Origin of the sequence: Mesorhizobium sp. M0833 (genome assembly GCF_040319905.1) — a bacterium.
Taxonomy (GTDB): domain Bacteria; phylum Pseudomonadota; class Alphaproteobacteria; order Rhizobiales; family Rhizobiaceae; genus Mesorhizobium.
Map to the genome: position 1 here is coordinate 1 of NZ_JAMYOQ010000004.1, position 114,133 is coordinate 114,133.

The 114,133-nt window shown below is 62.9% G+C and carries 104 protein-coding genes, 1 tRNA gene and 1 riboswitch (1 of these 106 cut by a window edge); of the genes, 41 read left to right on the plus strand and 64 right to left on the minus strand.

From position 1 onward, the window contains the following. Positions 1 to 169: 169 nt before the first annotated feature. Positions 170 to 1,639: a cobyric acid synthase gene (locus NKH98_RS05970; protein ID WP_352805121.1), complete on the minus strand. Its 1,470-nt coding sequence runs from the start codon at positions 1,637 to 1,639 to the stop codon at positions 170 to 172. 1 nt (position 1,640) lies between these two features. Continuing rightward, entirely contained in the window at positions 1,641 to 2,255 is a 615-nt protein-coding gene (locus NKH98_RS05975; RefSeq protein ID WP_352897140.1) for a dimethylsulfonioproprionate lyase family protein, read from the minus strand. Positions 2,256 to 2,393: 138 nt separating this feature from the next. Here NKH98_RS05975 and NKH98_RS05980 point away from each other — a divergent pair, with 138 nt between their 5' ends. Further along, on the plus strand, positions 2,394 to 3,560 hold the full coding sequence (locus NKH98_RS05980) for an isobutyryl-CoA dehydrogenase (RefSeq protein WP_352897142.1): 1,167 nt from the start codon (positions 2,394 to 2,396) through the stop codon (positions 3,558 to 3,560). A gap of 181 nt (positions 3,561 to 3,741) precedes the next feature. Continuing rightward, positions 3,742 to 4,626, plus strand: coding sequence for a 3-hydroxyisobutyrate dehydrogenase (gene mmsB / locus NKH98_RS05985; RefSeq protein WP_352897143.1), 885 nt, complete (start codon positions 3,742 to 3,744; stop codon positions 4,624 to 4,626). A gap of 322 nt (positions 4,627 to 4,948) precedes the next feature. Here the strand turns inward: mmsB and NKH98_RS05990 are convergent, their stop codons facing one another. The 3 genes from NKH98_RS05990 to NKH98_RS06000 all read right to left on the minus strand — a co-directional run bounded on the left by NKH98_RS05990 (position 4,949) and on the right by NKH98_RS06000 (position 9,911). Then, positions 4,949 to 6,328: an aspartate aminotransferase family protein gene (locus tag NKH98_RS05990; RefSeq protein WP_352897145.1), complete on the minus strand. Its 1,380-nt coding sequence runs from the start codon at positions 6,326 to 6,328 to the stop codon at positions 4,949 to 4,951. Positions 6,329 to 6,582: 254 nt separating this feature from the next. Continuing rightward, complete coding sequence (locus NKH98_RS05995) at positions 6,583 to 8,652, minus strand: prolyl oligopeptidase family serine peptidase (protein ID WP_352897147.1); 2,070 nt, start codon at positions 8,650 to 8,652, stop codon at positions 6,583 to 6,585. Between the two features lie 95 nt (positions 8,653 to 8,747). Then, positions 8,748 to 9,911 (minus strand): MFS transporter, encoded by a 1,164-nt coding sequence (locus NKH98_RS06000; protein ID WP_502894204.1) that lies wholly within the window; start codon positions 9,909 to 9,911, stop codon positions 8,748 to 8,750. A 208-nt stretch (positions 9,912 to 10,119) separates the two neighbouring features. On the opposite strand from NKH98_RS06000, the gene NKH98_RS06005 reads away from it, so the two are divergent. The 5 genes from NKH98_RS06005 (at position 10,120) to NKH98_RS06025 (ending at position 17,415) form a co-directional block, all read left to right on the plus strand. Continuing rightward, positions 10,120 to 11,697 carry a trimethylamine methyltransferase family protein gene (locus tag NKH98_RS06005; RefSeq protein WP_254818184.1) on the plus strand — a complete coding sequence of 526 codons (1,578 nt, stop codon included), beginning with the start codon at positions 10,120 to 10,122 and terminating at the stop codon, positions 11,695 to 11,697. A 132-nt stretch (positions 11,698 to 11,829) separates the two neighbouring features. Then, positions 11,830 to 14,415: a GcvT family protein gene (locus NKH98_RS06010; RefSeq protein WP_352897151.1), complete on the plus strand. Its 2,586-nt coding sequence runs from the start codon at positions 11,830 to 11,832 to the stop codon at positions 14,413 to 14,415. 77 nt (positions 14,416 to 14,492) lie between these two features. Beyond that, positions 14,493 to 15,110, plus strand: coding sequence for a glycosyltransferase family 39 protein (locus NKH98_RS06015; protein WP_352897152.1), 618 nt, complete (start codon positions 14,493 to 14,495; stop codon positions 15,108 to 15,110). 147 nt (positions 15,111 to 15,257) lie between these two features. Further along, positions 15,258 to 16,073, plus strand: coding sequence for a hypothetical protein (locus tag NKH98_RS06020; protein ID WP_352897154.1), 816 nt, complete (start codon positions 15,258 to 15,260; stop codon positions 16,071 to 16,073). Between the two features lie 25 nt (positions 16,074 to 16,098). Further along, entirely contained in the window at positions 16,099 to 17,415 is a 1,317-nt protein-coding gene (locus NKH98_RS06025; protein WP_352897427.1) for a M24 family metallopeptidase, read from the plus strand. A 121-nt stretch (positions 17,416 to 17,536) separates the two neighbouring features. On the opposite strand, the gene NKH98_RS06030 is transcribed toward NKH98_RS06025, so the two are convergent. Together NKH98_RS06030 and NKH98_RS06035 are read right to left on the minus strand one after the other, a co-directional pair. Beyond that, entirely contained in the window at positions 17,537 to 18,337 is an 801-nt protein-coding gene (locus tag NKH98_RS06030; RefSeq protein ID WP_352897156.1) for a phosphate/phosphite/phosphonate ABC transporter substrate-binding protein, read from the minus strand. Positions 18,338 to 18,421: 84 nt separating this feature from the next. Further along, entirely contained in the window at positions 18,422 to 19,432 is a 1,011-nt protein-coding gene (locus NKH98_RS06035; protein ID WP_352897157.1) for a fatty acid desaturase, read from the minus strand. Between the two features lie 229 nt (positions 19,433 to 19,661). Here NKH98_RS06035 and NKH98_RS06040 point away from each other — a divergent pair, with 229 nt between their 5' ends. Next, positions 19,662 to 20,504: a helix-turn-helix domain-containing protein gene (locus NKH98_RS06040; protein WP_254818179.1), complete on the plus strand. Its 843-nt coding sequence runs from the start codon at positions 19,662 to 19,664 to the stop codon at positions 20,502 to 20,504. Between the two features lie 88 nt (positions 20,505 to 20,592). Continuing rightward, positions 20,593 to 21,609: a betaine--homocysteine S-methyltransferase gene (gene bmt, locus NKH98_RS06045; RefSeq protein ID WP_352897159.1), complete on the plus strand. Its 1,017-nt coding sequence runs from the start codon at positions 20,593 to 20,595 to the stop codon at positions 21,607 to 21,609. 150 nt (positions 21,610 to 21,759) lie between these two features. On the opposite strand, the gene NKH98_RS06050 is transcribed toward bmt, so the two are convergent. The 5 genes from NKH98_RS06050 to NKH98_RS06070 form a co-directional block, all read right to left on the minus strand. Beyond that, positions 21,760 to 23,880 (minus strand): vWA domain-containing protein, encoded by a 2,121-nt coding sequence (locus tag NKH98_RS06050; protein WP_352897161.1) that lies wholly within the window; start codon positions 23,878 to 23,880, stop codon positions 21,760 to 21,762. Between the two features lie 2 nt (positions 23,881 to 23,882). Then, positions 23,883 to 24,443, minus strand: coding sequence for an RNA polymerase sigma factor (locus NKH98_RS06055; protein ID WP_352897429.1), 561 nt, complete (start codon positions 24,441 to 24,443; stop codon positions 23,883 to 23,885). A 67-nt stretch (positions 24,444 to 24,510) separates the two neighbouring features. Then, the gene (locus tag NKH98_RS06060) at positions 24,511 to 25,266 is read right to left on the minus strand and encodes a dienelactone hydrolase family protein (protein WP_352897226.1); all 756 of its coding nucleotides are present in this window, start codon (positions 25,264 to 25,266) and stop codon (positions 24,511 to 24,513) included. Between the two features lie 104 nt (positions 25,267 to 25,370). Continuing rightward, complete coding sequence (locus NKH98_RS06065; RefSeq protein ID WP_352897163.1) at positions 25,371 to 26,060, minus strand: hypothetical protein; 690 nt, start codon at positions 26,058 to 26,060, stop codon at positions 25,371 to 25,373. Positions 26,061 to 26,149: 89 nt separating this feature from the next. Beyond that, positions 26,150 to 27,724, minus strand: a complete 1,575-nt coding sequence (locus NKH98_RS06070) for a trimethylamine methyltransferase family protein (RefSeq protein WP_352477608.1) — start codon at positions 27,722 to 27,724, stop codon at positions 26,150 to 26,152. A gap of 309 nt (positions 27,725 to 28,033) precedes the next feature. Between NKH98_RS06070 and NKH98_RS06075 the strand changes: the two genes are divergently transcribed. Beyond that, positions 28,034 to 28,732 (plus strand): cobalamin B12-binding domain-containing protein, encoded by a 699-nt coding sequence (locus tag NKH98_RS06075; RefSeq protein WP_023676506.1) that lies wholly within the window; start codon positions 28,034 to 28,036, stop codon positions 28,730 to 28,732. 81 nt (positions 28,733 to 28,813) lie between these two features. On the opposite strand, the gene NKH98_RS06080 is transcribed toward NKH98_RS06075, so the two are convergent. Beyond that, positions 28,814 to 28,948 (minus strand): EncA/B family entericidin, encoded by a 135-nt coding sequence (locus NKH98_RS06080; RefSeq protein WP_352897165.1) that lies wholly within the window; start codon positions 28,946 to 28,948, stop codon positions 28,814 to 28,816. Positions 28,949 to 29,012: 64 nt separating this feature from the next. On the opposite strand from NKH98_RS06080, the gene NKH98_RS06085 reads away from it, so the two are divergent. After that, the gene (locus tag NKH98_RS06085; protein ID WP_352803960.1) at positions 29,013 to 29,642 is read left to right on the plus strand and encodes a DUF1638 domain-containing protein; all 630 of its coding nucleotides are present in this window, start codon (positions 29,013 to 29,015) and stop codon (positions 29,640 to 29,642) included. A gap of 8 nt (positions 29,643 to 29,650) precedes the next feature. On the opposite strand, the gene NKH98_RS06090 is transcribed toward NKH98_RS06085, so the two are convergent. Continuing rightward, positions 29,651 to 30,574, minus strand: coding sequence for an NAD-dependent epimerase/dehydratase family protein (locus NKH98_RS06090; protein WP_352805160.1), 924 nt, complete (start codon positions 30,572 to 30,574; stop codon positions 29,651 to 29,653). A gap of 121 nt (positions 30,575 to 30,695) precedes the next feature. Here NKH98_RS06090 and NKH98_RS06095 point away from each other — a divergent pair, with 121 nt between their 5' ends. The 10 genes from NKH98_RS06095 (at position 30,696) to NKH98_RS06140 (ending at position 39,983) form a co-directional block, all read left to right on the plus strand. Beyond that, positions 30,696 to 31,271: a DUF4893 domain-containing protein gene (locus NKH98_RS06095; protein WP_352897166.1), complete on the plus strand. Its 576-nt coding sequence runs from the start codon at positions 30,696 to 30,698 to the stop codon at positions 31,269 to 31,271. Between the two features lie 79 nt (positions 31,272 to 31,350). Then, on the plus strand, positions 31,351 to 31,752 hold the full coding sequence (locus NKH98_RS06100; protein ID WP_352897168.1) for a hypothetical protein: 402 nt from the start codon (positions 31,351 to 31,353) through the stop codon (positions 31,750 to 31,752). Positions 31,753 to 31,970: 218 nt separating this feature from the next. Next, positions 31,971 to 32,882, plus strand: a complete 912-nt coding sequence (locus NKH98_RS06105) for a fatty acid desaturase family protein (protein WP_352897170.1) — start codon at positions 31,971 to 31,973, stop codon at positions 32,880 to 32,882. A 234-nt stretch (positions 32,883 to 33,116) separates the two neighbouring features. Further along, positions 33,117 to 33,419 (plus strand): virulence factor, encoded by a 303-nt coding sequence (locus NKH98_RS06110; protein ID WP_352897172.1) that lies wholly within the window; start codon positions 33,117 to 33,119, stop codon positions 33,417 to 33,419. Further along, on the plus strand, positions 33,412 to 34,035 hold the full coding sequence (locus NKH98_RS06115; RefSeq protein WP_352897174.1) for a methylenetetrahydrofolate reductase C-terminal domain-containing protein: 624 nt from the start codon (positions 33,412 to 33,414) through the stop codon (positions 34,033 to 34,035). The genes NKH98_RS06110 and NKH98_RS06115 overlap by 8 nt, the downstream gene beginning before the upstream one ends. Then, positions 34,032 to 35,123, plus strand: a complete 1,092-nt coding sequence (locus NKH98_RS06120; protein ID WP_352477600.1) for a methylenetetrahydrofolate reductase — start codon at positions 34,032 to 34,034, stop codon at positions 35,121 to 35,123. Before NKH98_RS06115 ends, NKH98_RS06120 begins: the two co-directional genes overlap by 4 nt. 80 nt (positions 35,124 to 35,203) lie before the next feature. Next, on the plus strand, positions 35,204 to 36,178 hold the full coding sequence (locus NKH98_RS06125; protein WP_352646919.1) for a methyltetrahydrofolate cobalamin methyltransferase: 975 nt from the start codon (positions 35,204 to 35,206) through the stop codon (positions 36,176 to 36,178). Between the two features lie 112 nt (positions 36,179 to 36,290). Then, entirely contained in the window at positions 36,291 to 38,360 is a 2,070-nt protein-coding gene (locus tag NKH98_RS06130; RefSeq protein ID WP_352897176.1) for an ASKHA domain-containing protein, read from the plus strand. A 187-nt stretch (positions 38,361 to 38,547) separates the two neighbouring features. Next, a complete protein-coding gene (locus tag NKH98_RS06135; RefSeq protein ID WP_352477599.1) occupies positions 38,548 to 38,730 on the plus strand; it encodes a hypothetical protein in 183 nt (60 codons plus the stop codon). A 269-nt stretch (positions 38,731 to 38,999) separates the two neighbouring features. Beyond that, entirely contained in the window at positions 39,000 to 39,983 is a 984-nt protein-coding gene (locus NKH98_RS06140) for an alpha/beta hydrolase (RefSeq protein WP_352897178.1), read from the plus strand. A 6-nt stretch (positions 39,984 to 39,989) separates the two neighbouring features. Here NKH98_RS06140 and NKH98_RS06145 read toward each other — a convergent pair whose 3' ends face one another. Next, positions 39,990 to 40,889: a LysR substrate-binding domain-containing protein gene (locus tag NKH98_RS06145; RefSeq protein WP_023676521.1), complete on the minus strand. Its 900-nt coding sequence runs from the start codon at positions 40,887 to 40,889 to the stop codon at positions 39,990 to 39,992. A gap of 230 nt (positions 40,890 to 41,119) precedes the next feature. Here NKH98_RS06145 and NKH98_RS06150 point away from each other — a divergent pair, with 230 nt between their 5' ends. From NKH98_RS06150 to NKH98_RS06160, 3 genes are all read left to right on the plus strand, one after another. After that, positions 41,120 to 41,305, plus strand: coding sequence for a hypothetical protein (locus tag NKH98_RS06150; RefSeq protein ID WP_023719925.1), 186 nt, complete (start codon positions 41,120 to 41,122; stop codon positions 41,303 to 41,305). Between the two features lie 335 nt (positions 41,306 to 41,640). Next, positions 41,641 to 41,775 carry a hypothetical protein gene (locus NKH98_RS06155; protein WP_013894968.1) on the plus strand — a complete coding sequence of 45 codons (135 nt, stop codon included), beginning with the start codon at positions 41,641 to 41,643 and terminating at the stop codon, positions 41,773 to 41,775. A gap of 347 nt (positions 41,776 to 42,122) precedes the next feature. Further along, positions 42,123 to 43,061: a GlxA family transcriptional regulator gene (locus NKH98_RS06160; RefSeq protein ID WP_302895626.1), complete on the plus strand. Its 939-nt coding sequence runs from the start codon at positions 42,123 to 42,125 to the stop codon at positions 43,059 to 43,061. A gap of 31 nt (positions 43,062 to 43,092) precedes the next feature. Here NKH98_RS06160 and NKH98_RS06165 read toward each other — a convergent pair whose 3' ends face one another. The 7 genes from NKH98_RS06165 to NKH98_RS06195 all read right to left on the minus strand — a co-directional run bounded on the left by NKH98_RS06165 (position 43,093) and on the right by NKH98_RS06195 (position 52,464). Further along, entirely contained in the window at positions 43,093 to 43,878 is a 786-nt protein-coding gene (locus NKH98_RS06165) for an ABC transporter ATP-binding protein (RefSeq protein ID WP_352897180.1), read from the minus strand. Continuing rightward, positions 43,875 to 44,651, minus strand: a complete 777-nt coding sequence (locus NKH98_RS06170) for an ABC transporter permease (protein ID WP_023676527.1) — start codon at positions 44,649 to 44,651, stop codon at positions 43,875 to 43,877. The genes NKH98_RS06165 and NKH98_RS06170 overlap by 4 nt, the downstream gene beginning before the upstream one ends. A gap of 70 nt (positions 44,652 to 44,721) precedes the next feature. Next, positions 44,722 to 45,672: an ABC transporter substrate-binding protein gene (locus NKH98_RS06175; protein ID WP_352897182.1), complete on the minus strand. Its 951-nt coding sequence runs from the start codon at positions 45,670 to 45,672 to the stop codon at positions 44,722 to 44,724. A gap of 112 nt (positions 45,673 to 45,784) precedes the next feature. Beyond that, the gene (locus tag NKH98_RS06180; protein WP_352897184.1) at positions 45,785 to 46,633 is read right to left on the minus strand and encodes a DUF1194 domain-containing protein; all 849 of its coding nucleotides are present in this window, start codon (positions 46,631 to 46,633) and stop codon (positions 45,785 to 45,787) included. Positions 46,634 to 46,726: 93 nt separating this feature from the next. Beyond that, entirely contained in the window at positions 46,727 to 49,288 is a 2,562-nt protein-coding gene (locus NKH98_RS06185) for a GcvT family protein (protein WP_352897186.1), read from the minus strand. 268 nt (positions 49,289 to 49,556) lie between these two features. Continuing rightward, positions 49,557 to 49,820 carry a hypothetical protein gene (locus tag NKH98_RS06190; protein WP_254818157.1) on the minus strand — a complete coding sequence of 88 codons (264 nt, stop codon included), beginning with the start codon at positions 49,818 to 49,820 and terminating at the stop codon, positions 49,557 to 49,559. A 154-nt stretch (positions 49,821 to 49,974) separates the two neighbouring features. Continuing rightward, a complete protein-coding gene (locus NKH98_RS06195) occupies positions 49,975 to 52,464 on the minus strand; it encodes a mechanosensitive ion channel family protein (protein WP_352897188.1) in 2,490 nt (829 codons plus the stop codon). Positions 52,465 to 52,690: 226 nt separating this feature from the next. Here NKH98_RS06195 and NKH98_RS06200 point away from each other — a divergent pair, with 226 nt between their 5' ends. The 4 genes from NKH98_RS06200 (at position 52,691) to NKH98_RS06215 (ending at position 57,911) form a co-directional block, all read left to right on the plus strand. Next, positions 52,691 to 53,950, plus strand: coding sequence for a sarcosine oxidase subunit beta (locus NKH98_RS06200; protein WP_352897189.1), 1,260 nt, complete (start codon positions 52,691 to 52,693; stop codon positions 53,948 to 53,950). Between the two features lie 91 nt (positions 53,951 to 54,041). Beyond that, positions 54,042 to 54,338 (plus strand): sarcosine oxidase subunit delta, encoded by a 297-nt coding sequence (locus NKH98_RS06205; protein ID WP_023676536.1) that lies wholly within the window; start codon positions 54,042 to 54,044, stop codon positions 54,336 to 54,338. Then, entirely contained in the window at positions 54,335 to 57,331 is a 2,997-nt protein-coding gene (locus NKH98_RS06210; RefSeq protein WP_352897191.1) for a sarcosine oxidase subunit alpha, read from the plus strand. The genes NKH98_RS06205 and NKH98_RS06210 overlap by 4 nt, the downstream gene beginning before the upstream one ends. Continuing rightward, entirely contained in the window at positions 57,324 to 57,911 is a 588-nt protein-coding gene (locus tag NKH98_RS06215) for a sarcosine oxidase subunit gamma (protein WP_352897193.1), read from the plus strand. Before NKH98_RS06210 ends, NKH98_RS06215 begins: the two co-directional genes overlap by 8 nt. A gap of 21 nt (positions 57,912 to 57,932) precedes the next feature. Here the strand turns inward: NKH98_RS06215 and NKH98_RS06220 are convergent, their stop codons facing one another. Continuing rightward, complete coding sequence (locus NKH98_RS06220) at positions 57,933 to 58,631, minus strand: nitroreductase (RefSeq protein ID WP_254818152.1); 699 nt, start codon at positions 58,629 to 58,631, stop codon at positions 57,933 to 57,935. Between the two features lie 276 nt (positions 58,632 to 58,907). Here NKH98_RS06220 and NKH98_RS06225 point away from each other — a divergent pair, with 276 nt between their 5' ends. The 5 genes from NKH98_RS06225 (at position 58,908) to NKH98_RS06245 (ending at position 66,573) form a co-directional block, all read left to right on the plus strand. Next, entirely contained in the window at positions 58,908 to 59,495 is a 588-nt protein-coding gene (locus tag NKH98_RS06225) for a helix-turn-helix domain-containing protein (RefSeq protein ID WP_352799670.1), read from the plus strand. Between the two features lie 76 nt (positions 59,496 to 59,571). After that, positions 59,572 to 62,025 (plus strand): GcvT family protein, encoded by a 2,454-nt coding sequence (locus NKH98_RS06230; RefSeq protein ID WP_352897196.1) that lies wholly within the window; start codon positions 59,572 to 59,574, stop codon positions 62,023 to 62,025. Then, on the plus strand, positions 62,022 to 62,921 hold the full coding sequence (locus tag NKH98_RS06235; RefSeq protein WP_352897198.1) for a homocysteine S-methyltransferase family protein: 900 nt from the start codon (positions 62,022 to 62,024) through the stop codon (positions 62,919 to 62,921). The genes NKH98_RS06230 and NKH98_RS06235 overlap by 4 nt, the downstream gene beginning before the upstream one ends. Next, positions 62,921 to 64,102 (plus strand): pyridoxal phosphate-dependent aminotransferase, encoded by a 1,182-nt coding sequence (locus tag NKH98_RS06240; protein ID WP_352477581.1) that lies wholly within the window; start codon positions 62,921 to 62,923, stop codon positions 64,100 to 64,102. Before NKH98_RS06235 ends, NKH98_RS06240 begins: the two co-directional genes overlap by 1 nt. Further along, complete coding sequence (locus NKH98_RS06245; RefSeq protein ID WP_352897201.1) at positions 64,099 to 66,573, plus strand: GcvT family protein; 2,475 nt, start codon at positions 64,099 to 64,101, stop codon at positions 66,571 to 66,573. The genes NKH98_RS06240 and NKH98_RS06245 overlap by 4 nt, the downstream gene beginning before the upstream one ends. A 6-nt stretch (positions 66,574 to 66,579) precedes the next feature. On the opposite strand, the gene NKH98_RS06250 is transcribed toward NKH98_RS06245, so the two are convergent. From NKH98_RS06250 to NKH98_RS06275, 6 genes are all read right to left on the minus strand, one after another. Continuing rightward, complete coding sequence (locus NKH98_RS06250; protein ID WP_352897203.1) at positions 66,580 to 67,161, minus strand: NAD(P)H-dependent oxidoreductase; 582 nt, start codon at positions 67,159 to 67,161, stop codon at positions 66,580 to 66,582. Then, a complete protein-coding gene (locus tag NKH98_RS06255) occupies positions 67,158 to 68,558 on the minus strand; it encodes an FAD-binding oxidoreductase (protein WP_502894201.1) in 1,401 nt (466 codons plus the stop codon). Before NKH98_RS06255 ends, NKH98_RS06250 begins: the two co-directional genes overlap by 4 nt. Beyond that, positions 68,555 to 69,856, minus strand: coding sequence for a cytosine deaminase (locus NKH98_RS06260; protein WP_352805209.1), 1,302 nt, complete (start codon positions 69,854 to 69,856; stop codon positions 68,555 to 68,557). The genes NKH98_RS06255 and NKH98_RS06260 overlap by 4 nt, the downstream gene beginning before the upstream one ends. A gap of 178 nt (positions 69,857 to 70,034) precedes the next feature. Next, the gene (locus tag NKH98_RS06265; protein WP_254818144.1) at positions 70,035 to 70,886 is read right to left on the minus strand and encodes an ABC transporter permease; all 852 of its coding nucleotides are present in this window, start codon (positions 70,884 to 70,886) and stop codon (positions 70,035 to 70,037) included. Continuing rightward, positions 70,873 to 71,715, minus strand: coding sequence for an ABC transporter ATP-binding protein (locus NKH98_RS06270; RefSeq protein WP_352646963.1), 843 nt, complete (start codon positions 71,713 to 71,715; stop codon positions 70,873 to 70,875). Before NKH98_RS06270 ends, NKH98_RS06265 begins: the two co-directional genes overlap by 14 nt. A gap of 3 nt (positions 71,716 to 71,718) precedes the next feature. Further along, positions 71,719 to 72,723, minus strand: a complete 1,005-nt coding sequence (locus tag NKH98_RS06275; protein WP_352805214.1) for an ABC transporter substrate-binding protein — start codon at positions 72,721 to 72,723, stop codon at positions 71,719 to 71,721. Positions 72,724 to 73,104: 381 nt separating this feature from the next. Here NKH98_RS06275 and NKH98_RS06280 point away from each other — a divergent pair, with 381 nt between their 5' ends. Together NKH98_RS06280 and NKH98_RS06285 are read left to right on the plus strand one after the other, a co-directional pair. Further along, complete coding sequence (locus tag NKH98_RS06280) at positions 73,105 to 73,488, plus strand: RidA family protein (protein ID WP_352646967.1); 384 nt, start codon at positions 73,105 to 73,107, stop codon at positions 73,486 to 73,488. Between the two features lie 222 nt (positions 73,489 to 73,710). Next, on the plus strand, positions 73,711 to 74,514 hold the full coding sequence (locus NKH98_RS06285; protein ID WP_352805217.1) for a creatininase family protein: 804 nt from the start codon (positions 73,711 to 73,713) through the stop codon (positions 74,512 to 74,514). A 62-nt stretch (positions 74,515 to 74,576) separates the two neighbouring features. Here NKH98_RS06285 and NKH98_RS06290 read toward each other — a convergent pair whose 3' ends face one another. The 3 genes from NKH98_RS06290 to cobD form a co-directional block, all read right to left on the minus strand. Continuing rightward, entirely contained in the window at positions 74,577 to 75,773 is a 1,197-nt protein-coding gene (locus NKH98_RS06290) for a serine hydrolase domain-containing protein (protein WP_352897206.1), read from the minus strand. 77 nt (positions 75,774 to 75,850) lie between these two features. Further along, on the minus strand, positions 75,851 to 76,354 hold the full coding sequence (locus NKH98_RS06295) for a tyrosine phosphatase family protein (RefSeq protein ID WP_352646973.1): 504 nt from the start codon (positions 76,352 to 76,354) through the stop codon (positions 75,851 to 75,853). Next, a complete protein-coding gene (cobD, locus tag NKH98_RS06300; RefSeq protein WP_352897208.1) occupies positions 76,351 to 77,409 on the minus strand; it encodes a threonine-phosphate decarboxylase CobD in 1,059 nt (352 codons plus the stop codon). The genes NKH98_RS06295 and cobD overlap by 4 nt, the downstream gene beginning before the upstream one ends. On the opposite strand from cobD, the gene cbiB reads away from it, so the two are divergent. Next, positions 77,408 to 78,379 (plus strand): adenosylcobinamide-phosphate synthase CbiB, encoded by a 972-nt coding sequence (gene cbiB / locus NKH98_RS06305; protein WP_352646977.1) that lies wholly within the window; start codon positions 77,408 to 77,410, stop codon positions 78,377 to 78,379. The two genes, cobD and cbiB, sit on opposite strands and share 2 nt — an antisense overlap. Before the next feature lie 297 nt (positions 78,380 to 78,676). Here the strand turns inward: cbiB and cobO are convergent, their stop codons facing one another. The 4 genes from cobO to NKH98_RS06325 are packed head-to-tail and all read right to left on the minus strand — an operon-like array spanning position 78,677 to position 80,793. Continuing rightward, entirely contained in the window at positions 78,677 to 79,309 is a 633-nt protein-coding gene (gene cobO / locus NKH98_RS06310; RefSeq protein ID WP_352477569.1) for a cob(I)yrinic acid a,c-diamide adenosyltransferase, read from the minus strand. 1 nt (position 79,310) lies between these two features. Beyond that, positions 79,311 to 79,832, minus strand: coding sequence for a bifunctional adenosylcobinamide kinase/adenosylcobinamide-phosphate guanylyltransferase (cobU, locus tag NKH98_RS06315; protein WP_352688130.1), 522 nt, complete (start codon positions 79,830 to 79,832; stop codon positions 79,311 to 79,313). After that, the gene (locus tag NKH98_RS06320; protein WP_352897209.1) at positions 79,825 to 80,598 is read right to left on the minus strand and encodes a CbtA family protein; all 774 of its coding nucleotides are present in this window, start codon (positions 80,596 to 80,598) and stop codon (positions 79,825 to 79,827) included. Before NKH98_RS06320 ends, cobU begins: the two co-directional genes overlap by 8 nt. A 15-nt stretch (positions 80,599 to 80,613) precedes the next feature. Beyond that, positions 80,614 to 80,793, minus strand: coding sequence for a CbtB domain-containing protein (locus NKH98_RS06325; RefSeq protein WP_352821478.1), 180 nt, complete (start codon positions 80,791 to 80,793; stop codon positions 80,614 to 80,616). A 36-nt stretch (positions 80,794 to 80,829) separates the two neighbouring features. After that, positions 80,830 to 81,027: riboswitch (cobalamin riboswitch) on the minus strand. Between the two features lie 51 nt (positions 81,028 to 81,078). On the opposite strand from NKH98_RS06325, the gene NKH98_RS06330 reads away from it, so the two are divergent. Next, on the plus strand, positions 81,079 to 81,237 hold the full coding sequence (locus tag NKH98_RS06330) for a hypothetical protein (protein WP_352897211.1): 159 nt from the start codon (positions 81,079 to 81,081) through the stop codon (positions 81,235 to 81,237). On the opposite strand, the gene NKH98_RS06335 is transcribed toward NKH98_RS06330, so the two are convergent. Further along, on the minus strand, positions 81,216 to 82,415 hold the full coding sequence (locus NKH98_RS06335; protein ID WP_352897212.1) for an MFS transporter: 1,200 nt from the start codon (positions 82,413 to 82,415) through the stop codon (positions 81,216 to 81,218). The genes NKH98_RS06330 and NKH98_RS06335 overlap by 22 nt on opposite strands. Before the next feature lie 247 nt (positions 82,416 to 82,662). Between NKH98_RS06335 and NKH98_RS06340 the strand changes: the two genes are divergently transcribed. Then, entirely contained in the window at positions 82,663 to 83,661 is a 999-nt protein-coding gene (locus tag NKH98_RS06340) for a heparan-alpha-glucosaminide N-acetyltransferase (RefSeq protein WP_352897214.1), read from the plus strand. 16 nt (positions 83,662 to 83,677) lie between these two features. Beyond that, on the plus strand, positions 83,678 to 84,184 hold the full coding sequence (locus NKH98_RS06345) for a methyltransferase family protein (protein ID WP_352897216.1): 507 nt from the start codon (positions 83,678 to 83,680) through the stop codon (positions 84,182 to 84,184). 19 nt (positions 84,185 to 84,203) lie between these two features. Here NKH98_RS06345 and NKH98_RS06350 read toward each other — a convergent pair whose 3' ends face one another. The 4 genes from NKH98_RS06350 to NKH98_RS06365 all read right to left on the minus strand — a co-directional run bounded on the left by NKH98_RS06350 (position 84,204) and on the right by NKH98_RS06365 (position 87,272). Continuing rightward, positions 84,204 to 84,590, minus strand: a complete 387-nt coding sequence (locus NKH98_RS06350) for a MerR family transcriptional regulator (protein ID WP_254818129.1) — start codon at positions 84,588 to 84,590, stop codon at positions 84,204 to 84,206. 139 nt (positions 84,591 to 84,729) lie between these two features. Further along, positions 84,730 to 86,127: a magnesium transporter gene (mgtE, locus tag NKH98_RS06355; RefSeq protein ID WP_502894205.1), complete on the minus strand. Its 1,398-nt coding sequence runs from the start codon at positions 86,125 to 86,127 to the stop codon at positions 84,730 to 84,732. Positions 86,128 to 86,475: 348 nt separating this feature from the next. Beyond that, positions 86,476 to 86,958: an SRPBCC family protein gene (locus tag NKH98_RS06360; RefSeq protein WP_254818127.1), complete on the minus strand. Its 483-nt coding sequence runs from the start codon at positions 86,956 to 86,958 to the stop codon at positions 86,476 to 86,478. Then, positions 86,955 to 87,272, minus strand: a complete 318-nt coding sequence (locus NKH98_RS06365; protein WP_352477563.1) for an ArsR/SmtB family transcription factor — start codon at positions 87,270 to 87,272, stop codon at positions 86,955 to 86,957. The genes NKH98_RS06360 and NKH98_RS06365 overlap by 4 nt, the downstream gene beginning before the upstream one ends. Positions 87,273 to 87,606: 334 nt before the next feature. On the opposite strand from NKH98_RS06365, the gene NKH98_RS06370 reads away from it, so the two are divergent. Further along, positions 87,607 to 88,518, plus strand: a complete 912-nt coding sequence (locus tag NKH98_RS06370) for a phosphatase PAP2 family protein (RefSeq protein WP_352897431.1) — start codon at positions 87,607 to 87,609, stop codon at positions 88,516 to 88,518. A 344-nt stretch (positions 88,519 to 88,862) separates the two neighbouring features. Here NKH98_RS06370 and NKH98_RS06375 read toward each other — a convergent pair whose 3' ends face one another. Both NKH98_RS06375 and NKH98_RS06380 read right to left on the minus strand, forming a co-directional pair. Then, on the minus strand, positions 88,863 to 89,930 hold the full coding sequence (locus NKH98_RS06375; protein WP_352897218.1) for a cyclic nucleotide-gated potassium channel: 1,068 nt from the start codon (positions 89,928 to 89,930) through the stop codon (positions 88,863 to 88,865). A gap of 253 nt (positions 89,931 to 90,183) precedes the next feature. Beyond that, a tRNA-Leu gene (locus NKH98_RS06380) sits at positions 90,184 to 90,268 on the minus strand. A 176-nt stretch (positions 90,269 to 90,444) separates the two neighbouring features. Between NKH98_RS06380 and lipB the strand changes: the two genes are divergently transcribed. Continuing rightward, positions 90,445 to 91,188 (plus strand): lipoyl(octanoyl) transferase LipB, encoded by a 744-nt coding sequence (gene lipB, locus NKH98_RS06385; protein WP_352897220.1) that lies wholly within the window; start codon positions 90,445 to 90,447, stop codon positions 91,186 to 91,188. Positions 91,189 to 91,574: 386 nt separating this feature from the next. On the opposite strand, the gene NKH98_RS06390 is transcribed toward lipB, so the two are convergent. The 21 genes from NKH98_RS06390 to NKH98_RS06490 all read right to left on the minus strand — a co-directional run. Beyond that, positions 91,575 to 92,255 (minus strand): ABC transporter ATP-binding protein, encoded by a 681-nt coding sequence (locus tag NKH98_RS06390; RefSeq protein WP_502894202.1) that lies wholly within the window; start codon positions 92,253 to 92,255, stop codon positions 91,575 to 91,577. Next, positions 92,255 to 93,541, minus strand: a complete 1,287-nt coding sequence (locus NKH98_RS06395; RefSeq protein WP_352897222.1) for a lipoprotein-releasing ABC transporter permease subunit — start codon at positions 93,539 to 93,541, stop codon at positions 92,255 to 92,257. Before NKH98_RS06395 ends, NKH98_RS06390 begins: the two co-directional genes overlap by 1 nt. After that, positions 93,538 to 94,866, minus strand: coding sequence for a proline--tRNA ligase (gene proS / locus NKH98_RS06400; RefSeq protein WP_352897224.1), 1,329 nt, complete (start codon positions 94,864 to 94,866; stop codon positions 93,538 to 93,540). Before proS ends, NKH98_RS06395 begins: the two co-directional genes overlap by 4 nt. Before the next feature lie 560 nt (positions 94,867 to 95,426). After that, positions 95,427 to 95,711, minus strand: coding sequence for a DUF1467 family protein (locus tag NKH98_RS06405; protein ID WP_352688109.1), 285 nt, complete (start codon positions 95,709 to 95,711; stop codon positions 95,427 to 95,429). Then, positions 95,708 to 96,112, minus strand: coding sequence for a methylmalonyl-CoA epimerase (gene mce, locus NKH98_RS06410; RefSeq protein ID WP_352477558.1), 405 nt, complete (start codon positions 96,110 to 96,112; stop codon positions 95,708 to 95,710). The genes NKH98_RS06405 and mce overlap by 4 nt, the downstream gene beginning before the upstream one ends. Before the next feature lie 140 nt (positions 96,113 to 96,252). Next, positions 96,253 to 97,923: a ribonuclease J gene (locus tag NKH98_RS06415; RefSeq protein WP_352897225.1), complete on the minus strand. Its 1,671-nt coding sequence runs from the start codon at positions 97,921 to 97,923 to the stop codon at positions 96,253 to 96,255. Positions 97,924 to 98,057: 134 nt separating this feature from the next. Continuing rightward, positions 98,058 to 98,879, minus strand: a complete 822-nt coding sequence (locus NKH98_RS06420) for a biotin--[acetyl-CoA-carboxylase] ligase (protein ID WP_352897227.1) — start codon at positions 98,877 to 98,879, stop codon at positions 98,058 to 98,060. Positions 98,880 to 98,883: 4 nt separating this feature from the next. Beyond that, entirely contained in the window at positions 98,884 to 100,320 is a 1,437-nt protein-coding gene (gene nuoN / locus NKH98_RS06425) for an NADH-quinone oxidoreductase subunit NuoN (protein ID WP_352897229.1), read from the minus strand. Between the two features lie 17 nt (positions 100,321 to 100,337). Then, positions 100,338 to 101,843: an NADH-quinone oxidoreductase subunit M gene (locus NKH98_RS06430; RefSeq protein ID WP_352897231.1), complete on the minus strand. Its 1,506-nt coding sequence runs from the start codon at positions 101,841 to 101,843 to the stop codon at positions 100,338 to 100,340. Further along, positions 101,843 to 103,816: an NADH-quinone oxidoreductase subunit L gene (nuoL, locus tag NKH98_RS06435; RefSeq protein ID WP_352897233.1), complete on the minus strand. Its 1,974-nt coding sequence runs from the start codon at positions 103,814 to 103,816 to the stop codon at positions 101,843 to 101,845. The genes NKH98_RS06430 and nuoL overlap by 1 nt, the downstream gene beginning before the upstream one ends. 11 nt (positions 103,817 to 103,827) lie before the next feature. Continuing rightward, a complete protein-coding gene (gene nuoK / locus NKH98_RS06440) occupies positions 103,828 to 104,136 on the minus strand; it encodes an NADH-quinone oxidoreductase subunit NuoK (RefSeq protein WP_023676620.1) in 309 nt (102 codons plus the stop codon). Position 104,137: 1 nt separating this feature from the next. Next, a complete protein-coding gene (locus NKH98_RS06445; protein ID WP_352897235.1) occupies positions 104,138 to 104,758 on the minus strand; it encodes an NADH-quinone oxidoreductase subunit J in 621 nt (206 codons plus the stop codon). Positions 104,759 to 104,988: 230 nt separating this feature from the next. After that, on the minus strand, positions 104,989 to 105,480 hold the full coding sequence (gene nuoI, locus NKH98_RS06450; protein WP_254818109.1) for an NADH-quinone oxidoreductase subunit NuoI: 492 nt from the start codon (positions 105,478 to 105,480) through the stop codon (positions 104,989 to 104,991). Then, the gene (nuoH, locus tag NKH98_RS06455) at positions 105,480 to 106,523 is read right to left on the minus strand and encodes an NADH-quinone oxidoreductase subunit NuoH (RefSeq protein WP_292663045.1); all 1,044 of its coding nucleotides are present in this window, start codon (positions 106,521 to 106,523) and stop codon (positions 105,480 to 105,482) included. Before nuoH ends, nuoI begins: the two co-directional genes overlap by 1 nt. 2 nt (positions 106,524 to 106,525) lie before the next feature. Then, the gene (nuoG, locus tag NKH98_RS06460; protein ID WP_352897237.1) at positions 106,526 to 108,607 is read right to left on the minus strand and encodes an NADH-quinone oxidoreductase subunit NuoG; all 2,082 of its coding nucleotides are present in this window, start codon (positions 108,605 to 108,607) and stop codon (positions 106,526 to 106,528) included. A 74-nt stretch (positions 108,608 to 108,681) separates the two neighbouring features. Next, entirely contained in the window at positions 108,682 to 109,377 is a 696-nt protein-coding gene (locus NKH98_RS06465; RefSeq protein WP_352647016.1) for a helix-hairpin-helix domain-containing protein, read from the minus strand. An 80-nt stretch (positions 109,378 to 109,457) separates the two neighbouring features. Next, complete coding sequence (gene nuoF, locus NKH98_RS06470; RefSeq protein WP_352505700.1) at positions 109,458 to 110,762, minus strand: NADH-quinone oxidoreductase subunit NuoF; 1,305 nt, start codon at positions 110,760 to 110,762, stop codon at positions 109,458 to 109,460. A 10-nt stretch (positions 110,763 to 110,772) separates the two neighbouring features. Further along, complete coding sequence (nuoE, locus tag NKH98_RS06475; protein WP_352477550.1) at positions 110,773 to 111,834, minus strand: NADH-quinone oxidoreductase subunit NuoE; 1,062 nt, start codon at positions 111,832 to 111,834, stop codon at positions 110,773 to 110,775. After that, complete coding sequence (locus tag NKH98_RS06480) at positions 111,835 to 113,025, minus strand: NADH-quinone oxidoreductase subunit D (RefSeq protein ID WP_254818103.1); 1,191 nt, start codon at positions 113,023 to 113,025, stop codon at positions 111,835 to 111,837. It lies immediately after the preceding gene. Then, positions 113,026 to 113,628: an NADH-quinone oxidoreductase subunit C gene (locus NKH98_RS06485; RefSeq protein WP_254818102.1), complete on the minus strand. Its 603-nt coding sequence runs from the start codon at positions 113,626 to 113,628 to the stop codon at positions 113,026 to 113,028. 5 nt (positions 113,629 to 113,633) lie between these two features. Then, positions 113,634 to 114,133 carry the 3' portion of a NuoB/complex I 20 kDa subunit family protein gene (locus tag NKH98_RS06490; protein ID WP_023720749.1) on the minus strand. 82 nt of this gene lie beyond the right edge of the window, so the window shows 500 of its 582 coding nt (coding positions 83-582); its start codon lies beyond the right edge, outside the window; the stop codon is at positions 113,634 to 113,636.

Sequence of the window (114,133 nt, forward strand, 5' to 3'; positions counted from 1 at the left end):
GCTTGGGCATGGCAAATCACCTCCTTAAGGAAGTGAATCACAAACCCGACGTTAGCGGAATCCTTCGCGATTCAACCTGAATGTCCGACGCTCTAATCGCCAAGGCATGCGATCCGCCAACGCAGGCACATCCGGCCTGCCCAAGCTTCTGCGCTAAGGAACATGAGCTCTAACGCGCCAGCCCAAAGATGGCGTCGCAGTCGAGGTGGGTTTCCAGTTCGGCGGCGATCTCGTCGAGTGCCCGTTCGACCTCGGCGCGGTAGTCGATGCCGCCGCCCTTGACGCCGAGGCTTTCGAGGAATTTCGCCCGGAAGGCATCGGCGGAAAACAGCCCGTGCATATAGGTGCCCAGCACCTTGCCGTCGGCCGAGATAGCGCCGTCATCGATGCCGTTGATAACGGCGGACGGCCGCAGCGTGTCCGGACCGGTGGTGCGGCCGAGATGGATTTCGTAGCCCTCGAGCGGCAGATCGAACGGCACCGAGCGCGCGCTGACATTGCGCACCGTCTTTTCCGGCTCCATCACCGTTTCGACGTCGAGCAGCCCGAGGCCTTGCGTCTCGGTAACGCTGCCCTCGATACCATCGGGATCGCGCACGACATGGCCGAGCATCTGGAAGCCGCCGCAAATGCCGACGATATGGCCACCGCGTTTCCTATGCGCGGCAAGGTCGCGGTCCCAGCCGTTCTCGCGGAATTTCAGGAGATCGCCAATCGTCGACTTCGAGCCGGGAATGACCACCAGCCCTGCATCCTGCGGCAGGCGCTGGCCAGGCGGCACGAACACCACCTCGACCTGCGGTTCGGCCTTGAGCGGGTCGAGATCGTCGAAATTGGCGATGCGCGAAAGCACCGGCACAGCGATCTTCAGCGCGCGCTTCTCACCGGACGCCAACCGTTCGAGCACGACGGAGTCTTCCGACGGCAGCCGCGCCGCCGCCTTCAGCCACGGCACCACGCCAAAGCAGCGCCAGCCGGTGAATTTTTCGATCGCCTCGATGCCATCGTCGAACAGCGTGACATCGCCGCGGAACTTGTTGATGAGATAGCCGACGATCATGCGCCGGTCCTCGTCCGGCAGGATCAGGTGGGTGCCGGCGACCGAGGCGATGACGCCGCCGCGATCGATATCGCCGACCAGGATCACCGGCACGCCGGCGCGCGTCGCAAAGCCCATATTGGCAATGTCGCGGCTCCTCAGGTTGATCTCGGCCGGCGATCCCGCGCCCTCGACAATGACCAGGTCCGCGCCCTCGCCGACCGTCGCCCAGGAGTCCAGCACCGCATCCATCAGCCGGCCCTTCAGCGTCTGATAGTCGCGCGCCCGCGCCTCGCCGAACACCTTGCCCTGCACTACGACTTGAGCGCCGACATCGGTCTGCGGCTTGAGGAGGACCGGGTTCATGTGGATGGTCGGCGGCACGCCGCAGGCGATCGCCTGCAGCCATTGGGCGCGGCCGATCTCACCGCCGCCTGAAGCGCCTGGAATATCGGCGACGGCGGCGTTGTTCGACATGTTCTGCGGCTTGAACGGCCGCACTTTCAAGCCGCGCTTCTTCGCCGCGCGGCAGAGGCCGGCGACGAGCACCGTCTTGCCGACATCGGAACCCGTGCCCTGCAGCATGATCGCCTTGGCCATCTCAGTCCCTGCCCTGCGCAACGGTTGCGGTGATCGTCGACTTGGCTGCCAGTGGCCCGCCGCGCCAGAGATAGAGCGCCAGCAGCGGCTCCTTGCCGGTGCGCATGGCGTGGCTGACGCCAGGGGCATGGTGGATCACCTCGCCCGGCGCTCGAAGGCGAAAACCGCCATCGCCCATGTGCCATTCGGTGCCGCCGGTCAGCGGGATGTAGATCTCCTCCGCGACATGGTGGTGATCGGGGTAGACGATGTCGGGTCCAAGGATCAGCAGGCCGGCCGCGACCTCTTCATTGACGAAATAGCCGCGCGTACCGAACACCTCCAGCCAGCCGTAACTGTCTATGAAAACCTTGCCGAAATCCGCTTCGCCATAGGTCTGGCCCCAGCGCAGATCGCCGCGACGCTCCGCAACCAGCCGCGCCAGCGGCTTGGCCGCAACGGGAGCGAGTTCGACGATACGGTCGAGCTGGACGAGACAAGGCAGTGCATGCGGTTCGAGCGGCCGGCTTGGCATGTCCCAGCCGATCCGGGCAACGGCGTCGCGCACCAGCGCATCGTCGAACGTCTGGAGATAGGCATGGAAGCATCCAAGCAGTTCGTCGAATTTTGTCGTCACACTTTGCTCCAAAGCGCATTCGCGCACAGCGGCTGCGCGGACGGGTCGGGTTGCGCGGCGGCATCATTGGTCTAGATTGAACGGCGCGCAAAGCCAAAAACGACAGGCCAGCAGGCCGGAAACGTCAGGGAGCACGCCATGGACGCCGCTGTCGATGCTGGCACCAGCCAGTTCGAACTCAACGAGGACCAGCGCGCCATCCAGGAGATGGCCGAGGCCTTCGCCGCCGACCGTGTGGCGCCGAACGCACTCGACTGGGATCGCAACAAGTATTTCCCCGCCGACGTGATCCGCGAGACGGGCCCGCTCGGCCTTGGAGGCATATATGTCCGCGAGGATGTCGGCGGCTCGGGGCTCGGCCGGCTCGACGCCGTGCTGATCTTCGAGGCGCTTTCGCGGGCCGATCCGGCGTTTTCCGCCTTCATCTCTATCCACAATATGGCGGCATCGATGATCGACCGCTTCGGCGGCGACGAACAGCGCCGGCGCTTCCTGCCGAAGCTGACCTCAATGGAATGGCTGGCAAGCTATTGCCTGACCGAGCCCGGCTCGGGCTCGGATGCGGCGGCGCTGAAGACGCGCGCGACAAAGAGCGGCGGCGACTATGTGCTGAACGGCGCCAAGCAGTTTATCTCCGGTGCCGGTGACAGCGACCTCTATGTCGTCATGGCGCGCACCGGCGCCGACGGGCCGAAAGGCATTTCCACCTTCGTCGTGCCGAACGATGCGCCGGGCCTTTCTTTCGGCGCCAACGAGCACAAGATGGGCTGGCACATGCAGTCGACGCGCCAGGTCGTCTTCGAGGACTGCAAGGTGCCGGCGGAAAACCTTCTGTCGGCAGAAGGCGCCGGCTTCGGCATCGCCATGGCCGGGCTCGACGGAGGCCGGTTGAACATCGCCGCCTGCTCGCTCGGGGGCGCGCAATCGGCACTCGACAAGGCGCTCGCTTACACGGCCGAGCGCAAGGCTTTCGGCTCGAAGATCAACCAGTTCCAGGCGCTGCAGTTCAAGCTTGCGGACATGGAGACCGAATTGCAGGCAGCGCGCGTCTTCCTCTACACCGCCGCCTCGAAGCTCGACCGCAACGCGCCGGATGCCTCGAAATGGTCGGCGATGGCGAAGCGCTTCGTCACCGACACCGGCTTCAATGTCGCCAACGACGCCCTGCAGCTGCACGGCGGCTATGGTTATCTGCACGATTACGGCATCGAGAAGCTGGTGCGCGACGTGCGTGTCCACCAGATCCTCGAAGGCACCAACGAGATCATGCGCGTCATCATCGCTCGCGCGCTGATTGGACGGTAGAGAATTTAGTGAGTAGTGAGTAGTGAGTAGTGAGTGGTGAATAAATCATATAGAACATGACTAACCCATGATCCCTGATGACTACTCACTACTCACTACTCACTACTCACTACTCACTACTCACTACTCACTATTCACTATTCACTATTCACTATTCACCACCTACCCACGGAGCGCCAATATGACCACCATCGCCTTCATCGGCCTCGGCAATATGGGCAATCCGATGGCCGCCAACCTGGTCAAGGCCGGGTATGCCGTGCACGGCTTCGACCTGGTGCCGGAGAACCTCGTCATCGCCAGGGAACACGGCGTCGTCATCATGGCCAACGCCGTTGCGGCCGTGAAAGACGCCGATGCGGTCATCACCATGCTGCCAGCCGGTAAGCATGTTCTGTCGGTTTACGCAGACATAGTGTCCAAGGCAAAAAAAGGCGCGCTGTTCATCGATTCCTCGACCATCGATGTCGAGTCGGCTCGAAAGGCCCATGCCATCGCCGCCAAGCACGGGTTGCTGTCGATCGACGCGCCGGTCTCCGGCGGCACGGGCGGTGCGGCGGCCGGCACGCTGACCTTCATGGCCGGCGGTTCGAAGGATGCCTTCGCCAAGGCCGAACCAATCCTCAAGCCGATGGCCGGCCGCATCGTTCATTGCGGCGACGACGGCGCCGGACAGGCGGCGAAGATCTGCAACAACATGATTTTGGGCATTTCGATGATCGGTGTTGCCGAGGCCTTCGTGCTGGCGGAAAAGCTCGGCCTGTCGCACCAGGCGCTGTTCGACGTCGCCTCGACCTCGTCCGGCCAGTGCTGGTCGCTGACCACCTATTGCCCGGTACCCGGCCCGGTGCCGACATCGCCCGCCAACAATGGCTATAAGCCTGGCTTCGCGGCGGCACTGATGCTGAAGGACCTGAAACTGTCGCAGGAGGCCGCACAGAGCATCGGTGCAGCAACGCCGCTCGGCGCCGAGGCAGCTCAGCTCTATGCGCTGTTCAACGCACAGGGGAATGCCGGTGCCGATTTTTCCGGCATCATTAATTTCCTCCGTGGTAACCCGGCGTAAGCTCCAAGTTCACAGGTTTTCGATCTGCCCAAAGCGGAAAGTCGGCAAATTTAGGTTTGCTTAAGCTCTTGCTAACCCTGCAGTAACGATATGCGTTTAAAACGGATTGCGAGGCGGACATCCGCCCGGCGCTCCGGATCAGGTCTCGCGTACCGGAGCCCGTAAGTTTCGCCTTTAGTTTCGCAAGTGTATTGTTGGCGAAGCGCCGTGCGTATCTGGCAAAGCCGCGTTCCGATGGAGCGCGGTTTTTGCGTTTCGCTTCCTCGCCTGGCAAGCGCTCGGTCGATCGCCGGGCGCCCGACATGGAGCGCCCGGCGATCGTTCACCGCTTGCGCAAATCTGCTTGCGCCAGATCGAGCGCCCTGGCGATGCGGTTGCAGGCCATGTCGATCGTCTCGCGCGTCCAGATCAGCGGAGGCGACAGGATCATCGTGTCGCCGGTGGCGCGTAGCATCATGCCCTGGGCAATTGCGTGGTCGCGAACGGTCACCGCCGCGTTGCCGGCCGGCAGGAAGCGTTCCTTGGTTGCCTTGTCCTTGACGATCTCGATCGCTCCCATCAGCCCGAACGAGCGCACCTCGCCGACCAGATCGTGCCCGCCGAGACGTTCCTGCAAAGCCCTGGCGAAGTAAGGCCCGGTGTCGTTCCTGACGCGCTCGACCAGCCCCTCGCGCTCGATGATCTCGAGGTTCTTCAGCGCCACCGCGCAGGCCACCGGGTGCCCGGCATAGGTGTAGCCGTGATAGAATTCGCCGCCCTTTTCGACCAGCGTCGCCGCGATGCGGTCGCCGACCAGCAGCGCCGACAGCGGCTGATAGCCAGAGGTCAGCGCCTTGGCCGTGGTGATGGTGTCGGGCTCGACATCGAAGGCTTGTGCCGCGAACCACTCGCCGGTGCGGCCGTAGCCGGTGATGACCTCGTCCAGCATCAGCAGGACGTCGTATTTGCGGCAGATGCGCTGCACTTCCGGCCAATAGCTCATCGGCGGGATCTTCACCCCGCCTGCCCCCATCACCGGTTCGCCGATGAAGGCGGCCACCTTGTCGGTGCCAGCTTCGAGGATCGCGTCCTCGACCGCTTTTGCCGCGCGCAGGCCGAAATCATGGTCGCTTTCGCCGGGCAGTGCGAGCTCATAGGCATAGGGCATCATTACATGGACGATGTTGGGCACGGCGCCGCCGAGCTGCTTGTGCATCAAATCCATGCCGCCGAGCGAAGCGCCGGCGATGGTCGAGCCGTGATAGCCCATCTTGCGCGAGATGATGCGGTTCTTCTCCGGTTTGCCTTCCAGCACCCAATAGTGACGGACCAGGCGCAGCGCCGTGTCGTTGGCCTCCGAACCGGACGAGCCGTAGAACACCTGGTTGATGTGCCGTGGCGCGATCTCCGCCAGCTTTTTCGACAGCAGAACCGGCGTCGGCGTCGAGCATTTGAAGAAGGAGTTGTAGTAGGGCAATTCCTTCATCTGGGCGTAGGCGGCGTCGGCCAGCTCGTCGCGGCCATAGCCGACATTGACGCACCACAGCCCTGCCATGCCGTCGAGGATTTCCGTCCCTTCGGAATCGTAGATGAACGGCCCGTTGGCGCGAGTGATGATCCGCGAGCCGGTCTCGCGCATCTCTTTGTGGTCGGTGAACGGATGAAGGTGATGCGCGGCATCGATCTGCTGAAGCTGCTTCAGCGAATAATTCTGGTAGGTCATGTCTGATCTTTCCTCTTGAACCAATCCGGCAGCTTTTGCGCCGGGGCGGATTCGTCAGAGGACAGCGGGCGGCGAATAGCCGATGCGGGCGCACAGCCGCAACAGCTCGGCGCGAAGCGTGCGCGGCGACGGCGTCACCGCGACCCCAAATGCGCAACCCGATTTCGCCAGCCGAGCCATGCATGTACCTTAGGCTGCCTCGAGCCCTCAGTTCAAGCCGTGCCGGTCAAGCGACGCCGGTCAATTGGTGCCGGTCAATTGGTGCCAGTCAGGGCCCGCTGCAGGAAGACGTACTTCATTGCCGCCTGTGCGGCCTGCGGCCGCCGATCGCCGCGTCCGCCATGGCCGCCCTCGGTCTCCTCGAAGAACAGCGTCTTGCCGTGGCCGGCCGTCTGCAGCCGTGCCGCCATTTTGCGCGCATGGCCGGGATGGACGCGATCGTCGGCGGTCGAGGTCGTCAGCAACACCGGCGGATAGGCTGCGTCCGTGTCTACATGCTGGTAGGGCGAATAGGCGGCGAGCCAGGCTGCCTCTTCCGGCTTCGCCGGATCGCCATACTCGGCCATCCACGACGCGCCGGGCGGCAGTTCGGTGTAGCGCAGCATATCGAGCAGCGGCACCTCGATGATCACTGCACCGAACAATTCCGGGTGCTGGGTCAGCGAGACGCCGGTCAGCAGGCCACCATTCGATCCGCCCTGGATGCCCAGCGTGGCGGGCGTAGCGATGCCGCGTTTGACCAGATCTTGCGCGACCGCGGCGAAATCGTCGAAGGCATTCTGGCGATTGGCCTTGAGCGCCGCCTGATGCCAGTTCGGGCCGAACTCGCCGCCGCCGCGGATGTTGGCCTGCACATAGGCATTGCCCTTCTCCAGCCACAGCCTGCCGCGCACGCCGGCATAGCCGGGCAGCAGCGGCACTTCGAAGCCGCCATAGCCGTAAAGCAATGTCGGCACGGGTCCATGCAAGTCGCGCCTCCTGACGACGAAGTACGGGATCATCGTGCCATCCTTCGAGCGCGCTTCGAACTGTTCGGAGACCAGCGACGACGTATCGAAACGCGCCGGCTGCGACTTCACCGTTGTCAGGCCCGCGGCGTTGTCGTCCGACCAGATGATCGAGCTCGGCGTCAGGAAATCGGTGAAGGAGAAGGAGACGCTGGAACCGAAATGCTCGGCATGGCTGATGCCGACATTGCCGTTTTCGGGCAAAGCCACGGGCTTGAACTCCCAGCCGCTGTCGCTGCGCTTGCCGGCGACGACCTTGCCGCGCACATTGTCCATCAAATTGATGAACAGCCGGTCCTGCGTGCGGGCAATACCGGCGATCGAGATACGGTGCGCCGGCTCGAGCACGGTATCGAGGGATCCGAATAGCCCGGTTTCGATCCAGCGCTCGAAATCGAGTGAATAGAGCCCGTCGGGCTTGCACAGCGTGCCGTCCGGCGCCGTCCATGGCGTACGCACGCCGAAGACAAACTGGCCCTTGAACAGTGCTGTATCGGTGACGTCGTCCGGCAACGGGATGCGCCTGTTTTCGCCCGATGGCAGCCGCAGGAAACTGTGCGAGGCGAAGAAGTCGATGGTCCGGGCGAGGAAGACATGACGCTTGTTGCCGTCGAATTCGACGGACCCGCCGGCGGCAAGATCCTGCTTCAACGCCTCGAAGATCGGCGTCGCCGCTTCCAGTGGCGTGCCGCGCCGCCAAAGCTTGACCACGCGCGGATAACCGGACTGGGTCTTGTCGTCCTCCTCGAAAGCGGCGGAGACGATAACCGTGTCCTCGTCCAGCCAGCTAAAGCTCGACTTCGAGGCAGGAGCGCGAAAGCCGCCATCGACGAAGGACCTGCTTTCGATATCGAATTCGCGCATCTCGCTGGCATCGCCGCCATCCGGCGACAGGTTGAGTAGGCAGCGGCTGAAGTCGGGGTAGAGCCGACTGGCGCCGCTGAACACCCATTTCACCCCCTCTTTCGCCGCCAGATTATCGAAGACGATGATCGTCTGCCATTCCGGCTTGTCGGTCTTGTAGGACGCGACCGTGGTGCGCCGCCAGAGGCCGAGTACGTTCGTCCGGTCCTGCCAGAAATTATAGACATAGCCGTTGATAGCGGCCCCGACGGCGATGTTATCCTCGGCCGTCATCAGGTCGAGCGCCGTCTCGAACGACGTCTGATAGGACGGATCACCCTGCAGCTCCCCGACCGTGATCGCATTTTGGCGATGCACCCAGTCGAGCGCCTGCTTGCTCCTCCTGTCCTCCAGCCAGAGAAACGGGTCTTCGGCCGGTGAACCCGGCTGGCCCTTGGTGTTCGATTTGGTCATGAGGTCTCCGGTTGAATCGGGCGGCGGCATAGCCAAGATCGACATGGGGCCGCTTATATTCAAGTCGTTCGTCAGAAACGGCGGCTTTCTGGCATTCACGCCATCCGTCCTCGAATGACCGTTACAACTGCCAGCGCCAGGCAAATGGCACCGAGCGTCATTGGCAGGCCGCCGGCGCCAACAACATCCATGGCGCTGCCCGCCAGCGGCGGCACGGCGATGCCGCCGATGCCCCACATCAAAGAGAAGGCGGCATTGCCGGCGACCAGTGCCGAGCCGGTGAACCGCTCGCCGAGCTCGATGATCGACATCGTGTAGATACCGTACGAAACCGCACCCCAGACGAAGACGCACGGCCAGATCAGCGGCGTCTCGATGAGAACCGGCAGCATTGCGCATCCCAGCACCGTCATCGAAACACAGATGAACCGCACCAGCCGCGCCGTCAGTCGTTCCGCCAACAGGCCGAGCGGCACCTGCATAGCGATATTGCCGGCGATCATCACTGACAGCAGCGCCGACATGCGCGCTTCCGCAATGCCATAATATGTTCCGTAGACCGGCAGCAAGGCGAGCACCGCCTGTTCGAAACCGGCGGCCACAATCACCGCCGATAACAGCAGCCACGCCTGCGGCACGAACCCCAGCACCGAAACCCGGTGCCCGCTCTCGTCGACCTTGGGCAGCCGTGCCAGCACCGAGGCGAGGCAGGCGCCGCAAAACAGGAATGCGCCGATGCCGACCAGAAACGGCGGCCATCCCACGGTGCCGACCGCAAGCAGGCACAGCGGCCCCGCCGCAAAGCCCGCCGAAATGACGGTCGAATAGATGCCCATGACGCGGCCGCGGCGTGCCGGCGGCGCCAGTGCGATCACCCAGACTTCGCTCAGCACGTAGAGCGGGTTGGTGGCGGCGCCGATCAAAAAGCGCAGCGGAAACCACAGATAGACATTTTGGGTCCAGCCGATCAGCGCCAGCACCAGCGCGGAAAGTGCCGCGCAAGTAAGCGCGGTGCGCCCTGCCCCGAAACGCCGCGCCAGCGCCGGAACCAGCGGCGACGAGACGATGAAGCCGATCGGCGTCATTGCCGCCGACAGGCCGATTATGGCCGGCGAGACGCCCTGGCGCTGCAGGATGAAGCTCAACAGCGGATAGCTCAGCCCTTGCGCGATGGCGAACACCGAGACGGTGGCGATCACGCCGGTGATCGCCGCCCATTGCCCTATTTCGCCGCTGCTTTGTTCCGCCCGGTCCATGATGCGGGATTTAGCGTTTCGGTTCCGTCCCGGTAAGCACCGGCAACGAAAACCGCTTGCGCCAGCCGGAACGCGATCAAGAGGCTGGCGATCCCGCCGGCTGCCCCCAGGGCATGTCGCTTCCCTCGCCCTAGTGGTCGCCGCCTCCGCAATGGCCGGACGGCCGGCGGTCCATTATGCCGCCGCATTGCCGCAGCGTACGAGGACTATCATGACCGCCGCCCTTCAGCCCGCCGAACCGGCACTGGCAAACGACCGCGCCCGTCGCGGCGGCCGCGCGGGGAAGCGTGCCGGCGGCTCGACGGCGTTTGAGCAGCCGCCGTTTCGGCAGTTGAAGAACCCGCTGACGCCGACCCGGCTGGTTTCCGACGACGAGCTGGAATCAATTCACCTCGCCTCTCTACGCGTGCTGCGGGAAATCGGCGTCGACGTGCTGCATGACGAAGCCCGGCGCATCATGAAGGCGCATGGTGCCGATGTCCGCGAGGGCAGTGAGCGGGTGCGCTTCGACAGCGACATGATCCTGGAACTGGTTGCCCATTGCCCGCCGGAATTCACCATCCACGCCCGCAACCCGGCGCACAATGTGCGCTTTGGCGGCGATAATCTGATCATCTCGATGATGGCGTCGGCACCCAATTGCTCAGACGTCGACCGCGGCCGTCGGCCAGGCAACCAGCAAGATTACCGCAACTTCCTCAAGCTTGCGCAGATGCACAACATATTGAACTGCACGGGCGGCTACCCGGTCGAGCCGATCGACATCCATCCGTCCGTGCGCCACCTCGAATGCATCCGTGACCTCGCCACGCTGACCGACAAGATGTTCCACATCTATTCGCTCGGGAAGGAGCGCAACGTCGACGGCATCGAGATCACCAGGATCGCGCGCGGCATCAGCCATGAGCAGTTGCTCGCCGAGCCGTCGGTATTCACCATCATCAACACCAATTCGCCGCTCAAGCTCGACGTGCCGATGATGGAAGGCATCATCCAGATGTCGAGCAAGGGCCAGGTGGTCATCGTGACGCCCTTCACCCTGTCCGGCGCCATGGCGCCGGTGACGATTGCCGGCGCGCTGGTGCAACAGAATGCCGAGGCGCTGTCCGGCATCGCCTTTGCGCAGATGGTGCGCAAGGGCGCGCCTGTCGGCTACGGCGGCTTCACCTCGAATGTCGATATGAAGTCCGGCGCGCCGGCCTTCGGCACGCCGGAATACATGAAGGCGCAGCTGGTCGGCGGGCAGCTCGCCCGCCGCTACAACATCCCCTACCGCACCTCCAACACCTGCGCCGCTAACACGGTCGACGCGCAAGCCGCCTATGAAAGCGTGTTCTCGCTGTGGGGGGCCATTCAGGGTGGCGGCAATCTGATGATGCATGCGGCCGGCTGGCTCGAAGGCGGCCTGCGCTGTTCCTACGAAAAGACCATCCTCGATATAGACTTGTTGCAGATGGTCGCCGAGTTCCTGACGCCGCTCGATCTTTCCGAGGAAGCGCTCGGTTTCGACGCCATCCAATCGGTCGGCCCCGGCGGCCATTTCTTCGGCACCCAGCACACGCAGGACCGATACAAGACCGCGTTTTACGCGCCAATCATTTCCGACTGGCGCAATTTCGAGAGTTGGGTTGAGGCCGGATCGCCGACCGCACTCGAAAAGGCCAATCGCGTGTGGAAGGAACGGCTGGCGTCCTATGAAGAGCCTTATATGGACCCGGCAATTCGCGAGGAGCTCAACGCTTTCGTCGACAAGCGCCGGGCCGAAGGCGGCGCGCCGACCGATTTCTGATCATCTGATGAGTAGTCGACCCCCACTCCGTCTTGATGGCAGGCTGGCCGAAAACATCGCTGTATTCGACCTCCGCTTTGTTTTCGCGCCCCGCTCACTCGAGTCAATCTCTTCAAAAACGGAACTATCTTCATGAAATCTCATGCAAAAGCGGTTGTCATCGGCGGTGGGGTCGTTGGCTGCTCGGTGCTCTATCATCTGGCCAAGGCTGGCTGGACCGACATCCTGCTGATCGAGCGTTCGGAGCTCACCTCCGGCTCGTCCTGGCATGCGGCGGGCGGCTTCCATACGCTGAACGGCGATCCCAACGTCGCCAAGCTACAGGCCTATACGGTGCAGCTTTACAAGGAGATCGAGGAGATTTCCGGCCAATCCTGCTCGCTGCACCTGACCGGCGGCGTGATGATGGCCGACACGCCCGAGCGCATGGACTTCTTGCGGCTCGCCCACGCCAAGGGCCGCTATCTCGGCATGGACACCGAACTGATCACGCCGTCCGAAGCCAGGGCGATGTTCCCGCTGTTGGACGAGACGAATTTCGTCGGCGCCATGTGGGATCCGGTCGAGGGCCATCTCGATCCTTCAGGCACCACCCACGCCTATGCCAAGGCCGCCAGGAAGCTGGGCGCCGAGATCGTGCTGCGCAACCGCGTCGTCGAACTGACGCAGGAGGTCGACGGCACCTGGAACGTCGTCACCGAGCAAGGCACGGTCAAAGCCGAGCATGTCGTCAACTGCGGCGGCCTGTGGGCGCGTGAGATCGGTCGCATGGTCGGCGTCGAACTGCCGGTGCTGGCCATGGAGCACATGTATCTCCTGACCGAGCCGATGCCGGAGGTCGAGGAATTCAACAAGTCGACCGGCCGCGAGATGATCGGCGTGCTCGATTTCAAGGGCGAGATCTATACCCGCCAGGAGCGCAACGGCATCCTGCTCGGCACCTATGAAAAGGCCTGCAAGCCGTGGTCGCCGGTCAACACGCCGTGGGATTTCGGCCACGAGCTGCTGCAGCCCGACATCGACCGCATCGCGCCGTCGCTCGAGATCGGCTTCAAGCATTTCCCCGGCATCGAGAAGGCCGGCATCAAGCAGATCATCAATGGTCCCTTCACCTTCGCGCTGGACGGCAACCCGCTGGTCGGCCCGGTGCAGGGCCTGACCAATTTCTGGTGCGCCTGCGCCGTCATGGCCGGCTTCAGCCAGGGTGGCGGCGTCGGTCTCGCACTGTCCAACTGGATGGTCCATGGCGATCCGGGCTTCGACGTCTGGGGCATGGACGTGGCCCGCTTCGGCGAATGGGCAACGCCGCGCTACACCAACGCAAAGGTGCGCGAAAACTATTCGCGCCGTTTCTCCATCCGCTTTCCCAACGAGGAATTGCCGGCGGCAAGACCAGCGCAGACAACCCCGCTCTACGACACGATGCTCGCCAATAACGCCGTCATGGGCGATAGCTGGGGGCTCGAAACCCCGCTCTGGTTCGCGCCGAAAGGCTCTGAGCCGAAGGACATCGTGTCCTTCCACCGCTCCAATGATTTCGGCCCGATCGGCGAGGAAGTGCGAGCCACCCGCGAGAGGGTCGGCGTCACCGAGATCGCCAACTTCGCCAAATACGAAGTCTCCGGACCAGGGGCCGAGGATTTCCTCAACCGGCTGATGACCAATCGCATGCCAAAGACCGGCCGCATCGTGCTGACGCCGATGCTGAACGAGTTCGGCCGGCTGATCGGCGACTTCACCATCGCCAAGGCGGGCGAAGAACGCTTCATGATCTGGGGTTCTTCGGCAGCGCAAAAGTATCACATGCGCTGGTTCGAGAAGCATCTGCCCAAGGACGGCCCAAGGGCGTCAGAGGTGCGCATCCACCGCTTCGACCAGACGCTGGTCGGCCTCTCCATCGCCGGGCCGAAATCGCGTGACCTGCTGCAGAAACTGGTCGATGTCGACATCTCGACCAAGGCCTTCCGCTTCATGGATTTCCGCGAGATGGCGGTCGGCGGCGCGCCCTGCATGGTCAACCGCATCACCTACACCGGCGACCTCGGCTATGAGATCTGGATGGCGCCCGCCTACCAGCGCCTGGTCTACAAGGCGATCAAGGAGGCTGGCGAAGAGTTTGGCCTTATCGATTTCGGCATGCGGGCTTTGCTCTCGATGCGCCTTGAGAAGAACTTCCCGACCTGGTTCCGCGAGCTACGTCCGATCTACGGGCCGTTCGAAGGCTCGATGGACCGTTTCATCAAGCTGGAGAAGAACGACTTCATCGGCCGGGAGGCGGCAGCCAGGGAACAGGCGGCAGGGCCGAAGCTGCGCCGCGTTTCCTTCATCGTCGATGCCGCGGATGCCGACGTGATGGGCGACGAGCCGATCTGGGCCAAGGTCGGCGGCAAGGATTACGGCACGGTGGAAAAGCCGCATGGCTACGGTGCGCCGCGTTTCGACGCGGGCGGCAAGGAAGTGCGCGGCTCGAACGCTGCCGAAGGCGCGTCTGCCGTGCGCGGCATTGTCGACGGCGACTGGCGCGTGGTCGGCTGGGTCACCTCCGGCGGCTATGCGCATTATGTCGAGAAGTCGATGGCGCAAGGCTATGTACCGGCAGCGCTTGCCGAGAACGAGAGCGCCGGCCTGTTCGAGATCGAAATCCTTGGCCACCGGCGTCCCGCACGCATCAATGTCGAACCGCCGTTCGATCCGAGCGGCGAAAAGATGAGGACGTAGGCGCAGCCAGCCGGTCGCATTGTGCGGAGCATGCTCTTCATGCTAGCGCAGCCGGCAACACTCTGCTGGCAAGGGCGATGAGAAAGTACAATCTGAGATGGGCCGAGTGGCTGGCCGAGGGACGGATCGGCCCGTTCCCGGCGGCGATCGTCATGGTCGCGGCTTACTTCGCCTTGCAGACCATCATACTGTCCCTGTTGAGCTCTTGGGCGGGAACCGGCGTCGGCATCGATGATGCGGAGCAGCTGATCTATATACCGTATCTCTGGGCTGGATATGGCGGCTCGCAACCACCCCTCTACACCTGGATCAACTGGCTGGCCGCGCATGTTTTCGGCACCAGTATCTTCACGCTGAAGCTCGTCAAATACTCCGTGCTGTTCCTCGCCGCCTGCAGCGTGTTCGCCGCCATGCGGCGGTTCGGCTACACCAAAGCGACAGCGGCGGCGGCCATGTTCGGCCTGTTTACGATCCCGCAGATCGTCTGGGAATCGCAGCGCGCCTTGTCGCATTCCGTCGCCGTCGTCGCCTTCTGCTCGCTGCTCCTGCTTGCCATGGCCTATCTTCTCGAGCGGCGAAGCATGGTCGCCTATGCGGCGTTTGGCTTGGCCACGGCGGCCGCAATTCTTGCCAAATATAATGATGTCTTCCTCGTGGTGGCCCTTGTTGCGGCAGTGCTGTCGCTGCGCGAATAGCGCAGCGTAATCCTCGATCCGAAGTTCGCCATCAGCATAGTGGTCGCGATATTGGTGCTGGCGCCAACCACCTATTGGAGCCTCATGCATCCCGCCGATTTATTGTCGAGAGGCGAGAAGTTCGGAATAGACTCGCAACGAGGGCGCATGGCGGCGGCTTTTGTCGGTGCCGGCAAGTTTGTCATGGGAACCTTCAATTTCGCGGTCTTGCCGGTGCTCGTTTCCGCGCTGGCTTTCGGGCTGGCCGGGTTTCGTTTCTCCGAGTGGCACCCGAAAGGTCCGGCTCGGGAAATTCTGTTGCGGCGTGCCTTGGCGCTCGGCTTGGCCATGCTTGCAATACTTGTACTGGCCACCGGCGTGACGGTGGTCAAGGACCGCTGGCTGCTACCTGTCCTGTTCATGTTGCCGCTGGCCATCGTCGCCACTATGGAACGGCTGGCACCGCACGGCAGGAATGCGCAGCTCCTGGTAATCGCGGCTGGAGCGATCGTCGCCGTGCTCCTCGCGCCCGCCACCTGGTACGTCCAGATAAACGGGACCAGTGGTCTGTCGCGGATGATCCGCGTGGATTACCCCGCCCTCTATCGCCAACTGACTGCGGACGGACCGGTCAAAACCGCAATATCTGATGGTGCATGGGTCGGAAACCTGCGGCTGGTCGACGAAAAACTGGTCGCACTTGACCAGGAAGTGCCTAATTTCGAAATGCTGATGCAGGAGCCGGCCGTACTTGTCTGGCTTGACCGCGACGATCCGCGTCCGGTCATTTTGGAGCAGCTCAAAGCGGCCGGCTATGAGCCGGACGGCCAGCCGCGGCAAATGATGGTTTCGCTGTTGCGTGGCACCGACAAGTCCACCCGGTCCGGCGCCTATGTAAGATTGAAGAGAATGGCGGTGGGAGGAGCCACGGCGCCAAAAGAAGGCGTTAGCGGAGGAGCCGACGGTGGACAGGAACCCGACTGACCGGCCCCGTCATCACCGCAAGATCATGCCGTTCGAGCCGGACGGCTCGAACGATGTGCTGCGCAAAAAATCGCGGCTGAAGGCCGCTGAACTCAACCAGCATGCGCTGGGCTATGGAGCGCTGGCGGAAGCCGAATGGCAGGCGGCGGGAATTGCTGCCCCTGACCTGCCCGCCATGCGCCAATACCGGCTCGAGCGCATCCGCGCCGAGCTGAAGCGCCGCGACTATGCGGGAGCCTTGCTCTACGATCCGGTCAACATCCGCTATGCGACGGATGCGACCAACATGCAGCTCTGGGTCGCACACAATCGGACCAGGCATTGTTTCGTCGCCACCGATGGCCCGGTGGTGCTGTTCGACTATTTCTCCTGCGAGCACCTTTCCGATCATTCCGGGGTCGTCGACGAGGTGCGGCCGGCGGTGTCGTGGGCTTATCTGTACAGCGGCGAGCTGACCGGTCAAAAAGTCCGCCGCTGGGCAGCCGGCATCGCCGAGCTGGTATTGGAACACGGCGGCGGCAATCGCCGTATCGCAATCGACCACATCAATCCCGAGGGCATCGAAGAGCTCGCCCGTCTCGGCATTTCGACCGGCAATGGCGAGGCGGTGATGGAAAATGCGCGGCTGATCAAATCGCCCGACGAGATCCTGGCCATGCGCCGGGCGATCGTCGCTTGCGAGGCAGCGATGGGTGAGATGGAGCAGGCGCTGAGGCCGGGGATTTCCGAGAACGAATTGTGGGCCGAACTCCACCGCGGAAACATCGCGCGCGGCGGCGAATGGATCGAAACCCGGCTCTTGTCGTCGGGTCCGCGCACCAATCCGTGGTTCCAGGAGTGCTCGTCGCGGACGATCGAGGCCGGCGAGCTCGTCGCCTTCGACACCGACCTGATCGGTCCTTACGGCTTCTGCGCCGACCTTTCGCGCACTTGGCTTTGCGGTGACGCGCCGCCGTCGCAGGAACAGCGCGACCTTTTCCGCATCGCCGCCGGCCAGATCGCCAACAACACGGAGCTGATGCGGCCGGGCGTATCGTTCCGCGACCTCGTCGAGCGCTCGTCAGTGCCGCCGGGGGACTGCTTCCCGGCCCGTTACGGCGTGCTCTATCACGGCGTCGGTCTTGCCGACGAATACCCGACCTTGCCGCATGCTAGCGACTGGACCGACGACACACCCGACGGGGTGCTCGAACCTGGCATGGTGCTGTGCGTCGAGAGCTATATCGGTCGACTTGGCGGCTACGAAGGCGTCAAGATCGAGGAACAGATACTGATCACCGAGTCCGGCAATGAGAAGCTTTCGACCTACCCGCTCGACAATCGGCTGCTTGGCGGCTGCTAATGCATGTCGCGCAAAAGCATGCCCTCGGGCTTGACCCGAGGGTGGGCAGCAGTTTTGCGATAACGACATGCATAAACAGGAATCTAAAGTGCTCGCATGAGGCTGACCGAACGCGACGCGGTTATGTGAGCGCTGCGATCGCCTCGCGCATCGTGGTGACGATCGTTTCCGGCGTTGTCTTGGCCGTGATGAACGGCAAGCCTTTGCGACGCCTTGTCCAGCCGACGACCGTCACCTTCTGCGCCGCAGGCTCGAAACGCTGCGCCAGCGCCCAGCTCTCGCAGTCGATCGCCGCGACGTCGGCCCTGCCCTCGGCAACGGCAACGATCGAAGCACGGTGCCCACAGCTTTCGCTCAGCGCGGAAAAGATGTCCAGACTCTCGCCCAATGCTTGCAGGTCGCGAGTTGGCGCGATGATGCCCGACATGGAATCCAGGCTGTTAAAGGTGAAACGCTGGCCGCGCAGCAGATCGAGCGGAATGACGGCACCGCCGTCGGCCGGCGACCTTGCCTGCGGTGCCTCGCCCGCTCTCATGATGAGGGCGCTCGAATAGAGTTCGCCCTGTCCACCCTCGAAGGCATCGTAACGCGGCTGACCGACGAGCTGGACACGTTGCGACAGGCCGAGTTCCATCGGTCCCCAACAGGTTTGCGCAAGGAGCAGCGCCGGGTGCAGCCAGAGCCGGTGAAAATCCAGCTCGTCCGGCGGCAATGTCGCCGGATCTGGCGCGACGGGTTTTCCCTGATCGTCTCGGATACCGCCAGGCACTGGAGGCAAATCGCCATTGCGGCGGATGATCGTCTCCGGCGCATCGATGCCTCTTTGTCTGAAAGTGTCGCGCAACCGCGCCCATTGCGCGTCGACCTCGTCCCGCGCTTCCGGCCAGTCATACATCGGCAAAGCCGCAATGAATTCGCTCATGTCGGGGATTTGACCGTTATGCGGGGAAATTGACAAGTTCAGGAAAGCGTCGTCCGCGCGGAACCGCCTGCAACAACGCAAGAATCACTCTTTCGGCGGCTCGGCGGGTACCGGTGCGCTGCCAAGCCCATTGAGGCTGCGTGCCCTGACACGCGGCTTGAATGCGCGTCCCGGTTCCGGCATGCGCCGCAGCACGGGGTGGACAACCGGCTCCTTCGCCTTGAAGGCATAGGCCTTGAGCAACGCGAAGTAGTTCGGATAGGCGTAGCCATTGTTCATCCGCAGCCACTCGTCGCGGCGGTCGCGAAACAGTTTCGGCAGCCTGTACCAGGCCACCGTCGGGCTCTTATGATGGACGAAATGTAGATTATTGTTGAGGAACAGGAAGGACAGCGGCGAGCGCTCGACGATGATCGTGCGGCCTTCCGGATGTTCCGACCATTGGTGCTCGGCGTAGGTGCGGATCGAAATCAGCGATTGTCCCAGCCATACCGGCACCAGAACGTAAAGCCACAATGGCATGCCGAAGCCGAACTGCACGATGGGCAGCACGATGGCGAGGCCGATAGCGTGCAGCAGCCAGGCCTTGCGGACGACCTTGTCGCCCGCGACGACCTGCCTGGCGTCGCCGATGAAAAAGCCTATGCAGGACAGCCACGGGCCCAGCACGAAACGGCCGAGCATTGTATTGTTGATCTTCAGCAGGAATTTCATCGCCGACGGCAGTCCCTCGTGCTGCCAGAGCGCCTTGTAACAGCTTTCGGGATCGTCGAGCGGATCGGTCAGGCGCTCGTCTGCATGGTGGCGCAGGTGAATGGTCTTGAACCGGCGAAACGGCCAGACAAGGCCAATCGGCAGGAACACAAACGCTTCGTTGAGCCGCGCGTTCCGGGTTGGGTGGCCGTGCAGGACCTCGTGCATCAGCGAGGATTGCAGCGTCGCAATCAGGGTCAGAAAGGCGAGCGCCAGCAGCGGGTAGGATGGCCAGAGCAGAAAGCCGGCAGCGAGCCAGCCGCCGTAGCAGAGAAGTGCGAGAAATACGGTCGGCCATTCGATGGCTGCTGCGCCGTGTCGCCTATTGCCCATGCTCGTCATGCTATCGACCACTGCCTTCCAGTCGCCGGAACCCGTTTGATTCCTGACAGCATTGTGTCAGGAGTGTTGCATCGGGGCAACGCGATAAAGCGCACAAACTGTTGCGATTGCGCATTTTCAGCTGCATATATTATGCATTGTAAACAACGAACGGGATTCATTTACGCCTGAAGCTCCGCGCTCGCAGGTTTCAGCGCAAATTTTTCCTCCTATCGAGTGGGACGGCGATTTGGACAAACGCGACCTGTCGACGATCTTTCGTGAGCGCCTGAAAATGCTCTTGACAAGGTCCGATTTGAACCAGTCAGCGTTCGCCGGTGCGGTTGGCATCGACCGTTCGGCACTGTCGCAGCTGCTCTCCGGCGGCTCGACCCGCCTTCCCCGTGCTGAAACGCTGCTTAACATCGCCGCCGAATTCAAAGTCTCGCTCGACTGGCTGCTCGGCCTCAGCCACGACGAGGGCGTCACCGGTGAAATCCGCGAGAGCCTTGAGATCGAGGAGGCGCCGGACGGCTTCGACCGCACGCTGCTGGCTCGCTGGCATGCCGAGGCGGCGGGAACGAAAATCCGCTACGTGCCGGCCGGCATTCCCGATCTTCTGCGCACCGAGGCGCTTGTCGACTATGAAGCCGTCATCGCCAACAAGAGCCGCGAGGCACAGGCCGGCGAAACGCAGTATCGCATCGACTACAACCGACGGCCCGAAACCGACATGGAAGTCTGTATGCCGCGCCACACGCTGGAGATCTTCGCGCGCGGGCTGGGCGTGTGGGACCGCTTTCCGGAGGCCGACCGCCACCAGCAACTCCTGCACATGGCGACACTGCTCGACGACCTCTATCCCACCTTCCGCCTGTTTCTCTATGACGGGCGGATGCGCTATTCGATCCCCTACACGATCTTCGGACCTTATCGCGCTGCCATTTACGTCGGCGACATGTATCTGGTGCTGAACGCCACGCAGCCGATCCGCATCCTGACCAGCCATTTCGACAATCTGATCCGTGCCGCGGACGTCAACGCGCATGAGGCGGCCAGCTTCACACGAAAGCTGGCGGAGATGCGATTTTGACCGGTTGTTTCCCACGCCGACATTGACGTCACATAAAGAATTCTTTATATCGTTATCTCAATAATTCTCCGGGAAGGCGTATTCCACAATGACCAATCCGATCGACGCGCTGCTTGCCGAAAAGGGCGTCCTGCTCGCCGATGGCGCCACCGGCACCAATCTGTTCGCCATGGGCCTTGAGGCCGGCGAGGCTCCCGAGCTCTTGAACGAGACCGCACCCGATACCATCACCAGCCTGCACCAGAACTTTGTCGATGCCGGCGCCGACATCATCCTGACCAACTCTTTTGGCGGCACCCGCCATCGGCTCAAGCTGCATCATGCGCAGGACCGGGTCTATGCACTGAACAAGCGCGCCGCCGAGATCGCAAGCGCCGTTGCAAAAAAGGCCGGCCGCAAGGTGATCGTGGCCGGCTCCGTCGGCCCGACCGGCGAGCTGCTGGTACCGCTTGGCGCCATGACCTATGACGAGGCGGTCGGGGCCTTTGCCGAGCAGATCGAGGGGCTGAAGGCGGGCGGCGCCGAAGTCGCCTGGATCGAAACCATGTCGGCGCCGGACGAGATCCGTGCCGCCGCCGAAGCCGCCATCCGCGTCGGCCTGCCGTATACCTATACCGGCTCCTTCGATACCGCCGGCCGCACCATGATGGGACTGCTGCCGAAGGACATCCACGGCGTCGTCGATGGCCTGTCGCAGACACCGCTCGGTGTCGGCGCCAATTGCGGTGTCGGCGCCTCCGACATTCTCGCCTCCCTGCTCGACATGACCGAGGCGAGGCCGGAAGCAACGGTGATCGTCAAGGGCAATTGCGGCATTCCCGAATTTCGCGGTGCCGAGATCTACTATTCCGGCACACCCGAGCTGATGGCCGATTATGTGCGCCTAGCCGTCGATGCCGGCGCCAAGATCGTCGGCGGCTGCTGCGGTACCTCGTTCCAGCACCTTGCCGCCATGCGCAAGGCGCTCGATGCGCACACCAAGTCGGATCGCCCGACCGTCGAGCAGATCGTCGAACGCATCGGCCCAATGCGCAACAAGCAGGCTACGGTCAACGTCGCCGAGACCAGCGAAGCCCGCCGCGAGCGGCGCCGCGGACGCGCCTGACGCTTTCGTCTGCGACATGGTCCGCGCGAAGCAGTGCGGCGCCGAAAAAAAGGCCGGCAAGGTTTCCCTCGCCGGCCTGCCTCACCCGCCCGTAGGCCGGTTCCCCCTATCAGAACGATTCCATCTGAAAGAAACCGGCCGTCATTGCCACTACCGGTTACCGCCGAGCGCCGAGGCAAGGCGCACAAGCGAGAGGAACTCGGACCGGTATCCAAACGGGTCGGCTCCTCTGGCGGCGGTGGCAATCTGCATGATCTTGTCGTAGCCGAACTTCGCGGTCGCATCCTCGTCGCGCAGCTTCTGGCCGAAGGCAGCAACGGCAACGGAGAAACGCTGGTCGGTGCTGGCCTGGTCGAACGACGCCACTTCGTTGGCTGACGTCACTGTCGTGGTGATCAGCTTCGAAGTGTCCTCGTTCGGCAGCTTGTAGCGGATCTTGACGAAGGCATATTCGTCGGCATTGGCAACACCGCCATTGTTCACCGAGGCCTGGCCATAGCGCAGTTGATCAATCTGTTCGCCGCCGCTGCCCTTAGGCGTGATTTCGTAGATCGCTGTGACCGAATGGCCTGAGCCGATCTCGCCGGCGTCGACCCGGTCATTGTTGAAATCCTCGCGATTCATGGCGCGGGTCTCGTAGCCGATCAGCCGGTACTCCGAAACCTTGTTCGGGTTGAACTCGACCTGGATCTTCACGTCCTTGGCGATGGTGAACAGTGTCGAGGAGGCATCCTCGACCAGTACCTTCTCGGCCTCCGCCAACGTATCGATATAAGCAGCGGTGCCATTGCCGTTCTGGGCGATGGTCTGCATCATCTGATCGTTCAGATTGTCGCGGCCGAAGCCGAACACCGACAGGAATACGCCTGTCTTGCGCTCCTTTTCGATCAGCCGCTTCAGATCGTCATCGTCGGTCTGGCCGACATTGAAATCACCGTCGGTGGCGAGCATCACCCGATTGATGCCGTCCTTGACGAAGGATTTCTGCGCCAGCCTGTAGGCTTCCTTGATGCCGGCCTCGCCTGCCGTCGAGCCGCCGGATGTCAGATTATCGATGGCAGCGAGGATCTTGTCCTTTTCCGAAGCCTTGGTGGGCTCCAGCACGGTACCGGCATCGCCCGCATAGGTGACGATCGAGACGGTGTCGTCAGGTCTCAGCTTGTTGACCAGCAGTCGGAAGGCCGACTGCAGGAGCGGCAGCTTGTCCTGCTCGTTCATCGAGCCCGACACATCGATCAGGAAGACCAGATTGGCCTTGGGCTGCTCGGCCGGCTTCACGTCGAAGCCCTTGATGGCGACATGCATCAGCTTGGTGTGCTCGTTCCACGGCGTCGGCATCACGCTGACGGTCGAGTTGAACGGCGCCGAGGCGGAGTCCGGTCCCTTCCAGTCATAGGGGAAGTAGTTGACCATCTCCTCGACGCGCACCGTATCGGCTTGCGGAATAAAACCTTCCTTCAGCGAGCGCCGCACGAAGGAATAGGAAGCGGTGTCGACATCGATAGAGAACGTCGAGACCGGATCTTCCAGTGCGGCATGCACCGGATTGGTCTTGAAATTCTCGATGCGATCGCGGTTTTTCTTTTGCGGCAGCATCTGGTCTGCCGGCGCAGCGGCAGGCTGCTGTGCCATCAGCTTGGGCTCGGCGACCGTGCCAGGCATGAGTCCGACCCGCGCGCCGCCATCGACGGCCGGAGCCGCAGTGCTGGTGCCGCCATTCAGCACAAACTCGCCACTCTGCGCCGGTTCGGGAGCATTGCGGGTGAACACGTCCTGCTGGGTCAACCCGCCGACTGCGGTCGATTCCGCTTTCGGCGGCGATGTCGGCGCCACAAGCGCCTCGCCGGCGTTACGGCTTTCGCTGTCGGCGTCCGCCTTCTTCTGCTTGTCTGCTTCGGCCACGACCGGCGGTTTGACGGTCGCCGGCTTGTCGGCCAGTGTCTCAGTGATCTTATCGTCCCCGCCGAATTCGGGCCCGCTGAATGTGGATTCCCCAAGCATGTACATGGCAGCGTATCCGGCGATCGGCAGGGCAACGAGCCCGGCGATGGCCGGCGTGGCGAAGAGTTTCTTTTGCATGATTTCGCTCCAGAGCCTTTGTGCTCGCTCTGTGAGACGAAGCCCGCTTGCCGATCCTTGGGCGGCCGGTAAAGTTTTTTCTTCCATGTCATAGGCGCGCAGCGCGGCCTGGAGGGCACGCGCCTTTGCGTCCGCGTCCGGCGCCGGTGCCGCGATGTCGCGCAGTCTGTTGAGTTCGTTGTCGTCGACCATGGTCACACTTCCCCGGCTGAACGTATCAGCGTCTTCAGCCGTTTCTTCGCTTCATGGATGTGCCAGGAAACCGTCGTCTCCGAGATCGCCATCGCCTCGGCGGCGGCTGCATGGCTCAGCCCTTCGCCATAGACCAGCAGCACCGCGTCGCGCTGCTTGTCCGGCAGCTTGCGCACCGCCGCCCAGAGCGCCTCGGCCGGGTCTTCCGGCTCAGCCGAGATTTCCCCCGAAATCAGGACATAGGCGCCATAGGCATCGGTCTTGACCGTCTCGCGGGCGGTCTTGCGCATCATGTCGCGCGCCGCATTCAGCGTCATGGCGTAGAGCCATGTCGTGAAGGCGCCGCTGCCATGATAGTCGCGGATCGCCCGGCCAAGCCGGACGCAGACTTCCTGGGCGATATCCTCGGCGTCGGCCTTTTTCCCGCACCAGCGATAGGCGGCGCGATAGACGAAACCGTAGTGCCTTTCGAGCAACTTGCCGAAAGCACCCCGATCTCCGCCCTTCGCCCGCCCGATCAGTTCAGCGTCGGAGGCTTCGCTTTCGTCCAGCATCATCGCCATCATTGCCTGTTGGACGAAGGCTAATGGCTGTTCCTTGGGGCGATGGAAAGAATTTTCTGGCGCGCCGTCACGTCGTAACGGTTGGCGTGCCCTGACCGAGCGTCTCCGCGAACAGCGTCGTCAGCCGCTTCCAGTGGCGCTCGGCGCCGGCTGCATCGAAGGCGCTGTGGTCCGGCACGCACCAGCCGTGCGCCATGCCGGCATAGTTCTCGATGACATGGTCGACCTCGGCCGCGCGCAGCGCTTCGGCCAGCCGCGCCGCTTGCGCGGGCGGAAAGCTGCGATCAGTGCCGGCCGTACCGATATAAACCCTTGCCTTGAGCGAAGCGGCCTTCCGGTGCGGACTGTCGGCGGCGTCACCAGCCAGATTGCCGCCGTGGAAACTGGCCGCGGCAACGATGCGGCCGGGATAGCTGGCCGCTGCGTTCAGTGCCCGCGCTCCACCCATGCAGTAGCCGACAATGCCGACCGGCCCGGCCAGTCCTTGCGCAGCGAGCGCATCGAGGAAAGCGCCGCTGTCGCGGATCGTCTTTTCCTGGGTCGTGCCTTCGAGGAGACCTGTGATTGCGGTCTTGCTCCTCTCGTCGCCGAACGCAGTCTTGGGATCGAACGGACCGTAGGGCGCATTGCGGTAAAAGAGGTCCGGCACAAGCACCGCATAGCCCTCGCCCGTAAGCCGCTCCGCCATCTGATCAAGCGCCGGTCGCGGACCGAAAACGTCCATGTAGAGGATGATCGCTGCCTTGGCTGGGGCCGCCGAACGGAACAGCCGGGCCTTGGCAATGCCGTCGCTTGTCTTGATCCGCATCGCTTGCGTGGCCATCATCCGCTCCGTTGATCTGACCTGCGATAGATACCCGCGGTGACCGTCGCCGCAAGCTGTAGTGAGGCGATCTGCTTCAAGATTTCGTGCGGCATTCGGCGACGCTACAGACGCGCGAATGCTGCCATGTGAAAGGCCTGAACTTCGGCCGGATAGCGATAGTCGGTGCCGTATGGACAGGCGTTGCGATCAAGGCAGCCGCCGGTCCGGCAGGGCGCGCCGTTTTGCCCGCGCACATGCGCCAGACAGGTTTCATGTGCAAAACCATCCGCCGAATAAGCCTCTACCGGACAGGATTTCAGGCAAGGTTTTTCCAGACATGTGTCGCAAAGGTGAATCATGCCGCGGGGTTCTTGGAGCGCAATTTTGTCTTCGAACAGCAGCGCGCCGCGATAGGCATGCCAGAGCCCATATTTCGGATGCATGAGAATGCCGAGCGGTGACGGCTTCAGCCCCTCCGCACGTATCGCCCATTGCTGGAACGGCAGATAAGGCCTGTCGGACGGTGACACCGCGCGCGCCCCGAATTTTCCGGCCACCGCGCCGATCACTTCGCGCGACCATTTGTCGAGCGGATCGTCGATCGGCTGTGACTGTTTCTCCAGCCAGCGCAGGAAGTGCGGCCAAGGTGCGGCACCCGCCTGCCCCACCACCAGGACGGATCTGGCGGCAGCGCCGGAGAGATCGGAAGGCGCCTTCTCAGCGCCTGCAAAATTGAAGCCGCCGCGAAGCATGAGACCGTGTGCGGAAAGTGCCGCCGCGATGGTTTCGACCATGCTGCGCTCGAGGATCATCCCTTCTTGTCCGGGTCGGAGAAGGCGCTCCGCCAGACTTCCTTGTGGATGATGTTGGCGACTTTAGCCCCGCCTGATTCGGGCTCCTTTCAGGTGAAGGCGTCGGCCATCGACGCCTTCTTCCTGGCAATGAAGTCCTTCAGCCCGTCGTCGATACCCGGATCGAGATGCGGCGCCTCGTAGCTTTCCAGCCAGCGGCGGGCGAGCTCGTTGGCGCGCTGCGGCGCGGTTTTTTCGCCTTCGGCCAGCCATTGCTCGTAAGAATTATTGTCGGCAATGTTGGAACGGTAGAACGCGGTCTGGAAATTCGCCTGGGTGTGATCGCAGCCGAGATAGTGGCTGCCCGGGCCAACCTGGCGGATGGCGTCCATCGCCTGGCCGTTTTCCGACAGGTCGACGCCTTGGGAGAACTTCTGCGTCATGCCGAGCTGGTCGATATCCATCATGAACTTTTCGTAGCAGGAGGCGAGACCGCCCTCGAGCCAGCCGGCCGAATGCAGCACGAAATTGGTGCCGGCGAGGATCGTCGAGTTCAGCGTGTTGGCGCTCTCGTAGGCGGCCTGCGCATCGGGGATTTTTGAAGCACAGAGCGAACCGCCGGTGCGGAACGGCAGGCCGAGCCTGCGGGCAAGCTGTGCGGCGCCATACGAGACCAGCGACGGCTCCGGCGTGCCGAAAGTCGGCGCGCCCGACTGCATCGAGATCGACGAGGCGAAGGTGCCGAACAGAACCGGCGCACCGGGCCGGATCAGTTGTGTGAACGATGCCCCGGCCAGAACCTCGGCCAAAACCTGTGTCAGCGTGCCGGCGACCGTCACCGGGCTCATCGCACCGGCAAGGATGAACGGCGTGACGATACAGGCCTGATTGTGGCGCGAATAGACCTTCAGCGCTCCCAGCATGGTCTCGTCGAAGACCATCGGCGAGTTGGCATTGATCAGGCTGGTCAGCACCGTGTTGTTCTCGACGAAATCGTCACCAAACACGATCTTGGCCATCGCCACCGTGTCTTCAGCGCGCTCGGGCGCGGTCACCGAGCCCATGAACGGCTTGTCCGAATATTTAATATGGCTGTAGACCATATCGAGATGCCGTTTGTTGACCGGCACATCGACCGGCTCGCAAACCGTGCCGCCCGAATGGTGGATCGACGGCGCCATATAGGCGAGTTTTACGAAATTCCGGAAATCCTCGATCGTCGCATAGCGCCTGACGCCGTCGAGATCGCGCACGAAGGGCGGTCCATAGACTGGCGCGAACACTGTCGCGTTGCCGCCGATCTGCACCGAGCGCTCGCCGTTGCGGGCGTGCTGGGTATACACGGACGGAGCGGTCTTCAACAGCGAGCGGCAGAGGCCCTTGGGGAAATGCACCCGCTCGCCCTTGACGTCGGCGCCCGCCTCTTTCCAAAGCTTTAGCGCCTCGGCGTCGTCGCGGAAGATGATGCCGATCTCCTCCAGCACCGTGTCGGTGTTCTTTTCGATCAGCGCCAGCCCTTCCTCGTCCAGCACTTCATAGACGTTGATCTTGCGCTTGATATAGGTGAGCTGTGTGCCGGGGCCGCCGCCCGAACGTGCAGCCCGTCGGGCTGCGGCGCCACCGCTGGCAGCGCGCCCGCGCCGCGCGTTTGACGCTTCCTGATCGACCGGCGCGTTCTCACTCATAATCGTTCTTCCCTGGCTTTCGTTCTGGCCTTGATTTACTCCGGCCGGGCTCTTGTACCGGCCTGAAATCCGTTTGCGGCCGCATATTGCGGTCTCTGGCCGGATCGTAGCCATGCACCCTATTCGAAACGGCCCGCCAGCGCCAACGCCTGTCGCAAAATCGACAAGAATTCCAAGAGATTTACGGTCGCTTTCGTTTTGCGGGAAGTCGCAAATCAGCTATGGACAACCGGCCCATGCGGGTTAGGTATTGGCGCGATATTTTTAAGCTGCCGCGATAGTTGTAGCCGGCAAGGAGCCTGAGAAAAAATGGCCGACGACGAGATCATCCTTTCGGAACTCTCCGACGACGAGTTGGTGCAGCAGATGCACGACGATCTTTATGACGGGTTGAAGGAAGAAATCGAGGAAGGCACCAATATCCTTCTCGAGCGCGGCTGGGCGCCTTACAAGGTGTTGACCGAGGCTCTGGTCGAAGGCATGCGCATCGTCGGTGAGGACTTCCGCGATGGCATCCTGTTCGTTCCCGAAGTGCTGCTGTCGGCCAACGCGATGAAGGCCGGCATGTTCATCCTGCGTCCGCTGCTTGTCGCCACTGGCGCGCCAAAGCAGGGCAAGATGGTGATCGGCACCGTCAAGGGCGACATCCACGATATCGGCAAGAACCTGGTCGGCATGATGATGGAAGGCGCCGGCTTCGATGTCATTGACCTCGGTATCAACAATGCGGTCGAAAAATATCTCGATGCCATCGAAAAGCACCAGCCCGACATCATCGGCATGTCGGCGCTGCTGACGACGACCATGCCTTACATGAAGGTCGTCATCGATACGATGAAGGAAAAGGGCATTCGCGACGACTATGTTGTGCTGGTCGGCGGTGCGCCGCTCAACGAGGAATTCGGCAAAGCCGTCGGTGCCGACGCCTATTGCCGCGACGCCGCGGTGGCAGTCGAGACCGCCAAGGACTTCATGAAGCGCAAGCACAACGTCCGCGCTTCGGCCTGAGCCAATAAGTCCGGCACCAACGAGAAAAGCCGCGCCTTGCAGTGCGGCTTTTTTATTCCCAAATGTTTAGAGCCGTGCGGATCAGGGTTTCTTGACGGTATCGTCAACAGCCTTAGCAGTGGATTTGATGTCCTTACCGACGCCGCGCACCGTGTTGGCGCAGGCCGAAACAGCCAAGGCGCAGGCGAGAAGCGGCGCAACGCGGAACAATTTCATGATTGGTGTCTCCCTCAGCATATAAATTCGCTGGACAGCAACGAAGATGGATTAGACTGGTTCCATGACTACCGCGCGAAAACAACAATCCGATCAGGGCGACAGGCTGCTCGTCATCGCCTGTGGGATGATTGCGCGCGAGGTTTTGGCGGTCAAGGAGCAGCTTGGGCTCGACCATCTCGACCTGACCTGCCTGCCAGCGGAGTTCCATTTCTATCCGGACCGCATCGCGCCGGCCATGGACAAGGCTATCGAGAAGGCCAAGACCGACGGCTACAGACACATTTTCGTCGGCTATGCCGATTGCGGCACGGGTGGCTTGCTCGATCGGGTCTGCGAGAAGCATGGCGTCGAGCGCATGGCCGGGCCGCATTGCTTTGCCTTCTACCAGGGCATGGATGCCTATGCGAAAGTCGCCGATGACGACATGATGTCGTTCTACATGACCGACTTCCTCTGCCGGCAATTCGATGCCTTCTTCATGAAGCCGCTCGGCCTCGACAAGCACCCGGAGCTGATCAAGGACTATTTCGGCAATTACGAGAAGCTGATCTATATCGCTCAGACCGACGACCCGGAACTCGACAAGGTCGCCGAAAAGGCGGCGAAAATGCTCGGCCTCGCCTATGAGCGCCGCTCGACCGGCTATGGCGACCTGACGAAGGAGCTGGCCAGCGCTGCAATCCTGGCTTGACGGTACTTCTAGGCAAGGCCTTCTTCAGCTTCGAGCCCGGCGAGCACATCGGCAAAGCTCGTCTTGCAGACGAAACCCAGCCGGTCCCTCGCTCGCGACGCATCGTAGACCCGGTCGATCGACGAAAAAATCGTCCAGCCTTTCTTCGCGTAGAGTGCCGGATAATCCGGAAAATAGCGTGCGACGACCGACGGTGCATCGGCGATCAATGCCGCGCAATCCTCGGGCTGGAACGGTGTTGGTGCCGAAATGATGAAGATGTCGAAGCCCAATTGCGGTGCTTTCTCCAAGGCAGCGATATGGGCATCGGCAGCATCCTCCACCGTCAGCCGGCGAAACAAAAGCTCATTGGCTTTGGTGTTGGCGTCCGACTGTTCGATCACGTGCGCCATATCGTCTGCTTCGGGAAAGAACCGAGCGGTGCGCAGTACGATCGACGGAAGGCCGAACTGGAGCTGGTAAAGGCGACAAAGATGTTCCGCGGCAAGCTTGGTGACGCCATAGATGTTGCGTGGCTCCGGCGACATGTCTTCCGTCAGCCATGCCGCCTTGCGCGCGCTTCCCGTGAAACCGGCGCGTATGGCCTCGGAAATCATCAGCGATGTCGTCGACGTAAACACGAAGCGCTGAACCGCGAATGCAGCGGCCGCATCGAGCAGGTTGAGCGTGCCGCGCACATTCGTCTCGACGAAATCCTCGTTGCGATAACGTTCGATGTCGGGCTTGTGCAGCGCGCCGCTGTGGATGATGGCCTCGATGCGGTTCTCCTCGACCGCCTGCATGACCAGGTCGCGATCGGCGACTGAGCCGACGATTGGAGTTTCCGAAGACGGAACGGGATCGAGGCCGGTGACGTCATGGCCGAGGGCCCGCAGGCGCGGTGCCAAGGCGCTGCCCAGCCAACCCGACGATCCCGTCAGCAAGATCCGCATTCTTTCCACCTCGTTTCCGCTGTCGATGCCCAAGCACGGATGACAGAACGTGGCGAAACATTAAGGTATGCGCCAGACAAGAAAACGGGCTGCTCCAGCCATCAACAGGGAAACGCCACCGATGATCGCTCGCCTCATGTTTGCCGCAGCAACTGTCCTCTGCTTGACCATGCCCGCGTTCGCCGATGGCGAGGTGCAGAAGTTGATAACGGCTGCCGACAAGGCGCGGCTCGACAAATATGGCGAGACGCGCAAGGCAGCGCTTGACGAGGCGAAGGCCGGCGATCCAGCCGAGGTCAAGCAGCTCGACGCCTTGCTGGCAAAGCCGCTGGTTTCCTTCTCCGACAACGACCTGACCGGCAAGTGGCAATGCCGCACCATCAAGGCCGGCGGATTGAGCCCGCTCGTCATCTATGGCTGGTTCAAATGCAAGGTGAGCGACGACGGTTCCGGCTGGAGACTGGAAAAGATCACCGGCTCGCAGCGCACCAAGGGCCGCTTCTTCGACGATGGCGAGAAACGCGCGATCTATCTTGGTTCCTTCTACGTCAACGACGATCCGGCAAAGCCCTACGGCAGCGGCCCGGAAAGCGATCAGGTCGGCTATGCCTTCCGCAACAGCGCCAGCGAATGGCGCATCGAGTTCCCGGCGCCCTATTACGAATCGAAGCTCGACATCCTCGAATTCAAGCGCTGAGCCCTCCGATCATCAAGGGTTAACCCGGTCAGCCTAGCATTCGCACGCAAAGAACAGGTCTTTGCGGAGGTCGCGAACCATGGCACGGTCGGAACCAAACCAACGACCGATCGTCGTCGTCACCGAAGGCGGCTCGCATATCTGGGCGATCGTCAACGCGGTCGCCGATCAACTTGGGCCGGTCAGCGTCATCCTCGAAGCCTCTGAATCCAAAAAGCAATTACTGCTCGCCCGGGCGCGGCGGCAAGGCTGGACCTCGGCCATGGGCCACGATGGTGCTGACGCGCCTCGGCAAGCGCTTCTTCGCCGGCCACGAAGTCGGGACGCTACCCAGCTCAGGCAGCGCCGCCATTTCTCATTTCTGAACAGAACACACCATCAGTTGCCGTTCGATAGCCGCGTGGTTCGAACGGCTATCTTCGGCGGAAGTTTTTTAGCCGACCATTCACGAAGAATTTTGATTCCAAAAAATACCCGATAGGAATCGCCACCAAGAAACAAAGGACAATTGGGCCGATCAGTTTGAGCGCAATGATGATGCCGGCACCCAATAGGACGTAGAACGAAAAGAACCAGAATTTATGCAATATCGACCAGCCCCGATTGCGCCTCCACAATACACGAGACGAGCCTTCGCTCAACACGGCGTCTGGTGACGCGCCGATTTACCGGATGCCCACCCCCCGCTAACATTGCATCATGAGCGACATCGACCACCGCACCATCATTGCCGGCCTTTCGGTCGAGGACCGTCGCGACCTCACCGCCAGGCTTGACTGGCCAGGCATTGTCCGGCTGGCCGCCCATGGCGGGCTGGTTATCCTGCTGGGCGCGTTGATCGCCGCCCGCATCCCGTTCTGGCCGCTTCTCGTCTTGCCGCAGGGAATCCTGATCGTCTTCTTCTTCACGCCGTTGCACGAGACCATCCATGAAACGGCGTTCAGGACGGCGTGGCTCAATCGCGCTGTTGCCGCCGTGGCCGGCTTCCTGATCCTGCTGCCGCCGGCATGGTTCCGCTATTTCCATTTCGCCCATCACCGCCATACGCACGACCCGGAAAACGACCCCGAACTGAGGGCGCCGAAGCCGGAGACCGTCAGCCAATATCTGCGCTATCTGTCGGGCGGCCCCTATTGGATCGCCATGGGCCGCGTGGTCGCAACCAATGCGGCTGGCCGCAATCGCGACGGCTTCGTACCGGAAAAGAGTCGCGGGAAGGTGGTTGCCGAAGCACGGCTGTTCCTTATCGGTTATGCCGTGTTGCTGGCAGCATCTCTCGCCATACAGTCGGCGCTGCTGTTGTGGGTCTGGATCGTGCCGATGCTGGTAGGACAGCCGTTTTTGCGGGCCTACCTGCTGGCCGAGCACGCGTTGTGCCCGCATGTCGCCAACATGCTCGAGAACACCCGCACCACCTTCACCAACAGGCTGGTGCGCTTCGCGGCCTGGAATATGCCATACCATTCGGAGCACCATTCCTATCCGGCCGTTCCCTTCCACCGCCTGCCGCGCTTCCATGAGATCGTCGCGGAGCATCTAGGCACGACCGAACGAGGTTACGTGCGCTTCCACAGGAAGCTGGTCGGCAGCTTCGATGGCCGCGCCGGCTGATCTGTGCTGAAAGACTCCGCTTTCAACCGCGGCCGTCGATTGCGTCGCTTTTGAAGGCCCCCGCGTCGTCCCATAACAAGCAGCCCAACAGCGCTTCCGGCAATGCTCGAAACCACTGCATTGGCCCAAAACATCGGAATCGATCTTTGGAGGGCACGATGCAGCGGAGTTAGATGGTAGAGCATCGTTTGTGCGTTCGATTGGACGCGCGGCGCTCTGCAGGAGCAGGAATTCATGGCCGATCTGATCGTCGTCTACTGGCGCGACATCCCCGCCCAGGTCATCGTCAAAAAGGGCCGGCAGAACGCCAAGCGCGAACTGCCGCTGCGCTTCACCGAGGCGATCGACATGTGCGCCATGCGCACCGGCGCCGGCGGCACCGACGACTATCTTGCCGAATGGCGCAAGACAGAACCCATCCTAGTCGGTGACGATCTTGAAGCCGAGGCCGAGAAGGCTCTTCAGGAAATCGATGCGAAATACGACCGCGAGCGGCTGGTCGCTCTGGTCAAGGCGGGCGGCAAAGAAAATGTCTGATCCCCAATCAATGCCGGCGACGACGGCTCAGACCGGCCTGACGCAGGCGACCATCGTCAGGAAGGCGGCGCCGAAATCCGACTACAAGCCGGCCGACGTGTCGCCGCAGCGGCGCGTGCAGCGCTCGTTTGCAGTGCGGCTTTGGTCGGTCCGGCATTCGCGGCTGCTCGAATGGTTTTACGCCAAATTCGCCGATATGTTTCTGCTCCTCCACCCGCTGTGGAAGGGCATCGGCTACAGCCGCGTCGAAGGACCGGTGAAATTCGTCGAAAAGCGCGTCAAGGGTTTCATGTTCGACTGCCGCATGTGCGGCCAGTGCATCCTTTCCTCGACCGGCATGTCGTGCCCGATGAACTGCCCCAAGCAACTGCGCAACGGCCCTTGTGGCGGTGTCCGCGCCAACGGCAATTGCGAGGTCGAGCCTGATATGCCCTGCGTCTGGGTTAAGGCCTGGGAAGGCTCGCGGAACATGGTGCATGGCGACAAGATTTTTGACGTGCAGAAACCAGTCGACCAATCCTTGCGCGAGACCTCCGCGTGGCTGCGCGTCACCGCGCAGGCGGCGGCCGCCCGCGATGCGGCCCGGAACATTACCAACACTGGAGCGTCGGCATGATTGGCCGCCAGCCCGACGAGAATCCGGCCGGCATCCATTTGCCGCTCGATCCCCTGCCCGGCCACACCTCGCGTGGTCGCCTGGAGCGCGTATTGAGACGCGGCGAATTCGCAGTGACGACCGAGCTCAATCCGCCCGACAGCGCCGATCCGGAAGACGTCTACAACCGCGCCAGGATTTTCGACGGCTGGGTCGACGCCATCAATGCCGTCGACGCTTCCGGCGCCAACTGCCACATGTCGTCGGTCGGCATCTGCGCCCTCCTGACCCGCATGGGCTATGCCCCGATCATGCAGATCGCCTGCCGCGACCGGAACCGCATCGCCATCCAGGGCGACGTGCTTGGGGGTGCTGCGATGGGCGTCGCCAATATGCTCTGCCTGACCGGCGACGGCGTGCAGGCCGGCGACCAGCCCGGCGCCAAGCCGGTGTTCGATCTCGACTGCATGTCGCTGCTCGAAACCTGCCGTATCATGCGCGACAACGGAAAATTCCTGTCCGGCCGCAAATTGACGACCCCGCCGCAGCTTTTCCTTGGCGCGGCCATCAACCCGTTCGCGCCGCCGATCGATTTCCGGCCCTATCGGCTTGGCAAGAAGATCGCTGCCGGCGCGCAGTTCGTGCAGAGCCAGTATTGCTTCGACGTGCCGATGTTCCGTACCTACATGCAGAAGGTCCGCGATCTCGGCTATACCGAGAAATGCTTCATCCTGTGCGGCGTCGGGCCGCTGGCCTCGGCCAAGACGGCCAAATGGATCCGCTCCAACGTGCCGGGCATTCACATTCCCGATCAGATCGTCAAGCGCCTGGAAGGCGCTCAGGATCAGAAGAAGGAAGGTAAGCAGCTCTGCATCGACATCATCAATGAGGTGAAGGAAATTCCCGGTGTGTCCGGCGTTCATGTGATGGCCTATCGCCAGGAAGAATACGTCGCCGAGATCGTCGACGAATCCGGCGTGCTGAAGGGCCGCCGGCCATGGAAGCGCGAAATCCGCCGCGACGACCAGCTCGTTGCCGACCGGCTCGACCACATACTGCATGACGACCTCACCGAAACCCAGGTCGACATGGTCAAAACCGCGCATTGACAGCGCGAATCGTCAGCATTCGCTTGATCACAAACAGATAACGATATAAAGAACTCTTTATATCACGATGGAGAGATTTCATGACCCGCACCATCGTCGCATCGGCGACACGAGAAATCATCATCGGCTTCGATCAGCCCTTCTGCGTGATCGGCGAGCGCATCAATCCGACCGGCCGCAAAAAGCTCGCCGCCGAAATGATCGCCGGCAATTTTGAGACCGTCATCAAGGATGCGCTGGAGCAGGCCGCCTGCGGCGCGACCATGCTCGACGTCAACGCCGGCGTCACCGCAGTCGACCCCAACTCCACCGAGCCGGCGCTGCTGGTGCAGACGCTGGAGATCGTGCAGGGCCTGGTCGATCTGCCGCTGTCGATCGACTCCTCGGTGACCGCCGCGATCGAAGCGGCGCTGAAGGTCGCCAAGGGCCGGCCGCTGGTCAATTCCGTCACCGGCGAGGAGGAAAAGCTCGAAGCCATCCTGCCGCTGATCAAGAAATACAACGTTCCGGTCGTCGCCATTTCCAACGACGAGACCGGTATTTCGATGGACCCCGATGTGCGCTTTGCCGTCGCCAAGAAGATCGTTCAGCGCTGTGCCGACTTCGGCATTCCGGCGCATGACGTGGTCGTCGACCCGCTGGTCATGCCGATCGGCGCGCTTGGCGATGCCGGCCGCCAGGTATTTGCCTTGCTACGCCGGCTGCGCGAGGAGCTCAAGGTCAACACCACCTGCGGCCTCTCCAACATCTCGTTCGGCCTGCCGCACCGTCATGGCATCAACGCCGCCTTCATCCCGATGGTGATCGGCGCAGGCATGACCTCGGCGATCATGAACCCGGTGCGGCCGCAGGAAATGGAAGCGGTGCGCGGCGCCAACGTGCTGAACGGCACCGACGAGAACTGCACCAACTGGATCAGGACATACAAGGACTACAAGCCTGCTGAAGGCGGCCAGGCCGTTGCCGCCCGGACGCAGGTCAACGCGCCGGGCGATGGCAATGGCAATGGCGGACGCAGGCGCGGCGGCCGCGAAGCTCGGATGGCCCGGGGTTGAGCCATGGCTTGGCCGACACGATATGGGTTTACGACTGGGGAGGAACCGAAACACCGCGGCATCGCTGCCGTGGCCAAGACCCGAGCAGCGTAGAAAGTAAAGTCTGGAACGAATGAACTCTCCCGTCAACATCACTGATCCGCTCGTGCTGTTCATGCCGTCGGGCAAGCGCGGGCGGTTTCCGGTCGGCACGCCGGTTCTGGATGCCGCGCGCCAGCTTGGTGTCTACGTCGAGAGCGTGTGCGGCGGGCGTGCCACTTGCGGGCGTTGCCAGATCGAGGTGCAGGAAGGCAATTTCGCCAAGCACAAGATCGTCTCCTCCAACGATCACCTCTCGCCCAAGGGCGCCAAGGAAGAGCGCTACGAGCGCGTTCGCGGGCTCCCCGAGCGGCGCCGCCTGTCCTGCTCGGCACAGATCCTCGGCGATCTCGTCGTCGACGTGCCGCAGGACACCGTTATTAACGCGCAGACTATCCGCAAGGACGCCGATACCAGGGTCATCGCCCGCGATGCGGCTATCCGCATGTGCTATGTCGAGATCGAAGAACCCGACATGCACAAGCCGCTCGGCGACCTCGACCGTCTGAAGATCGCGCTGATGAAGGACTGGGGCCTCAAGAGCCTCGATTTCGATTTCCATCTGTTGCCGCAGGTGCAAGGCATTTTGCGCAAAGGCAACTGGGCCGCGACGGCCGCCATCCACAAGGACACCGACAGCGAGACCGCGCGGGTCATCGCCCTGTGGCCTGGCCTGAAGAACGAGGCGTACGGGCTTGCCTGCGATATCGGCTCGACCACGATCGCCATGCATCTGGTGTCGTTGCTGTCGGGTCGGGTCGCCGCCTCGTCGGGCACCTCCAATCCGCAGATCCGCTTCGGCGAGGATCTGATGAGCCGCGTCTCTTACGTGATGATGAACCCGGACGGCCGCGAAGGCATGACGGTCGCCGTGCGCGAGGCCATTTCGGGCCTCGTCGACAAGGTCTGCGCCGAAGGCAACGTCCAGCGTAACGATATCCTGGATTCCGTTTTCGTCGGTAATCCGATCATGCATCATCTGTTCCTCGGCATCGATCCGACCGAGCTCGGCGGCGCTCCCTTCGCGCTAGCCGTCTCCGGCGCCGTGCACATCAAGGCATCGGATATCGGCTTGAAACTCAACCAGGGCGCCAGGCTTTACATGCTGCCTTGCATTGCCGGCCATGTCGGCGCTGATGCGGCTGCAGTGACGTTGTCGGAAGGCCCGCACCGGCAGGACGAGATGATGCTGATCGTCGATGTCGGTACCAATGCCGAGATCGTGCTCGGCAATCGCCAGCGGGTCGTGGCGGCCTCCTCGCCAACCGGCCCGGCGTTCGAGGGTGCGGAAATCTCCGGTGGCCAGCGCGCCGCACCGGGTGCAATCGAGCGCGTCCGTATCGATCCCGAAACGCTGGAGCCGAAATACCGCGTCATCGGCTCGGAACTCTGGTCCGACGAGCCGGGCTTCCTCGACAGCGTGCAGGCGACCGGCGTCACTGGTATTTGCGGCTCCGGCATCATCGAGGTGGTCGCCGAGATGTACCTCGCCGGCATCATTTCCGAGGACGGCGTCGTCGATGGATCGCTGAGCGGCCACTCGCCTCGCGTTGTAGCCAATGGCCGCACCTTCTCCTATGTGCTGAAGGAAGGCGAGCCCAAGATCACCATTACCCAGACCGACGTGCGCGCCATCCAGCTTGCCAAGGCGGCGCTTTACGCCGGAACCAAGCTTTTGATGGAAAAGCAGCACACCGAACATGTCGACCGTATCCATTTTGCCGGTGCGTTCGGCTCGTTCATCGATCCGAAATACGCAATGGTGCTGGGCCTGATCCCGGATTGCGACCTCGACAAGGTCTCGGCCGTCGGCAATGCGGCCGGCGCCGGCGCCCGCATGGCGCTCCTGAACCGCGGCTATCGCCGCGAAATCGAGGAAACCGTCAGCAGGATCGAGAAGATCGAGACGGCGCTGGAGCCGAAATTCCAGGAACATTTCGTTTATGCCATGGCGCTCCCAAATAAGATCGACCCGTTCCCCAAGCTGTCGGCGGCGGTGAAACTGCCGCCGCGCAAGACGGTGAGCGAAGACGGCATTGCCGGCGACGCCGCCCCGAGGCGCCGTTCGCGCGAAGGCCACGCCGCGCGGCGCGGGCGGGGATGACTTGCCTCCGCTAGGCTGTCAGCCTTTCCATTTTCATTTGTATGCAAATGTTTCCAGATCGCGCCGATCTCGAAACGAAATCGCGTTTTCGTGAAATCCGCCAGATACATGTGCGGAGCATTTAACCGGCATCGAACGGCAGGCAGAAACAGTTTTCGGCCACCGCAACGCTCCAAAGGAGATCAAGATGTCGATGTTCGGAAGCCTCGGCCGCTATGGTGCGGCCTTCAAGAAAACACGTGAAGCGCGCAAGTCGCTGCGCATCCTCAACAGCTTGCCGCCTGAGATCCAGAAGGACATTGGCTGGCCGGTGTCGCCGCGTTCGAGCGAAAGGCAGCTTTCGGTCGGCTGGGGCATGCAGCGCGGATGAACTTCATCGACAAATGCAAGCTGCTTGGTATTCGCCGGGGCCGCAATGCGGCTCCGGCTGCACCCAGCAATTGGCTGCGCGCCGCACTGCCGCCGCGGCGCTGAGCTGCCCAGGTGGGCTGGCGACTTCATGGACCGGAGGCTTTATCGCCAGCTGGAGTCAAACCACCGTGTTGAGATTGCATAAATATTGACTTTTTTGGTGGCGACACAATCTTCAAAATAGTCGGGGGTTCTCTTAGTCGGCTCAGCCGAAGTCCGTGTATCTGCATGCCCAGTCTCAAAAGCCACGTCGTTTCGTTCGTGCTCAGGTACAGCCGTAAGAAGGCGTTTTCCAGCCCGGAGAACCTGCAGCGCTGGATCGCCTATGCGCGCAAGACGGAAAACCATCGGCCGCCTGCGTCGCTGCGGTCGCGCCTGGAGATCACAACCCGCACGATCAACGGCTTTCCCGTCTACGAGATCGCGCCCAAGGCTGGTGAGCGGAGGCGGATTCTCTACCTGCACGGCGGCGCTTACGTCTTTGAAATCACCCCCTATCATTGGCGGCTGATCGCCGACATGGCCGACCGCCTCGGGTTCGGTATCACCGTGCCGATCTATCCCATTGCTCCCGAACACGATTTCCACGCCATGTTCGGTATGGTCGGCGCCGTCTACCGCCAGATGTTCGGCGAAACCAGGGCAAATGACATCATCTTCATGGGCGATTCCGCCGGCGGAAACATGGCTGTCGTGCTGACCATGATGGCTGCGCAAGACGGCCTGCCCTTGCCATCACGCCACGTGCTGATTTCGCCCGGCCTCGACGTGTCGCTCGCCAACCCAGAAATGTATGAGGCCGAACGCAACGATCCGTGGCTGGGCATTGCCGGCGGCCGCGAGGCGATCCGGCTTTACAGCGCCGGCATAGATCCCACCGACTGGCGCATCAGCCCGGTTTACGGCGACCTGTCGGTGCTGCCCAAAACGCTGCTGCTGACCGGTTCACGCGACCTGCTGACCCCCGACAATCTGATCTTCGCGGAAAAGGCGCGCGTGGCCGGCGTCGAAATAGAGGTCGTCCACGAGCAAGGCATGTTCCATGTCTGGCCGTTGATCGACATGCCGGAGGCGCGGCGCGCGCGGGACAGCATCGTTGCGTTCTTGACCAACGAAACTGACAGTTATCATGCCAAGGCAGGAGAGTTGTCGCTGCAAAGGGCAGACCGCGACGGAACCCCTCGCGATCTGGTTGCGCCGCTCAGGTCGTAGTTTGGCTCAGAACTTCCCAGTTTCCCTGAACATCTCAAACGTTGCGCGGATATGGTCAGCGACTGCCTTCACCGGCGCGCTGGCGTCCGGCGTCACCACCATGGCGAGGTTGTAGGTGCCGATGTCTGGCATGCCGTCCTTCGGGCACAGCTCGACCATGTCACTGCCGAGGAACGATTTCGGCAGCGGCGCGACTGCAAGATCCGCCATGATCGCGGCGCGCTGGCCGGCCGTGTGCGCGCTCATATAGGCGATACGGTAGTTGCGGCCCTCGCGGCCAAGCGCCTCCAATGCACCCGCCCGCCAGGCGCAGCCTTCTTCCCACAAGGAGACCGGCAGCGGCTCGCGCAGATGCGCACAGCCCCCCTTGGCACCGGCCCAGACGATAGGCTCGGTGAGCAGTACTTCGGCGCCGATCGCGCTGGTCTTGTATGAGTTGGTGAGCAGCGTGATGTCGAGTGCCCGATCGTCCATGCGACGGCGCAGGTTGACGCTCTGGTCGATGGTGACGTCGACCGCGATGGAAGGATGCGACTGTGCGAATCGCTTCAGCACATGCGGCAGCACACGTTCGCCATAATCGTCCGGCGAGCCGAGCCGCACCACCCCGACAATGTCTGGAATGATGAACTTCGACACCACCTCGCGATTGATCGACAGCAGCCGGCGCGCATAGCCGAGCAGCATCTCGCCATCGGTGGTCAGCGTCACCGAACGGGCGTCGCGCGCGAACACCGAGCGCCCGAGAATGTCCTCCAGCTTCTTGATCTGCATGGAGACGGCCGACGGCGTGCGGAAGACCGCATTCGCCGCAGTGGTGAAGCTGCCGGTCTCGGCGATTGCGACGAAAGTGCGCAGAACGTCGAGATCGAGCAGCGGCAGCGGATGATTGAGTGGGGCGTTCATGGCAAGCGACCTTCAATTTTTCTGATGCAAACCATCATTCCATTTCGTTTGATTGAACATCAGTTTGGGAGGATAGTCAACTCCATCGAAGGCAGGACGCATCGAAGTGGTCCCGAAACAACCATGACACGGACCTGCAATCGATACGAAATGAAGCTGAAACAAACCCGGTGTACCGCCTGACGCTGCAAGCGCCGGGACAATCCCGGCCCAACGCGAAGGAGAATGAGATGTCTATCCTGTCATCCATCGGTCGGATCGCGACCGAGTTCAGCGAGGCCCGTGCCCGCTACCAGACGGAACGCGCCATCCGCGCGCTGCCGATTGAACTGCAGAAGGATATCGGCTGGCCCGAAGCTGCCGATGCCAAGACCGGCACTCGCCATGGTGTGGGATCTTGGGCTGGAGCGAAGTAAACCGTGTGTATCAACAGCTGAAGGCCTGCCGCGCAGATCAGCCCGGCAGGCCTTTTTGTTTGTATTCAAATGATTTTCCCGAGCCATGTCGCCGTCGCATGCCGCATATGAGCAAGTCGCATAGCAGCCCGCACTGGCAACCAACACATTGTAAATAATCGAAAATCCTGGGCAGGTTGCCCAAATTTGTCGCATTCCGTGTCGCTTTTCATATCAAGTGCTTCGCTTTTGCGATTTAGTTTCCCCTCACGTAAGCCTATATGATCATCAACAAACGAGCTGCCCCACTCCATCAAGCGAAGGCGACCCGTCTGAGCAACTGAATGGAGATGATCATGAAGCTTTTTGCCCGCCTCTTTGCCCGCCGCGAAATGAACCTGACGACCGCGCTCGAGCGCCAGCGCCTGGCCAACACCATGCCCGGCCAGACCGGGGCCATGGCTGCCGCGCGCCTCGGCTTCGTCGCCTGAGACAGCAATCCTGGCGGAAGCAGCCCAGCGCTGCTTCGAAGTCGATCCAGCGCCGCCTCGGTTTTGCCGAGGCGACGTTTTCGTGTGCGCAGACTGCGTAGGCTCGTTGGTCGGTCCGGCGGCCTGTCACGTCCTTCGCCGCATAGCGATTGCCCATTTGCGACCCGTGTCGCAAATAAATTCGCTCCGTTGCCATCTAGCCAATTGACAGGAAACGTCTTTCCTGATGTCGCTATGCTGATCGCGACATCCTGTTCGCGCCATTGCAGCGTGAGGATCTACCCGTGAACGTCGTAAAGCACCCGATCCGGCGATCGTTTGTATTCTTCCTGGTCCCCGATTTCACCATGATCGCCTTCGCGACGGCGCTCGATCCGTTGCGTTCGGCCAACCGCATGCTCGGCTATGAAGCCTATCGCTGGCGGCTCGCCAGTATCGACGGCAAGCCGGTGCGCGCCTCGAACGGTGTCGAATGCGCCGTCAACACCTCGCTGGAGGAAGAGCGCAAGAAAATGTCCGGACCGGACCGGCCGAACATGGCCATCGTCTGCAGCGGCATCAATGTCGAGCGCTACCAGAACAAATCGGCCTTTGCCTGGTTGCGCGAGGAGTACAATCGTGGCGTTGCCGTCGGCGGCCTGTGTACCGGCGCGCATATCCTGGCCGCAGCAGGCCTGTTGTCCAACAAGCGCTGCGCCATCCATTGGGAGAACCTGCCGGGCTTTTCCGAGGCGTTCCCCAAGGCCAATGTCTTCGCCGACCTCTTCGAGATCGACCAGAACATCTACACCTGCGCCGGCGGCACCGCCGCCCTCGATATGATGCTGAAGCTGATCGGCGACGATTTCGACGAGAGCCTCGTCAACCGTGTCTGCGAGCAGGTGTTGACCGATCGCGTGCGCAGCCCGACCGACCGCCAGCGCCTGCCGCTGCGCGCCCGCCTTGGCGTGCAGAATTCCAAGGTGCTGACCATTATCGAGCTGATGGAAGCCAATCTCTCCGAGCCGCTCTCGCTGATCGAGATCGCTGACCATGTCGACCTGTCGCGCCGGCAGATCGAGCGCCTGTTCCGCACCGAGATGGGGCGCTCCCCTGCCCGTTACTATCTGGAGATCCGCCTCGACCGCGCCCGGCACCTGCTGATCCAGTCGTCGTTGCCGGTGGTCGAAGTGGCGGTCGCCTGCGGCTTTGTTTCCGCCTCGCATTTCTCCAAATGCTATCGCGAGTTGTACGCCCGCTCGCCGCAACAGGAACGCGTCGACCGCAAGCAGCTTCTGGCGGCCTGATCGGACCATCGGCTGAACGAAGCCCGCCGAGTCAATGCACTTCGGCCGTGCGCATCGCCTCGACGCGGATATCTTCCGTCAGCCGCGCCTTCAGTGCCGAAAACTCCGGGCTGGTCTTCAGCGTGTAGTGGCGCGGATGCGGCAGGTCGACGGCAACGTCCGACTTGATGCGGCCGGGCCGCGCCGTCATCACCACCACGCGCGACGCCATGAAGATCGCCTCCTCGATGTCATGGGTGACGAACAGCACCGTTTTTTGCCGGCGCTCCCATATGCCGAGAAGCAGCTCCTGCATCAGCCCTCGGGTCTGGTTGTCGAGTGCTCCGAACGGCTCGTCGAGCAGCAGGATCTCCGGATCGTTGGCCAGTGCCCTGGCAATCGCGGTGCGCTGCTGCATGCCGCCGGAAAGCTGCTTCGGCCAATGGCTTTCAAAACCTCTCAGCCCGACGAGATCGACGTAAGAAGCCACGATTTCGTTGCGCTCGTGCTCGGCCATTCCACGTTCGCGCAGCCCGAAGGCGATGTTCTCGGCGACCGTCAGCCACGGAAACAGCGTATAGGACTGAAAAACCATGCCGCGGTCTGGACCGGGCCGGTCCACCACCCTGCCGTCGAGCATAACACGTCCCCCACTCGGCGCTTCGAGGCCGGCGACGATCCTGAGCAGCGTCGACTTTCCACAGCCGGATGGCCCCAGGATGGTGATGAAGTCGTTGGCGGCGACCGCCAGATCGATCGGCATCAGCGCCTTGACCGGCTGCCCACCGCCGACACCAGTGAAGGTGCGCGAGACGCCTTCGATGAGCAGCTTGCTCACGCCAGGCTCCATGGAAACAGCCAACGGTTGAGCGCCTTGAAGGCGAAATCGGACAACAGCCCGATCAGGCCGATGACGATGATGCCGAAGATGATCTGCCCTGTCGCCAGCCGCGACTGGCTGTTGATGATCATGTAGCCGATGCCCGACGACGAGCCGATCAGCTCGGCGACGATGACATAGGTCCAGGCCCAACCGAGCACCAGGCGCAGGGTTTCGGCAATCTCGGGCGCATTGGCCGGCATGATCACGCGCCGCACGATGCCGTTGTCGGACGAGCCAAGCGTGTAGGCCGCCTCGACCAGGTCGCGCCGTGTGCCGCCGACCTTGACCGCGATGATCAGGATGATCTGGAACACCGAGCCGACGAAGATCACCAGCAGTTTTTCGAGCTCGCCAACGCCCGCCCACAGGATAAGCAGCGGAATGAAGGCCGATGCCGGCAGATAGCGGGCGAAGGAGACGAACGGCTCCAGGAACGCCTCCACGGGCTTCCAGGCACCCATCACGATGCCGAGTGGCACGGCAACGATGGCCGCCATCAGGAACCCGCCGAAGACGCGCCAGATGGTGATAAGGATGTCGAGCCAGAAGCGGTCCTCGACCAGTAGCCGCCAACCGTCTCTCACCATCGACAGCGGATCGGCAAGGAAAATGCGATTGACGTGGCCGCCAAGCGTGATCCACGCCCAGAACGCCACGAACAGCACGAAGAACGAAATGCCGAGCACGGTGCGAATGCCCGGCGAGACCGGATGCAAGGGGCGCGGCATCTTCGACCGTCCTCTGATCGGAATGAAAAGCGGCGGCGCACGCGCCGCCGCCGGGCGACAATCCTGCCGGTTAATCGGCGACGGCGCTGGTGTCGGCCAATGTCGATACGTCGGGCGCTTCCTTGATCAAGCCCATCTGCAGCAGAAGCTCGCCGGCGGTCTTGGAAAAGTCCTGGAATTCCTTGGTGAAGAACTGCTTGTTTTCAGCCTTGTCGGCCCATTTCAGGTATTTTGCCGACGCTTCGAACTCCTTGGCCGACTGCTTCACGTCGGCGCCCATCGTCTCATAGGATTTCGCCGGGTCGCTCTTTATCAGGTCAAGTGCCTCGAAATAGCTGTCGGCAAGCGCCTTGGCCGCATCCGGATTGGCCTTGAGGAACTCCGGCGTGCAGCCGACCGTGTCGAGCACCATCGGATAATCGAGAGTGGTCACAAGGATATGGCCCTGGTCGGACTTTTCGCGCACCGCCGAGATGAACGGCTCATAGGTGACCGCCGCATCGTTCTGGCCGGCGAGAAACGCTTGCGCCGCCGCGTCCGGCTCCAGGTTGACGACCGTCACGTCCTTGGTCGACATGCCGTTCTTGTTGAGCACCCAGGCCAGCATGAAATAGGGCGACGTGCCCGGCGCCGAGGACGCGACCGACTTACCCTTGAGATCGGCGACGGTCTTGATGTCGTTGCGGGCGACGATGCCGTCGGCGCCGTAGGACTTGTCGAGCTGGAATATCTGCTTGGTCGTCACGCCGTTAGCGTTCCAGACCAGCCAGGTCTCGACCGTAGTGGCGGCGCATTGCAGGTCGCCGCTGGCGATGGCGAGGGGCCGACTGGCTTGCGGCACCTTCTTCAAGGTGACGTCGAGGCCGTGTTTTTCGAAGATGCCGGCCTGCTTGGCGAGCGTCAGCGGCGCAAAGCCGGTCCATCCACTGATGCCGATGCTGACCGACGTAGCGGCGGTGGCCGGCGCGGACAATCCGACGGCAAGCGTCAAGCTTGCTGCAAGAATTCCGATCCTGTTCATGTCGGTTCCCCTTTTTTGTTCGGATGGAGAATTGTGTCACAGACGCGCACAGGCTTGTCAATGAAGCAGATGCTGCACTGCGGTATGTCACCACCGGCAGCAAACTTCGCCATTAGCGGGTGTTGTACATCCAGCTGCGGTCGCGCCACATTTTTTCGCCGACCAGGCAGTCGGTGACGGGGATGTCCTGTGCCAGAACCAATGGCGGATGCGCCGCCTCTTCCGCCGCTCGCTGCGGCGAGGCCGGACCGGCAAGCTCCAGCACCAGCTTGCGGCGGATGGCCTCCGGAAACTGCGTCCAGTCATTGACCGGGATCATGAAGGAGCCCGGCCCGCCGATGACGCAGTCGCTGTAGTAGCGGTCGAGATTGTTGACATCGTAGGCGCTGGTGAACCCGCCCCTGGTCATCAACGGCAGGCCGTTGACGGTGATGCCCTGCTTGATCACGGCGTCGCGGGTGGTATCGACAGGTGCGCCCTGGTTGTTGGGGCCGTCACCCGAAATGTCGATCACCCGCTTGACGCCCTGGAAGCCGCTTTCGGCAAAGAGATCGCTGGCGAATTCCAGCGCGCCGGAGATCGAGGTGCGCCTGGCACTGGCCGGCGGATGAGCGGAAAGCTGCGCTGCCAGCCGTTCGGCGTCGGCACGATTGGCGATCACCGTCCACGGCACGACGACCTGCTGCCAGGTCGCGCCAGCCCATTCGACATACGTGACGGCAATCTTGCCATGAGCGCCTTCGCCGATTGCCTGCAGGACATCGTCATGCGTCAGCGCCGCCGCATAGCCATGACGCTGGATTTCGAGCTCGTCCGGCGACATGGACAAGGATACGTCGACTGCCAGCACCAGTTCGACATCGACCGGCTCGGCGGCGCGGGAGATTGCCGCTGGCCATAGCACCGACGCCAGCGCGGCGGCACCCGAGACGAAATGTCTTGCACTGGCAAAACCAGACATGCCGCACGTTAAGCGAAAATCGCCGATCGACAAAGAGAAAGCCCGGTGGAGAGCCGGGCTCATTCGGTCACATTTTTGCGACCGCCTCAATGCTTAGCTGCGCGGATTGAGGTTCTCCGGGTCATAGAGCGGCCTGTAGCCGACGGCGGCCACTTCGACCGGGTATTTCTCGCCGAAATATTCGACGTTCAGCTTGCGGCCCTCCTGGCAATACGCCCAGGGCAGGTAGGCGAGCGCGATGTTCTTGCCGAGGGTCGGACCATAGGCCACCGAGGTCGTGAAGGAGCGGCGGCCGAGCTCGTCGACGAGCGTCTCACCGGTTTGGGGGTCCATCACCGGCATCGTGCCGACCGGATAGCGGGGAACGCCGTTGGAATCGGTATTGTCCGTCATGATAAGCGTGCAAAGCATGGCCGGCTGGTGCACCCGGGCGCGATATTCCAGATGCTTTGCCTTGCCGCAGAAATCGGCCTCCTTGACCTTCGGTCGGGCAAGGTCGGCTTCCAGCAGATTATATTCGGTCAACAGATCCGCGTTTTGCAGACGCAGGCTCTTCTCCATACGGCGGCTGTTGGCATAGGTCTCGACGCCAAAGGCCATCACGCCGGTCGACCGCAGCGCGTCCCAGACAGCGAGGCCGTCCTCGTAGCGCATGTGGAGTTCCCAGCCTTGCTCGCCGACATAGGAGATGCGGAAGGCGGTCACGTCCTTGCCGGCGATCCTGACGGGCTTGATCGCGGCAAAGGGAAAATTCTCCGGCGTCAGCCCGTCGGGGTTTTCCACGCACTTGCTCAATGTCGCCCGCGCGTTCGGACCCCAGATGCCGACGGTCACGTACTTCTCGGTCACGTCGGTGACGGTAACGTCGAAGCCTTTGTCTTCTGCCGTCCGGCGCATGTACTGGAAGTCGCGCGGCCCGGCATCGGCGCCGTCGATGACGCGGCAGCGGTCGGCCATGCGGATGACGGTCAGGTCGGCGCGCACCATGCCTTCCTCGTCGAGGAAATGGGTATAGATGCCCTTGCCGATATTGCCGTCGCCGCCGATCTTTGCCGCGCACAGCCATTCCATCAGCGCGACATGGTCCGGGCCTTCGACGTCGTACATGGCGAAATGCGACAGGTTGACGATGCCGCAATCCTCGCTCATGGCGAGATGCTCGGCGTTCGAGACGCGCCAGAAGTGGCGGTTATCCCATTCATTTTGGCGCACCGGCACCCGGTTGCCGTATTTCTCGAGCAGATGCTCGTTGGCGGCGTAGCCATGGGCGCGCTCCCAGCCGCCGAGCTCCAGGAAATAGCCGCCGAGTTCCTTTTCGCGCTCCCAGAAGGGCGAGCGGCGGACATTGCGGGCCTTGGAGAAGGGCTCGCGCGGATGCACCGCCGGGTTGTAGACCTTCATCGCGGTTTCGGTGCAGCGATCCCAGATGAACTGCTCTTTCGTCTGGTGCGGATAGAAGCGTGAATAGTCGATGGCGTGGTGGTCGATCGACGTGCGGCCGTCCGTCATCCAGTCGGCGATGAGCTTGCCCATGCCGGGGCCGTCCTTGACCCAGATCGCCACGGCATACCAGAGGCCCCTCACCTTCTGGCTTTCGCCCATCGAAGGGCCGCCGTCCGCCGTCACCTGCAGCAGCCCGTTGAAGGAATGGCTCTCATTGTAGCCCAGCTCGCCCAGGATCGGCGTCAGTTCCATGGCCCGCTCGAGCGGCGCCAGGATCTGCTCCATGTCGAGATCGCGCTGCGACGGCGAAAGCCGTGCCTCGTTTTTCTCGAGAATATCGCGCGGATGGCAAAGGCGCGGATTGGTTTCTTCGTAATAACCCCATTCGATCTGCCCGCCTTCGGCGGTCTTGGGATCGCCGGTATCGCGCATATAGGCCGAATTACCCTGGTCGCGCAGCAGCGGCCAGCCGATCTCCTTGCCGGTGCCGGCGAACTCGGTGTACGGCCCGAAGAAGGTGAGCGGGTGGTCGATCGGCATGACCGGCAGGTCCTCGCCCGCCATTTCCGCGATCAGCCGCCCCCAGATGCCCGTGCAGACCACGACGTAGTCGGCCTGGATGGTGCCGCGGTCGGTCACCACGCCCTTGATGCGGCCGTTCTCGATGACGAGCGACCTGGCCGAGGTGTTGGCAAACGCCTTGAGTTTGCCCGAGGCTTCCGCCTGGTCGACCAGCTTGCCGGCGACTGTCTGCGAACGCGGGATGACGAGGCCGGCATCGGGATCCCACAGGCCGCCCTGTACCATCTGTTCTTCGATCAGCGGGAATTTTTCCTTGATCTCGGCGGGATCGATCAGGCGGGCGCGTGTGCCGAAGGCCTTCGCCGAGGCGATCTTGCGCTTGATTTCCGCCATGCGGGCGTCGTCTCCGACGCGTGCGACCTCGAGGCCGCCGATGCGGGCGTAATGACCCATCTTTTCGTAGAAATCGATGGAATAGAGCGTCGTCCAGCACGACAGGAAATCATGGCTGGTCGTGTAGCAGAAGTCGGAGGCATGCGCCGTCGAGCCGATATCCGTCGGGATGCCCGATTTGTCGATGCCGACAATATCGTCCCATCCGCGCTCAATCAGGTGATGGGCGACCGATGCGCCGACGATGCCGCCCAGCCCGACGATGACGACCTTCGCCTTTTCCGGAAACCCTGCCATTGCCCGCGACTCCAAGATGCTATTGCGAGCAGACTATAGGTCGGCGCGGCGGCGCGCTTGCAGCCTGTTTGCGACATCGCCAAAAAAGCCCGCGCCACCAGCTCGTCGAATGCAGTTGGACCTACGCCTTCGCCCTGCTCAGTACGAAAGCGCTGCTGGAGCCCGTTCTGCACAGCTTCGAAGAAAAGTGAATACCTTCATCGCCGATTACCGGAAGTAAATAAAAGGCCGGGCGTTTGCCCGGCCTTCAAAAATCATGGCGTCGACTTTACTTGATGCGCGCGACGCCGCCCGAGATCTCGACGGTTTCCGAACCCGTCAGCGCCTCGAGGTCGCCATTCGGCAAGGTAACAAAACAGCCGCTCGGGCAAAATTCCACGGTTTCGCCGGCGGCCAGCGCCAGCTCGGTCTTGCCGCCGCCTTCCGTCACGATCAGCGTGCGGGTCTCGGCGTCCTTGTTGACCGCGCTGGCGGCATGGGCCGAACCGCCCACGGCCAGAAAAGCGATGGCGGCGACGAGAGACTTCCACATTTTGCAGTATCGGTGTTGCCACCGCCTCTGTTGCATTTCGCAAGGCATTCTCGCCGTTTGCAGGTGAGCTTATATGCAATGCAAGCTGAACAGCAACTGAATGCCGCATTCATGCCGCAATTGATTTCCGAAGCTTGAAGGCAAGCTCCAAACGCTAGTCAGGATCGGGCTTGCGTACCTTGCGTCCCGACTTGGCGAGACGTTTCGCCTCGACCGCCGCTAGAGCTTTTGCTTGTTCCCGTTCGGCGAATTCGACTTCGATCTTGTCGTCGTCGATCGGCCAGGCCTCGTACTTTTTGGTCTCGACGACGGCGCGCGGTGTCGACGGAATTTCGATATGCTGGTCGGCGAACACATCGAAGATGGCAAAGCGGATGTCGTTCTGGACGATATTGCCACTAAGAACGTCTGCCACGAACACGCGGATCTCGAATTCGAGCGCGGCCGGGCCGAAATTGGAAAACAACACAAAGGGTTCCGGGTTCTTCAGCACCAGCGGATGGCTGCGTGCGATCTCCAACAGGACGCCATGCACGTGCTTGACGTCGCTGCCATAGGCAACGCCGACCTTGATGTCGATGCGGCCGAGCTTGTTGCGGTGCGTCCAGTTGCCGACCGCATTATTGATCAGGTTTGAATTGGGCAGGATCACCGATTGCCGTTGGAACGTCTCGATCTCGGTGGCGCGCACGCTGATCTTCTTGACCGTGCCGCTGATGTCGCCGGCGACGATCCAGTCGCCGACCTTGAACGGCCGCTCGGCCAGCAGGATCAGGCCCGACACGAAATTCGAGACGACATTTTGCAGGCCGAAACCGATGCCGAGGGACAGGGCGCCGGCGACCAGCGCAAGATTGGAGAGGTCGATACCGGCCGCCGAGATGCCGACCAGTGCCGCGACCGCGACGCCGGCATAACCGACCGCCAGCCGGATCGAATTGCGCACGCCGGTGTCGACCCGGCCGCGCGCCATCACCGAGCCGTCGAGCCAGCCCTGGAACCAGCGCGTCAGGAAATAGCCGATAATGAAGACGACGACGCCGGTGAGAATGCCGGTGACCGAGATCGTCACCGAACCGATGGTGAGGCCGGTCGCCAGCTTGTAGGCCCAGGCCTGGATGTCGCCGGGCTGGAAACCCCACATCAACAGGATCAGCGGCAGGAACACCAGCACAATCATGATGTTGATGGCGGCGCTGACGACAAGCCCGAGCTGGTCGAGGGCGGTCTCTTCGTAGCTCGAATTGGCCGCTAGCCAGCGCCCGATCGAAGTTTTGGCGAACCCGCCTTCCTCGCCGATCGCCCGCGCCGACAGGAAACCGATATAGGCGGTGACCAGGATCGTGCCGGTGACCACGACCTGCAGCGAGACGAAAATTGCAAGGCCGATATAGCCAAGCAGTGCCGATGCGATCGTGAATAGGCCCAGTGCGATGGCGGTGTAGCGCAGCCACGCCGGCCATGGGCGCCAGCTTCCGTCGGGAGCCTTGAACGGCTTCAGTAGGCCCATAAGGATCAGGATGATGCCGACGATGATGGTGGCGATGAAGCTTCTGGCGATGGTCAGCGACAGTGGCGAGCCCATCTTGTCGTTCACGACCGATAGGAAATAGTTGATGCCGATGGCGACGGCCATCGCGGTCGTCAGCCGCACCAGCCAGCGCGCCGGGCCGGTTTCGACCGGGATCAGACGCCAGTTCGGCAATCGGGGCTCGAGCGCTGCGTTGGTCAGGCGGTTGACGCAGAACACCACCGCGACAACGGCAACCAGCGAATTCAGGAAGATGCCGATGTCACCGCGTAAAACGTTGTAATAATTGAAGAAGAAGATCGTCGAGACAAGGAAGGCGCCGACCGCCAGCGTCGGCAGCAATGTCGACCAGAACGCCACCGACAGCCGGCTGAGATAGGAGGGGTCCTCGACGGAGGGATCCGCTTCGAAGACGCGGCCGAACAGGCGTCGGCCGCCGATAAAAAGCACTGCAGCGAATGCGAGCGCCATCAAAGTCGCCGCAAGAATGGCCTGGAACTTGAACTTGAAGGCGAAGCTCAGCCAGGAGGAGACCGCCTTATAGAAGCCGGAAAACTCAGCGTTGGCGTCGGAAAAGACTTCGGGGCTAAGCGCATCGGACAGCACGTAGCGCTTTGTAAGCACATTGCGGAACAGTTCGCTGCGCATATTGCCGATCTTCTCGATCAGCCCACTGATGCGGATCGACAGGTTCTGCGCGCTGGCAATAACGGCGTTGATCTCGGCTTTTTCGGAAGCCAAGGCCTGGCGTTCACCGGTTACGATGTCTGGCTCGGCCGGCTGGCCCGCGGCCGGCGGAGGTCCCAGCACTTCAATCCGATCGTTGATATCGCCGAGACGCGAGCGGAACGCTAGCGCGCTGGTGAGCGCCGCCCGCGACAGATCCTCCAATTGCAGACGGATTTCCACCAGGGTGGCATCGTCTTGGCCGTCCTGCTGTATCTTCTTCTCGAGACCGTCGGTCTTGGCCGTCAGACTCTGGATGACTTTCTGCTGGTCTGCGATCAACCCGGCGGCGCCCTGCCCGAGTGCCTGCGCCATTACAACGAACGACGGCGGCGCCGAGACGACAAGCGCAAGAATCAAGACCAGGCGGAGTAAACGAAAGAACATGACTTTTCTGGCGACTCGCGGGCGGCATCGGCAGTTTTGAAGCACGTCCTTGATAAAGAGGCTCATATCACGGGGCAAGTCACCGCAGCGTCTCGTTTTTCGAAGTCGGCCAATCGAAGTCGGTCAATCGAAGTCGGGGAGTCGAAAAGCGATGGCGCAATCTTGGCTTTGCGTTGGCCACCTGCTCTATAGTCTGCCGCCAAGCCTGAAATGGATGACAATAAGAATGGCGGAATATTCGGCCTTTTCGCTTCTCAAAAACGCGCTGACCGGAAACAAGGATTGGAGGCCGGCCTGGCGCAAGCCCGACCCGAAGGCGTCCTATGACGTGATCGTCATCGGCGGCGGCGGCCATGGCCTGTCGACCGCTTACTACCTAGCCAAGGAGCACGGCATCACCAATGTCGCGGTGCTGGAGAAGGGCTGGCTCGGCTCCGGCAATGTCGGCCGCAACACCACGGCGGTCCGCTCCAATTATCTCCTGCCGGCCAACACGCGCTTTTACGAGCATTCGATGAAGCTGTGGGAGAACCTGGCCCACGACCTCAACTATAACGTCATGTTCTCGCAGCGCGGCTGCCTGAACCTCGCCCACACACCTGCCCAGCTCGACGACTATGCCCGGCGCGGCAACGCCATGCGCCATCTCGGCGTCGACGCCGAACTGATGACCACGGCGGAGATCGCCCGCCTGGTGCCGGCACTGGACGTCTCGGCCACCGCGCGCTTCCCGATTGTCGGCGGCCTGATGCAGCGGCGCGCCGGCACCGCCCGCCACGACGCCGTCGCCTGGGGTTATGCGCGCGGTGCAGATCGTCGCGGCGTCGACATCATCGAAAACTGCGAGGTCACCGGCTTCCTGCGCGACGGCGACCGTATCACCGGCGTCGCGACGACGCGCGGCGAAATCCGCGCCAAGAAGGTAGCCGTCGCAGTGGCCGGCAGCACTGGGCAAGTCATGCGGCTCGCCGGCATCGAGACGATGCCGATCGAGAGCCACGTGCTGCAGGCCTTCGTCACGGAATCGCTAAAACCGTTCATCGATACGGTCCTGACCTTCGGCATGGGCCATTTTTATATGTCGCAATCGGACAAGGGCGGCCTTGTCTATGGCGGCGATCTCGACGGCTACAACAGCTACGCCCAACGCGGCAGCCTGCCGATCGTCGATGAGGTGATGAGCGAGATGCTGGCGCTGTTCCCTGGGCTGGCCCGTGTCCGCATGCTGCGCTCATGGGGCGGCGTCTGCGACATGTCTATGGACGGCTCGCCAATCATCACCACCGGTCCGATGCCGGGCATGTATCTCAACTGCGGCTGGTGCTATGGCGGCTTCAAGGCGACGCCGGCTTCCGGCTGGTGCTTTGCCTGGACCATTGCCAAGGACGAGCCACACGATCTCAACGCGGCCTTCACGCTCGACCGCTTCTATCGTGGCCTGGTGATCGACGACAAGGGCCAGGGCGCCACGCCCCGGCTGCATTAGGCCATGATCCCGAACCGCAGGTCCGCGTCAGCGAAAAGTGGAAACCGGTTTTCGGACAAGATCATGGTCAAACGAGAAGTTTAAGAGATCCATGCTCATCACCTGCCCCTATTGCGGCCCGCGCGACGTGATCGAATTCACCTATCAGGGCGACGGCAATCGCCAGCGCCCACAGCCTGCCTCGCAGAATCTCGACGCCTGGAACGCTTATGTCTACGACCGGCTGAACCCGGCCGGTGACCACAATGAGATCTGGCAGCATTCCGGCGGCTGCCGCGCCCATCTCAGGGTCGTGCGCAACACGCTGACGCACGAGATCTCCAGCACCGCGTTCGCGCGCGGCGATCACAATTCGGTTGCGCGGCACCGGGCCGAGGACAAGCCATGAGCCCGCGCCGTACCGAGGCCGGCGGCCTCATAGACCGGCTGCGGACCATCCGTTTCACCTTCGACGGCGCGCCCTATACCGGCCACGCCGGCGACACGCTGGCTTCGGCGCTGCTGGCCAACGGCGTCACCCTGTTCGGGCGTTCGTTCAAATATCACCGTCCCCGCGGCGTGCTGACCGCCGGCGTCGAGGAGCCTAACGCGCTGGTCACCGTGTTGAGGGGCGAGGTTCGCGAGCCGAACATTCCCGCCACCATGGTCGAGATCTATGACGGGCTGACCGCAATCAGCCAGAACCGTTTCCCCTCACTTGCCTGGGACGTCAGTGCCGTGAACCAGCTCGGCGGCAAGCTTTTGTCGGCCGGCTTCTACTACAAGACCTTCATGGGACCGGTGATCGGTCCGCTGAAGGGCACGCGCTTCTGGATGTTTTGTGAGCATTTCATCCGCCGTGCCGCCGGCCTGGGCAAGGCAGGCACGGCTCCCGATACGGCGCGCTACGAACGCATGAATGCGTTTTGCGATGTGTTGGTAGTCGGCTCCGGCCCGGCCGGGCTGATGGCCGCCAGGGCTGCTTCCGATCAGGGTGCACGCGTCATCCTGGCCGAGCTCGAGCCGCATTTCGGCGGCTCGGCCAATTGGTCGGGCGAGACGATCGACGGCATGCCGGCCGCCGACTGGGCGGCGCGCGCCGCTGGCCAGCTCGAAGGCCGTGACAATGTCCGCCTGCTGCCGCGCACCACGGTCTGGGGCTATTATGACGGCAACACGCTTGCTGCGCTCGAACGCGTCACCGACCACAAGGAAACGCCCGGCAAGGGCGAACCCCGCCATCGCTACTGGACAATCCGCGCCAAGTCGGTGGTGCTGGCCACCGGCTCCCTGGAGCGTCCGCTGGTCTTTCCGGGCAATGATCGGCCAGGCGTGATGCTGGCGCATGCGGCCGAGCGTTTTGCCAATGAATATGGCGTGCTGCCCGGCGACAGGATCGGGCTGTTCACCAACAATGACAGCGCCTATCGCGCGGCCCTGGCGCTGAAGAAGGCCGGCGCCGTGATCGTCGCCATCGTCGACGTACGCCCTGAGCTTTCGAGCGAGATGCGCAAGCTGGCCGGCGAAACTGAGGCCGAGATCTTTTCTGGCCACGCGGTGATCGCCACCGAGGGCGGCAAGGCGCTGTCCGGCTTCAAGGTGCAGCGCTTCGATATGGCGAGTGGCGCGCTTTCCGGCGATGCGCGCAGCATTCACGCCGATTGCCTGCTGATGTCAGGCGGCTGGTCGCCGACCATCCATCTGGCCAGCCAGGCCGGCGCCAAGGCGGAATGGAACGAAACGTTGCAAGCGTTCCTGCCGCCGAAACCTACAACACGGCAATGGATCGGCGCCGGCGCCTTCACCGGCAGTTTCTCCACCGCCGAGGCGATCGCCGAAGGTCGCGCCGCCGGTTTTTCCGCGACGGGCGGAACCGGCACGCCGGCGGCCTTGCCGGTTGTCGAAGCCGCTCCCGGCGATCCCGATCCGGCGCCGGTGTTCGAGATCAGGGCCAGTGGAAAGAGCTTCGTCGATTTCCAGCATGATGTGACGGCCGACGACGTGCGGCTGGCGCATCGGGAAGGCTTCGTCTCGGTCGAACATCTGAAGCGCTACACCACGCTCGGCATGGCGACCGATCAGGGCAAGAGTTCCAATATACCAGGCCTCGCCATCATGGCCGAGGCGCTGGGCAAGCCGATCCCGCAGGTCGGCACGACACGCTTTCGCCCGCCCTTCGCGGCGGTATCGATCGGCTCGCTTGCCGCCGAACGCTTCGGCGATCTGAAACCCGAGCGACTGACGCCGATGCATGACTGGCACGTCGCCAACGGCGCCACCATGTATTCGGCCGGCCTCTGGTACCGGCCGATGATCTACGGCCATCCCGGCGAGACGATCGAGCAGGCCTATGTGCGCGAAGCGAGAGCCACGCGCGAGAGCGCCGGCATCGTCGACGTCTCGACACTGGGCAAGATCGCCGTGCAAGGCCCGGACGCGGCGGAATTCCTTGACCGCGTCTACACCAACATGTTTTCGACGCTGGCCGTTGGCAAGGCGCGCTACGGGCTGATGCTGCGCGAGGACGGTCTCGCCTTCGACGACGGCACAACATGGCGGCTCGGCGAGCAGGATTTCCTGATGACCACCACCACCGCCAATGCCGCCAAGGTGATGCAGCATCTGGAGTATTTCCTCGACGTGATCTGGCCGGAGCTGAAGGTCCACCTCACCTCGGTGACCGATCAATGGGCCGGTGCCGCCATCGGCGGGCCGAAGGCAAGGCAGATATTGGCTGCTTGCGTCAGCGGCACCGCCGTCGACAATGCCGCACTGCCCTTCATGGGCATCGTCCACGGCGAAATCGCCGGCGTGCCGGTGATGGTCTGCCGGCTGTCCTTCTCCGGCGAAATGGCCTTCGAGGTCTATTCCGGCGCCGGTTACGGCACCCATGTGTGGGAGGCGCTCATCGAAGCCGGCAAGCCGTTCGGGCTGGTGACCTACGGGCTGGAGGCGCTGGGCACCATGCGCATCGAGAAAGGCCACGTCACCGGTGCCGAGATCGACGGCCGTACCACGGCACGCGACCTGCATCTCGACTGGATGCTGTCGAAGAAGAAGCCGTTCATCGGCTCGGCGATGATGGATCGCGAGGGGCTGATCGCACCCGACCGCCTGGAACTCGTCGGTATTGTTTCGCTCGACAACCAGCCGCTCAATGGGGGCGCACACATCGTCGAGGAGCTTGACGAAGCCAATCCCCACGGCTCGCTTGGCCACATCACCGCCTGCTGCTATTCGCCGGCGCTCGGCAAATATATCGCGCTTGCCCTGGTCAAGGGCGGCAAGGCGCGGCGCGGCTCGCGTGCCTACGTTTCCGACCCGTTGCGCAACCGGTTCGGGCCGGTCGAGATCGTCTCCAACCATTTCTTCGATCCGGACGGGAGCCGCATGCATGGTTGAACGCCAATCACCGCTTGAGCCGGTGCTGCATCCGGGCTCGCAAGGCAATTTCGAGCACGGCGTTGAAATCATCCTCTCCGAAACCAGGCCGGGGTCGATTCTGCAGCTCGCCGCCTGGCCCGGCGAGGAGAAGACATTGATGGCCGGCATCCATACGGTCACAGGCCTGACTTTGCCCGACGGCGCCGGCGGCGGTGTGACGAACGGCGCCAGGTCGGTGTTCGGCTTTGCGCCGGGAAAATTTACGGTTGTCGATGAAGCCGAGGGATTGGCGACGGCCTTTGCCGATGTCGTCACTCCGGCCATCGGTACGGTCACCGACCTTTCGCACGGCCGCACCGCGATCCGTATCGCCGGGCCGAAGGCCGAGTGGGTGCTGGCGAAATTCTTCGCCATCGACTTCGCGCTGCCGGCCTTCCCGATCGGCGCCGGCCGCTCGACCATGCATCACGACGTCTTCGCGCAGATCCAGCGCACCGCGGCCGATCAGTTCGACATCTACGTGTTCCGCTCGTTCGCACGCTCGTTCTGGAAGGCACTCTGCCACGCCAGCGAGGAAGTCGGCTACGACGTGCAATAACTCAGGCGGCGCGTCGCCACGTTAGCTGGCGAACGTCACCCACTCTTCCAGCGGCGCGCGGTCGGTGCGGAATGCGTTTTCGGGCTTGGACGTGTCCTCATGGCCGAGCGCCATGCCGCAGACGACGATCTCCTCGTCGGGAATGTTGAGCACCGGCCTGATCTGCCGGTGATACGGCGCGAAGGCAGCTTGCGGACAGGTGTGCAGGCCCCTGCCCCGCGCCGCGACCATGATGTTTTGCAGGAACATGCCGTAGTCGATCCACGACCCTTTGTTCAGCCGCCGGTCGACGGTGAAGATCATGCCGACCGGCGCATCGAAGAAGATGAAGTTGCGGTCGTGCTGCGCGCGCATCCTGTCGACCTCGCGCCGGCCGATGCCGAGCACGCCGTAGAGACCGAAGCCGTTGGCCCGCCGCCGCGTCAGATAGGGTTCGAAGAACTGGTCGGGATAATAGCGATATTCGTCCCATTCCGCCTTTTCGGCGCGGATGCCCGAGCTGAGGATGGCATCGGTGATGCGCTGCTTGACCTCCCCCTTGGTCACATAGACCTTCCAGGGCTGCATGTTGGTGCCTGAGGGCGCGCGCGCGGCAACGGCGAGAATATCGCGGATGGTGTCGTCGTCGATCATATCGGGCAAGAAGGCGCGTACCGATCGGCGCGAGGTGATCGCGTCATCGACGATCGCCGCCGCAATCCGGGAGTTGTTTTCCAGCATGGCCGTCCCTTTGCGTATGATCCCGAACCCGATTCTCCGGAAGGATCATGCGCCGACTAGAAGTGATGGAGCATCCTTGCGCGTCTTTTTGAACGCCCGATAAGCCTATCCGCCTCGACCGGACGCCCCACTCGCCGCTCGTGCGCCGAGCCTTTGCCCGAACCGTCAAAATGGCGCAAGTAAATCTTGTGGGCGCATGAAAATCCTCTTGATTTTTTCACAAACGTGCCTTCACATGAAATTTGCTGGGAATTTTTCACCGAAACAGGGACAGCTTTGCCCTCAACCGCGGCCAGATCGGAACAAGACAGCGGCGAACGGCTGCTGGCCGGCGACATCCGCGCGTTGCGCAAGGCGCGCGGACTGACGCTTGCCGAGACCGGCCTCAAGCTCGGCCGCTCCGTCGGCTGGGTCAGCCAGGTCGAGCGCGGCCTGTCGATCCCGTCGCTCGGCGACCTCAGAGCCTTCGCCGAATTGTTCGGCGTGCCGGTCAGCCTGTTCTTCAGCCATGACGTGCCTGTCGAGACCGAGCGCGGCGTGGTCGTGCGCGCCGGCAGCCGACGCGTGCTTGGCACAAGCGATTCTGGCCTGGTGGAGGAGCTGCTGTCGCCAGATCTCGGCGGTAGCTTCGAGATGCTGCGTTCGGCCTTCGCCCCGGGTGCCGAGATGAAGACCGAGGCGCGCCGGCCGACCGAGGAAGCCGGCTACGTCGCTTCCGGCAGCTTCGACATCGAAATTGCTGGCGTCTGGCACCGGCTTGGCGAAGGCGACTCCTTCCGCTTCGACGGCAAGCCGTTCCGCTGGCGCAATCCTGGAGCCGAGCCGGCTGTCGTCATCTGGGTGGTTTCGCCGCCTGTCTACTGAACGAATGCATGTCGCCCAAAAGTGCGTGGCGGTTTGGGACAACGACATGCATCAAAACAAATAGTCGGAGAAGAACATGGCCGGTTTGCCGACCACGGCACGCGTTGTGATCATCGGAGGCGGTGTCGTCGGCGCCTCCTCGCTCTATCATCTCGCCAAAGCGGGCTGGATCGACTGCGTGCTTCTGGAGAAGAACGAGCTGACTTCCGGCTCGACCTGGCATGCCGCCGGCAACGTGCCGACTTTCTCCTCGTCATGGTCGCTGATGAACATGCAGCGATATTCGACGGAACTCTATCGCCGGCTGGGCGACGAGGTCGGCTATCCCATGAACTACCACGTCACCGGCTCGCTCAGGCTAGCCCATAGCGCGGAGCGCATGCAGGAATTCCAGCGCGCCAAGGGCATGGGCCGCTACCAGGGCATGGACATCGATGTCGTCGGGCTCGACGAGATCAAGCGTCGTTACCCCTTCATCGAGACGCATGATCTGAAAGGCGCGCTCTACGATCCGAATGACGGCGATATCGACCCGGCGCAATTGACCCAGGCGCTGGCTAAAGGTGCCCGCGACATGGGCGCGAAGATCATCCGTTTCTGCCCGGTCACCGGCGTGCGCCGAGAAAACGACGAGTGGGTGGTCGAGACGGCGCAAGGCGAGATCCGCTGCGAGATCGTCGTCAACGCCGCCGGATACCGCGCCGCCGAGATCGGCAGGATGTTCGGCCGCGAGGTGCCGATGATGGTGATGAGCCATCAATATATCCTGTTCGAGGAAATCCCCGAACTGGCGGCGTGGTCGAAGGAAAAGGGCAAGAAGCTGCCGCTGCTGCGCGACGTCGATACGTCCTATTATCTGCGCCAGGAAAAGAACGGCATGAATCTCGGCCCTTATGAGCGCAATTGCCGCGCCCACTGGGTCGGCCACAACGACCCGATGCCCGACGACTTTTCGTTCCAGCTGTTTCCCGACGATCTCGATCGGCTGGAAGATTACCTGGCCGATGCTGTCGCCCGCGTGCCGATCCTCGGCACCGCCGGCCTATCCAAGGTCATCAACGGGCCGATCCCCTATGCGCCGGACGGCAACCCGCTGATCGGGTCGATGCCCGGCGTGCCCAACGCCTTCGAGGCCTGCGTCTTCACCTTCGGCATCGCCCAGGGCGGCGGCGCCGGCAAGGTGCTGGCCGAATGGGTGACCGAGGGCCAGACCGAATGGGATATGTGGTCCTGCGATCCGCGCCGTTTCACCGCCTTCGCCTCGGCTCCGGATTATTGCGTTGCCAAGGGCATGGAAATCTACGGCAACGAATACGCCATCCAGTTCCCGCGCCATGCCTGGCCGGCCGGACGCGATCGCAAGCTGTCGCCGCTCCACGGCCGCATCAAGGCACTCGGCGCCCAGTTCGATGCCTATAATGGCTGGGAACGCGCCACCTGGTATGCGCAGCCCGGTGACGACGTCTCCGAAGAAGCCACGCTGACTTTCCGCCGTGACGGCCCCTGGCAGCATCGTGTGCGCGAAGAATGCCTTGCCGTCCGCGATGCCGCCGGCATCTTGGACCTGCCGGGTTTTTCCCGTTTCAATCTCGACGGTCCAGGTGCCGCCGAATGGCTCAGCCTCCAGGTCACGGGCCTGGTGCCGAAACCCGGCCGCATCGGCCTCGTCTATTTTGCCGACGACAACGGCCGCATCGTCACCGAAATGTCGGTGGTCCGCCACGACGAGAACCTGATGACGCTGATCACCGCCGCGGTGGCTCAGTGGCACGATTTCGAATGGCTGAAATCGCGCATCCCGAAGGACGCCGCATTCAAGCTGATCGACAGGACGGAGGAATACTCTACCCAGATCCTCGCCGGTCCCAACTCGCGAAAAATCCTGGCCGAACTCTGCGCGGCCGACCTCACCCTGCCCTGGCTGACGCATCAGGAGACCAGTATCGCCGGACGTTGGGCAAAGCTGGTGCGCGTGTCCTTCGCGGGCGAGCTCGGCTGGGAAATCCACAGCAAGATCGATGATACTGCAGCGATCTTCGACACCGTCTGGGCAGCTGGCCAGAAGCACGGCCTGAAACCGTTCGGCATGTACGCGCTGGATTCGCTGCGGCTCGAAAAAGGTTACCGCACCTGGAAGGGCGACCTGTCGACCGCCTATTCGATCCTGCAGGGCGGGCTGGAGCGCTTCGTCAGATGGGACAAGCCTGACTTCCGCGGCAAGGCAGCGCTGCAGAACGAGAAGCAGCAGGGCGTCAAGAAGCGCTTCGTCACGCTTATCGTCGAAAACCCCGGCGACTGCGATGCGCCTTATATGTCGACGCTGTGGCGTGACGGCCGGATCGTCGGCGAGACGACGTCCGGCGGCTGGGGTCATCGTATCGACAAATCGATCGCGCTCGGCATGCTGCGCGCCGACCTGACCGAGCCGGGAACGGCGGTCGAGGTCGAGATCTTCGGCGAACGTTTTCGGGCGGTCGTGCAGGAGGATGAGCCGTTATGGGATCCAAAGAACGAGAGGCTCAGAGCATGAAGAAAGTGATCCTCACCGATGGCGGCATGGGCCAAGAGCTGGTCCGCCGCAGCAGCTCCGAGCCGACGCCGCTGTGGTCGGCCAGGGTGCTCATCGACGAACCGGATCTGGTGCGCGACCTGCATGCCGAATTTATCCGCGCCGGCGCCCGCGTCATCACCGTCAACACTTATTCCGCAACGCCGGAGCGGCTGGCGCGCGAAGGCGCGGAAGAGCTGTTCAAGCCGTTGCAGAAGCGCGGCATCGAACTGGCAAGGCAAGCACGCGACCAGGCCGGCGACGCGGCGATCGCCGGCTGCCTGTCGCCGCTGTTCGGCAGCTATGCGCCAGCACTGACGATATCCTTCCAGGATACGCTCGATGTCTATCGCCGTATCGTTGCCGAGCAGACGGACGGCGTCGATCTGTTTCTGTGCGAAACCATGGCGTCGGCCGAAGAGGCGCGCGCCGCCGTCACCGCGGCGTTGGAAAGCGGCAAGCCTGTATGGGTGTCGTGGACGCTCGCCGACCACGGCGCACCGCGCCTGCGCAGCGGCGAAGCCATTGCGGCGGCGGCAAGCGCTCTCGACGGCCTGCCCGTCGCGGCCCGGCTGATCAATTGCTGCCGGCCCGAGGCGATCGCTGCAGCGCTCCCCGAACTGATCGCCCTCGGCGGGCCGGTCGGCGCCTATGCCAACGGTTTCACCTCGGTCGAGGCACTCAAGCATGGCGGCACCGTGGAAGTGCTGCACGCCCGCCACGACCTCGATCCGGATGCCTATGCCGGCCAGGCGATCGGCTGGGTCGAGGCTGGCGCCGGCATCGTCGGCGGCTGCTGCGAAGTCGGACCGGCCCACATCGCCGCGCTGCGCGACCGGCTCGAACAAGCCGGCTACGAAATTTCGGGAGTAGCATAATGCCCAGACCATCATCGCGCATTTCCGGCATCGTGCCTTCGGGCAAGGATGGCTGGGAGGTTCATTCCGCTGCCTGGGCGCGCAAGCAGGCTGGCGAGGACATCATCATGCTATCGGTCGGCGACCATGATTTCGACACGCCGGGCGAGACGATCGAAGCCTGTGTGACGGCCGTCCGCGCCAGCAATCACCACTACACGCCGCTTGCCGGCGTTCCACGTCTGCGCAAGGCGATGGCGGCGGCCTCGACGCAGTGCACCGGGGTTGCGACCAGCCCCGACCAGGTCATCGCCACGCCGGGCGGGCAGGCCGCGCTTTACGCGGCCATTCAAGCGGTTCTCGACCAGGGCGACCATGCCATCGTCGTAGCGCCCTATTACGCCACCTATCCGAATACCTTCAGTGCGGCGGGCGCCGAGTTCAGCGTCGTCGAGACCCCCGCCGAAGACAGCTTTCAGCCGCGCGCCGCCGACATCCGCGCCGCCCTTCGGCCGAACACCCGCGCCATCCTGATCAACACGCCGAACAATCCCACGGGCGCCGTCTATTCGCGCGAGCGCCTGGAAGAGCTGGCGCAGATCTGCCGCGAGCATGACCTTTGGCTCCTGTCGGACGAGGTCTACTGGACGCTGGGCCGCGGCGAGCACGTCTCACCACGCTCGCTGCCTGGCATGACGGAACGCACGCTAGTCATCAATTCGATGTCCAAGAGCCACGGCATGACCGGCTGGCGCATGGGCTGGCTGACCGGGCCCGAGGAGATGATCTCGCTGCTGACCGACCTCAATCTGGTGATGACCTACGGCCTGCCGGCCTTCATCAGCCTCGCCTGCGCCGAGGCGCTCGAAAACGGCTACGGCGTCGAGGAGATCGCCGAGCGCTATGCCGCGAGGCGCGCCGTCGTTCTCGATGCCATGCGCGGTATGAACAACGTCACCGTGCGCGGCTCCGAAGGCGGCATGTATGTGATGCTCGACATATCGGCGATCGAGCCGGACGACGAAAAATTCGCCTGGGCTTTCCTCGACCAGGAGAAGGTCGGCGTTATGCCCGGCTCGAGCTTCGGCGCGGCCGCAGCAGGCCACATCCGCTTCAGCCTCTGCCAGCCTGAGCCGGTGCTGATGGAGGCTGCCACACGCCTGCGCCGCTTCGCATCCAGCTATCGCCGCGAGGCCGCATGAGCGCCCCGCCCACCAAAGCCATTCCGACCAAGGCCATTCCTCCCAAAGCAAGGGCGGTCATCATCGGCGGCGGCGTCTCCGGTTGCTCGGTCGCCTATCATCTGGCCAAACTCGGCTGGACCGATATCGTGCTGCTCGAGCGCAAGCAGCTGACGTCAGGCACGACATGGCACGCTGCCGGCCTGATCGGCCAATTGCGCGGCTCGCAGAACATGACTCGGCTGGCGAAATATTCGGCCGACCTCTACGTCAAGCTCGAGGCCGAGACCGATGTCGGCACCGGCATGCGCCAGGTCGGCTCGATCACCGTGGCGCTGACCGAGGAGCGCAAGCACGAGATCTATCGGCAGGCGTCTCTCGCCCGCGCCTTCGATGTCGACGTGCGCGAGATTTCGCCGGGTGAAGTCAAGCAGATGTACCCGCATCTCAATGTATCCGATGTGGTCGGCGCCGTGCATCTGCCGCTCGACGGCCAGTGCGACCCCGCCAACATCGCCATGGCCTTGGCCAAGGGCGCGCGCCAGCGTGGTGCGACGATCGTCGAGAATGTGAAGGTGACCAAGGTCCATACCAGGGCCGGCCGCGTCACCGGGGTGTCCTGGGCGCAGGGCGACGAGCAAGGCACGATCGATACCGACATCGTCGTCAACTGCGCCGGCATGTGGGCACGCGAGCTTGGCGCCCAGAACGGCGTCACCATCCCGCTGCACGCCTGCGAACATTTCTATCTCGTCACCGAGCCGATCGCCGGGCTTTCCCGCCTGCCGGTGCTGCGCGTCCCGGACGAGTGCGCCTACTACAAGGAAGATGCCGGCAAGATCATGCTCGGCGCCTTCGAACCGGTAGCCAAGCCGTGGGGCATGAACGGCATAAGCGAGGATTTCTGCTTCGACCAGTTGCCCGCGGACATGGATCATTTCGAGCCGATCCTCGAAATGGGCGTCAACCGCATGCCGATGCTGGCCACCGCCGGCATCCACACCTTCTTCAACGGCCCCGAAAGCTTCACGCCCGACGATCGCTACTATCTCGGCGAGGCGCCGGAGCTTTCCGGCTACTGGATGGCGACCGGCTACAATTCGATCGGCATCGTCTCCTCCGGTGGCGCCGGCATGGCGCTGGCGCAATGGATCAATGACGGCGAGGCGCCTTTCGATCTCTGGGAGGTCGACATCCGCCGCGCCCAGCCGTTCCAGAAGAACCGCCGGTATCTCAAGGAGCGCGTCTCCGAAACGCTCGGCCTGCTCTACGCCGATCATTTCCCCTACCGGCAGATGGCGACTTCGCGGAACATAAGGCGCTCGCCGCTCCATGAGCATCTGCAGGCGCGCGGTGCGGTGTTCGGCGAGGTCGCCGGCTGGGAGCGCGCCAACTGGTTCGCTAGGCCCGGCCAGGAGCGCGAATACCGCTATTCCTGGAAACGGCAGAACTGGTTCGACAACCAGCGCGAGGAGCATCTGGCGGTCAGGAACGGCGTCGGCCTGTTCGACATGACCTCGTTCGGCAAGATCCGCGTCGAAGGCCGCGACGCCTGCGCCTTCCTGCAAAGGCTCTGCGCCAACGACATGGATGTGGCGCCGGGCAAGATCGTCTATACCCAGATGCTCAACCAGCGCGGTGGCATCGAGAGCGACCTCACCGTCTCGCGGCTGTCTGAAACAGCCTTCTTCCTCGTCGTGCCCGGTGCGACGCTGCAGCGCGATTTGGCCTGGCTGCGAAAACACCTTGCCGACGAGTTCGTCGTCATCACCGATGTGACCGCTGCCGAAGCCGTGCTCTGCCTGATGGGCCCGGATGCGAGAAAGCTGATTCAAAGGGTGAGCCCCAACGATTTTTCAAACGAAAACAACCCGTTCGGGACGTTTCAGGAGATCGAAATCGGCATGGGGCTGGCCCGCGCCCACCGCGTCACCTATGTCGGCGAGCTCGGCTGGGAGCTCTATGTCTCGACCGATCAGGCCGCCCACGTCTTCGAGGCGATAGAAGAAGCCGGCGCCGACGTCGGCCTGAAGCTATGCGGCCTGCACACACTGGATTCCTGCCGCATCGAAAAGGCCTTCAGGCATTTCGGCGACGACATCACCGACGAAGACAATGTGCTTGAGGCCGGCCTCGGCTTTGCCGTGAAGACGGCCAAGGGAGACTTCCTCGGCCGCGATGCGGTGCTGAAGAAGAAAGAAACCGGCCTGTCACGCCGGCTGGTGCAGTTCCGCCTGAACGACACCGAGCCGCTGCTCCTCCACAACGAGGCGATCCTGCGCGACGGCAGGATTGTCGGTCCGATCACCTCGGGCAATTACGGCCATCATCTCGGCGGCGCTATCGGGCTTGGTTACGTGCCTTGCAAGGGCGAGAGCGAGGCGGATGTCCTGTCGTCGTCCTACGAGATCGAGATCGCCGGCGAGCGCTTTGCGGCGGAGGCGTCGCTTAAGCCGATGTACGATCCGAAGGCGGAACGGGTGCGGATGTAGCGCACCTCATAGCGCGTCCATCCTGGCCGCGACTTTCGCCACGAATCTCTTCCGACTGCCGTCGGTCGAGAGGTTCATCGAGTAATGCGCAAGGTAGGAAACCGACCCGCCGGGCTTGATCGTCGCACGTAGCACCCGGTTGACCAGCTTGCGCGGCGGGTCACCCATCAGCATGGCTCGGAACCGGCTTCCGCCATAGGTCGTGACCGCGACCACCTTGCGAATATTGTGCAGTGACGGCTGCACCTTGCCGGCGACCAGCTTGAACGACACGCCGGGCAGGAAGACGCGATCGAAAAAGCCTTTCAGAATGGCCGGATAGCCGAAGTTCCACACCGGAAACGACAGCACCAGCGCCTCGGCCCGCAGCAAGCGCTCGACATAAGGCGACGCCGGATCGCCGTCGCTGCGTTCGTCGTGATAGGACATCCGTTCGGCGCGCGTCAGCCTGGGATCGAAATTCTCGGCATAGAGGTCGCAGTCGTCGACCACATGGCCGGCCGCCTTCAGGCGCTCGACGATGGTCCGGTGCAGGCCGGCATTGAAGCTGGTCTCCACCGGATGAGCGTAGAGGACGAGGATGTTCAACCCGCGTTCTCCAGCCCCTTGAACAGGAACGACTTGCCCGAGCGATAATCATAGTCCGGGTTCTCCCAGGCGATCATCTTGCCCGGATTGAGCAGCCCTTGCGGGTCGGTTTCGCGCTTGAAGGCGAGCTGCACCTCGTCGGTGCGCTTCATGCCGCCTTCTTCCAGCGTGTAGCGGTGCGGGTTGAAGATCCAGCAGCCATTGTCCTCGTGGATGCGGATGATCTCGTCGAGCCGCTCCGCCGTGGTGAAGCGCACCAGCGGCAGCCCTGCGATGCCGATGGCGCCGTCGAAGCGGATGAATTCGAGATGCGCCGGCACCTCGTCGCCGAAGCGATCGACCATCGCCTTGACGTGGCCGAGGTGGTCCGGCGACGGGTAGCGGGTCTGCAGGTAGGTGATCGTCGGATCGACCCGGATGGCACGCAGTGTCGTGTGGTTCCAGGTCAGCTCATAAGCTGGCGGCAACCCCTTGAGATCGGCCTCCTTGTCCGCGCGGAAGACAATCTCGCCCTTGCTGCGCGCCGTGAAGGCGAGGAAGGCATCCATCGCATGCGGTGCGATCATCAGGACGACGATGCTTTGGCCGCGCCGGAAAAACCGCTGGTGGCGCTTGAAATAATCGTAGGGGATCGGTGCTGCGATCGGCGTGATCAGTTTCGCCAGTATGCCGTCCTGGATGGCGAGGTCGTTGCCGAAGCCGGCCGCATCCATGAAATCGTCGAAGCCGACGATGACGTCGATCCAGTCATAGCTGGCGGTCAGCGGCATCTCGACTTCGGTGATGATGCCGTTGGTGCCGTAGGCATGCATCACCTTCAGCACGTCCTCGCCGGTGAGCTCCATGACACGCGGCTCAGCCTCCATCGTCACGGTCCTCAGCCGGATGACATTGCCGAGATCGCGCAGTCCGCCCCAGCGGATCGAGCCGATACCGCCGGAGCCGCCGGCGACGAAGCCGCCGATCGATGCCGTGTTGTAGGTCGACGGCGACATGCGGAGCTCCTGGCCGGAATGCGCCCGCGTCGCTCTGTCGATGTCGGCGAGCACGGCGCCGGGGCCAGTGACGACACGGCCGGGGGCGATCGTCTTGACCGCGTTCATCTCGGCGAGATTGAGCACGACGCCGCCGGACAAGGGCATCGCTTGGCCGTAGTTCCCGGTACCGCTGCCGCGCGGCGTCACCGGCACGCCATGCCGGTGACAGGCGGCGAGAATGCGGACGACCTCGTCTTCGGTTTTCGGCGTCACGATCAGGTCGCCGGTGACGTGATCGAGCTGCTGCTTCAGCACCGGGCTGTACCAGTAGAAGTCGCGGCTCTTCTGCTGGACGATCGCCGGATGGTCGTCGATCTTCAAACCGTGCAGGTCGCGCTTGAGCGCCGCAATATCCATCATTCCACCATCAGATCATCGAGTTCGGCATAATCGGGCAACTGGCACTCGATCGACAGGCCGTCGCGTACAACGATGCGATCCGATTCGGGCCGTGACAGCAATTCCGTCCAGCTCCGTCCCTTGAAGACGACGAAATCGGCCGGCGCTCCGGCGGCAAGCGTGCCGAAACCGTCGAGCCGCATCACCTTGGCCGGCGTCGAAGTCACCGCTTGCGGCCAGTCGGCGACGGGATGGTCGAGATGCAGGATGCGCGTCGCCATCCGGTAAACCTCAAGCATGTCGAGATCGCCATAGGCGTAGAACGGGTCGCGCGTATTGTCGGAGGCGACGGCCACGGCAATGCCGCGCGCCTTCATCTCGTGCAGCAACGTCACCCCGCGCCAGCGCGGCGTGGTGTTGTCGCCGCGCCGGTCCTGCAGATAGAGATTGCACATCGGCAGCGACACCACCGTCAGGCCGGCCTTGGCGACCTTGTCCAGCGTGTCGAGCACGTCGAGATCGGGCTGGCGCGCCAGCGAGCAGCAATGGCCGACCAGGATGTTCCCCTCGAAACCGTTCCAAAGGGCGGCTTCGGCGATTTTCTTCAACGAGATCGCCGCGATATCGTCGGTCTCGTCGGCATGGAAATCGAGGTCGAGGCCGTGCTTGATCGCCTGCGCAAATACCTGGTCAAGCAGTTCTTCGAGATCCGGTACCATATAGGTGACGACGCCGAGCACGCCGTTGGCCGCAGCCACTCGCTTGGCCAGCCTCTCGAACCATTTCCTGTCGCGCACGCCCTCGATGCCGAGCAGGCAGGCCGCCTGCAGCTCGATGCGGCCGCGCCATTCATCCCGCATCGTCTCGAACACCGGCCAGGAGATCTCTTCCTGCGGCGCAACGCTGTCGAGATGCGTGCGCAGTGCCCTGGTACCATGCGCATAGGCCGAGCGCAGCGAAAAATCCATGCGGCGGGCAACGTCGTCGGCGCTCCAGCGCGCCGCCCGATCGGCGCCCGTTGCGTTCAGCGCGCCCATGAAGGTGCCGTCCGGGTTGGGCTTTCGAGGCCAGATATGGCCCTTGTCGATATGGGTGTGGCAGTCGACGAAGCAGGGCAAGACGATCCGGCCGCCGAGATCGACGGCGTCCGCCGGTGCATTGGATCGCTGATGTGCTGCAATGCTGGAGATTTTTCCATTGGCGACGGCGATATCCGTAAGCGCAAAGCCGTCGGCATCGAAGGCAGCCGCAAGCCCTGGCGTCAGCGACTGATGAACACGAACGTTTGCAAGATGATAAGGACCAGAGGCTGGTATCAAGCCGCACTCCCCTCTGTCCTGCTGGACATCTCCCACTCAAGGGGGGAGATCGGCAGCTTCAACCGGGGCACACGCCTTGCCACGTCAGTAATTGGCGAAATCCGAAATGAGGTCCAATCTCCCTCCTTGAGGGGGAGATGTCCGGCAGGACAGAGGGGGGTAACGGCGCCGACCATGCCTACCGCTCCTGCCTCAGCGCGCTCTCGTGCCAGCGCCGCAAAATGAGATGCGATACAAGCGACAGAACCAGGAAGATCAGGATGCCGGTGAGCGAGATCAGGATCAGCGCGGCGAACAGCCTTGGCGCGTTGAGCCGGTAGCCGGCCTCGATGATCCGCGAGGCGAGGCCGGACGACTGGCCGGTGGCGCCGGCGACGAACTCGGCCACCACCGCGCCGATCAGCGACAGCCCGCCGGCGATCTTCAGCCCACCGAGGAAATAAGGCATCGCCGCCGGCAGCCGCAGGTAGCGCAATTGCTGCCAGCGGGTCGCACCGTTGAGCTTGAACATGTCGCGCAGATTGCGGTCGACCGAATTGAGGCCGAGCGTGGTGTTGGAAAGGATTGGGAAGAAGGCGACGATCCAGGCGCAAAGCAAAAGCTTTGTCGTCTGGTTGTCGACATAGATGTTGATCAGCGGAAAGATCGCGACGATCGGCGTCACCTGCAGCACGATGGCGAACGGAAAGAACGACATCTCCACCCATTTCGACTGAGCGAACAGCACCGCCAGCCCGACGCCGCCGATGACGGCGAGAAGCAGGCTCAAGAAGGTGATCCTGAGTGTCACCAGCAGCGAGGAGAACAGCAGCCCGGCATCGTCATGCAACGTCTGCAGCACCACGCCGGGACGCGGCAGGATGTATTTCGGGATGTCGTTCCAGACGCAGACACGGTCCCACAGCCAGATCGCCAGGATCATGATGGCCAGCGGCAGCAGCCATCTGCCGATGCGCTCGAAGCGCTCCTGGCGGACGCGGCGCGCCTCCTCCGGGTCGAGCGCCAGGACTGGTTCTTCAATGGCCGTCATGATGCGGTCCGGCAGTTGAGTTGATGGCGCCGATCAGCACGTCGGATGCCTGGCGGCAGAGCGCGGCATAGTCGGGCGAGGTGCGAAACGCCTCGTCGCGCGGATAGGGCGCGTCGACGGCAAGCTCGGCGAACACTCGGCCCGGCCGCGCCGCCATGACGACGACACGGTTGGAGAGGAAAACGCTTTCGAAGACGCTGTGGGTGACGAAAACGACGGTGAAACGCTCATCCTGCCATAGCTCCAGAAGGTCATTGTTGAGCTTGAAGCGGGTGATCTCGTCGAGTGCCGCGAACGGCTCGTCCATCAACAGAATCCGCGGCTTGGTCACCATGGCGCGGGCGATCGAGACGCGCATCTTCATGCCGCCCGACAGTTCGCGCGGCACCGCCTTCTCGAAGCCGGTCAGGTGAACCCGCGCCAGCATCTCCATCACCGTCGGTGCCGCCTTGGCCCGCGACACGCCCTTCAGCCGCAGCGGCAGCCAGACATTGTCGAAGACGTCGGCCCAGGGCAGCAGCGTCGGCTCCTGGAAGACGAAGCCGATATTCGAGCGGTCGCCGATATTCGAACGATCGCGGGCGCCGCTGCCGCGCCAGTCGAGCAGGCCCGAGGTCGGCGTCGACAGGCCGGCAATCAGCCGCAGCGCCGTCGATTTGCCGCAGCCGGACGGCCCGAGCAGGCTGAGGAAATCGCCTTCCCGGATCGTCAGCTCGACATTGCTGAGCGCGGTGACGCCGTTGGAAAAAACCTTGCCGACGCCACGCAGGGCCAACAGCGTCGGCCCCGGTACACTTCCTGGCTGTTGCGCCACCTTCTCCAGCTTCACGGTCTACTTCTTCAGGTCGAGCCCGACGCTCTTGTTGACGAAGGAAAGCGTGTAGGCCTTCTTGATGTCGATGCCCGCCGGCGCGACCTTGGCCTTGACCATCTTGTCGTAAAAACTCTGGATGCGCGCGTCGGTCATGGCGCCGATGCCGAGCTTTTCGCTGTCGCCGGAATCGACCACGCCGAACTTCTTCAACTGCTCGATCGAGAAGGCGATCTGCTCATCCGTCATGTCCGGATTTTCCTTCTTGATCATTTCGTTGGCGGCCTTGTTGTCGCCGTAGAGATAATTGTACCAGCCCTTGGCCGAACCATCGACGAAGCACTGGACCACCTCGGGCCGCTTGTCGATCGTCTCCTGCATGGTCTCGACCGTCGTTGCATATGTGTCCCAGCCATAGTCGGCCAGCAGGAACTGGTTCGGCGTGAAACCGCCCTGCTTCTGAACGGCGAATGGCTCCGAGGTGACGTAACCCTGCTGGATCGACTTCTTGTTGGCGATGAACGGCGCAGGGTTGAAGGTGTATGGCACGCGCTTGGCGGCATCGAAGCCAAGGTCGGTGACCATCCACTGGAAGAAGGTCTGCGCACCTTCGTCGCCGAGGATGTACTGGTCGGCGTTCTTCAGGTCTTCCCATTTGTCCAGCCCCTGGCCGGGATGGGACATGATGACCTGCGGGTCCTTCTGGAAGTCGGCGGCCACGACGCGCATCGGTATGCCTTGCTGCACGGCATCGAAGGCCGACAGCAAATTGCCGCCCATGTAGAAATCGATCTTGCCGGCCAGCAGCAGCGGCCGGCCGCTGACCTGTGGGCCGCCCTGCATGATCGTCACGTCGATGCCGCAGGCCGCATAGGTGCCATCCGCCACCGCCTGGTAGTAACCGCCATGCTCCGGCTCGGCCAACCAATTGGTGCCGAAGGTGACTTTTTCGTTCGCTGCCGCAGCAAGCGTGCCTGCGCCAAGCAGCACGATCGCGCCGGCCGAAATCTTCAGTTTTCCGTACATCCACACCACCCTTTGTTCGCTCCGGCGCGTTCCGCGGCGGGCTCGACACCATTGTTTCAAGAAGCAAGACACATGCCACCGGCGCGTTGCGCCGGGACCGCCCGCTTGTGCAATGCCCGCCTGTGCAATGGCGGCGCGAAGGCCGGACGGGTCATGCTGTACGAAAGGCATCGTGCCTATTTTTTGATCGCCTGTCCACAATCGCACTCGTGACATGCACCGTCATCTTGATGCCCGCATCGATCCCGCATTAGAGCGACGTGCGTCCACTTGGACGCACAAAGTACGCTCTAAAACTTCGTATCCTGTCGCATCGTGCTTTCCGAAAATCGATCTCGATTTTCGGGCCGATGCGATAGGCTGCCGTGAACGGAGATTGCCATGTTCAAATTTCTCACGCCGAAGTCGATCAAGCCGCCCTTCGCCCGCTACAGCCACGGCGTCGAGCTGCCGCCCGACAAGCGGCTGGTGCTGTGTTCGGGCCAGGTCGCGATCACAGCGGACGACCAGATCCCGGAAGACGCCGGCGCACAGGCCGAGCTCTGTTTCCAGAACATATCGGCGATTCTCGGCGAGGCCGGGCTCAGCCTGTCCGACATCGTCCGCATCAACGCCTACGTCACCGACCGCGCCTTCCTGCGCCCCTATATGGAGGTTCGCGACCGGCTGTTCGCCAGCCCTGCGCCGGCCTCGACGCTGATGATCGTTTCAGGTTTTGCCCGGCCGGAATTCAAGGTCGAGATCGAGGTCATCGCGGCGGGTTGAGCAGCGCTGGCCAGCGGCTGGAATCGACAGGCCGATGATCTCAAGTTACACGACAAAGGTTGGCGCTGCCCCTCATCCGCGTGCCGGCACCTTCTCCCCGTGTAGTGACGGGGAGAAGAGCGAGCCGGAACGCTGGCGATCCCCCTCTCCCCCGTCCTTTACGGGGAGAGGCTAAGGGTGAGGGGCAGCGCAAACGCCCATTCAGTCTCTTCGAGGTTCAAAATGGCCGGAACAAAAAAGCGCGTATGGTGGGGTGACTACCGGACCACCGAATACGCGACCATCGATCCTGAGGCGACCATTGCCGTTCTGCCGCTGGCAGCGATCGAGCAGCACGGGCCGCATCTGCCGGTTTCGACCGACACCTCGATCATGAACGGTATGCTGGAAACGGTGATCGCCCGCCTGCCCGGCGATCTCGACATCCGCATCCTGCCGGTGCAGGCGGTAGGCAAGTCGAACGAGCACCTGCATGCGCCCGGCACCCTCACCCTGCCGGCGACGACCTTGGTCGAGGCATGGACCGAGCTCGGCCTGTCGGTCGCGCGCGCCGGCGTCCGAAAACTGATTGTCGTCAACTCGCATGGCGGCAATGAAGAGATCATGGGCATCGTCACCCGCGAATTGCGCGTGCGGGCAAAGATACTGGCGGCAAAGACCAGCTGGCAGCGCTTTGGCCGGCCGGCCGGTATGTACACCGATCTCGAAGACCGCCACGGCATTCATGGCGGCGACGTCGAGACCTCGCTGATGCTGCATTTCCGGTCCGACCTCGTCGATATGGCCAAGGCCGACAATTTCGTGTCCAAGGTTGCCCGCGCCGAAAAGGAATTTTCGCTGCTGCGCCACACCGGAACGCACGCCTTCGCCTGGATCGCCAGCGATCTCAACCCGAATGGCGTGGTCGGCGACGCCAGCATTGCCACCGCCGAAAAAGGCCGGCTCACCGCCGAGCATCAGGCCGACGGCTTCATCGGCTTGGTGAGGGACATGCGCAAGGCCAAGCTGGCGGACTGGCTGGCGTAGGTGTTCGATCCCACCAGCTCAGGCCTCGCTCACGAGGGGCGATTCCATTCGCGCGAGGATCCTCACTTCCCCTCTTGAAGCGGCGACACCGTGTAGATTTCGTCCAGTATCTTCACCATCAAGGTGTTGGCGGTCGCCTGGCCGTCGAGCGCGAGCGTCAGGTTGGTCCATATGACCAGGGTGACGTCATTGGCCGGATCGTAGCCTATGAAGGACTGGTAACCGGGCATCTCGCCTTCGTGATAGTAGATTACGTTAGGCCCGAAGGTCAGCGTTAGGATGCCATAGCCGTATTTTAGCATGGCGGGTTCGCCTGGCTCCGGCGCCACAGGGCTTGCAAGCCACTGCCGCTGGAAGTCGGCATTGAAGAGCTTGCCCCCGACCAGCGCGCGCATCCAGGTCGCGAGGTCATCGGCGGTGGAGATGACTCCGCCAGCCGCAAAGTAGGCGGACGGGTTCTGCCATGTGTCGTCGTTGGGCTTGAGCGTTCCGGCCCTGGCCGCAGCCTGGAGGTCGTCCGGATAGGGCGCATCAGCCAGGGCGTACGAAGTACTGCCGTAGAGGTAACCGTTTGAGTATGGTTCGGGGATGGCGCTCGACGTGCTCGGCGGCAACGCCGTGTTCTTCATGCCGAGCGGCCCGAACAGGCGGTCCCGGAAGATGGTCGAGAGCGGCTTGCCGTCGATCTTCTCGGCAACAAGGCCGAGCAGATAGTAGTTGGTGTTGTTGTACTCGAATTCGGCACCCGGCGCGAAGTCCGGCGGCCGTTTGAACGCCATGCCGAGTACTTCATCGGCGGTCCATACCCTGTAAGGATACTTGTCCAGGCTTTCGGCAAGTTCCGGCGCATTTGTGAAGTTAGGGAGGCCGCTCCGCATTGTTATGAGCTGCCGAATGGTTATCTCGTCGCCGTTGGGAACGCGCTGGACGTATTTTGAGATCAGATCGGCAAAGCTCAGTTTCCCTTCTTGCACCAGTTGCACGATAACAGCGGCGGTCATCGTCTTGGTGTTCGAGGCCGCACGGAAGTGGGTATCGGCGCGCGGCGGGTTCGTGGCACCCAGTTCAGTCGTACCGTAGCCGAAGACGAGGTTGCCCCGCGGAGTCTTGAGCAAAACCATAGCACCGGGCAGCATAAGTTCCTTGGCCAAACCCTCGACAGTGGCTTGAAGCGCTGCCAGGTCGATCGACTTGAGAGCCGGCATGGAGGCGGCCATGGCGCTGCCTGTCGTGCAGACCACGCCAACAACGATGGCCAAAATTCTCCCGATCATCATTTGCCCCTTGGCCGTGTCCTAGAACTCCTGCGCACTTTCCCTGGAACTTGTTTTAAGGTTCAGATTTTCAATTCGAACGGTGTGCCTTCGAAAGCATCCGCGCCGCGCCCGATCGCCTGGATCGCTTCGATCATCCGGCCCCTGCGATCGAGCAGCGTGTCGGCGATCGCGATCAGCCGCGGATTGGGTGTCGCCGTCGGCGACAGCCTGCGCAGAGTCTCGGCCAACTCGGCCTCGTCGCGCTTCGGCGCCAGCGCTGCCGCGATGATATAGGCCGAGGCGGTCGAGCGGCTGATGCCGGCATAGCAATGCACCACCAGCGGCCGCGAGCGGTCCCATTGGCGGGCGAAATCGAGCAGGGTCACAACGTGCTCCTCGCCCGGCATGGTCATGCCCTCCTGCGCCACCGCAATGTCGTGCATGACCAGATGCAGATGGTTTTCCCTGGTGATCGAGGCCGGTCGCACCACCTCCGTTCCGGCGGCGAGCAGCGAAAGCAGCCGCCCGGCGCCGGTCTTCGTCACCGTTTCCTCGACTTTGGACAGCGAGCAGACATGGATCATTGGGTCGTTTCTCCCTTGGCATCATCGTCGCGCCGCGAGGCCCAGCCGGCAAGCGCCGATTCGAGCCGCCGCCATTCTTCGTCGGCTCCCGGCAGGCCGGCGCGCAGCACATCCGGCCGGCCGGCGAAATGCCGAAGCAGGATGCCGCGCTGGCCAAGCGCCGAAAACAGGCCGGCAGCGTTCGCCAGCCTGAGATAGCGGAACAGCGTGGTGCCACCGGCGACAGGCACGCCGAAGCGGCCGAACAGCGTGTCGAGCCGTGCGGCGTCCTCGGCCAGACGGCGCCGCATCCCGGCCTGCCAGCCGGTGTCGGCAAGCGCCCTTATGCCATATTCGAGCGCCGGCCCGGCAATCGCCCATGGCCCGAATTGCGCCTCCAGCCGCTCGACCATCAGCGCGTCGGCCAATGCAAACCCAAGCCGCAGGCCGGCCAGGCCGAAGAACTTGCCGAACGAGCGCAGCACAACGATGCCGCCCTGGTCGACGTCGCCGGCCAGGCTCTCGCTGCGCGGGCCGACATCCATGAAGGCCTCGTCGACGACCAGCAGCCCGCCTCTGGCGCGTAATGTCCCGGCAAGTCGAAGCAATCTTTCGCGCTCGACGACGCGCCCGTCCGGGTTGTTTGGATTGACGACGATCGCAAGGTTGGCCGCCGCCAGGGCTTCGAAATCATCGACTTCAGCCGCCGTGTGGCCGGCGATCGCTGCTGCCCGCCGATGCTCGGCATAAGTCGGCCCGAGCACCAGCGCCTTGCCCGGGCTGACCAGCGAAGCGACGCGCGGCAACAGGATCTGCGTGCCGGGCGCCGCCGCGACGTTCGCCGCCGACGGCGCGCCATAGGCGCTTGCCGCGAGTTCAGCCAAGTCGCGGCTGCGCGCCGTTTCCGGCAATCGCGACAGGGCGGTGGCGGGCAAATCGAAAAGCGGGTAGGAGTGCGGATTGATCCCGGTCGAGAGGTCGACGAAAGGCAGCGGCGCGTGAGGGAAAAGCGCCCTCGCCCGGCCAAGGCTTCCGCCGTGGTCCACTGCCGCCGTTACCCCATCAAGAGACTTCATGTCGATCCTGATCACTTTCCTGTCGCTGGCCATCGAACTTGTACTCGGCTACCCGGCCCGGCTCTTCGATGCCATTGGCCATCCCGTCACCTGGTTCGGCAGGCTGATATCCTTTCTCGACCGCAGGCTCAACCGCGCCACTGATTCCGACGCCGACCGTCGCCGCCGGGGCGTCGTCGCGCTGCTGGTGATCGTGCTGGTGCCGGCCGCCCTCGCCTTCTGGATCGAAGCCATGCTTTGGAGCATTCCCCTCGGCTTGTTGATCACCGCAATCCTGGCGACGTCGCTGCTGTCGCAGAAGAGCCTGGCCGAGCACGTCGAAGCGGTGGCCGACGCACTCGACAGCGGCGGACTGGACATGGGCCGCATCGCCGTCTCCAGGATCGTCGGCCGCGATCCGGAAAAGCTCGACAGGGCCGCTGTCTGCCGCGCAGCGATCGAAAGTCTTGCCGAGAATTTCTCCGACGGCGTCGTCGCGCCGGCCTTCTGGATCGGTATCGGCGGGCTCGCCGGCGGCGTCGCCTACAAGGCCGCAAACACCGCCGATTCGATGATCGGCCACCGCACTCCGCGCCACGAAGCCTTCGGCTGGGCGGCTGCGCGCTTCGACGACTGGATCAACCTGCCGGCGTCGCGACTGACGGCGCTGCTGATCGTGCTTGCGGCTTTCCTGGTCAAGGGCGCCGACGCCAAAGCCGCCTGGCACGCCGTGCGGCGCGATGCGAAAAAACACCGCTCGCCCAATGCCGGCTGGCCGGAGGCAGCGATGGCCGGCGCGCTCGGCCTGGCGCTCGCCGGCCCCCGTTCCTACGACGGCGTGATGGTCGAAGACGCGTTGATGGGCGAGGGCGGCCGCCGCGACGATGTCGAGAGCACCGACGTCCGACGGGCGCTGAAACTCTACCAGGTCGCCGACTTGCTGCTGATTGCGCTGTTCGGGGTGGTCGCAGTGGTTGTTATCTTGGCGTGACCTGCGCTCGAGATCGAGCGCAAACAAAAAACCCGCCAAGCGGCGGGTCGTGGGGCCAATTAGCACCATAGCGGAATTAGTAGAATAGCTGCCGGCACAAAGCAAGAACAAAATAGGGCAACGCCTCAAATACTCGGTTCAGGTCGGCGCTGCCCCTCAGCCTTACCTCCCCGTGAAAAGACAGGGAGAGGGAGATCGCCAGCGTTGCGGCTAGCTCCTTCTCCCCGTCCTTCACGGGGAGAAGTCGCCGGCAGGCGATGAGGGGCAGCGCTGACCTTGACAAACCAGCAACACCCCTCAGAACTCAATCCCCTGCTGCGCCTTCACGCCGGCGGAGAAGTGGTGCTTGGTCACGGCCATCTCGGTGACCAGGTCGGCCGCCTCGACCAGTGCCGGCTTGGCGTTGCGGCCGGTGACGACGATATGCAGGCCTTCGCGGCGTGACTTCAGCGCCGCGACCACCTTTTCGAGGTCGAGATAGTCGTAACGCAGCGCGATGTTCAACTCGTCGAGCACCACCAGGCTGATCGACGGCTCGGCCATCAGCTCGAGCGCCTTCGCCCAGGCGGCCTCGGCCGCCGCGATGTCGCGTTTCAGGTCCTGCGTCTCCCACGTAAAGCCCTCGCCCATGGCGTGCCAGAGGACACGGTCGCCGAAGGCGGCAAAGGCGTCCTTCTCGCCGGTGTGCCATTTGCCCTTGATGAACTGGACGACGCCGACGCGCTTGCCGTAGCCGAGCATTCTGAGCGCCAGACCGAAGGCGGCCGTGGTCTTGCCCTTGCCCGGCCCGGTGTTGACGATCAACAGCCCCTTCTCGACCGTCTTGGCTGCAACCTCGGCGTCCTGCACCGCCTTGCGCTTGGCCATCTTGGCGCGGTGGCGTTCCTCGTCCCCCTGTTCAATGGTCTTGGGATCGATAGTATCAGCCATGTCATTTCACCTTGAGCGGCAGCCCCGCCACCATCAAAAGCACGGTGCCGGCGACCGCCGCGACGTCCTGGTTCAGCCGGCCGGCGGCATCGCGAAACCGTCTTGCCAGCGCATTGTCCGGCACGATGCCCTGGCCGACTTCGTTGGACACCACGAACCACGGGCCGCGCGGCCGCGACAGCACATCGGCCAGCCTTCGGCATTCGGCCTCGACATCATGGTCGGCCAGCATGTGGTTGGTCAGCCACAGCGTCAGGCAGTCGATCAGCACCGGCTGGCCGTCGGGCAGTGCCTCGATCGCGCCGGCAAGGTCGAGCGGCGCCTCGATGGTCGTCCAGCCATCGCCTCGCCGCGAGCGGTGCAGCGCGATGCGCTGACGCATCTCCTCGTCATAGGCTTGCGCTGTGGCGATATAGCTCCACGGCGCCGGACAGGCGCTCACCAGCCTCTCGGCATGCGCGCTCTTGCCGGAGCGCGCACCGCCGATGACCAGGGTCAGCGCCCCGGCAGCGCGGTCAGGCAAAGCTGTCGCGCAGGCTGGTTGCCGCGCCGGTGAAGCGTCCGCGCACCAGCCCGACGACCATACCGAGCACCAGCCAGAACACCAGATTGGTCAGCGTCACCGCCACCACGAACTGATGATGCAGGCCTTCCGGGATCGCCGTCTCGAAACTGTCGGGCTGCGGCGCGCCGACAATATGCGGCGCAACGATCAACGCCACGGCAAGGATCGCCAGCGGCAGCGATCTGCGGAAGGCGATAAGGCCGAGACCGGCCGCTGTCGCCACCACTGTTGCCCACCACCAGATCTGGCGTTGGACAAGGTCGGCCGCCGGCATCGCCGGCAGTTCCGGCGGCAGGCCGAGGCCGGGCGCCAGCGTGAACACGGCAAAGCCGGCCAGCCCCCAGAACAGGCCCTGGCGCCAATTGCCGATGCCGCCGGCGAACTCCGAAACCGCGACCAGGACCAGTGCGAAGCCAATGCCGGTGACGATATTGGCAACGACGCTGAAGCCAAAGCGCTCGAAGCCGTCGGCCGGCGCCCAGCCTTCGTCTTCAGCCGGAGCCATTGCTTCGGCCGGTGCCGGCGCGGCGCTGCTCATAGCCATCGTGCCCGCGGCTTTTTCGGCAGGTGCCGCGGCATGGTCATGGCCGCCGCCGGCCTGTTCGTAGACTTCCGCTTTCAGGATGAGCGGCACGGTGGCGTAGGCCTGCATGCAGGCGAGAACGACGCCGGCCACAAGCCCTGCGATCGCCGCGATGAACACGACGTTGCGAAACAGTGTCATGATGTCAGCCCCTTGTCAGTGGCAGGGAAAGCCCATCGAGTGGCGATAGTCGTGCGCGGCATTGTGGACCGCATCGATATGCGAGAAGCCGACAAAGCCCATGACGAAAATGCCGAGGAATGCAGCAAGCGCCAGCTGCATGAAACGCGACTGCGAGGAGACGGAAGTGCCGAGCGAGACGGAAGCGGTATTCATGTCTTGTCCTTTCGCCCTCCACCCGAGGGCATAGAAGTCAGTTTCCTGTCGCCGGCAGGTCTCCTGGCTCGCGGATCAGCGCCCTTCCCCACCTTCCCGAAGGCGAACCTTCAGTGGCATATGGAGAGGACTACCGCACACAGTTGCGGGGGCAGCCACGGCATTGGGCAAACAATTTCGCCCGCACCGCATTCCCTCTTGGTTCCAAACGGAACCGACGACATCAGCGACTATAGGCAGAATCGCCGCGCCCGGCAAACCAAATTCCGCAGGATCGTGTGGCGAATGCGCCGCCTCGCCAAACCGGAGAACTGGCGCCGCAGACTTCGCGATCTGCGCGGTCAAACAGAACGGCCTGCGTTCGATGCGGCACTGCACCGCTTCCACAATTGGGTGCGCGAGCGCCATGCGGCGCTCGAACATCAAAGCGATTTGGGCAGATAGCGCCAGGTGACGAAGCCGCAGATCGCCGCCAGCAGGCCGAGTGTCGCGAAAACCGCGCCCAGGCCGAAGAACGCCAGCACCACGGAATAGACCAGCGGCGGCGTCAGCTCGGAAAAGTCGAGATAGGTGCGGTAGACCGCCGCCATCTGTGCCCGCTCATACGAGCGCACCGAGCGCATGAAGGCGGTCGAGCCCAGCGCATCCAGCGCGATGGTGAAGAAGGCACCGCAAAGCAGCAAGGCGCCGGTGATGAGCGGTGCGGCCTCGCCGACGGCGCCGGCCGCCAGCAGCGTTGCCGACATCGCGAAATAGGCGGCCGTCATGGTGCGCCGGCCGCCGAAACGCTTTCCTGCCCTGCCCCAGAAGATGGCCATGAACAAAAGCGCATTGCCGGCCGAAACCAAGAGGCCGCCGGCGAGCTTGCCCTCGCCGGTGATCACCATGAACAGCGGCCCATAGACGAAGAACGTCGTCCAGAAGCAGGAGCGGCCGAAGGCGATCAGCCAGGCCAGCCTCAGCCTTGGCTGCGCGACGAAGCGGCCGATATTGGCCAGCGGATTGACCGGCCGCGTCTTGCCGGGGCGGATCGACGGGTTATCGCCAAGCCGGTAAGTCCAGAACAGCGCCAGCAAAGCCATGGCGAAGACGGCCACCGCGCCATGCGCGGCATAGATGCCGAAACGCGTGTAGAGGTAAATTCCGAGGGTCGGCCCGGCGGTCCAGGCAAGCATCGACCACGCCATGCGCAGCGACTCGGCCTGCATGAAATCGGTCTTGCGGATATGGTCCATGATGTAGAGGTTGAGCGTGATCGCCAGCGCGCCGGCGCCGACGACGCGGCAGAGCATGCCCACCACCTGGCCGGCCAGCGTATGGGTGACGAAGAACAGCGAGCCGGCGGCCAGCAGGCAGGCGCCGGCGGTATAGACCCAGCGCCGGGCAAAGCGGGCGATCAGCATCGGCATGAACAGCGTCGCCGACAGGCCGAGCATCGCCACGATCGTGTAGAGGATCGAGACGATCTGCTCGTTGTGCAGTATCTCATAGGCCTGGATCGGGATGACGCTGGACACGGTGGCGCGCGCGAAGGATTCGACCGCATAGAGCGAGGCGAAGGTGCGGGCATCCGCCGGCCGCAGGGCCGCAAGCCAGATCGGATGGCGCACATGGGTAGCCATTGTGTTCCCCGAAGCCGAATCGCCCGAAGCAGGGTTTGGAGCACAAATCTGCTGCGGCGATTCCTGGCCGGGTAACAGGAAACCGACGCCTTCACGGCAAAAAGCGAAGCCGGCCAAAGGCTTTCCGGCTCTGGCCTAAAGCAGCCCTGATGCCGACCGTCACCAAGGCGACGCAAGGCCCTGCTTCTTTTGACGGTGGCAACCGTGATAGTCGTCTTGCCGGGGCTGAACCAAGACAGCGAGACCAATGAGCATCGACACGCCGAGCGCAGCCGTTCAGGATCAACCGAAGTCGAAGCGCATCGCCGCTATCGACATTGCACGCGGCATCGCATTGCTTGCCATGGCGAGCTATCATTTCACCTGGGACCTCGAATTCTTCGGCTACACCGATCCCGGCCTCACCGCCTTCGGCTGGTGGAAAATCTACGCGCGCTGCATCGCCTCGAGCTTCCTGTTCCTGGTCGGCATCAGCCTCTATCTCGCCCATGGCAAAAAAATCCGCTGGACCGGCTTCTGGAAGCGCTTCGCCATGGTTGCCGGGGCAGCGCTCGCAATATCGCTGGTCACCCGCATCGCCACGCCCGACGGCTTCATCTTCTTCGGCATATTGCACGAGATCGCGCTCGCCAGCTTGCTCGGCCTGGCGTTCCTGCGGCTGCCGGCGCTGCTGACGCTTGCCGTGGCGGCCCTCGTTATCGCCGCGCCTTTCTACTTGCGATCCGAGCTTTTCGATCATCCGGCTTTGTGGTGGGTCGGCCTCTCGGCGACCAACCCGCGCTCCAATGACTACGTTCCGCTGCTGCCCTGGTTCGGCGCCGTACTTGCCGGCATCGCGGTTACCAAGCTCGCCGCCACCTCCGGCGCACTGACGCGGCTGTCGGCCTTGGCGCCCGGCCGCTGGGCAAACCCGCTGGTCTTCATCGGCCGGCACAGCCTTGCCTTCTATTTGATCCATCAGCCGGTGCTGATCGGCTCGGTCTGGCTGTTTTCGCAATTCATGCCGGCGCCGGCCGAAACCAGGGAGGTGAGTTTTCTGAAATCCTGCCAGATATCCTGCCAGCAGGCACGCGACACCGAGTTCTGCTCCAGCTATTGTGCCTGCATGCTGGACACTCTCCAGGGCGAAGCCTCGCTTGACCGGCTCTACAGCAACGACCAGTCCCTGGAGTGGAAGGCGCATATTGGCGAGCTCGCCGGCACCTGCACCGCCCAAACCGAGGCGGCGGAACCGGGAACGCGCTAATCGAGGGAGGACAATAATGAGCGACAGTCACCCGAAACCCGTGCAGCAAAATCCTGGGCAGCCGAAGCTGGGGCACATCCCATGGCCGCCGCTGATCTATATCGTCGCCATCATCGTCAGCGTCGCACTAGGGCTGTTCTATCCGCTGCCGTGGATCGGCGATCTTCTCGGCGACATCCTGTTCGCCGCCGGCCTTGTGGGATTGGTGGCGGTTGCCGCGCTCTGGTTCACGGCAATTCGCGCCATGATCCGCGCCAAGACGACGCTCAACCCGAACGGCGTGCCTGACCATCTGGTGACCACCGGACCCTTCGCCGTCAGCCGCAACCCGATCTACCTCGCCAACACATTGCTGCTGGTCAGCCTCGCCTTTGTCACGGGGATCGCCTGGTTCCTGCCGCTGGCGGTCATCGCGGCGTTCTTGACGCAGAAGTTGACGATCGAGAGCGAGGAGAAGGTGCTGACCGCCAAATTCGGCAAAAAGTACCGGGACTACGCCAAAAGGGTGCGGCGCTGGATTTGAGCCGAGGCTGACACCGCGCCTATGTGGTGACGCCGAGTTCCACCAGCCGCTCGACGCAGGATTCCTCGGCTTGGTCGAGTTCGGCCAGGGTCTCTTCGAGGTCGCGGCGTTTCTGGCGCAAATGCTCACGCTTTTCCTCGATTCGCTTGATCATCAATTTGAGTTGGCCGACCTCGCCGGGCGGCTCCCTGTACATCTGGATGATTTCGCGGATCTCGTTGATCGAGAAGCCGAGCCTTTTTCCCCGCATGATCTGGCGGATGAGATGCCGGTCCGATGGCCGGAACAGCCGGGTGCGGCCGCGCCTTACCGGCTGCACCAGCCCTTCATCCTCGTAGAAGCGCAACGTCCGCGTCGACACGTCGAATTCCCGGGTCAGTTCCGTGATCGAATAATATTCCCGCATCGTCACTCCAATGCCCCGACCACGCCGCGAGTTCCAACTGGCCGGCGCCGCCGGCGCTCAGGCGCGTACCAGAATCGGCGGACAAGGCGCTTTCCAAAGCCTCGCACGGCATTTACGTAAAAGTCAATTGAGGTGCCGTTCAGCGCACGCCGAACCACCATGTGGCGAGCCCGAGAAAGGCAAAGAAACCGACGACATCGGTGACCGTGGTGACGAAAACCGCCGAAGCCACAGCCGGGTCGATCTTGAAGCGGTCGAGCAGCAGCGGGATAAGGATGCCCGCCAGAGCCGCCACGAACATGTTGATGATCATCGCAGCAGCGATGATGCCGCCGAGATTGCGATCGTGGAACCAGGCAGCAGCCACGAGGCCGATCAGGATGGCGAAGATGATGCCGTTGATGAAGCCCACCCCGATTTCGCGGCGGATGATGCGGCCGGCATTGTAGATGTCGAGGTCCCTGGTCGCCAGCGCCCGCACCGTGACGGTCATGGTCTGCGAGCCGGCATTGCCGCCCATGCCGGCGACGATCGGCATCAGCACCGCCAGCGCCACGATATGCTCGATGGTGCGGTCGAACAGGCCGATCACCGAAGCCGCCAGGAAAGCCGTCAAAAGATTGACCAGCAGCCAGGGCACGCGCGAGCGCGAGGTCGAAAAGATGCTGTCCGAGAGTTCTTCGTCACCGACGCCGCCCATGCGCAGCAGATCTTCCTCGGCCTCCTGCTGGATGACGTCGACGACGTCGTCGATGGTCAGCACGCCGACCAGCCGCTCGTTCTCGTCGACGACGGCGGCGGACAGAAGATCGTATTGTTCGAATTCGCGCGCCGCCTCCTCCTGGTCCATGGTGGCCGGGATGGCATGCCTGGTCTCATGCATGACCTCTTCGACCTTGACCGAGCGTTTGGTGCGCAGGATCTGGTCGAGGTCGATGGCGCCGAGCAGCTTGAAGCTCGGATCGATGACGAAGATCTGGCTGAAACGGTCGGGAAGATTGTTGTCCTCGCGCATGTAGTCGATGGTCTGGCCGATCGTCCAGAAGGGCGGCACCGCGACGAACTCCGTCTGCATGCGGCGGCCGGCGGTCTCTTCGGGATAATCGAGCGAGCGCCGCAGCCTGATCCGCTCGGTGAACGGCAGTTGCGACAGGATCTCGTCCTGGTCCTCCTGGTCGAGGTCTTCGAGAATGTAGACGGCATCGTCGGAATCGAGATCCTGCACCGCCTGGGCGATCTGCGCATTGGGCAGACTGTCGACGATGTCGCGGCGGATCGCCTCGTCGACCTCGGTCAGCGCGGAAAAATCGAAATCCTTGCCCAGCAATTCGACCAGTGCGCGTCGCTGTTCCGGGTGCAGGGCCTCGAGCAGGTGGCCGAGTTCCGACTGGTGCAGATCGTCGACTTCACGCTTCAGCGTCAGCGTATCGCGATCGGCGATCGCGGCACCGATCTGGGCGAGGAACGACGACAGGATGACGCCGTCCTCGTCATAGATGTCGGCGCGGCGCTCCTCGGCGGCCCTGGCGCCGGTCATCTGTTCGTCCTGGCCTTCCACCAGCGCCTCCCGCCATCGGATTTCCGGATAAGGTGCCTGTCAGGTCTAACGCATGACCCTGACAATCGGAATCGATTTTGCGAAAGGACCATGCGCAACGGCAAATTGCTACAGCGCCGTTCGCGCGTCCAAACGACGCAACGCATACCGGAGGGTGGGAGGAGAAGACGTTCTACAAACCTGCGGCGCTGCAAACCTTCGCGGCGGCAAGTAAAGGGCAGCGTATCTGCCCGCCCCGGTCAACCAGATGGGGAGATCGACACTGACTCAAAACGGCGAGGCCGACAGTGCGAGGGCCTCGCTGTATTGGAATGGAAGGCTTCCCGATCAGGCGGCGTGGCGCTTGGCCTCGGCCGCATAGCGGTCGAGGAGACCGCTCCAGCCACCCTCGGATTCGAAGGCCTCGCGCATCGCCTCTGCGGTTTCGCCCATGTTCTCCAGAAGCCTGTGCTCGAGTTCCACACGCGTCGCGTTCTCGCCGAGCGCGACAAAGCGGATCTCGACTTCGGTCAGCAGTGCCGGATCGTAGCGCCAGCCGGCTCCAATGCGCCAGGCGAGTGTCAGCCTTGACGGCGGATCCCAGGCGAGAACCTCGCCCCAATCGCATTGTGACCCATCCTCGCCAATCTCGTACCAGCGGCCGCCGGCTTTCGGTTCGATCACCGCGGTCGTCAGGGCGGATTTGCCGATCGAGTGCGAAGCCGGCCACCAGCGCCCGAATCCTGTGGTGAACACATCGAATGCCTTGTCGAGCGGCACCTCCACGGTCACCGACTTCCTGACCGGCGCGGGCTTGATCATGGTCGTCATTTCCTCTTCTCCTTGCTGTTGTCGACTTCCCGTTTGAAGGCGTCGAGCGCATCGCCCCACATGCGGTCGAGCCAGGCGCGCATCTCGCCAAGTCCATGCGGGTCGAGATGATAGATGTTGCTGGCACCTTTCGGCTCTGCGCGGACCAGCCGGGCTTCCTTCAAAACCTTGAGGTGCTGCGATACCGCCGGCTGCGAGACCGGAAGCACTCGCGTCAGATCGATGACCGAGCGTGGCCGATCGGCGATGAGCTCGAACACCTTGCGGCGTGTCGGATCGGCCAAGGCCATCATGCCTGCATAATCATAAACCATGACTTATGATAAGCTAAAACTTATGATAGGGAGGCGGCAGGCGCGTTAAGCACCAGCCAGCCAGTTCGGGTTCCAGCCCCCGGGCAATCCCTTCACGCAGGGGCTTGGACAGCAAATGCGGATGCAAGATTACAGGGAAACAATCCGTCGCATGCGAGCCGGCGGCAAATGTCGACCACCGGGGAAAAGTAAACCTGGCGGCAAGGTTTTTACCTTATCGGTATATGTGTCTCTCCGGCGAAACGTTAAGAACGGGTAAATTGGTTTGGCCCTAACCACGGAAGCCTCTCGCTACAGGCCCTCCGCCATATGGCAATTGCGCCTCTCCTTGTTCATGGCGATATATGTTTTAGGCGCATCCGCACTATACCCGGAAGTATTCTATACGTTAGCCGTAAGCTATTCTCACAAGTTTCTTGTTGGCATTCCGGTGTTGTTTATCGGTGGCGTCTGCTGTGCCGCGCTAATCCATGGCCGGCGGCAACCGGCTCGCTACGCACTGGATTTGGTTCAAGGGCGCTGGCGTGGTTGTTTGCTGGTGCTGCTGTTCTTCTTTGCCAGCTTGACCGCGTTCTCTACCTACAAGATCGCCATCCCGTCCGTCGTCCCATACTATGCCGACAACTGGTTGGCCGACGCTGATGAATGGCTGCACGGGATGCCGCCATGGGAAATCGTCCATAAGCTCGACAGCAACAATTGGTCGTCCGTCGTCTTCAACAGCTATGAAGTCATTTGGTTTTACCAGTGGTTCGGCACCATCCTTTTCGTGTCGCTCTGGTCGGACGAGATTGCCCGCATCCGCTATCTCTGCGCAGCAGCGCTGACGTTGTCCGTCCTCGGAACGCTCTTGGCCCTGGCGCTGGCATCGGTCGGACCGGTTTACTACCACCACTTTGTCGGCGTGGATCGCTTCCACGGATTGAATGCGGCCCTGGACAGGCTGGACCATAGTTACATGGTGCGGGACCCCGCGGCATATCTCCTGATGGCTTACCAGAGCGGCCGGCCAAGTCTTGGCGGCGGCATCTCGGCCATGCCAAGCATGCATGTCGCCTTTGCCGTATTGAACGCCTATTTGCTGTCATCGATCAATCGCTGGCTTGGCGTTCTGGGTTGGACCTTTGCAGCCCTGATCCTGTACGGATCGGTGTTCACTGGCTGGCACTATGCCGTGGACGGCTACGCATCGATCGTTGTTGTATCGGTGATCTGGTGGGCGACCGGACGCCTGGTGCGCGAATAGTTATGTGCGCTTGTCGATAGATGGCCATGCCCGCCGATGGCCACTTCGCATAAGCCAAACTCGCGACCGCAATCAGGCACAAAGCACGTGCCCCGACAAGGACGCTCCCTGCCGTGCTCGAATTCGACGAGCAAGAGATTCCGCTTTCGAATTTAATGGTGCGCTCGAGACGCAGCGACGCAACGCCTCCCGCGTTGATTTTAAAGCATTTCTCTACGATTCTCCGGCGATTTGTATTGAGGGCGGTTCGGCAGCGGCAGAGCATGTAGTTCCAGCCAGCCACTGTCGGCGGGCAATTGGCCGCCCTGGCAGCGCATCCTCCTCCTGACGAACACCTAGTACGGTCAACCCTTAGGCGCCGCGCCGCGCCGCTCGAGCGCGGTTTTGCGGATGATTTCTGCGATCTCCGGGCTGCTGCTGCACAGCATCTGGAAATCCGCCGAGTGTAGCGACAGGAGTGAGACCACCGTTGTGGCGCTGACGGTCGCCGAGCGCGGTTCGCCGGTGATCAGCGCCATCTCACCGAAGAAGGCGCCAGGGCCCAGCTCAACCGGGTTCGGCGTCGCGACGCTGACGCGCCCCTCCACGACGAAGAACATCTGATCACCGGTCTCGCCCTTGCGGCAGATCACAGCGCCTGCCGGCACGATGCGAGGTCGTAATGCGCGCACGATCTCGACCAGTGTGGCCGGGCCGAGCTTCTGAAACAACGGCACGGCGGCGACCAATTGCCAATTGCGGACGAAATCCTCGCGACGGACTTCTTGATAAAAGCCGGTGGCAAGAATGCCAGCCCAGAGCGCGAAGATGCCGATGCCACTCATCATGACCGCCCCGGCAAGGACGCGGCCGGCGAAGCTTTCCGGAATAGCGTCGCCATAGCCGGTGGTGGACAGCGTGACCACCGCCCACCACATTGCCTGGGGGATGCTGCCGAACTTTTGCGGTTGGACGTCGCGCTCGATCACATAGGCTGCGAGCGCAACACCGAACAGAACGATGCCGAAGACCGTGGCGACGCCGATCAGGTTACGCGCTTCGTTGGTCAGGATTCTGCCCAGCAGCGGGAAGAAAGTTGAATCGCGCAGCGGTTTCAGCAGCCAGACAGCGCAGTAGAGGCTCCGATCGGGCGTGCCGACGAGCAGAAATGCGGCGAGTGGAACCAAAACCGCGACCACATCAATGGCGATTGCCAGCGTCCTGTCCCGAACGTCTCCCGCCCGGCGCCTGAGCAGTTTCTCGGCCAATTCCAAGAGATAGATGCCCCAAATGACCGCGAGCACGGCAGCCAAAGCCAGTCTGCTTCGCCCGGACATGTCCGGTGTCGTGAGCGCAGCCACCGCCACAAGCCCAGTCGCAGCCAGCACCGCGTTGAGCGGCGCGTAAATTCTTAAGAAAGGCAGTACCGACATTCTATGCCCACGAGCGGATGCTACCCTCCAGAATAGGATGCCTTCAAGGCAAGCGCAAAGGTGCTTGCTTTCGCTGCGATGCCGATCACCAACCGTGAACTCAGATGTCCGGGAAAGTGAACAGACGGCATAGGACGCGAATTAACAAATTACGGTGACAGTGCGCTTTTTGCCGTATTTGCACGGCTGTGCGACAAGCCTGAAAAATCGCAATAACTTCCACAGCCAAAGACTGAACAGCCAGAAGACTGATTGGTGCGGTCGAGAAGACTCGAACTTCCACGGGTTGCCCCACAGCGACCTCAACGCTGCGCGTCTACCAATTCCGCCACGACCGCACGTGGTAGGAGCCGGAACCAACCGGCCCGTGGCGTGTAGCAAATCGTTTCCGGTGAAACAAGTAGCGCGGCCAGCAATAATCGGCCGGACATCGGCATAACTCTTCAAGGGCCGAACGCGCCGGAACTGGACGTTTGTACCGATTGCCGCCATATGAGTGGCGAGACGAGATATCATGACGGACCGCAGCCAGATCGCCACGTCGTTCCTGCCCTTGCCCGGCTCGGCGCCGGTCGAATGGCGCATCGAGCCCGGGCTCACCGCCTATCCCGATGCGCTCGCCGTGATGGAGGCGCGCGCCGAGGCAATCCGCAGCGGCGCCGCCGGCGAGATGGTCTGGCTGGTCGAGCACCCGCCCCTCTACACCGCCGGCACCAGCGCCCGCGTCGAGGACCTGATCGAGCCGGACCGCTTCCCGGTCTTTGCCGCCGGGCGTGGCGGCGAATACACCTATCATGGGCCAGGCCAGCGGGTCGCCTACGTCATGCTCGACCTGAAGCGGCGGCGCGAGGATGTCCGCGCCTTCGTCGCCGCTCTCGAACAATGGATCATCGGCTCGCTGGCCGCCTTCAACGTACGCGGCGAACGCCGCGAGGACCGCGTCGGCGTCTGGGTGGTGCGGCCGGACCGCCCCGCTTTGCCCGACGGCTCGGCGGCCGAGGACAAGATCGCCGCCATCGGCATAAGGCTGAGGCGCTGGGTGAGCTTTCACGGCATCGCCATCAATGTCGAGCCGGACCTTAGCCATTTCAGCGGCATCGTGCCGTGCGGCGTCCAGGATCACGGCGTCACCAGCCTTGTCGACCTCGGCCTTCCCGTGACCATGGACGACCTCGACCTGGCGCTGAAATCCGCTTTCGAGGACGTGTTCGGGCCCGCCGCCGTGTCGCCTGTCGAAGTGTCCCGCAAGGCCGGCTGAAACACTCGCCCAATGCCTGCGCCAATATGCGAAGGCGGCCTTCGCTCATCAGCATCGAGCCCGCCCTTGAGCTCAAGCCTCACATCGCGCCGATCCAGATTGCCATGGAAATGAGGAACGTGCTCATGCACACCAGCGAAACGACATCCTGAACAAGATCGGTCATAACTCTCTCCTGTTGTTAGTATGTTCGTATTTTGTTCTAATTTTGTTCGAATGTCAACGATCGCAGTCCGGGTGTCACCGGAATTGCGCTCGGTCATTTCGACAGGGTTAAGAAAGGGTTGAGAGGGAGATGCCAAGCGTTTCGGGCCAACAGGCGCGCGAAAGCGGCGGGACGGCGCACGGCAGCTCGCAGGCCGTCATCGCCTCAATTGCAGCGCACCCTAAAGCGGCACAACCTTGCCGTCGGCCAGCGTCACGCGGCGGTCCATGCGCGAGGCGAGCTCGTGATTGTGGGTGGCGATCAGCGCCGCCAGGCCCGATTGCCGGACCAGTGCTGCCAGCGCCTCGAACACATAGGAAGCGGTCACCGGGTCGAGATTGCCGGTCGGCTCGTCGGCCAAAAGCACCAGTGGCGCATTGGCGACGGCACGCGCAATGGCGACCCGCTGCTGCTCGCCGCCGGAGAGCTCGGAGGGGCGATGCTGTGCCCGCTTGCCGATCTGCATATAGTCGAGCAATTGCGCCGCCCGCTCGGCCGCCTCCTTGCGCGGCAGCCCTTTTATCAGCTGCGGCATCATGATGTTTTCCAGCGCCGAGAATTCAGGCAGCAAATGATGGAACTGATAGACGAAGCCGACGTCGTTGCGGCGGATCGCCGTGCGCTCGTCGTCGGAAAGCCGGCCGCAGGCGCGCCCCGCCAGGATCACGTCGCCGGCGTCCGGTCGCTCCAGCAGCCCGGCGGTGTGTAGCAGCGTCGACTTGCCGGTGCCCGACGGCGCCACAAGCGCCACCATCTCGCCACGCTTCAGCGAAAAATCGGCGCCGTTCAGGATGGTCAGCTTGCGCGGTCCCTGCACATAGTGCCGTTCGACGCTCTTCAGCTCGATAATGGCATCGGCCATCACTCGTACCTCAGCGCTTCGACCGGGTCGAGCCTGGCCGCGCGCCACGCCGGAAACAGCGTCGCCAGGAACGACAGCGCCAGCGCCATGAGAACGACGGAGATTGTCTCGCTGGCATCCATGCGAGCTGGCAATTGGCTCAGGAAATAAAGCTCGGGATTGAACAACCGCTCGTTGGCCAGCCAGGAGAAGAACTGGCGGATGCGCTCGACGTTGAGGCAGATCACGATGCCGAGCAGCACGCCGGCGATGGTGCCGACAACACCGATCGCAGCCCCGGTCATCAGGAAGATGCGCAGGATCGCGCTGCGCGTCGCGCCCATGGTGCGCAGGATGGCGATGTCGTGGCCCTTGTCCTTCACCAGCATGATCAGGCCCGAAATGATGTTGAGCGCCGCCACCAGCACGATCAGCGTCAGGATCATGAACATGACGTTGCGTTCGACCTGCAGCGCGTCGAAGAACGTCTTATTGCGTTGCCGCCAATCGACAAGGCTGATCGGCCGCTGCGCCGCCTCTTCGACCTTCGGCTTCAGCGCGTCGATATTGTCGGGATTGTCTGCGTAGATCTCGATCGTCTGCGCCCGGCCGTCCATGTTGAAGTAAAGCTGCGCTTCCGAGAACGGCATGTAGACGATGGAACTGTCATATTCCGACATGCCGACCTCGAAGATCGCGGTGACCGGATAGCCTTTCATGCGCGGCGTCGTGCCAAGCGGCGTGATGTCGCCCTCGGGCGAAATCAGGGTGATCGTATCGCCAAGCACTAGGCCGAGATTCTCGGCCATGCGGCTGCCGATGGCGACGCCTTCGCCGGTATCGAAGCCGACGATCGAGCCCTCCTTGATATTGTTGGCGACGATGGTGATCTTGCCGAGATCCTCGCCGCGTATGCCGCGCACCAGCGCGCCGGTGCCGCCGCCGACATTGCCTTGCGCCAGCACCTGCCCGTCGATCAGCGGGATGGCGTATTTAACCCCGGGCACTCCGTTGATGCGGCCGGCGACCTGCGCATAGTCCTCCAGCGGCATGTCGAGCGGCTGCACGATCAGGTGCCCGTTGACGCCTAGGATGCGCGTCAGCAGTTCGGCGCGAAAGCCGTTCATCACCGCCATGACGACGATCAGCGTGGCGACCCCCAGCATGATGCCGAGGAAGGAGATCGAGGCGATGACGGAGATCACCGTCTCCTTGCGACGCGAGCGCAGATAGCGCCACGCCACCATGCGCTCGAAGCCGGAAAAGGGTCCGGCGCCCGATGGTCTTGCTGCCGCCGCCTCGTTCATGCGGCGGCACCGAAGCGCTGCTTCACGTCCGCGATCGGCAGCGTCTCGCGCTCGCCGGTCCTGCGGTTCTTGATTTCGACCTCGCCGGCGGCGACACCACGCGGCCCGACGATCACCTGCCACGGAAGCCCGATCAGGTCGGCGGTGGCGAACTTGCCGCCCGGCCGCAGGTCGGTGTCGTCGTAGAGCACCTCCTTGCCGGCGGCGACAAAGGCGGCGTGCAGCTCGCCGCAGACGCGGTCGCATTCGGCATCACCGGCCTTCATGTTGATCAGGCCGACATCGAACGGCGCCACCGCCTCCGGCCAGATGATGCCGTTATCGTCATGGCTGGCTTCGATGATCGCGGCGACCAGCCTGGACGGGCCGATGCCATAGGAACCGCCAGAAACGAAATGATCCTTGCCGTCCGGGCCGGTCACCTTGGCGCCCATCGGCTTGGAATATTTGTCGCCGAAATGGAAGATATGCCCAACCTCGATGCCGCGCGCCGAGACCCGGTCGCTCGCGGGCACCTTCTCCCATGCCGCCTCGTCATGCATCTCGTCGGTGGCGGCATAGGGCGTCGTCCATGTCTTGACGATGGCGCCGATCTCGGCGTCGTTCGAAAAATCCGTGTCTGCGCCAGGCACTGCGAGCGAGAGATAATCGCGGTGGCAAAACACCTGGCTCTCGCCGGTGTCGGCCAGGATGATGAACTCATGGCTGAGGTCGCCGCCGATCGGCCCGGTGTCGGCGCGCATCGGGATAGCCTGCAGCCCCATGCGCGTAAACGTCCTGAGATAGGACACGAACATGCGGTTATAGGCGGCCTTGGCGCCTTCATAATCGAGGTCGAAGGAATAGGCGTCCTTCATTAGGAACTCGCGCGAACGCATGACGCCGAAGCGCGGGCGCACCTCGTCGCGAAACTTCCACTGGATGTGATAGAGGTTGAGCGGCAGGTCCTTGTAGGACTTGACGTAGGAGCGGAAGATCTCGGTGACCATCTCCTCGTTGGTCGGCCCGTAGAGCATATCGCGGTCTTGCCGGTCCTTGATGCGCAGCATCTCCTTGCCGTAATCTTCATAGCGGCCACTTTCGCGCCACAGCTCGGCCGATTGGATGGTCGGCATCAGGATTTCGAGCGCGCCGGCGCGATTCTGCTCCTCGCGGATAATCCGGCAGACCTTGTCCAGCACCCGCTTGCCGAGCGGCAGCCAGGAAAAGCTGCCCTGCCCCTGCTGGCGGATCATGCCGGCACGCAGCATCAGCCGATGCGAGACGATCTCGGCCTCGCGCGGGTTTTCTTTGAGGATGGGCAGGAAATAGCGCGACAAACGCATGAACTGGTCCGTGAGAGAGGATGGCGGCGCCGGAATCGGCGCGGCACAGGCTTGCTTGCCCCGGCTTCATAGCCATTTCATGGCGGAATGGAAACCCGGCCCAGGCGCTGCACAGGCGCCGCAATTGCCGCACGCGGCTTGCTGGGCGTTTCGCAAGCAACGCCTGCCGTACTATTGTGCACTGCAGCACGAGATTGCCTGTTTCCGGGCAAAATTCTTCGTGACATTTTCACCCGCCTTAGGCTAGTGTGCCCACATAACCGAGAGGGTAGAGAAAAATCTGCCCTCCTACGCGGTCAAAGTCTTGGGAGGATGCGATCTAGGCGCGGTAACTCGCTGCCGCCGGACACCGGAAACAGATCGGACGCGTTTAAATTGCAAGGCCTCGCGCCTTGCATTTTTTTTGTGCAATCATTTGGTTAGCACGACAGATTACCAAACTACATGACGTTGCGTCAGCCCAAGCCCGCCCCGGGGCTTTACTTGGATTGACCTTGCTGGCTCAGCTTGATTTCAGGGCGTCGGCTAGGCTGGGATAGCCGGACACGGTAGGTAGCCGGCTAATGCGCTGGGCTCTGGTTGAAATCCGGCACGATATGCGGGATGTCATCGATGCCGAGGCCAAGCCCTCTCGTGATGCCGTAGAAGATAGCCATGAGGACCAGCGTGGCGATTGTCGTGCGCAGCGCCGCGCGCAGCATATGCGGTCCGCGCGGTGCGCTCGGAACCGTGCCAAGCGTCACGTCCCGGTCCTCGTCCTGTGTCCGCATGCTGAACGGCAGGACGGCGAACAACACCACCCACCATGTGGCGAAGAACAGGGCAACAAACGAAACCCAACTCATGCTTGCTCCAGTTCGACCAGCGTGCCGAAGAAATCCTTGGGGTGCAGAAACAATACCGGTTTGCCATGCGCGCCGGTCTTCGGCTTGCCGTCGCCCAGCACGCGCGCGCCGCTGGCCTTGAGACGGTCGCGCGCCGCAACAATGTCGTCCACCTCGTAGCAGAGATGGTGCATGCCGCCGGACGGATTCTTCTCGAGGAATGCGGCGATCGGCGAGGCTTCGCCGAGCGGCTCGAGCAACTCGATCCTGGTGTTGCCGACGTCGACGAACACCACCGTAACGCCATGCTCCGGCAGCGCCTGCGGCGCGGTTACGCGGGCGCCAAGCGTATCGCGATAGACCGCCGCAGCCGCGGCCAGATCCGGCACCGCAAGCGCGACATGGTTGAGGCGTCCGAGCATAGGGTACTCCCGGGTTAAGGGAGTAGGGGAGTAAGGCAGTAGGGAGTAGGGAAAAAAGGATCTAGAAGTGCAGACTGTTTGCGCTCCTACTTCCTACTTCCCTACTCCCTTACTGCCCTACTCCCCTATTCCCTTGCTCGTCACCGCGTGACGAACACTGTCACCAGCGGCTTCTTGCCCCAGGCTTCGTTGGCCGCGCCGCGCACCGCGCGCCGCACCGCCTCCTGGACCAGGTCAAGGTCTTTTCGGCGCTGGCGGGGGATGGAGTCCACGGCGCCGATTGCCGCATCGATCATCAAGTCTTCCAGGCTCTCGCCGCTGCCGTCGGCCTCGGCGACGCCAATGGCGACGAGATCGGGATCGCCGGCAAGCTCGTATTTGTCGTCGAGCACGACGTTGACGGCGACATGGCCGGCAAAGGACAGCTTGCGGCGGTCGCGAATGCCCATCGCCTGATCGCTGCCGATCAGCCTTCCGTCCTTGTAGATGCGGCCGAACGGAACCTGGTCGATGATGGCGGCGGCGCCCGGATACAGCCTGAGCATGTCGCCGTCGCGCACCTGCGCCACCTGGCCGATGCCGGACGTCGACATCAGCGAGCCCTGCGCCACCAGATGCGCCGCCTCGCCATGCACGGGAACGCCGATCTGCGGCCGCACCCATTCATACATCTTGCGCAATTCGCTGCGGCGTGGATGACCGGAGACATGCACCAGCGCATCGCCGTCCTCGATGATCTTGATGCCGAGATCGATCAGGCGGTTCTTGATTTCGAGGATCGCCTTCTCGTTGCCGGGAATGGTGCGCGAGGAAAACACGACCGTGTCGCCGGCCGTCAGCGCCACCGACTTCATCTCGTCGCGCGACAGCTTGGCGAGTGCGGCAAGCGGCTCGCCCTGGCTTCCGGTGCAGATGATGACGAGGTTTTCGCGCGGGATGAAGCCGTAATCCTCCTCGGCGATGAATTCCGGCAACCCGTCCATATAACCGAGTTCATCAGCCACATCGATGACGCGCTTCATCGAGCGGCCAAGCACCAGGCATTGGCGGCCGGCATCCCGCGCTGCCTTGGCGATCGAGACGATGCGGCCGACATTGGAGGAGAAACTGCTGACGGCGACACGGCCCTTGGCATTCTGGATGACACCCTTGAGGCCCTCGCCCACCGCCACTTCCGACGGTGATTCCCCTTCCCGCAGCGCGTTGGTGGAATCGCAGATCAACGCCAGCACGCCCTTGTCGCCATAGGCGCGGAAGCGTGCCTCGTCGGTCATCGGCCCCACCGTCGGCGCCGGATCGATCTTCCAGTCGCCGGTATGGATGACGACGCCGGCCGGCGTGGTGATCGCCAGCGACATCGGTTCGGGAATGGAGTGCGCGACGGGGATGGCCTCGATCTCGAACGGACCGACGGTGAATTTCTCGCCAGCCCGGTAGGTCGTCACCGGGATCTTCGGCGCCCCTTGCTCGCCCTGCCGCTTGGCTTCCAGCAGGCCGGCGCCAAACGGCGTCATCCAGACCGGCGCCTTGAGCTTCGGCCAGATGTCGTGCAGCGCGCCGTAGTGGTCCTCATGTGCATGGGTAATGACAATGCCGCGCAGATTGGCGACATTCTCCTCGATGAAGCGGGTGTCGGGCAGTACCAGGTCGACGCCGGGCAGGGTTGCGTCGGGAAAAGTAACGCCGACGTCGACGACGATCCATTCGCGCGCATTGGCCGGCCCATAGCCGTAGAGGGCGAAGTTCATGCCGATCTCGCCGACACCGCCGAGCGGCACGAAGACAAGTTCGGCATTTTCCGCTGTCGCCATGGTCTTTCCTTCCTTGCCGGTCAAATTGTGGGCCGGTCAAATTGTGGGCCGGTCAAAATTGTCGGCCAATCAAAATTGTCAGCCGGTCAAATTCAAGCTGGTCAAATACCTGGCCAGTCAAACGTATTGGCCAGTCAACCGACGGCCGATGCGACCGCGCCGAAATGCACGTCGCCGGCGGCGATCGTCAGAACCGAGCCTTCATCGTCGCGGATCACGAAACGGCAGTCTTCGTCAATGGTCTCGAAGGTGCCGCGCACCACATTACCGTCAATTCTGACAGCAACCTGCCCGCCAAGCCCCGCCGCACGCGCCAGCCAGCGCCGCCTGACGGCGGCAAGCCCACGCCCTTCGTTCCACAGCCGGGCATTCTCGCTCCATGCATCCGACAGCGCCAGAAACAGCGTCTCGGCATCGCAAGCAGACCCCAGCGCGTTGAGCGACGTCGCTGGATAGGGCAAATCATTGGGATAAGCCACCACATTGACGCCGATGCCAACAGCCACCGCCGAACGGTCGCTATCCAGCATCGCCGATTCCAGCAGGATGCCGGCGAGCTTGGCGCCCGAGGCAAGCACGTCGTTCGGCCATTTCAACTCGAAGCGGTTCTTGCCCTGGCTCGCACCATCGAGGCCGATCGCAATCCTGCCTTTCGGCACGACGGCGTCGAGCGCGTCGGCCAGCGCCAGTCCGGCAACGAAGCCGAGCGTCGCGGCAAGTCGAAGCTCGGTGTTGGTGATCACCAGCAGCGTCGCCGCCAGGTTGCCTTCGGGCGTCGCCCAGGCGCGGCCGCGGCGGCCACGTCCCGCTTCCTGCTTTTTTGAGACGACCCAGAGTTTGCCCGGATCGCCGGCCCGCGCGTGCTCCAGCGCCAACGCATTGGTGGAGCCGACCGTATCGTGCGCCTCGAGCCGGAACCCTTCCGAAGCCGCGGTTGGAGCCAGCCTGAACGTCATTCCGTTAGAAGAAGGTCTTGGCCGCGGCGGCTGCGTAGGTTCCGATCGGGCCGCCGATCAGCACGTAGAACAGCACGAAAGCGCCGCAGGCGCCGAGCACGACGCGCAGTTCGGTCGCCATCGGCACGAAGCCGCCGACCGGTTCGTCGAACCACATGATCTTGATGATGCGCAGATAATAATAGGCGCCCACCACAGAGGCCAGCACGCCGATGATCGCCAGCGCGTAGAGGTCGGCATTGATGGCGGCGAGGAACACGTACCATTTCCCCCAGAAGCCGGCGAGCGGCGGGATACCGGCCAGCGAGAACATCAGGATGGTGAGGATCGTCGCCATGATCGGGTTGGTCGCCGACAGGCCGGCGAGATCGCTGATCTGCTCGACATTGCCCTCCTTGCGCCGCATGGCGAGGATGAAGGCGAAGGTGCCGAGCGTCATCACCAGATAGATCAGCATGTAGATGGCGACGCCGCGCACGCCGTCCTGGCTGTTGGCGGCAAGGCCGACCAGAGCATAACCCATATGGCCGATGGAGGAATAGGCCATCAGCCGCTTGATGTTGGTCTGGCCGATGGCCGCGAATGCGCCGAGCGCCATCGAGGCGATCGAGATGAAGACGATGATCTGCTGCCAGTCGGCGGCGATCGGCTTGAAGGCGCCCATGGTGACGCGCACCATCAGCGCCATCGCCGCCATTTTGGGTGCCGCCGCCAGAAAGGCCGTCACCGGCGTCGGCGCGCCCTCATAGACGTCGGGCGTCCACATATGGAACGGCACCGCCGAGATCTTGAAGGCAAGGCCGGCCAGCACAAAGACCAAGCCGAAGACGAGGCCGAGCTGGCGCTCGCCGCCGCTGAGCGCCGCGGCGATCTCCTGGAAGCCCGTGTTGCCCGTGTAGCCGTAGACCAGCGAGATGCCGTAAAGCAGCATGCCCGACGACAGCGCGCCAAGGACGAAGTACTTCAGCCCGGCCTCGGTCGAGCGCAGATTATCGCGGTTGATCGCCGCCAGCACGTAGATCGCCAGCGACTGCAGCTCGAGGCCGAGATAGAGCCCGATCATGCCGTTGGCCGAGATCATCAGCATCATGCCGAGCGTGCAGAGCAGGATCAGCACCGGATATTCGAACTTGTCGAAACGCTCCGCCTGGGCAAAGCGAACCGACATGACCAGCGTCACCGCCGAGCCGATCAGCGCCAACATCTTCATGAAGCGGGCGAATGGGTCCTGGATGAAGGCTTCGCCATAGGCGTTGCCCTGCCCCGGGGAAAAGATCAGCCAGGCGCCGGCGATCACCAGCACGGCAACAGCAAGGCCGCTCACCGTGACGGCGGTGTTGGCGCGCGAATAGGCGCCGAGCATCAACAGCGCCAAGGCGCCGATGGCGAGGATCAGCTCTGGCGTCGAGAGCGACAGGCTGGAGAGAAGGTCCGGCGTCATGGTTCGCAAACCCCCAGTCAGTTCGCCGCCGCGGTCTGCGCGGCGCCGATGGATGCGGTGACATTGGTAACGAGCGCCTTGACCGATTCGGCCGTCGCGTCGAAGATCGGCGCCGGATAGACGCCGAAGAAGATGACCAGCGCGACCAGTGGATACATGATCACCTTTTCGCGCGTCGACAGGTCGAGCAAACCTTTCAGGCTTTCCTTGGTCAGTGCGCCGAAGATCACCTTGCGGTAGAGCCAGAGCGCATAGGCCGCCGACAGTATGACGCCGGTGGCGGCGAAGAACGCCACCCAGGTGTTGACCCGGAACACGCCGAGCATGGTCAGGAACTCGCCGACGAAGCCGCTGGTGCCGGGCAGGCCGACATTGGCCATGGTGAAGATCATGAACACGGTTGCATATTTCGGCATGTTGTTGACCAACCCGCCATAGGCGTCGATGTCGCGCGTGTGCATGCGGTCGTAAACGACGCCGACGCAAAGGAACAGCGCGCCGGAGACCAGCCCGTGCGACAGCATCTGGAAGATCGAGCCCTGGACGCCTTCCTGGTTCATCGCGAAGATGCCCATGGTAACGAAGCCCATGTGAGCGACCGACGAATAGGCGATCAGCTTCTTCATGTCCTCCTGCATCAGCGCCACCAGCGAGGTGTAGATGATGGCGACAACGGAAAGCGTGAAGATTAGCGGCGCGAACATTTCGGATGCGATCGGAAACATCGGCAGCGAAAAACGCAGGAAGCCGTACCCGCCCATCTTGAGCAGGATGGCGGCCAGGATCACCGAGCCGGCCGTCGGCGCTTCGACATGCGCGTCCGGCAGCCAGGTATGCACCGGCCACATTGGCATCTTCACCGCAAAGGACGCGAAGAAGGCAAGCCATAGCCAGGTCTGCATATTGGCCGGGAAATTATGCGTCAGCAGCGTCGGGATATCGGTGGTGCCGGACTGGAAGAACATCGCCATGATGGCGAGCAGCATCAGCACCGAACCGGCCAGGGTGTAGAGGAAGAACTTGAACGAGGCATAGACGCGCCGCTTGCCGCCCCACACGCCGATGATGATGAACATCGGGATAAGGCCGGCTTCGAAGAAGACGTAGAACAAGACGATGTCGAGCGCACAGAACACGCCGATCATCAGCGTCTCGAGCAGCAGGAAGGCGATCATATAGGCTTTGACGCGCTTCTCGATCGATTCCCACGAGGCGAGAATGCAGAGCGGCATCAGGAAGGTGGTCAGGATGACGAACAGCATGGAGATGCCGTCTACGCCCATATGGTAGGAGATGCCGGAATCCAGCCAGGCAAACTTCTCGACGAACTGGAAGCCGGGTTGCGAATTGTCGAAGCCGGTCCAGATAAACAGCGAAATCACAAACGTGAACGCAGTCGTGAACAGCGCGATGGCGCGAATGTTGCGGCGCGCGTTCTCGCTGTCATCACGCACGAAAAGGATGAGCAGCACACCAACCAGCGGCAGGAAGGTGACCAGCGATAGGATCGGCCAGGCGGTCATCAGAGCATCATCCAGGTGACGAGTGCGGCAACGCCGATCAGCATGGCGAAGGCATAGTGATAGAGATAGCCGGTCTGCAGCTTGACGACCCGGTTGGTGACGTCGACGACGCGCGCCGAAATGCCGTCCGGCCCGAGCCCGTCGATGACGGTGCCGTCGCCGGTCTTCCACAGGAAGCTGCCGAGGCGCTTTGCCGGCCGCACGAACAGGAAGTCGTAGAGCTCGTCAAAATACCATTTGTTGAGCAGGAAGGCGTAGAGCAGGCGATGGTTGGCGGCGACGCTCCGAGGCATTTCCGGCGCGCGAATATAGAACTGCCAGGCTATCGCAAAGCCGATCAGCATGGCGATGAACGGCGACAGCTCGACCCACAACGGCACTTCGTGGATTTCGTGCAGGATGTGGTTGTCCGGCAGCGTGAACAGCGACGCCTTCCAGAATTCGGCATAGCCCTCGCCGATGAAGGCGCCGTGGAAGATCACACCGGCGAGCAGCGCGCCAGCCGCCAGGATGAACAGCGGCACCAGCATGACCGGCGGCGATTCATGGACATGATGCATGACCTCGTGGCTGGCTCGCGGCTCGCCGTGGAAGGTCATGAAGATCAGCCGCCAGGAGTAGAAGGAGGTAAAGCAGGCAGCAATGACCAGCAATATGAAGGCAAACGCGGCGACCGCATTGTGGCCGGCGAAGGCCGCTTCGACGATGGCGTCCTTGGAAAAGAAGCCGGCCGTGCCGATGATCGTTACCGGAATGCCGACACCGGTCAGCGCCAGCGTGCCGATCACCATCATCCAGTAAGTCGTCGGGATCAGCGTCCTCAGGCCACCCATTTTGCGCATGTCCTGCTCGTCGGAGACGGCGTGGATGACCGAGCCCGAGCCGAGGAACAGCAGCGCCTTGAAGAAGGCGTGGGTGAACAGATGGAAAATCGCCGCGCCATAGGCACCGACGCCGAGCGCCACGAACATGTAACCGAGCTGCGAACAGGTCGAATAGGCGATGACGCGCTTGATGTCGTTCTGGACAAGACCGACTGTCGCAGCGAAGAAGGCGGTGAAGGCGCCGATGAAGGTGACCACCGTCAGTGCCGAATGCGACAGCTCGAATAGCGGCGAGAGCCGCGCCAGCATGAACACGCCTGCCGTCACCATGGTGGCGGCATGGATCAATGCCGAGACCGGCGTCGGGCCTTCCATGGCATCCGGCAGCCAGGTGTGCAGCGGCACCTGCGCCGACTTGCCCATGGCGCCCATGAACAGGAGCAGGCAGACGACCGTCATCGCGGCCTGCTTATCGAGCGCATAGCCGAGGAAGGTCAGTACGGCCGCGCCTTGCGGCGCGCCTTCCGCCGGAATGAACGTCGCCGCATTGGCGAAGATGGTGCCGAGATTGACCGAGCCGAACAGCACGAACACACCGAATATGCCGAGCGCAAAGCCGAAATCGCCGACGCGGTTGACGACGAAGGCCTTGATCGCGGCCGCATTGGCCGACGGCTTCTTGTACCAGAAGCCGATCAGCAGATAGGAGGCAAGGCCGACGCCTTCCCAGCCGAAGAACATCTGCACGAGGTTGTCGGCCGTCACCAGCATCAGCATGGCGAAGGTAAACAGCGACAGATAGGCGAAGAAGCGCGGCCGGTCCGGATCGTGATGCATGTAGCCGATCGAGTAGATATGGACCAGCGCCGACACCGTATTGACGACGACCAGCATCACCACGGTCAGCGTATCGATCCGCAGCGCCCACGACGCTTCGAGGCCGCCTGACTGGATCCAGCGCAGCACCGGCACGGTGAACACCTCGCCGCCGCCGAAGCCGACCGAGAAGAAGGCAACCCACGACAGCACAGCCGCGATCACCAGGAAGCCGGAGGTGATGTATTCGGAAGCCTTGGCGCCGAGCGAAGTGCCGAACAGGCCGACGATCAGGAAGCCGAGCAGCGGAAGGAAGACGATGGCCTGATACATGGTGGTTTCCGTCAACCCTTCATCATGTTCACGTCTTCGACCGCGATCGAGCCACGGTTGCGGAAAAAGACGACGAGAATGGCAAGGCCGATCGCCGCTTCGGCCGCCGCGACCGTCAGCACGAACAGTGCGAACACCTGGCCGACCAGGTCGCCGAGCGCCGCCGAAAAGGCGACGAAATTGATGTTGACTGCAAGCAGGATCAGCTCGATCGACATCAGGATGACGATGACGTTCCTGCGGTTCAGGAAGATGCCGAACACGCCGAGCGTGAACAGGATCGCCGATACGGTCAGGTAGTGCGCGATGCCGACGACCATCTCAGACTCCTTCGCCCGTCTTGACCTTGCGGATTTCCACTCCGGTTGCCGCCGTGCGGCCGACCTGGGCGGCGATCGACTGCCGCTTGACGCCCGGCTTGTGGCGCAGCGTCAGCACGATGGCGCCGATCATGGCGACCAGCAGCACCAGCCCGGCGATCTGGAAGTAATAGAGGTAATCCGTATAGAGGATGTCGCCGAGCGCTGCCGTATTGGAGCGCGCGGCCAGGTCCGGAATGGGCTGGGCGACCGTCGCCGCCAGTTTCGGCGCGAATGTATAGCCGCCGAGCACCACGATCAGCTCCGCCGCCAGGATCAGCCCGACCAGCGCGCCGATCGGTGCATATTGCAGGGCACCTTCCTTCATCTCGGCGAAGTCGACGTCGAGCATCATGACGACGAACAGGAACAGCACCAGCACGGCGCCGACATAGACGACGAGCAGGATCATCGCCAGGAACTCGGCGCCGGTCAGCATGAACAGGCCGGCGGCGTTGAAGAAGGTCAGGATCAGAAACAGCACCGAATGCACGGGATTGCGCGCCGAAATGACCATGAACGCCGATGCCACCGCGACAAAGGCGAAGAGGTAGAAAAAGGCCGCCTCTAGTCCACTCAGCATGGGTTCCCCCGGGTTTCCTGTCAGAACAGGACGTTCGTCCTGTTTTTTGCCACCGCCTCCGGTCGGCAAGTTGCGTGTTCCTATCGCATGTTCCGATCGGGTTGAAAGACCCGATCGAAAAGAAAACATGCGACACTCTTTCATTCCGGAGGATGATCTTGTCCGAAAAGTATGCAACTTTTCGGGATCATCCTCTGAACGAGGCCCTCGCCCCGTTCATGCATCAAATATCAGCGGTAAGGCGCATCCAGCGAGATGTTGCGCGCCAGCTCACGCTCCCAGCGGTCGCCATTGGCCAGAAGCCTGTCCTTGTCGTAATAAAGTTCCTCGCGCGTCTCCGTCGCGAACTCGAAATTCGGCCCCTCGACGATGGCGTCGACCGGGCAGGCTTCCTGGCAGAAGCCGCAATAGATGCATTTCACCATATCGATGTCGTAGCGCACGGTGCGCCGCGTGCCGTCGTTGCGGCGCGGGCCGGCTTCGATGGTGATGGCCTGTGCCGGGCAGATCGCCTCGCACAATTTGCAGGCGATGCAGCGTTCCTCGCCGTTCGGGTAGCGGCGCAGCGCATGCTCGCCGCGGAAGCGCGGGCTGACCGGTCCCTTCTCATGCGGATAGTTGATCGTCTCCTTCGGCGCGAAGAACTGGCGCATCGACAGGAAGAAAGCGCCGACGAAATCCTGCAAAAGCAGTGACTTGGCGGCCTGGGATAATGCAGACATCAGGCAAACCCCGTGATCTTTAGGAAAGCGGCGGTGGCGACCACCATGAATAGCGAGATCGGCAGGAACACCTTCCAGCCGAGCCGCATCAGTTGGTCGTAGCGATAGCGCGGCACGAACGCCTTCACCATGGAGAACATGAAGAACACCAGGCAGACCTTGAGCACGAACCAGATCAGCCCCGGCACCCAGGTGAACGGCGCGAAGTTGAAGGGCGGCAGCCACCCGCCAAGGAATAGGATGGTGGCCAGAGCGCACATCAGGACGACGGCGACATATTCGCCGAGGAAGAACAGCAGGAACGGCGTCGACGAATATTCGACCATATGGCCGGCGACGAGTTCCGATTCGGCTTCCACAAGGTCGAAGGGGGGCCGGTTGGTCTCGGCCAGCGCCGAGATGAAGAAGACGATGAACATCGGGAACAGCGACAGCCAATGCCAGTCGAGGAAGGTGTTGGGCAGGCCGAGCCGCGTGCCCAGCCCGTCCTGCTGCGACAAGACGATGTCGGACAGGTTGAGCGAGCCGACGCAAAGCAGGACGGTGACGATGACGAAGCCGATCGAGACTTCGTAGGACACCATCTGCGCCGCCGAGCGCAGCGCGCCAAGGAACGGGTATTTCGAATTGGACGCCCAGCCGCCCATGATCACGCCATAGACCTCGAGCGAGGAGATGGCGAAGACATAGAGGATGCCGACATTGACGTTGGCGATCGCCCAGCCTTCATTGACCGGTATGACCGCCCATGCAGAGATCGCCAGCACCGCCGACACCAAGGGCGCCAGCAGGAAAACGCCCTTGTTGGCGCCGGACGGGATCACCGGCTCCTTGAACACGAATTTCAGCAGATCGGCGAAAGCCTGCAGCGTACCCCACGGGCCGACGACGTTCGGTCCGCGGCGCAATTGCACCGCCGCCCAGATCTTGCGGTCGGCATAAAGCACATAGGCGACGAAGATCAACAGAACGACGATCAGCACGACCGACTTCAAAAGGATCAGCAGTGCCGGCAGCACGTAGAAGGAGAAGAAGGTGTCCATGTCTACTCCGCCGCCTGCCTGAAGCCGTTTTTCGCCAAAGCCGAGCATTCGGCCATCACCGCGGAAGCCCGCGCGATCGGATTGGTCAGGTAGAAATCCTTGACCGGCGAGGTGAAGGTGCCCTTGTTCAGCCGCCCGCCGAGCTTGGCCACCCTGGCGATGTCGGCCGGGTCGCCGGCCGCGACATGGTCGATGGGGGCAAGATGCGGGTATTCCGCATAGAGCTTTGCGCGCAATTGCGGCAGCGAATCGAACGGCAGCTTCTTGCCGAGCACATCCGACAGTGCCCGAAGGATCGCCCAGTCCTCGCGCGCTTCGCCGGGCGCGAAGCCGGCACGGTTGGTCTGCTGCACGCGGCCTTCGGTGTTGACGAAGGTGCCCGACTTCTCGGTATAGGCGGCGCCCGGCAGGATGACGTTGGCGCGATGCGCGCCCTTGTCGCCATGCGTGCCGATATAGACGACGAAAGCGCCGCCGGTCTTGGCCATGTCGATTTCGTCGGCGCCGAGCAGGAACAGCACGTCGGTCTCGCCCAGCATGCCGGCGACATTCCTGCCGCCCTCGCCCGGTACGAAGCCGACATCGAGGCCGCCGACGCGTGCCGCGGCGGTGTGCAGCACGGCAAAGCCGTTCCAGTCGGCCCTTGCGGCATTGACGGCGACGGCGAGCTTCGCCGCCTGGCCAAGCACGGCCGCGCCGTCCGAACGCGCCAGCGCACCCTGTCCGACGATGATCAGCGGATGCGTCGCCTTCTTCAGCAGCTGGAAGAACTTGCCGTTGCCGTCGGCCAGATCCTTCAGCGATTCCGGCCCGGCGCCGAGCTGCTCGTAATCATAGCGCGTATCGCCGACATCGCCGATGACGCCGACCGGCAGATTGCCGGCCCGCCAGCGCTTGCGGATGCGGGCGTTGAGCAAGGATGCCTCGAAGCGCGGATTGGCGCCGATGATCAGCACCGCATCGGCCTGTTCGATGCCTTCGATGGTCGGGTTGAAGACATAGCTGGCCCGGCCGAGCGACGGATCGAGTGCGGCCCCGTCCTGGCGGCAGTCGGTGTTCCTCGAGCCGAGCGAAGCCATCAGAAGCTTCAGCGCGTAGATCTCCTCGACGGCTGCGAGATCGCCGGCAATGGCGCCGATCTTTTCGGGTGCGGCATTCGACACCGCTTCCTTGATCGCGGCAAAAGCCTCGGCCCAGCTTGCGGGGGCCAGTCTGCCGTCCTTGCGCACATAGGGCCGGTCGAGGCGCTGCGTGCGCAGGCCGTCCCAGATGAAGCGGGTCTTGTCGGAAATCCACTCCTCGTTCACCGCCTCGTTGGTACGCGGCAGGATGCGCATCACTTCGCGGCCCCGGCTATCGACGCGGATCGCCGAGCCGACGGCGTCCATCACGTCGATGGATTCTGTCTTGGTCAGTTCCCAAGGCCGTGCCTGGAAGGCGTAGGGTTTGGAGGTCAGCGCGCCGACCGGGCAAAGGTCGATGACATTGCCCTGCAGTTCCGAAGTCATCGCGCTTTCGAGATAGGTGGTGATCTCGGCATCCTCGCCGCGGCCGATCAGGCCGAGTTCGGATATGCCCGCAATCTCGGTGGTGAAGCGGACGCAGCGCGTGCAATGGATGCAGCGGTTCATGATCGTCTTGACCAGCGGCCCGATATACTTGTCTTCGACCGCCCGCTTGTTCTCGTGGTAGCGCGAGGAATCGACGCCGAACGCCATCGCCTGGTCCTGCAGATCGCACTCGCCGCCCTGATCGCAGATCGGGCAGTCCAGCGGATGGTTGATCAGCAGGAATTCCATCACGCCTTCGCGGGCCTTCTTGACCATCGGCGTGTTGGTGAAGATTTCCGGCGGCTCGCCATTTGGACCGGGGCGCAGGTCGCGCACGCCCATGGCGCAGGACGCCTGCGGCTTGGGCGGGCCGCCCTTCACCTCGATCAGGCACATGCGGCAATTGCCGGCGATCGACAGCCGCTCATGGAAGCAGAAGCGCGGCACTTCCGCACCTGCGTCCTCGGCCGCCTGCAGCAGCGTGTAGTGGTCGGGTACAGTGATCTCTTTCCCGTCGACCTTGAGCTTTGCCATTTCGCCTCAAACCCCTGCGGACGTTCCGCAATCTTTCCTTCCGTGCGCAGCCGACGCCGCGCACGATATTGAATTCAATTTTTGGCCTCGGCCAATGCGGCCGCCTGACCGATCCAGCCGTCACGGCCGATACGGCCCTTCAACGACAGGTAATCTTCGACCCAGGCGATCTCTTGCGGCGTCCACGCGGCAATCTGGGCGTATGTCCAGATGCCAAGGCCGTTCAGCACCTTTTCCAGTTTCGGCCCGATGCCCGATATTGCCTTGAGGTCGACGGGCACGGCTGGCCGGTCCATCGGCTTGGGCTGCTTGAAATCTTCCGGCATGAGCCCGGCCGATGCGTCCGCTGCAACGGTGCTCGCATTCGCCACGCTCCGCGCCGCAGTGCTTGTCGCAATGTCGGTCACGTCATTGGCGAAGGACTGCGCCTCGGCAATCAGGGTTTTGGTGGCTGCGCGCGCCTTGGTCGAGGAGCTTTTGCCGGTCGCGGAAACGCGTTCGGTCCGGGCCTCGAAATCCTCGGTGACCGGCTGCCAAAGCCGCTGCGAGGTCTCGGCCACGCCTGAAAGCACGCCCATCCAGACGCCAAAGGCGTGGTTGGCAAGCCCGATGCCGAGTGCCGTCATCGCCGCCGCGCCGGCGACAGGATGCGCCAGGAGATTGACGGCGCTGGCCATCTCCTTCGGCATTGTCCTGGTCAGGTCCTGGTTCATCTTCAAGAACGGGTCCCCATCGGGCGTCAAATCGTCGGGTATCGAAAACAGCGACATAGGTGGTCTCCTGGTCGTTTCCGTCTGCCCCGCGCTCGTTTCCTCGTTTCGGGCATTCGCCCGCATTTTTTTGAATTCTTCTATTCCGCCGCCGCCAGCACCGGTTCGGCTCGGTGTGCGTTGCGCGAAAACTCGTCGATGCGCCGCTCCACCTCGCCACGGAAATGCCGCATCAGGCCCTGGATCGGCCATGCCGCCGCATCGCCCAGAGCGCAGATCGTGTGGCCCTCGACCTGCTTGGTCACGTCGAGCAGCATGTCGATCTCGCGCTTCTGCGCCTCGCCGCGCACCAGCCGTTCCATCACCCGCCACATCCAGCCCGTGCCCTCACGGCAGGGCGTGCACTGGCCGCAGCTCTCGTGCTTGTAGAAATAGGACAACCGCGCGATCGCTTTCACGATATCGGTCGATTTGTCCATGACGATGACAGCCGCGGTGCCGAGGCCCGATTTTAGGTCGCGCAGCGCATCGAAATCCATGGGCGCGTCGATGATCTGCTCGGCCGGCACCAACGGCACCGAGGCGCCGCCCGGAATGACCGCCAGCAGATTGTCCCAGCCGCCGCGGATGCCGCCGCAATGCGTCTCGATCAGTTCGCGGAACGGGATCGACATCGCCTCTTCGACGGTACACGGATTGTTGACGTGGCCGGAGATGCAGAACAGCTTGGTGCCGGCATTGTTGGGCCGGCCGAAGGACGAGAACCAGGCCGCACCGCGGCGCAGGATGGTTGGCGCCACGGCGATGGACTCGACATTGTTGACCGTCGTCGGGCAGCCATAGAGGCCGACATTGGCCGGAAACGGCGGCTTCAGCCGCGGCTGGCCTTTCTTGCCTTCGAGGCTTTCGAGCAGCGCCGTTTCCTCGCCACAGATATAGGCGCCGGCACCATGGTGCATGTAGATGTCGAAATCGTAGCCGGAGGTGTTGTTCTTGCCGATCAGCTTGGCCGCATAGGCCTCGTCGATGGCGAGTTGCAGCGCCTCGCGCTCGCGGATGAACTCGCCGCGCACATAGATGTAGGCGGCGACCGCGCCCATGGCGAAGCCCGCGATCAGGCAGCCCTCGACCAGCGTATGCGGATCGTGGCGCAATATATCGCGGTCCTTGCAGGTGCCGGGTTCGGATTCGTCGGCATTGACAACGAGATAACTCGGCCGGCCGTCGCTCTGCTTGGGCATGAACGACCATTTCAGCCCGGTCGGGAAGCCGGCGCCGCCGCGGCCGCGCAGGCCCGATGCCTTCATCTCGTTGACGATCCACTCGCGCCCCTTGGCGATGATGCCGGGCGTGTTGTCCCAGGCGCCGCGCGCCATGGCGCCGGCCAGCGACTTGTCGAAGCGGCCGTAGATATTGTTGAAGATGCGGTCTCTGTCCTGAAGCATTGCTCGTTCCTCAGACCGGCTTCTTGCCGGTCGGCCGGCGCTTGTTTCCGGGCGACGGCTTGGCCGCTTCGGCGGCAGCCTTCGCCGGTTTAACCTTGGCCTCCGGCGCTTTGAAAGCAGACGCCGGCTCGGCCTTGTTCTTGGAGCCTTTGCGCTGTTTCGAGACGTCCTCGACCTGCGGCTCGGCCTTGTTGGCATTGGCGGCCGAATGCAGAGGCGCTGCAACGCTCGCCGCCTTCTCCGCCGCGGGCGCGACTTTTGTCGCCGACGGCGATTTCAGCGCCGGGCTGGTCTCGACCGCATCGGTCTTCGGCTTGCTGGCATTCGAGGGCGCAACTGGCGCCGGTGCAGGCGCGGCAGCAGGCGGAACCGGCGCTGCGGCAGCGGCCGCCGGCGCCGCTTCCTTGGCGGCCTTGGTCGCGGCCCTGGTTTCCCGGTCGCGGGTCGCCTTGAGGATCGCCTTTTCACTCTTAAGGGTCGTCAGGCCGCTGGCCGGCTCGGAAGTGACGCGGCCGTTTTGCGGTCCCGGTTCCACCGTGGCGCCCTTACCGGCGTCATAAAGGTCGATGATCTCGGCAAGCCGCTCCGGCGTCAAATCCTCATAGGTGTCCTTGAATATCATCACCATCGGCGCGTTGACGCAGGCGCCGAGACACTCGACCTCCTCCCACGACAGCGTGCCTTTGTCGTTGGTGTGGAACTGGTCGTGATGGATCTTCGAGCGGCACACATCCATCAGCGCTTCCGAGCCGCGCAGCATGCAGGGCGTGGTGCCGCAGACCTGGATATGGGCGCGGCTGCCGACCGGATTGAGTTGGTATTGCGTATAGAAGGTGGCGACTTCCAGCCCTCTGATATAGGGCATGCCGAGCATGTCGGAGATCGCCTCGATCGCCGCCTTGGTCACCCAGCCTTCCTGCTCCTGCGCCAGCATCAGCAAGGGGATGATCGCGGATTGCTCGCGCCCCTTCGGATATTTCTTGATCCACTGCTTCGCCGCTGCCGCATTCGCCCGGTTGAAGGCGAAGGAGGCTGGCTGGAGGCTGGCTTCTGCGAGACGGCGGACTGACATTTAGCGATCGACCTCACCAAACACGATGTCGAGGGAGCCGAGAACGGCGGTGACGTCGGCCAGCATGTGGCCGCGGCACAAAAAGTCCATGGCTTGCAGATGCGCAAAGCCCGGCGCGCGCAGCTTGCAGCGGTAGGGCTTGTTGGTGCCGTCGGAGACGAGATAGACGCCGAACTCGCCCTTCGGAGCCTCGACCGCGGCATAGACCTCGCCGGCCGGCACGCGGTAGCCTTCGGTGTAGAGCTTGAAGTGATGGATCAGCGCTTCCATCGAGCGCTTCATCGCCGCGCGCTTCGGCGGCACCACCTTGCCGTCGAGGTTCGACACCGGCCCGCCGCCTTCCTTGCCGAGCAACAGGTCGACGCACTGGCGCATGATTTTCGCCGACTGCCGCATCTCTTCCATGCGCACCAGATAACGGTCGAAACAGTCGCCGTTCTTGCCGACCGGAATGTCGAAGTCCAGCTCGGCATAGCATTCGTAGGGTTGCGATTTGCGCAGGTCCCACGGCGCACCCGAGCCGCGCACCATGACGCCGGAAAACCCCCAGGCCCAGGCGTCCGCCAGGGAGACAGTGGCAATGTCGACATTGCGCTGCTTGAAAATACGGTTACCGGTCAAGAGCGCGTCGAGGTCGTCGATCGACTTCAGGAACGGGTCAATCCACTTGCCGATGTCCTCGATCAGCTTCTGCGGCAGGTCCTGATGCACGCCGCCCGGCCGGAAATAGGCTGCATGCATGCGCGAGCCGCTGGCACGCTCATAGAACACCATCAGCTTTTCGCGCTCGACGAAGCCCCACAGCGGCGGCGTCAGCGCGCCGACATCCATCGCCTGCGTCGTCACATTGAGGATGTGCGACATGATGCGGCCGATCTCAGAGTAGAGAACTCGAATAAGCTGCCCGCGCTTCGGCACCTCGATGCCGAGCAGCCGCTCGGCTGCAAGCGCAAAGGCATGCTCCTGGTTCATCGGCGCGCAATAGTCGAGCCGGTCGAGATAAGGCACCGCCTGCAGATAAGTCTTGTGCTCGATCAGCTTTTCCGTGCCGCGATGCAACAGTCCGATATGCGGATCGACGCGGTCGACGACCTCGCCGTCGAGCTCCAGCACGAGGCGCAAAACGCCGTGCGCAGCCGGATGCTGCGGGCCGAAATTGATGTTGAAGTTGCGGACGGAGGTTTCAGCCATTCACTGTTTTGCCTTCTCGTCCCCCGGCAGAACATAATCCGTGCCTTCCCATGGGGACAGAAAATCGAAATTGCGGAATTCCTGCTTGAGCTCCACCGGCTCGTAGATGACGCGCTTGGCTTCGTCGTCGTAGCGCACCTCGACGAAGCCGGTCAGCGGAAAGTCCTTGCGCAGCGGATGGCCTTCGAAGCCGTAGTCGGTCAGAATCCGCCGCAGATCGGGATGACCCGAAAACAGCACGCCATAGAGATCGTAGGTTTCGCGTTCGAACCAGTCGGCGCCGGGATATATGCCGGTGATTGACGGCACCAGCGTCTCTTCGTCGGCCTGGACCTTGATGCGGATGCGGATATTCTGCCTCGGCGACAGCAAATGATAGACGACGTCGAAGCGCTTTGCCCGCGACGGATAATCCGCGCCGCAGACATCGATGATCGAGATGAACTGGCATTTCGGGTCGTCGCGCAGGAAGGTCACTACCTCGATCAGGTCGCGCGGTTCGACCGAGATGGTGAGTTCGCCATAGGCAAACACCACCTCGCCGATCCGGCCGGTCAGCTTCTCGCCGAGATAGGTCGAGAGGTCATTCAACGCCTGGGTCATGCCGCTCACCGCTCGATCGTGCCGGTGCGGCGGATCTTCTTCTGCAGGAGAAGGATGCCGTAGAGCAGCGCTTCGGCGCTCGGCGGGCAGCCGGGCACGTAGATGTCGACCGGCACGATGCGGTCGCAGCCGCGCACCACCGAATAGGAATAATGATAATAGCCGCCGCCATTGGCGCAGGAGCCCATCGAGATGACGTAGCGCGGCTCCGGCATCTGATCGTAGACCTTGCGCAGCGCCGGCGCCATCTTGTTGGTCAGCGTGCCGGCAACGATCATGATGTCGGACTGACGCGGAGACGCGCGCGGCGCAACACCGAACCTTTCCGAGTCATAGCGCGGCATCGAGGTATGGATCATCTCGACCGCGCAGCAGGCGAGACCGAAGGTCATGAACATCAGCGAGCCGCTGCGCGCCCAGGTGATCAGCGCCTCGGTCGAGGTGACGAGAAAGCCCTTGTCGGCGAGCTCGTTGTTGATCTCCAGGAAGAACGGATCATCCTCCC

Bases quoted from the DNA above. Each gene is read 5' to 3' on its own strand.
- NKH98_RS05970 (WP_352805121.1), bottom strand. From the start codon at position 1,639: ATGGCCAAGGCGATCATGCTGCAGGGCACGGGTTCCGATGTCGGCAAG.
- NKH98_RS05980 (WP_352897142.1), top strand. From the start codon at position 2,394: ATGGACGCCGCTGTCGATGCTGGCACCAGCCAGTTCGAACTCAACGAG.
- mmsB (WP_352897143.1), top strand. From the start codon at position 3,742: ATGACCACCATCGCCTTCATCGGCCTCGGCAATATGGGCAATCCGATG.
- NKH98_RS05990 (WP_352897145.1), bottom strand. From the start codon at position 6,328: ATGACCTACCAGAATTATTCGCTGAAGCAGCTTCAGCAGATCGATGCC.
- NKH98_RS05995 (WP_352897147.1), bottom strand. From the start codon at position 8,652: ATGACCAAATCGAACACCAAGGGCCAGCCGGGTTCACCGGCCGAAGAC.
- NKH98_RS06005 (WP_254818184.1), top strand. From the start codon at position 10,120: ATGACCGCCGCCCTTCAGCCCGCCGAACCGGCACTGGCAAACGACCGC.
- NKH98_RS06010 (WP_352897151.1), top strand. From the start codon at position 11,830: ATGAAATCTCATGCAAAAGCGGTTGTCATCGGCGGTGGGGTCGTTGGC.
- NKH98_RS06015 (WP_352897152.1), top strand. From the start codon at position 14,493: ATGAGAAAGTACAATCTGAGATGGGCCGAGTGGCTGGCCGAGGGACGG.
- NKH98_RS06020 (WP_352897154.1), top strand. From the start codon at position 15,258: ATGGCGGCGGCTTTTGTCGGTGCCGGCAAGTTTGTCATGGGAACCTTC.
- NKH98_RS06025 (WP_352897427.1), top strand. From the start codon at position 16,099: ATGCCGTTCGAGCCGGACGGCTCGAACGATGTGCTGCGCAAAAAATCG.
- NKH98_RS06030 (WP_352897156.1), bottom strand. From the start codon at position 18,337: ATGAGCGAATTCATTGCGGCTTTGCCGATGTATGACTGGCCGGAAGCG.
- NKH98_RS06035 (WP_352897157.1), bottom strand. From the start codon at position 19,432: ATGACGAGCATGGGCAATAGGCGACACGGCGCAGCAGCCATCGAATGG.
- bmt (WP_352897159.1), top strand. From the start codon at position 20,593: ATGACCAATCCGATCGACGCGCTGCTTGCCGAAAAGGGCGTCCTGCTC.
- NKH98_RS06050 (WP_352897161.1), bottom strand. From the start codon at position 23,880: ATGGTCGACGACAACGAACTCAACAGACTGCGCGACATCGCGGCACCG.
- NKH98_RS06055 (WP_352897429.1), bottom strand. From the start codon at position 24,443: ATGGCGATGATGCTGGACGAAAGCGAAGCCTCCGACGCTGAACTGATC.
- NKH98_RS06060 (WP_352897226.1), bottom strand. From the start codon at position 25,266: ATGGCCACGCAAGCGATGCGGATCAAGACAAGCGACGGCATTGCCAAG.
- NKH98_RS06065 (WP_352897163.1), bottom strand. From the start codon at position 26,060: ATGATCCTCGAGCGCAGCATGGTCGAAACCATCGCGGCGGCACTTTCC.
- NKH98_RS06070 (WP_352477608.1), bottom strand. From the start codon at position 27,724: ATGAGTGAGAACGCGCCGGTCGATCAGGAAGCGTCAAACGCGCGGCGC.
- NKH98_RS06075 (WP_023676506.1), top strand. From the start codon at position 28,034: ATGGCCGACGACGAGATCATCCTTTCGGAACTCTCCGACGACGAGTTG.
- NKH98_RS06080 (WP_352897165.1), bottom strand. From the start codon at position 28,948: ATGAAATTGTTCCGCGTTGCGCCGCTTCTCGCCTGCGCCTTGGCTGTT.
- NKH98_RS06085 (WP_352803960.1), top strand. From the start codon at position 29,013: ATGACTACCGCGCGAAAACAACAATCCGATCAGGGCGACAGGCTGCTC.
- NKH98_RS06090 (WP_352805160.1), bottom strand. From the start codon at position 30,574: ATGCGGATCTTGCTGACGGGATCGTCGGGTTGGCTGGGCAGCGCCTTG.
- NKH98_RS06095 (WP_352897166.1), top strand. From the start codon at position 30,696: ATGATCGCTCGCCTCATGTTTGCCGCAGCAACTGTCCTCTGCTTGACC.
- NKH98_RS06100 (WP_352897168.1), top strand. From the start codon at position 31,351: ATGGCACGGTCGGAACCAAACCAACGACCGATCGTCGTCGTCACCGAA.
- NKH98_RS06105 (WP_352897170.1), top strand. From the start codon at position 31,971: ATGAGCGACATCGACCACCGCACCATCATTGCCGGCCTTTCGGTCGAG.
- NKH98_RS06110 (WP_352897172.1), top strand. From the start codon at position 33,117: ATGGCCGATCTGATCGTCGTCTACTGGCGCGACATCCCCGCCCAGGTC.
- NKH98_RS06115 (WP_352897174.1), top strand. From the start codon at position 33,412: ATGTCTGATCCCCAATCAATGCCGGCGACGACGGCTCAGACCGGCCTG.
- NKH98_RS06120 (WP_352477600.1), top strand. From the start codon at position 34,032: ATGATTGGCCGCCAGCCCGACGAGAATCCGGCCGGCATCCATTTGCCG.
- NKH98_RS06125 (WP_352646919.1), top strand. From the start codon at position 35,204: ATGACCCGCACCATCGTCGCATCGGCGACACGAGAAATCATCATCGGC.
- NKH98_RS06130 (WP_352897176.1), top strand. From the start codon at position 36,291: ATGAACTCTCCCGTCAACATCACTGATCCGCTCGTGCTGTTCATGCCG.
- NKH98_RS06135 (WP_352477599.1), top strand. From the start codon at position 38,548: ATGTCGATGTTCGGAAGCCTCGGCCGCTATGGTGCGGCCTTCAAGAAA.
- NKH98_RS06140 (WP_352897178.1), top strand. From the start codon at position 39,000: ATGCCCAGTCTCAAAAGCCACGTCGTTTCGTTCGTGCTCAGGTACAGC.
- NKH98_RS06145 (WP_023676521.1), bottom strand. From the start codon at position 40,889: ATGAACGCCCCACTCAATCATCCGCTGCCGCTGCTCGATCTCGACGTT.
- NKH98_RS06150 (WP_023719925.1), top strand. From the start codon at position 41,120: ATGTCTATCCTGTCATCCATCGGTCGGATCGCGACCGAGTTCAGCGAG.
- NKH98_RS06155 (WP_013894968.1), top strand. From the start codon at position 41,641: ATGAAGCTTTTTGCCCGCCTCTTTGCCCGCCGCGAAATGAACCTGACG.
- NKH98_RS06160 (WP_302895626.1), top strand. From the start codon at position 42,123: ATGATCGCCTTCGCGACGGCGCTCGATCCGTTGCGTTCGGCCAACCGC.
- NKH98_RS06170 (WP_023676527.1), bottom strand. From the start codon at position 44,651: ATGCCGCGCCCCTTGCATCCGGTCTCGCCGGGCATTCGCACCGTGCTC.
- NKH98_RS06175 (WP_352897182.1), bottom strand. From the start codon at position 45,672: ATGAACAGGATCGGAATTCTTGCAGCAAGCTTGACGCTTGCCGTCGGA.
- NKH98_RS06180 (WP_352897184.1), bottom strand. From the start codon at position 46,633: ATGTCTGGTTTTGCCAGTGCAAGACATTTCGTCTCGGGTGCCGCCGCG.
- NKH98_RS06185 (WP_352897186.1), bottom strand. From the start codon at position 49,288: ATGGCAGGGTTTCCGGAAAAGGCGAAGGTCGTCATCGTCGGGCTGGGC.
- NKH98_RS06190 (WP_254818157.1), bottom strand. From the start codon at position 49,820: ATGTGGAAGTCTCTCGTCGCCGCCATCGCTTTTCTGGCCGTGGGCGGT.
- NKH98_RS06195 (WP_352897188.1), bottom strand. From the start codon at position 52,464: ATGTTCTTTCGTTTACTCCGCCTGGTCTTGATTCTTGCGCTTGTCGTC.
- NKH98_RS06200 (WP_352897189.1), top strand. From the start codon at position 52,691: ATGGCGGAATATTCGGCCTTTTCGCTTCTCAAAAACGCGCTGACCGGA.
- NKH98_RS06205 (WP_023676536.1), top strand. From the start codon at position 54,042: ATGCTCATCACCTGCCCCTATTGCGGCCCGCGCGACGTGATCGAATTC.
- NKH98_RS06210 (WP_352897191.1), top strand. From the start codon at position 54,335: ATGAGCCCGCGCCGTACCGAGGCCGGCGGCCTCATAGACCGGCTGCGG.
- NKH98_RS06215 (WP_352897193.1), top strand. From the start codon at position 57,324: ATGGTTGAACGCCAATCACCGCTTGAGCCGGTGCTGCATCCGGGCTCG.
- NKH98_RS06220 (WP_254818152.1), bottom strand. From the start codon at position 58,631: ATGCTGGAAAACAACTCCCGGATTGCGGCGGCGATCGTCGATGACGCG.
- NKH98_RS06230 (WP_352897196.1), top strand. From the start codon at position 59,572: ATGGCCGGTTTGCCGACCACGGCACGCGTTGTGATCATCGGAGGCGGT.
- NKH98_RS06235 (WP_352897198.1), top strand. From the start codon at position 62,022: ATGAAGAAAGTGATCCTCACCGATGGCGGCATGGGCCAAGAGCTGGTC.
- NKH98_RS06240 (WP_352477581.1), top strand. From the start codon at position 62,921: ATGCCCAGACCATCATCGCGCATTTCCGGCATCGTGCCTTCGGGCAAG.
- NKH98_RS06245 (WP_352897201.1), top strand. From the start codon at position 64,099: ATGAGCGCCCCGCCCACCAAAGCCATTCCGACCAAGGCCATTCCTCCC.
- NKH98_RS06255 (WP_502894201.1), bottom strand. From the start codon at position 68,558: ATGATGGATATTGCGGCGCTCAAGCGCGACCTGCACGGTTTGAAGATC.
- NKH98_RS06265 (WP_254818144.1), bottom strand. From the start codon at position 70,886: ATGACGGCCATTGAAGAACCAGTCCTGGCGCTCGACCCGGAGGAGGCG.
- NKH98_RS06275 (WP_352805214.1), bottom strand. From the start codon at position 72,723: ATGTACGGAAAACTGAAGATTTCGGCCGGCGCGATCGTGCTGCTTGGC.
- NKH98_RS06280 (WP_352646967.1), top strand. From the start codon at position 73,105: ATGTTCAAATTTCTCACGCCGAAGTCGATCAAGCCGCCCTTCGCCCGC.
- NKH98_RS06285 (WP_352805217.1), top strand. From the start codon at position 73,711: ATGGCCGGAACAAAAAAGCGCGTATGGTGGGGTGACTACCGGACCACC.
- NKH98_RS06295 (WP_352646973.1), bottom strand. From the start codon at position 76,354: ATGATCCATGTCTGCTCGCTGTCCAAAGTCGAGGAAACGGTGACGAAG.
- cbiB (WP_352646977.1), top strand. From the start codon at position 77,408: ATGTCGATCCTGATCACTTTCCTGTCGCTGGCCATCGAACTTGTACTC.
- cobD (WP_352897208.1), bottom strand. From the start codon at position 77,409: ATGAAGTCTCTTGATGGGGTAACGGCGGCAGTGGACCACGGCGGAAGC.
- cobO (WP_352477569.1), bottom strand. From the start codon at position 79,309: ATGGCTGATACTATCGATCCCAAGACCATTGAACAGGGGGACGAGGAA.
- NKH98_RS06320 (WP_352897209.1), bottom strand. From the start codon at position 80,598: ATGACACTGTTTCGCAACGTCGTGTTCATCGCGGCGATCGCAGGGCTT.
- NKH98_RS06325 (WP_352821478.1), bottom strand. From the start codon at position 80,793: ATGAATACCGCTTCCGTCTCGCTCGGCACTTCCGTCTCCTCGCAGTCG.
- NKH98_RS06330 (WP_352897211.1), top strand. From the start codon at position 81,079: ATGCGCCGCCTCGCCAAACCGGAGAACTGGCGCCGCAGACTTCGCGAT.
- NKH98_RS06335 (WP_352897212.1), bottom strand. From the start codon at position 82,415: ATGGCTACCCATGTGCGCCATCCGATCTGGCTTGCGGCCCTGCGGCCG.
- NKH98_RS06340 (WP_352897214.1), top strand. From the start codon at position 82,663: ATGAGCATCGACACGCCGAGCGCAGCCGTTCAGGATCAACCGAAGTCG.
- NKH98_RS06345 (WP_352897216.1), top strand. From the start codon at position 83,678: ATGAGCGACAGTCACCCGAAACCCGTGCAGCAAAATCCTGGGCAGCCG.
- NKH98_RS06350 (WP_254818129.1), bottom strand. From the start codon at position 84,590: ATGCGGGAATATTATTCGATCACGGAACTGACCCGGGAATTCGACGTG.
- mgtE (WP_502894205.1), bottom strand. From the start codon at position 86,127: ATGACCGGCGCCAGGGCCGCCGAGGAGCGCCGCGCCGACATCTATGAC.
- NKH98_RS06360 (WP_254818127.1), bottom strand. From the start codon at position 86,958: ATGACGACCATGATCAAGCCCGCGCCGGTCAGGAAGTCGGTGACCGTG.
- NKH98_RS06365 (WP_352477563.1), bottom strand. From the start codon at position 87,272: ATGGTTTATGATTATGCAGGCATGATGGCCTTGGCCGATCCGACACGC.
- NKH98_RS06370 (WP_352897431.1), top strand. From the start codon at position 87,607: ATGGCGATATATGTTTTAGGCGCATCCGCACTATACCCGGAAGTATTC.
- NKH98_RS06375 (WP_352897218.1), bottom strand. From the start codon at position 89,930: ATGTCGGTACTGCCTTTCTTAAGAATTTACGCGCCGCTCAACGCGGTG.
- lipB (WP_352897220.1), top strand. From the start codon at position 90,445: ATGACGGACCGCAGCCAGATCGCCACGTCGTTCCTGCCCTTGCCCGGC.
- NKH98_RS06390 (WP_502894202.1), bottom strand. From the start codon at position 92,255: ATGGCCGATGCCATTATCGAGCTGAAGAGCGTCGAACGGCACTATGTG.
- NKH98_RS06395 (WP_352897222.1), bottom strand. From the start codon at position 93,541: ATGAACGAGGCGGCGGCAGCAAGACCATCGGGCGCCGGACCCTTTTCC.
- proS (WP_352897224.1), bottom strand. From the start codon at position 94,866: ATGCGTTTGTCGCGCTATTTCCTGCCCATCCTCAAAGAAAACCCGCGC.
- NKH98_RS06405 (WP_352688109.1), bottom strand. From the start codon at position 95,711: ATGAGTTGGGTTTCGTTTGTTGCCCTGTTCTTCGCCACATGGTGGGTG.
- mce (WP_352477558.1), bottom strand. From the start codon at position 96,112: ATGCTCGGACGCCTCAACCATGTCGCGCTTGCGGTGCCGGATCTGGCC.
- NKH98_RS06415 (WP_352897225.1), bottom strand. From the start codon at position 97,923: ATGGCGACAGCGGAAAATGCCGAACTTGTCTTCGTGCCGCTCGGCGGT.
- NKH98_RS06420 (WP_352897227.1), bottom strand. From the start codon at position 98,879: ATGACGTTCAGGCTGGCTCCAACCGCGGCTTCGGAAGGGTTCCGGCTC.
- nuoN (WP_352897229.1), bottom strand. From the start codon at position 100,320: ATGACGCCGGACCTTCTCTCCAGCCTGTCGCTCTCGACGCCAGAGCTG.
- NKH98_RS06430 (WP_352897231.1), bottom strand. From the start codon at position 101,843: ATGACCGCCTGGCCGATCCTATCGCTGGTCACCTTCCTGCCGCTGGTT.
- nuoL (WP_352897233.1), bottom strand. From the start codon at position 103,816: ATGTATCAGGCCATCGTCTTCCTTCCGCTGCTCGGCTTCCTGATCGTC.
- nuoK (WP_023676620.1), bottom strand. From the start codon at position 104,136: ATGGTCGTCGGCATCGCGCACTACCTGACCGTATCGGCGATCCTGTTC.
- NKH98_RS06445 (WP_352897235.1), bottom strand. From the start codon at position 104,758: ATGCTGAGTGGACTAGAGGCGGCCTTTTTCTACCTCTTCGCCTTTGTC.
- nuoI (WP_254818109.1), bottom strand. From the start codon at position 105,480: ATGTCTGCATTATCCCAGGCCGCCAAGTCACTGCTTTTGCAGGATTTC.
- nuoH (WP_292663045.1), bottom strand. From the start codon at position 106,523: ATGGACACCTTCTTCTCCTTCTACGTGCTGCCGGCACTGCTGATCCTT.
- nuoG (WP_352897237.1), bottom strand. From the start codon at position 108,607: ATGGCAAAGCTCAAGGTCGACGGGAAAGAGATCACTGTACCCGACCAC.
- NKH98_RS06465 (WP_352647016.1), bottom strand. From the start codon at position 109,377: ATGTCGCTGTTTTCGATACCCGACGATTTGACGCCCGATGGGGACCCG.
- nuoF (WP_352505700.1), bottom strand. From the start codon at position 110,762: ATGCTTCAGGACAGAGACCGCATCTTCAACAATATCTACGGCCGCTTC.
- nuoE (WP_352477550.1), bottom strand. From the start codon at position 111,834: ATGTCAGTCCGCCGTCTCGCAGAAGCCAGCCTCCAGCCAGCCTCCTTC.
- NKH98_RS06480 (WP_254818103.1), bottom strand. From the start codon at position 113,025: ATGGCTGAAACCTCCGTCCGCAACTTCAACATCAATTTCGGCCCGCAG.
- NKH98_RS06485 (WP_254818102.1), bottom strand. From the start codon at position 113,628: ATGACCCAGGCGTTGAATGACCTCTCGACCTATCTCGGCGAGAAGCTG.